Annotated in this window: 74 protein-coding genes and 2 pseudogenes (1 of these 76 running past the window's edge); 35 read left to right on the forward strand and 41 right to left on the reverse strand. The window is 60.9% G+C overall.

Annotation, left to right across the window (positions count from 1 at the left end; all coding sequences use genetic code 11):
* Positions 1-62: 62 nt before the first annotated feature.
* The gene (gene paaY / locus AC07N8_RS14465; protein ID WP_483843437.1) at positions 63-659 is read right to left on the reverse strand and encodes a phenylacetic acid degradation protein PaaY; all 597 of its coding nucleotides are present in this window, start codon (positions 657-659) and stop codon (positions 63-65) included.
* A gap of 359 nt (positions 660-1018) precedes the next feature.
* Here paaY and paaF point away from each other — a divergent pair, with 359 nt between their 5' ends.
* From paaF to paaK, 6 genes are all read left to right on the forward strand, one after another.
* Positions 1019-1792, forward strand: a complete 774-nt coding sequence (gene paaF / locus AC07N8_RS14470) for a 2,3-dehydroadipyl-CoA hydratase PaaF (RefSeq protein WP_493144205.1) — start codon at positions 1019-1021, stop codon at positions 1790-1792.
* A gap of 45 nt (positions 1793-1837) precedes the next feature.
* Positions 1838-2629, forward strand: coding sequence for a 2-(1,2-epoxy-1,2-dihydrophenyl)acetyl-CoA isomerase PaaG (paaG, locus tag AC07N8_RS14475; RefSeq protein WP_493144315.1), 792 nt, complete (start codon positions 1838-1840; stop codon positions 2627-2629).
* Positions 2630-2632: 3 nt separating this feature from the next.
* Positions 2633-4150, forward strand: coding sequence for a 3-hydroxyacyl-CoA dehydrogenase PaaH (gene paaH / locus AC07N8_RS14480; RefSeq protein WP_493144207.1), 1518 nt, complete (start codon positions 2633-2635; stop codon positions 4148-4150).
* A complete protein-coding gene (paaI, locus tag AC07N8_RS14485; RefSeq protein ID WP_483843440.1) occupies positions 4143-4592 on the forward strand; it encodes a hydroxyphenylacetyl-CoA thioesterase PaaI in 450 nt (149 codons plus the stop codon). Before paaH ends, paaI begins: the two co-directional genes overlap by 8 nt.
* Positions 4585-5796, forward strand: coding sequence for a 3-oxoadipyl-CoA thiolase (pcaF, locus tag AC07N8_RS14490; RefSeq protein ID WP_493144209.1), 1212 nt, complete (start codon positions 4585-4587; stop codon positions 5794-5796). The genes paaI and pcaF overlap by 8 nt, the downstream gene beginning before the upstream one ends.
* A gap of 99 nt (positions 5797-5895) precedes the next feature.
* On the forward strand, positions 5896-7221 hold the full coding sequence (gene paaK, locus AC07N8_RS14495; RefSeq protein ID WP_493144211.1) for a phenylacetate--CoA ligase PaaK: 1326 nt from the start codon (positions 5896-5898) through the stop codon (positions 7219-7221).
* A gap of 540 nt (positions 7222-7761) precedes the next feature.
* Here paaK and AC07N8_RS14500 read toward each other — a convergent pair.
* Complete coding sequence (locus AC07N8_RS14500) at positions 7762-8532, reverse strand: hypothetical protein (RefSeq protein ID WP_493144213.1); 771 nt, start codon at positions 8530-8532, stop codon at positions 7762-7764.
* Between the two features lie 620 nt (positions 8533-9152).
* On the opposite strand from AC07N8_RS14500, the gene paaA reads away from it, so the two are divergent.
* The 6 genes from paaA to paaZ all read left to right on the forward strand — a co-directional run bounded on the left by paaA (position 9153) and on the right by paaZ (position 15067).
* On the forward strand, positions 9153-10142 hold the full coding sequence (gene paaA / locus AC07N8_RS14505) for a 1,2-phenylacetyl-CoA epoxidase subunit PaaA (protein WP_483843444.1): 990 nt from the start codon (positions 9153-9155) through the stop codon (positions 10140-10142).
* Between the two features lie 27 nt (positions 10143-10169).
* Positions 10170-10451, forward strand: a complete 282-nt coding sequence (gene paaB / locus AC07N8_RS14510) for a 1,2-phenylacetyl-CoA epoxidase subunit PaaB (protein ID WP_007943393.1) — start codon at positions 10170-10172, stop codon at positions 10449-10451.
* Positions 10452-10459: 8 nt separating this feature from the next.
* Positions 10460-11221 carry a 1,2-phenylacetyl-CoA epoxidase subunit PaaC gene (gene paaC, locus AC07N8_RS14515; protein ID WP_493144216.1) on the forward strand — a complete coding sequence of 254 codons (762 nt, stop codon included), beginning with the start codon at positions 10460-10462 and terminating at the stop codon, positions 11219-11221.
* Positions 11208-11741, forward strand: coding sequence for a 1,2-phenylacetyl-CoA epoxidase subunit PaaD (paaD, locus tag AC07N8_RS14520; RefSeq protein WP_493144218.1), 534 nt, complete (start codon positions 11208-11210; stop codon positions 11739-11741). The genes paaC and paaD overlap by 14 nt, the downstream gene beginning before the upstream one ends.
* A gap of 33 nt (positions 11742-11774) precedes the next feature.
* Positions 11775-12851 carry a 1,2-phenylacetyl-CoA epoxidase subunit PaaE gene (gene paaE / locus AC07N8_RS14525; RefSeq protein WP_483843447.1) on the forward strand — a complete coding sequence of 359 codons (1077 nt, stop codon included), beginning with the start codon at positions 11775-11777 and terminating at the stop codon, positions 12849-12851.
* Positions 12852-13012: 161 nt separating this feature from the next.
* Positions 13013-15067: a phenylacetic acid degradation bifunctional protein PaaZ gene (gene paaZ / locus AC07N8_RS14530; protein WP_483843448.1), complete on the forward strand. Its 2055-nt coding sequence runs from the start codon at positions 13013-13015 to the stop codon at positions 15065-15067.
* A 146-nt stretch (positions 15068-15213) separates the two neighbouring features.
* Here paaZ and AC07N8_RS14535 read toward each other — a convergent pair whose 3' ends face one another.
* From AC07N8_RS14535 to AC07N8_RS14545, 3 genes are all read right to left on the reverse strand, one after another.
* Positions 15214-16101, reverse strand: coding sequence for a helix-turn-helix transcriptional regulator (locus AC07N8_RS14535; RefSeq protein ID WP_493144221.1), 888 nt, complete (start codon positions 16099-16101; stop codon positions 15214-15216).
* Positions 16098-17516, reverse strand: a complete 1419-nt coding sequence (locus AC07N8_RS14540; protein ID WP_493144223.1) for an aminotransferase — start codon at positions 17514-17516, stop codon at positions 16098-16100. The genes AC07N8_RS14535 and AC07N8_RS14540 overlap by 4 nt, the downstream gene beginning before the upstream one ends.
* A 154-nt stretch (positions 17517-17670) precedes the next feature.
* Entirely contained in the window at positions 17671-18777 is a 1107-nt protein-coding gene (locus AC07N8_RS14545; RefSeq protein ID WP_123432481.1) for a polyamine ABC transporter substrate-binding protein, read from the reverse strand.
* Positions 18778-19007: 230 nt separating this feature from the next.
* On the opposite strand from AC07N8_RS14545, the gene AC07N8_RS14550 reads away from it, so the two are divergent.
* The 3 genes from AC07N8_RS14550 to AC07N8_RS14560 all read left to right on the forward strand — a co-directional run bounded on the left by AC07N8_RS14550 (position 19008) and on the right by AC07N8_RS14560 (position 22559).
* Complete coding sequence (locus tag AC07N8_RS14550) at positions 19008-19787, forward strand: enoyl-CoA hydratase (RefSeq protein WP_493144224.1); 780 nt, start codon at positions 19008-19010, stop codon at positions 19785-19787.
* The gene (locus AC07N8_RS14555; RefSeq protein WP_046032657.1) at positions 19787-20968 is read left to right on the forward strand and encodes an acetyl-CoA C-acyltransferase family protein; all 1182 of its coding nucleotides are present in this window, start codon (positions 19787-19789) and stop codon (positions 20966-20968) included. Before AC07N8_RS14550 ends, AC07N8_RS14555 begins: the two co-directional genes overlap by 1 nt.
* A 394-nt stretch (positions 20969-21362) precedes the next feature.
* A complete protein-coding gene (locus AC07N8_RS14560) occupies positions 21363-22559 on the forward strand; it encodes an EAL domain-containing response regulator (protein WP_493144225.1) in 1197 nt (398 codons plus the stop codon).
* Positions 22560-22666: 107 nt separating this feature from the next.
* Here AC07N8_RS14560 and AC07N8_RS14565 read toward each other — a convergent pair whose 3' ends face one another.
* Complete coding sequence (locus AC07N8_RS14565; RefSeq protein ID WP_493144228.1) at positions 22667-23086, reverse strand: outer membrane protein assembly factor BamE; 420 nt, start codon at positions 23084-23086, stop codon at positions 22667-22669.
* 71 nt (positions 23087-23157) lie between these two features.
* Positions 23158-25980, reverse strand: a complete 2823-nt coding sequence (locus AC07N8_RS14570; RefSeq protein WP_493144232.1) for a YadA-like family protein — start codon at positions 25978-25980, stop codon at positions 23158-23160.
* Between the two features lie 331 nt (positions 25981-26311).
* Here AC07N8_RS14570 and AC07N8_RS14575 point away from each other — a divergent pair, with 331 nt between their 5' ends.
* Complete coding sequence (locus AC07N8_RS14575) at positions 26312-27295, forward strand: hypothetical protein (protein ID WP_493144234.1); 984 nt, start codon at positions 26312-26314, stop codon at positions 27293-27295.
* A gap of 72 nt (positions 27296-27367) precedes the next feature.
* Here AC07N8_RS14575 and AC07N8_RS14580 read toward each other — a convergent pair whose 3' ends face one another.
* From AC07N8_RS14580 to AC07N8_RS14590, 3 genes are all read right to left on the reverse strand, one after another.
* Positions 27368-31021 (reverse strand): transporter substrate-binding domain-containing protein, encoded by a 3654-nt coding sequence (locus AC07N8_RS14580; protein ID WP_493144236.1) that lies wholly within the window; start codon positions 31019-31021, stop codon positions 27368-27370.
* On the reverse strand, positions 31022-31648 hold the full coding sequence (locus tag AC07N8_RS14585; RefSeq protein ID WP_483843457.1) for a response regulator: 627 nt from the start codon (positions 31646-31648) through the stop codon (positions 31022-31024).
* A gap of 95 nt (positions 31649-31743) precedes the next feature.
* Positions 31744-32907 (reverse strand): EAL domain-containing response regulator, encoded by a 1164-nt coding sequence (locus tag AC07N8_RS14590; RefSeq protein WP_483843458.1) that lies wholly within the window; start codon positions 32905-32907, stop codon positions 31744-31746.
* A 393-nt stretch (positions 32908-33300) separates the two neighbouring features.
* Here AC07N8_RS14590 and AC07N8_RS14595 point away from each other — a divergent pair, with 393 nt between their 5' ends.
* Together AC07N8_RS14595 and AC07N8_RS14600 are read left to right on the forward strand one after the other, a co-directional pair.
* Positions 33301-34422 carry an HlyD family secretion protein gene (locus AC07N8_RS14595; RefSeq protein ID WP_483843459.1) on the forward strand — a complete coding sequence of 374 codons (1122 nt, stop codon included), beginning with the start codon at positions 33301-33303 and terminating at the stop codon, positions 34420-34422.
* Positions 34419-36011, forward strand: coding sequence for a DHA2 family efflux MFS transporter permease subunit (locus AC07N8_RS14600; RefSeq protein WP_493144239.1), 1593 nt, complete (start codon positions 34419-34421; stop codon positions 36009-36011). The genes AC07N8_RS14595 and AC07N8_RS14600 overlap by 4 nt, the downstream gene beginning before the upstream one ends.
* Here AC07N8_RS14600 and AC07N8_RS14605 read toward each other — a convergent pair whose 3' ends face one another.
* From AC07N8_RS14605 to AC07N8_RS14625, 5 genes are all read right to left on the reverse strand, one after another.
* Entirely contained in the window at positions 36012-36452 is a 441-nt protein-coding gene (locus tag AC07N8_RS14605; protein ID WP_483843461.1) for a carboxymuconolactone decarboxylase family protein, read from the reverse strand.
* A gap of 105 nt (positions 36453-36557) precedes the next feature.
* Complete coding sequence (locus AC07N8_RS14610; RefSeq protein ID WP_493144241.1) at positions 36558-38000, reverse strand: mechanosensitive ion channel domain-containing protein; 1443 nt, start codon at positions 37998-38000, stop codon at positions 36558-36560.
* Positions 38001-38197: 197 nt separating this feature from the next.
* Positions 38198-38824 (reverse strand): isochorismate family cysteine hydrolase YcaC, encoded by a 627-nt coding sequence (gene ycaC, locus AC07N8_RS14615; RefSeq protein WP_483843463.1) that lies wholly within the window; start codon positions 38822-38824, stop codon positions 38198-38200.
* 56 nt (positions 38825-38880) lie between these two features.
* The gene (locus AC07N8_RS14620) at positions 38881-39564 is read right to left on the reverse strand and encodes an isochorismatase family protein (RefSeq protein WP_493144243.1); all 684 of its coding nucleotides are present in this window, start codon (positions 39562-39564) and stop codon (positions 38881-38883) included.
* Between the two features lie 93 nt (positions 39565-39657).
* Positions 39658-40524 carry a pirin family protein gene (locus AC07N8_RS14625; RefSeq protein ID WP_493144245.1) on the reverse strand — a complete coding sequence of 289 codons (867 nt, stop codon included), beginning with the start codon at positions 40522-40524 and terminating at the stop codon, positions 39658-39660.
* Between the two features lie 107 nt (positions 40525-40631).
* Between AC07N8_RS14625 and AC07N8_RS14630 the strand changes: the two genes are divergently transcribed.
* From AC07N8_RS14630 to dkgB, 3 genes are all read left to right on the forward strand, one after another.
* A complete protein-coding gene (locus tag AC07N8_RS14630; protein ID WP_483843466.1) occupies positions 40632-41537 on the forward strand; it encodes a LysR substrate-binding domain-containing protein in 906 nt (301 codons plus the stop codon).
* Between the two features lie 96 nt (positions 41538-41633).
* Entirely contained in the window at positions 41634-42173 is a 540-nt protein-coding gene (locus tag AC07N8_RS14635; protein WP_483843467.1) for a PaaI family thioesterase, read from the forward strand.
* 233 nt (positions 42174-42406) lie between these two features.
* Positions 42407-43210 carry a 2,5-didehydrogluconate reductase DkgB gene (dkgB, locus tag AC07N8_RS14640; protein WP_493144247.1) on the forward strand — a complete coding sequence of 268 codons (804 nt, stop codon included), beginning with the start codon at positions 42407-42409 and terminating at the stop codon, positions 43208-43210.
* A 3-nt stretch (positions 43211-43213) separates the two neighbouring features.
* On the opposite strand, the gene AC07N8_RS14645 is transcribed toward dkgB, so the two are convergent.
* The 6 genes from AC07N8_RS14645 to AC07N8_RS14670 form a co-directional block, all read right to left on the reverse strand.
* Complete coding sequence (locus AC07N8_RS14645; RefSeq protein ID WP_493144249.1) at positions 43214-46432, reverse strand: transporter substrate-binding domain-containing protein; 3219 nt, start codon at positions 46430-46432, stop codon at positions 43214-43216.
* Between the two features lie 12 nt (positions 46433-46444).
* Positions 46445-47065 (reverse strand): response regulator, encoded by a 621-nt coding sequence (locus AC07N8_RS14650; protein ID WP_493144251.1) that lies wholly within the window; start codon positions 47063-47065, stop codon positions 46445-46447.
* A 152-nt stretch (positions 47066-47217) separates the two neighbouring features.
* Positions 47218-47637 carry a response regulator gene (locus AC07N8_RS14655; RefSeq protein ID WP_493144253.1) on the reverse strand — a complete coding sequence of 140 codons (420 nt, stop codon included), beginning with the start codon at positions 47635-47637 and terminating at the stop codon, positions 47218-47220.
* A gap of 168 nt (positions 47638-47805) precedes the next feature.
* Complete coding sequence (gene mgtA / locus AC07N8_RS14660; RefSeq protein ID WP_493144255.1) at positions 47806-50508, reverse strand: magnesium-translocating P-type ATPase; 2703 nt, start codon at positions 50506-50508, stop codon at positions 47806-47808.
* A gap of 496 nt (positions 50509-51004) precedes the next feature.
* Positions 51005-52342: a lysine N(6)-hydroxylase/L-ornithine N(5)-oxygenase family protein gene (locus tag AC07N8_RS14665; RefSeq protein WP_483843473.1), complete on the reverse strand. Its 1338-nt coding sequence runs from the start codon at positions 52340-52342 to the stop codon at positions 51005-51007.
* 133 nt (positions 52343-52475) lie between these two features.
* Positions 52476-52958 (reverse strand): sigma-70 family RNA polymerase sigma factor, encoded by a 483-nt coding sequence (locus AC07N8_RS14670; RefSeq protein WP_483843474.1) that lies wholly within the window; start codon positions 52956-52958, stop codon positions 52476-52478.
* A 302-nt stretch (positions 52959-53260) separates the two neighbouring features.
* On the opposite strand from AC07N8_RS14670, the gene AC07N8_RS14675 reads away from it, so the two are divergent.
* The 3 genes from AC07N8_RS14675 to AC07N8_RS14685 are packed head-to-tail and all read left to right on the forward strand — an operon-like array spanning position 53261 to position 57809.
* Positions 53261-54433, forward strand: coding sequence for an efflux RND transporter periplasmic adaptor subunit (locus AC07N8_RS14675; RefSeq protein WP_493144258.1), 1173 nt, complete (start codon positions 53261-53263; stop codon positions 54431-54433).
* A complete protein-coding gene (locus AC07N8_RS14680; RefSeq protein ID WP_493144259.1) occupies positions 54434-56407 on the forward strand; it encodes a MacB family efflux pump subunit in 1974 nt (657 codons plus the stop codon).
* Positions 56408-56414: 7 nt separating this feature from the next.
* Positions 56415-57809 (forward strand): efflux transporter outer membrane subunit, encoded by a 1395-nt coding sequence (locus tag AC07N8_RS14685; protein ID WP_493144262.1) that lies wholly within the window; start codon positions 56415-56417, stop codon positions 57807-57809.
* Between the two features lie 135 nt (positions 57810-57944).
* Here AC07N8_RS14685 and pvdP read toward each other — a convergent pair whose 3' ends face one another.
* Positions 57945-59573 (reverse strand): pyoverdine maturation tyrosinase PvdP, encoded by a 1629-nt coding sequence (pvdP, locus tag AC07N8_RS14690; protein ID WP_493144264.1) that lies wholly within the window; start codon positions 59571-59573, stop codon positions 57945-57947.
* Positions 59574-59767: 194 nt separating this feature from the next.
* Between pvdP and pvdM the strand changes: the two genes are divergently transcribed.
* From pvdM to AC07N8_RS14715, 5 genes are all read left to right on the forward strand, one after another.
* A complete protein-coding gene (gene pvdM, locus AC07N8_RS14695) occupies positions 59768-61117 on the forward strand; it encodes a pyoverdine-tailoring dipeptidase-like protein PvdM (RefSeq protein ID WP_493144266.1) in 1350 nt (449 codons plus the stop codon).
* Between the two features lie 29 nt (positions 61118-61146).
* Complete coding sequence (gene pvdN, locus AC07N8_RS14700; protein WP_493144268.1) at positions 61147-62427, forward strand: pyoverdine-tailoring periplasmic protein PvdN; 1281 nt, start codon at positions 61147-61149, stop codon at positions 62425-62427.
* Positions 62428-62629: 202 nt separating this feature from the next.
* Complete coding sequence (gene pvdO / locus AC07N8_RS14705) at positions 62630-63496, forward strand: dihydropyoverdine dehydrogenase (RefSeq protein WP_493144270.1); 867 nt, start codon at positions 62630-62632, stop codon at positions 63494-63496.
* A gap of 206 nt (positions 63497-63702) precedes the next feature.
* The gene (locus AC07N8_RS14710; protein ID WP_483843482.1) at positions 63703-65352 is read left to right on the forward strand and encodes a cyclic peptide export ABC transporter; all 1650 of its coding nucleotides are present in this window, start codon (positions 63703-63705) and stop codon (positions 65350-65352) included.
* Between the two features lie 154 nt (positions 65353-65506).
* On the forward strand, positions 65507-67969 hold the full coding sequence (locus AC07N8_RS14715; protein ID WP_493144272.1) for a TonB-dependent siderophore receptor: 2463 nt from the start codon (positions 65507-65509) through the stop codon (positions 67967-67969).
* A gap of 250 nt (positions 67970-68219) precedes the next feature.
* Here the strand turns inward: AC07N8_RS14715 and AC07N8_RS14720 are convergent, their stop codons facing one another.
* The 7 genes and pseudogenes from AC07N8_RS14720 to AC07N8_RS14750 all read right to left on the reverse strand — a co-directional run bounded on the left by AC07N8_RS14720 (position 68220) and on the right by AC07N8_RS14750 (position 94341).
* Complete coding sequence (locus AC07N8_RS14720) at positions 68220-69176, reverse strand: alpha/beta hydrolase (RefSeq protein ID WP_493144274.1); 957 nt, start codon at positions 69174-69176, stop codon at positions 68220-68222.
* A gap of 192 nt (positions 69177-69368) precedes the next feature.
* The gene (locus AC07N8_RS14725) at positions 69369-81131 is read right to left on the reverse strand and encodes an amino acid adenylation domain-containing protein (RefSeq protein WP_493144276.1); all 11763 of its coding nucleotides are present in this window, start codon (positions 81129-81131) and stop codon (positions 69369-69371) included.
* Entirely contained in the window at positions 81131-81397 is a 267-nt protein-coding gene (locus tag AC07N8_RS14730) for a phosphopantetheine-binding protein (protein WP_483843507.1), read from the reverse strand. The genes AC07N8_RS14725 and AC07N8_RS14730 overlap by 1 nt, the downstream gene beginning before the upstream one ends.
* A gap of 96 nt (positions 81398-81493) precedes the next feature.
* A pseudogene (locus tag AC07N8_RS14735) lies at positions 81494-83026 on the reverse strand (amino acid adenylation domain-containing protein); the annotation flags it as partial.
* Positions 83027-83035: 9 nt separating this feature from the next.
* A pseudogene (locus AC07N8_RS14740) lies at positions 83036-92098 on the reverse strand (amino acid adenylation domain-containing protein); the annotation flags it as partial.
* A gap of 251 nt (positions 92099-92349) precedes the next feature.
* Positions 92350-93084 carry a thioesterase II family protein gene (locus tag AC07N8_RS14745; RefSeq protein WP_493144278.1) on the reverse strand — a complete coding sequence of 245 codons (735 nt, stop codon included), beginning with the start codon at positions 93082-93084 and terminating at the stop codon, positions 92350-92352.
* A gap of 84 nt (positions 93085-93168) precedes the next feature.
* The gene (locus AC07N8_RS14750) at positions 93169-94341 is read right to left on the reverse strand and encodes an MFS transporter (protein WP_483843487.1); all 1173 of its coding nucleotides are present in this window, start codon (positions 94339-94341) and stop codon (positions 93169-93171) included.
* A gap of 245 nt (positions 94342-94586) precedes the next feature.
* Between AC07N8_RS14750 and AC07N8_RS14755 the strand changes: the two genes are divergently transcribed.
* The 3 genes from AC07N8_RS14755 to AC07N8_RS14765 all read left to right on the forward strand — a co-directional run bounded on the left by AC07N8_RS14755 (position 94587) and on the right by AC07N8_RS14765 (position 98170).
* On the forward strand, positions 94587-96425 hold the full coding sequence (locus tag AC07N8_RS14755) for a glycoside hydrolase family 15 protein (RefSeq protein WP_493144280.1): 1839 nt from the start codon (positions 94587-94589) through the stop codon (positions 96423-96425).
* 406 nt (positions 96426-96831) lie between these two features.
* Entirely contained in the window at positions 96832-97221 is a 390-nt protein-coding gene (locus AC07N8_RS14760) for a hypothetical protein (protein WP_493144282.1), read from the forward strand.
* Positions 97222-97267: 46 nt separating this feature from the next.
* On the forward strand, positions 97268-98170 hold the full coding sequence (locus AC07N8_RS14765; RefSeq protein WP_493144284.1) for an alpha/beta fold hydrolase: 903 nt from the start codon (positions 97268-97270) through the stop codon (positions 98168-98170).
* Here AC07N8_RS14765 and AC07N8_RS14770 read toward each other — a convergent pair.
* Positions 98139-99122 (reverse strand): GlxA family transcriptional regulator, encoded by a 984-nt coding sequence (locus AC07N8_RS14770; protein ID WP_493144286.1) that lies wholly within the window; start codon positions 99120-99122, stop codon positions 98139-98141. The two genes, AC07N8_RS14765 and AC07N8_RS14770, sit on opposite strands and share 32 nt — an antisense overlap.
* Before the next feature lie 89 nt (positions 99123-99211).
* On the opposite strand from AC07N8_RS14770, the gene inhA reads away from it, so the two are divergent.
* Positions 99212-99889 carry an isonitrile hydratase gene (inhA, locus tag AC07N8_RS14775; RefSeq protein WP_493144288.1) on the forward strand — a complete coding sequence of 226 codons (678 nt, stop codon included), beginning with the start codon at positions 99212-99214 and terminating at the stop codon, positions 99887-99889.
* A 290-nt stretch (positions 99890-100179) separates the two neighbouring features.
* Here inhA and AC07N8_RS14780 read toward each other — a convergent pair whose 3' ends face one another.
* Positions 100180-100674, reverse strand: a complete 495-nt coding sequence (locus tag AC07N8_RS14780; RefSeq protein ID WP_483843493.1) for an SRPBCC family protein — start codon at positions 100672-100674, stop codon at positions 100180-100182.
* A gap of 234 nt (positions 100675-100908) precedes the next feature.
* Between AC07N8_RS14780 and AC07N8_RS14785 the strand changes: the two genes are divergently transcribed.
* Positions 100909-101310: a lysozyme inhibitor LprI family protein gene (locus AC07N8_RS14785; protein ID WP_493144292.1), complete on the forward strand. Its 402-nt coding sequence runs from the start codon at positions 100909-100911 to the stop codon at positions 101308-101310.
* A 119-nt stretch (positions 101311-101429) separates the two neighbouring features.
* On the opposite strand, the gene peaD is transcribed toward AC07N8_RS14785, so the two are convergent.
* From peaD to AC07N8_RS14810, 5 genes are all read right to left on the reverse strand, one after another.
* On the reverse strand, positions 101430-102548 hold the full coding sequence (gene peaD, locus AC07N8_RS14790; RefSeq protein WP_493144294.1) for a quinohemoprotein amine dehydrogenase subunit beta: 1119 nt from the start codon (positions 102546-102548) through the stop codon (positions 101430-101432).
* A gap of 24 nt (positions 102549-102572) precedes the next feature.
* On the reverse strand, positions 102573-102896 hold the full coding sequence (qhpC, locus tag AC07N8_RS14795) for a quinohemoprotein amine dehydrogenase subunit gamma (RefSeq protein ID WP_008145336.1): 324 nt from the start codon (positions 102894-102896) through the stop codon (positions 102573-102575).
* A gap of 1 nt (position 102897) precedes the next feature.
* Positions 102898-104328, reverse strand: coding sequence for a quinohemoprotein amine dehydrogenase maturation protein (gene peaB / locus AC07N8_RS14800; protein ID WP_493144297.1), 1431 nt, complete (start codon positions 104326-104328; stop codon positions 102898-102900).
* 81 nt (positions 104329-104409) lie between these two features.
* Positions 104410-105990: a quinohemoprotein amine dehydrogenase subunit alpha gene (gene peaA / locus AC07N8_RS14805; protein ID WP_493144299.1), complete on the reverse strand. Its 1581-nt coding sequence runs from the start codon at positions 105988-105990 to the stop codon at positions 104410-104412.
* 279 nt (positions 105991-106269) lie between these two features.
* Positions 106270-106524: a DUF1652 domain-containing protein gene (locus tag AC07N8_RS14810; protein ID WP_493144301.1), complete on the reverse strand. Its 255-nt coding sequence runs from the start codon at positions 106522-106524 to the stop codon at positions 106270-106272.
* 275 nt (positions 106525-106799) lie between these two features.
* Here AC07N8_RS14810 and AC07N8_RS14815 point away from each other — a divergent pair, with 275 nt between their 5' ends.
* Positions 106800-108290, forward strand: a complete 1491-nt coding sequence (locus AC07N8_RS14815) for an aldehyde dehydrogenase family protein (protein ID WP_493144303.1) — start codon at positions 106800-106802, stop codon at positions 108288-108290.
* Between the two features lie 123 nt (positions 108291-108413).
* Here the strand turns inward: AC07N8_RS14815 and qhpG are convergent, their stop codons facing one another.
* The 5 genes from qhpG to mrdA all read right to left on the reverse strand — a co-directional run.
* Positions 108414-109703 (reverse strand): flavin-dependent monooxygenase QhpG, encoded by a 1290-nt coding sequence (gene qhpG, locus AC07N8_RS14820; protein ID WP_493144305.1) that lies wholly within the window; start codon positions 109701-109703, stop codon positions 108414-108416.
* Complete coding sequence (gene qhpE / locus AC07N8_RS14825; RefSeq protein ID WP_493144307.1) at positions 109700-110377, reverse strand: subtilisin-like serine protease QhpE; 678 nt, start codon at positions 110375-110377, stop codon at positions 109700-109702. Before qhpE ends, qhpG begins: the two co-directional genes overlap by 4 nt.
* Positions 110367-112085, reverse strand: a complete 1719-nt coding sequence (locus AC07N8_RS14830; RefSeq protein WP_493144308.1) for an ABC transporter ATP-binding protein — start codon at positions 112083-112085, stop codon at positions 110367-110369. The genes qhpE and AC07N8_RS14830 overlap by 11 nt, the downstream gene beginning before the upstream one ends.
* Positions 112085-113989, reverse strand: a complete 1905-nt coding sequence (locus tag AC07N8_RS14835; protein ID WP_493144310.1) for a sigma-54-dependent Fis family transcriptional regulator — start codon at positions 113987-113989, stop codon at positions 112085-112087. The genes AC07N8_RS14830 and AC07N8_RS14835 overlap by 1 nt, the downstream gene beginning before the upstream one ends.
* Before the next feature lie 119 nt (positions 113990-114108).
* A protein-coding gene (gene mrdA, locus AC07N8_RS14840) for a penicillin-binding protein 2 (RefSeq protein WP_123432507.1) crosses the window boundary here: on the reverse strand, positions 114109-115343 show its 3' portion. 658 nt of this gene lie beyond the right edge of the window; only the last 1235 of its 1893 coding nucleotides appear in the window; its start codon lies off the right edge, out of view; it ends in the stop codon at positions 114109-114111.

Below are 115343 nucleotides of genomic sequence, written 5' to 3' on the forward strand. Positions count from 1 at the left end.
CGCAACCCAGCGGGAGCAAGCTCCCTCGCCACAAAAGCTCACTCCTGCAATGGGGGCAGTGTTCACAGGGTGCTGCCTTTTGGGCGCAAGCCGCTGTCGCTGATGCGCGGGCGATCCGCCTCCACTTCGGTCAACGGTTCGCAGACCTGCATCTGCTCAAGGCAACGCTTGGCCAGTCGCTGATACTCGCGGGTGCCCGCCTGTTTCCAGGACACCTCTTCATCGCTGAGACCACGCTTGATGCTGGCCGGCGCGCCCATCACCAGAGACTGCTCCGGGCAGTCGAAACCGGCCTTGACGAAAGCCGCCGCCGAGACGAACGAGCGCGGGCCGATGCGGGCGTTGTCCATCACCACGGCGTTCATGCCCACCAGCGCATCGGCGCCGATCCGGCACCCGTGCAACACCGCGCCATGGCCGATGTGCCCATTGCGTTCGACCACGGTGTCGCTGTCCGGGAAACCGTGCATCACGCAGGTGTCCTGCAGATTGGCGCCCTCCTCCAGCACGATACGGCCGAAGTCCCCGCGCAGGCTCGCCAGCGGCCCGACATAGCAATGAGGGCCGACGATCACGTCACCGATCAGCACCGCGGACGGATGAACGTAAGCCGTGGGATCAATTACCGGGGTCAAGCCATCGAGGCTGTAGCAAGTCATGGGACGGTCCTTTGAACGCATTGGTAAAGCGATGCCGATACAGGGCCATTTTGTATCACATCGCTTTTGCCAGTACAAAGACAAAAATCCGTATCACTTAGCAGCGCCCCTGACGGGAGGTCGCTCAACGCCTGTAAATCCACCACAAATCCCAACAAAACCGGCGATTAATCAGTCATCTGACGGGTATAGACATCTCTCTACCCAGATCTGCCATCCATCAATAAGACACATTAAATACGTTTTACTATTGTATTTGCGTATCACGTTGTAGGTATACTCAGGCAAAACCGGCCCACTGCGCCGATCCAATAATGAGCCGGCATTGCAGCCGTGCATGCACCACGAGGGCATCCGCCATGCCTCTAACCCTTGCTGTCGAGATCATCGAGCCAGGCGTTCGCCTGATTACCCTGCAACGCCCGCAAGCGTTGAATGCCCTGACCACCGAATTGCTCGGTGAACTGGCCGATGAACTGAACATCGCGCAGGCCGATCCCGACACCCGCGCCGTGGTCCTGACCGGCAGCCGCAAAGCGTTCGCGGCCGGCGCCGACATCAAGGAAATGGCCGAGCGCAATCTGGTCGGCATCCTCGACGACCCGCGCCAGGCCTCGTGGCAAACCATCACCCGCTTCAACAAACCGCTGATCGCTGCCGTCAACGGCTTCGCCCTCGGCGGTGGCTGCGAACTGGCGATGCACGCCGACATCATCATTGCCGGTGAAGACGCCCGTTTCGGTCAGCCGGAAATCAACCTCGGGATCATGCCGGGCGCCGGTGGCACTCAACGTTTGCTGCGCGCCGTCGGCAAATCCATGGCCATGCAAATGGTCCTGACCGGTGAACCGATCGACGCCCGCCAGGCGCAACGTGCCGGGCTGGTCAGTGAAGTGACGCAACCGGAATTCACCGTTGATCGCGCCATGCAGATCGCCCGCAGCATCGCCGGCAAAGCACCGCTGGCGGTGCGCCTGGCCAAGGAAGCCCTGCTCAAGGCCATGGACACTGACCTGGCCAGCGGCCTGCGTTTCGAGCGCCATGCCTTCACCGTGCTGGCCGGCACCCGCGACCGCGATGAAGGCATTCAAGCCTTTCAGGAAAAGCGCACGCCGACCTTCACCGGCCAGTAATCCATTTCAAAAAAAGCGAACGACCTCCCAGAGAGCGCCATGACCATGAACTTCGAACACATCCTGTTTTCCATCGAGGCCGGCGTCGCCCTGCTCAGCCTCAATCGTCCGGATCAGCTCAATAGCTTCAACGCGCAGATGCACGGTGAAGTGAAGGAGGCGCTGAAACAGGTCCGGCAGAGCCCGGATGTGCGTGTGTTGCTGCTGACCGGTGAAGGTCGCGGCTTCTGCGCCGGGCAGGACCTAAGCGACCGCAACGTCGCACCGGGCAGCGACGTGCCCGATCTGGGCGAGTCCATCGAGAAGTTCTACAACCCGCTGATCCGCCAATTGCGCGACCTGCCGCTGCCGGTGATCTGTGCGGTCAATGGCGTGGCCGCCGGCGCGGGTGCCAACATCCCGCTGGCCTGCGACCTGGTGTTGGCAGCACGCTCGGCAAGCTTCATTCAAGCGTTCTGCAAACTTGGCCTGGTCCCCGATTCCGGCGGCACCTGGACCTTGCCGCGCCTGGTCGGCATGGCCCGCGCCAAGGCTTTGGCTTTGCTCGGTAACCGCTTGACCGCCGAACAGGCCGAGCAATGGGGCTTGATCTACCGCTGCGTGGAAGACGCCGAACTGCGCGATGAAGCACTGAAACTCGCCCGCCACCTGGCCACCCAACCGACCTACGGCCTGGCACTGATCAAGCGCAGCCTGAACGCCAGCCTTAGCAACACCTTTGACGAACAACTGGAGCTGGAAAAAGACCTGCAACGCCTGGCCGGGCGTAGCGAGGATTACCGCGAAGGCGTCAGCGCCTTCATGGAAAAACGCAGCCCAAGCTTCAAGGGGCGCTGAGTCATGACTGCACTGAACATTGATGCGCGCATCGCGGTGATCGGCGCCGGCGCCATGGGTGCCGGGATCGCGCAAGTCGCGGCGCAGGCCGGGCACACCGTGCTGCTGCTGGACAATCGTCCCGGCGCAGCAGCGCAAGCGATCGACGGCATTGGCCGGCAATTGGGCAAACGCGTCGACAACGGCAAACTCTCCGCCGACTCTCGCTCAGCCACCCTCGCCCGCTTGCTGGCGGTGGAAGTCATCGAAGCGCTGGCCGATTGCGAGCTGGTGATCGAAGCCATCGTCGAGAACCTTGAGGTCAAACGCGCCCTCTTTCGCCAACTGGAAGAAATCTGCGGTGAGCGCTGCATTCTGGCCAGCAACACGTCGTCGCTGTCGATCACCAGCATCGCCGCGCAGCTGAATCATCCACAGCGCTTGCTCGGCCTGCACTTCTTCAACCCGGCACCGGTCATGGCGCTGGTGGAAATCGTCTCGGGCCTGGCCAGCGATCCGGCCTTGGCCGCCTGCCTGTACGACACCGCCAAGGCCTGGGGCAAAAAACCGGTGCACACCCGCTCAACCCCGGGTTTCATCGTCAACCGCGTGGCCCGGCCGTTTTACGCCGAAAGCCTGCGCCTGCTGCAGGAAGGCGCCGCCGATTGCCCGACCCTGGATGCGCTGATGCGTGACGCCGGTGGCTTCGCGATGGGCGCTTTCGAACTGACCGACTTGATCGGCCACGACGTCAACTATGCCGTGACCTGTTCGGTGTTCGACGCCTATTACGGCGACACGCGTTTCTTGCCGTCCTTGATTCAGAAGGAACTGGTGGACGCCGGACGCCTGGGGCGCAAAAGCGGCCATGGCTTTTACAGCTACGCCGAAGGTGCCGTACGGCCGCAGCCGGCCACTGTCAGCAGCGAGCAAAGCGTTGAAACCTGTGTTGTCGAAGGTGACCTCGGTATTGCCAACGCGCTGATTGCGCGCCTGCGCGAACACGGTGTCGAGGTCATTCAGCGCGACGGCCAAGGCGTGCTGCGAGTGGGTGATGCGGTCCTGGCATTGAGCGACGGGCGTATGGCCTCTCAGCGTGCCAGGGAAGACGGGCTGCGCAACCTGATCCTGCTCGACCTCGCATTCGATTACAGCAAGGCCAGCCGCCTCGCGATCAGCTACGCGGCCGGCATCGAGCCGTCCGCGCTCGAACAGGCCGTCGCGCTGCTGCAACGGGCCGGCTTCAGCGTCAGCCTGCTCAGCGACAGCCCGGCCCTCGCCGTGTTGCGCACCGTCGCCATGCTCGCCAACGAAGCCGCCGACGCTGTGCTGCAAGGCGTGGCATCGGCCGCCGACATCGATCTGGCGATGCGCGCCGGGGTCAATTACCCGCAAGGCCCGCTGGCCTGGGCGGATGCCATCGGCCTCGCGCACATCCTCAACGTGCTGGAAAACCTGCAAGCCGGTTACGGCGAAGAACGTTATCGGCCGTCGCTGCTGTTGCGCCGCCGCGTCGCCGAAGGGAGGCATTTTCATGACTAACCACGAAGCGATGAACCTGGCCAGCGACTGCGCCAAAGCCCTGTTCAGCCGCGACAACGCCAGCCAGGCAATGGGCATGCGCCTGCTGTCGGCCGGCCCCGGCTGCGCGCGCATCGGCATGAACGTGCGCGCCGACATGATCCAGGGCCACGGCACCTGCCACGGCGGTTACCTGTTTGCCCTCGCCGACTCGGCGTTTGCCCTGGCCTGCAACAGCTACAACGAAGCCACGGTCGCCATCGGTTGCAGCATCGATTACATCGCCCCGGCCCGCCTGGGTGACACCTTGAATGCCGACTGCACCGAGCAAAGCCGTTCCGGGCGCACCGGCAATTACGACGTACGCATCGAAAACCAACTGGGCCAGCTGATCGCGCTGTTCCATGGCAAATCCTACAAAGTGCGCGGCGCGGTACTGCCGCAGGAGAACCCGAATGAATGACGCCTTGATCATCGACGCGGTACGGACCCCGATCGGTCGCTACGCCGGTGCCTTGAGCAGCGTGCGCGCCGACGACCTCGGCGCGGTGCCGCTGCGTGAACTGCTGCGCCGTCACCCGCAGGTCGACTGGAACACCGTGGATGATGTGATCTACGGCTGTGCCAACCAGGCCGGCGAAGACAACCGCAACGTTGCGCGCATGTCTGCGCTGCTGGCCGGGTTGCCGGTCAGCGTGCCTGGCACCACGCTCAACCGTTTGTGCGGTTCCGGGCTGGACGCGATTGGCACGGCGGCGCGGGCGATTCGTTGTGGCGAAGCCGGGCTGATGCTGGTCGGCGGCGTTGAATCGATGTCCCGTGCGCCGCTGGTGATGGGCAAAGCCGAGCAGGCGTTTTCCCGTGACGCGCAGGTCTACGACACCACCATCGGCTGGCGTTTCGTCAATCCGTTGATGAAGAAAACCTACGGCATCGACTCGATGCCGGAGACGGCCGAGAACGTCGCCGAACAGTTCAACATCTCCCGCGCCGATCAGGACGCCTTCGCCCTGCGCAGTCAGCAACGCGCTGGCGCAGCCCAGGCCAGCGGGCGTCTGGCCAAGGAAATCGTCGCGGTGGAAATTCCCCAGCGCAAAGGTCCGGCCAAAGTCGTCGAACACGATGAGCACCCGCGTGGCGATACCACGCTGGAGCAATTGCAGAAACTCGGCACACCGTTTCGCGAAGGCGGCAGCATCACCGCCGGCAACGCCTCCGGGGTCAACGACGGCGCCTGCGCGCTGCTGCTGGCCAGCCCGGAAGTCGCCAAACGCCACGGCCTGAAGGCCCGTGGTCGGGTGGTCGCCATGGCCACCGCCGGTGTCGAGCCGCGCATCATGGGCATCGGCCCGGTGCCAGCGACGCGCAAAGTGCTGGAACTGGCCAACCTGAGCCTGGCCGACATGGACGTGATCGAACTCAACGAAGCCTTCGCCGCACAAGGTCTGGCGGTGTTGCGTGAACTGGGCCTGAGCGATACCGACCCGCGTGTGAACCCGAACGGCGGCGCGATTGCCCTCGGTCATCCGCTGGGCATGAGTGGCGCGCGCCTGGTGACCACCGCCCTGCATGAGCTTGAGGAACGCAAGGGCCGCTACGCCTTGTGCACCATGTGCATCGGCGTCGGCCAGGGCATCGCGCTGATCATCGAGCGACTATCCGACTAAAGAACTGCGATTCCCAAGGAGCCCAGAGGTATCCTTGGGGCATGCACTCAAAGCCCAGCGGCAGCCGGGCTGAAACACAAAAACAATTCGAGTGAATTCATGAACATGCCAATTGCCAAAGCCGTGCTTGATCCTGTGCTGGACCCGCTGGAAACCGCCAGCATCGACGAACTGCGTCAACACCAGCTGGATCGCCTGCGCTGGAGCCTGAACCACGCCTACAACAATGTGCCGCTGTACCGTCAGCGCTTCGATGCGCTGGGCGTGCACCCGGATGACATCAAGTCCCTGGAAGACCTGGCGAAGTTTCCGTTCACCACCAAGACCGACCTGCGCGATAACTATCCCTACGGCATGTTTGCCGTACCGATGAACGAAGTGGTGCGCCTGCACGCCTCCAGCGGCACGACCGGCAAACCGACTGTCGTCGGCTACACCCAGAACGACATCGACACCTGGGCCAACGTGGTCGCCCGTTCGATCCGTGCGGCGGGTGGTCGTCGCGGCGACAAGGTGCATATTTCCTATGGCTACGGCCTGTTCACCGGCGGCCTCGGCGCGCACTACGGCGCCGAGCGCCTGGGCTGCACGGTGATTCCGATGTCCGGCGGCCAGACCGAGAAACAGGTGCAGCTGATCAAGGATTTCCAGCCGGACATCATCATGGTCACGCCGTCCTACATGCTCAACATTGCCGATGAGATCGAGCGCCAGGGCATCGACCCGCACAAGCTGGCCCTGCGTTTGGGCATCTTCGGTGCCGAGCCGTGGACTGGCAAGCTGCGCAGTGCCATCGAGAACCGTTTGGGCATTACGGCGCTGGATATTTATGGCCTGTCGGAAATCATGGGGCCGGGTGTCGCCATGGAGTGCGCCGAAACCAAGGATGGGCCGACGATTTGGGAAGACCATTTCTACCCCGAAATCATTGACCCGGTCACCGGCGAAGTGCTGCCGGACGGGCAGATGGGTGAGCTGGTGTTTACCTCGCTGAGTAAAGAAGCGTTGCCGATGATTCGCTATCGCACCCGCGATTTGACGCGTCTGCTGCCGGGGACGGCGCGGCCGATGCGACGGATCGACAAGATCACCGGGCGCAGTGATGACATGTTGATTATTCGCGGGGTCAACGTGTTTCCGACGCAGATCGAGGAGCAGGTGCTGAAGATCAAACAGCTTTCAGAGTCTTATGAGATTCATCTGTATCGCAATGGGAATCTGGACAGTGTTGATGTGCATGTGGAGCTCAAGGCGGAGCATCAGCATTTGAGCGATGAGCAGCAGAAGGCTGTTTGTGGCGAGTTGAGTCGGCATATCAAGACGTATATCGGGATCAGTTCGCGGATCGTTTTGCAGCCGATGCATTCGATCAAGCGTTCTGAGGGTAAGGCTTGTCACGTGATGGATAAGCGCCCTAAAGCATGACTGCTGCACCCTTTATGGCCCCGCTTTTGCGGGGTTTTTTTTGGCCGGACCACAACTTCCCCCTGTGGGAGCGAGCCTGCTCGCGAAAGCTTTCTGGCAGGCGACCATTTTCTATCAGCTGTACATATCCGTTTCTGCGGTCAGGGCTTCTATTGGTTTCGCTCTTACAGCGAGTCACTTTGGAAAAGCCCCAAAGTAACCAAAGGGCTCATGCCCCTTTCGTTCGGTGCCTCGCCTAGGCTCGGCATGCCCTCGCTCCGGTCCTGCTCCGTGGGCCCGCCGCCATCGGCCATCCATGGCCGGGGGCGGCTAACCCGGCATCCATGCCGGGTTGCCCACTGCGCAGAACCTCCACTCGGCCTCTCGAGGGGGCGGTGCCTCAAGATCAAAAGCTGCAGGCGAGCTAACGCTCGGCCTGTTGAGTGGTGGGGAGCAAAAGCCGTACACCGTTCCATTGTGGGAGCGAGCTTGCTCGCGATGCTTTTGATCGTTCCCCTGCTCTGCGTGGGAATGCCGCCGGGGACGCTCCGCGTTCCGTCTTCAGAGCTTGCGCGACAAAGCCCTACGTACGCTGTCGCTGTTCAGCGGTTGGCTTTGCGCCGGAGCATCAACGCTGGCCTCGACCGCTTTCTCTTGCTGAACAGGGCTTTCTTCTTCAATCACGATGTCTGCTTCGACAAAGAGTTCTACCTGGGCAGGTTGCACTACTTGAGCAGGACTTGGCGCCCGGCCGCGATTACCGACTGCAGTTTCCAGTTTGTCGATGTAGGCATTCAAATCGCTGACCAGCAGTTTCTTGCGCTGGGAGCCCTGGTACCACGCGTAGCAAAAATACCCCGCCCCCGCCAGGATGCCCAGCCCGCCTGTAGCGAGGCCGGCGACGCACAACCCGGACACGATCATCACGGTCTTCCAGTTGAAGGGCGCCAGCTCCAGCTCCGTATGCAGCGCGTTGGCGTCACGCAGCACCCAACGCTTGGCCGCCGTGTGGTTCTGCAGAATGGTGTGCAGCGGCGAACCGTCCTTTTTCAAGGCACTGATCAACGAGATGTCCTGGCCGGTGCGCAACGGAATATCCACGCCGCGCAGCTTCACATCGTGCTCGACGCCGTCCGGGGTTTTGACCCAGAACTCATGATTAATGATCGACACCGAACTGACGCGCACCGGCGTCACTTCACTGTCCTTGCCATTCACATGAACGCCGCCAGTGGACGTCACGCGGGTTTCGCTGAGCTTTTCGCTGCCCACCACTTCACCGCTCAGGACAGTGAAAACAACCGATTTATCGCCATGGGTGAACGTGTGCATTTCGATTCCTTGATAGACCCGCGTCAGTCGACGCGCAGGAGAAAATCCGTATGCGGCGGATGCTACTAAGTAGCCATCAGGCTGTCCAGAAGTCGAAGGCACCGGTGTCGCGGAGTGTGGAAACGATCAAAAGCATCGCGAGCAAGCTCGCTCCCACAAAAAATCGGCGCAATGCTTTCGCTCCTCACCACTCAAGGCCGAGCGTTAGCTCGCTGCAGCTTTTGATCTTGACGCACCGCCCCCTCGAGAGGCCGAGCGCAGGTTCTGCGCAGTGGGCAACCCGGCAAGGATGCCGGGTTAGCCGCCCCCGGCCATGGATGGCCGATGGCGGCGGGCCCACGGAGCAGGACCGGAGCGAGGGCATGCCGAGCCTAGGCGAGGCACCGAACGAAAGGGGCAAAAGCCCTTTGGTTACTTTGGGGCTTTTCCAAAGTGACCCGCTGTAAGAGCGGAACCATAACCCGCCGTTACCAAAGAACCGGATATACACCCAAACCAACCGTCCATCCCAAAGCGATACAAAAACACATACGACACACCATTTTCTGTTTGATATTAGTTTCTGTATCGCTTATAAAGTTCTCCATGCCATCAAACAGATTCACGGCGGGAGACCCAAAATGTACGCACAGCTCGTAGAAACCGGCGTAAAGCGCATCAAAGACCTGTCGGAAATGTCCGACCAGGAACGCGCCTTCCAGGAAAAAATCGATTCAGAAATCAAGATCGAAGCCAAGAACTGGATGCCAGATGCCTATCGCCAGACCCTGATCCGGCAGATCTCCCAACACGCCCACTCCGAAATCGTCGGCATGCTGCCCGAAGGCAACTGGGTCACCCGCGCCCCATCGCTCAAACGCAAACTGCAATTGATGGCCAAGATCCAGGACGAAGCCGGCCACGGCCTCTACCTCTACAGCGCCATGGAAACCCTCGGCGCCGACCGCGATGAAGAAATCGCCAAGCTGCACAGCGGCAAAGCCAAATACTCGAGCATCTTCAATTACCCGACGCTGAACTGGGCCGACATGGGCGCAGTGGGCTGGCTGGTCGACGGTGCCGCCATCGTCAACCAGGTGGTATTGCAGCGCACCTCCTACGGCCCCTATTCCCGGGCCATGGTGCGCATCTGCAAGGAAGAAAGTTTCCACCAGCGCCAAGGCTACGAAATCCTCCTGACCATGATGCGCCACGGTAATCAGGCGCAAAAAGACATGGTCCAGGACGCGATCAACCGCCTGTGGTGGCCGTCGCTGATGATGTTTGGCCCAAGCGACGAACACTCGCCAAACAGCGCGCAATCCATGGCCTGGAAAATCAAGCGCCAGAGCAACGACGAACTGCGCCAGCGCTTCATCGACCAGACCATCCCGCAGCTGGAACTGCTGGGCTGCACCTGCCCTGACCCGGACCTGAAGTGGAACGCCGACACCGGCCACTACGACTTCGGCGAGATCCAGTGGAGCGAATTCTACGAAGTGCTCAAGGGCAACGGCCCGTGCAACCAGGAACGCGTCGCCACCCGCCGCAAGGCGATCGAAGACGGCGCCTGGGTTCGCGAAGCCGCCGTCGCCCACGCCCGCAAAAAACAGAACAAGAACGCCGCCTGATCGGCCACCTGATGTGGAGTCATTGAAATGTCTGAATGGACCCTTTTTGAAGTCTTCGTGCGCAGCAAGCACGGCCTCAACCACAAGCACGTCGGCAGCGTGCATGCCGCCGACACCACCATGGCCATCGAGAATGCGCGCGAGTTGTACACCCGGCGCAGTGAAGGCGTGAGCCTGTGGGTCGTGCCATCGGCGCTGATCACCGCTTCGTCGCCGGATGAAAAAGACCCGCTGTTCGATCCGTCGGACGACAAGGTCTACCGCCACGCCAGCTTCTACGAGCTGCCGGCCGAAGTCGGGCACATGTGAGGTCGACCATGAACAACCAGACTGATCTGATCGAATACCTGCTGCGCCTCGGCGACAGCGCCCTGATCCAGGGCCAGCGCCTGTGCCAATGGTGCGGCAAGGCCCCGGCGCTGGAAGAAGAACTGGCGCTGATGAACGTCGGCCTCGACCTGGTGGGCCAGGCGCGCAACTGGCTGGAGTACGCCGCCGAACTGCTGAACGATGGCCGCAGCGCCGATGACCTGGCATTCCGCCGTGACGAGCGCGCCTACCGCAACCTGTTGCTGGTGGAACAACCGAACGGCGATTACGCGGTGACCATCCTCAAGCAATTCCTCTATGACGCCTGGCACCTGCCAGTGCTCAGCGGCTTGAGCCAGTCCAGCGACGAACGCATCGCCGGGATCGCCGCCAAAGCCGTCAAGGAAGTCACCTATCACCTGCGCCGCTCCGGCGAGTGGGTCGAGCGCCTGGGTGACGGCACGGAAGAAAGCCATCGCCGCATGTTGGCCGCGACTCCTGAGGTCTGGCGCTTCACCGTCGAACTGACCAGCGCCGACGACAGCGAGCAACGCCTGTGCGACGCCGGCATTACCCCGGACACCGCGCAAGTCGCCACTGTCTGGCAAGCCAAGGTCAGCGAGATTTTCGCCAGCGCCACCCTGCCCGTACCGGACGCGGCCAACTATTTCTACCTGAATGCACGCAAGGGCCTGCACACCGAACACCTCGGCATTCTGCTGGCCGAAATGCAGTTCCTGCCACGAGCGTACCCCGATGCGACCTGGTGAGTTGATCGCCAGCGACCTTGGCGCCCGGCCAGCACAACCGACCGACCTGGCCGCCGCGTGGGCGATTTTGGCAGAGGTCATGGACCCGGAAGTGCCGGTGGTCAGCGTGGTCGACCTCGGCATCGTGCGCGATCTCGACTGGCAGGCCGGGCACTTGCACGTGGTGGTCACGCCGACCTACTCCGGCTGCCCCGCCACCGAAGTGATCGAAAGCGATATCCGTGACGCCCTGGAACTGGCCGGGTTCAAGGCGCCGCAACTGGAACGCAAATTGACCCCGGCGTGGACCACCGACTGGATCAGCGATATTGGCCGCGAACGCCTGCGCGCCTACGGCATCGCCCCGCCGGAGGGCAGCACCAGCAAGCGCAGCCTGCTTGGCGAAAGCCCGGTGATCGTCTGCCCGCAGTGCGGCAGCGCGCACACCGAAGTGCTCAGCGAGTTCGGTTCCACTGCATGCAAGGCGTTGTACCGCTGCGTCGATTGCCGCGAGCCGTTCGACTATTTCAAGTGCATCTGAGCGGCAATCGGCCGTCCCAGCTGGAGAACAATAATGAGTAAATTTCACAGCCTGACCATCAAGGACGTGCGCACCGAGACCCGTGACGCGGTGTCCATTGCCTTCGAGATTCCGCAGCACCTGCAAGACAGCTTTCACTTCACCCAGGGCCAGCACCTGGTGATGCGCACTCAGCTGGATGGCGAAGAAGTGCGTCGCTCCTACTCGATCTGCACCGGGGTCAACGACGGTGAACTGCGCATCGCGGTCAAGCGGGTGGCCGGTGGACGTTTTTCCGCGTTCGCCAACGAGCAATTGAAAGCCGGGCATAGCCTGGACGTCATGCCGCCCGCCGGGCATTTCTGTGTCGAACTTGATCCGGCACGCCACGGCCACTACCTGGCGGTCGCGGCTGGCAGCGGCATCACGCCGATCCTGTCGATCATCAAGACCACCCTGGAAACCGAACCGCACAGTCGCGTCACGCTGTTGTATGGCAACCGTTCCAGCTCCGGCGCGCTGTTTCGCGAACAGCTGGAAGACCTGAAAAACCGTTATTTGCAGCGCCTGAACCTGATCTTCGTGTTCAGCCGCGAACAGCAGGACGTCGACCTGTACAACGGCCGGATCAACGCCGAGAAATGCGAGCAACTGTTCAGCCGCTGGCTCGACGTCAAAGCCCTCGATGCAGCCTTCATCTGCGGCCCGCAGGAAATGACCGAGACCGTGCGCGACAGCCTCAAGGCCAAGGGCATGGCGCCGGAACGCATTCATTTCGAATTGTTTGCCGCCGCCGGCAGCCAACAAAAACGCGAAGCCCGCGAGGCGGCCCGGCAAGTGGATGCAGCGGTCAGCCAGATCACCGTCATCAGCGACGGCCGCGCCCTGGCGTTCGACCTGCCGCGCAACAGTCAGAGCATCCTCGACGCCGGCAACGCCCAGGGCGCTGAACTGCCGTACTCGTGCAAGGCCGGCGTGTGCTCGACCTGCAAATGCAAGGTCATCGAAGGCGAAGTGGAAATGGACAGCAACCACGCCCTGGAAGACTACGAAGTGGCCGCCGGCTATGTGCTGTCGTGCCAAGCGTTCCCGATCAGCGACAAAGTGGTGCTCGATTTCGATCAGCTCTGAACACCCCATTTACAAGAACACCGCAAACCCTGTGGGAGCGAGCTTGCTCGCGATAGCGTTGGGTCAGTCAGCATAAATATCGACTGTCATACACTCATCGCGAGCAAGCTCGCTCCCACAGTGGATGTGCGGCGTTTTCAACACTTTTGAGAGTCAATGCCATGTCCCAAGCCCCTACCCTGCAAAGTTTCATCGCCGGTCGCTGGATCGGTCAACACGGTGCCCAGGTGCTGCGCAGCGCCATCGACGGCCATGAAATCGCCCGCACTCACGAAGAACGTCCGGACTTCGCCGAAGCCGTCGAACACGGTCGTCGCCAAGGCATCAGTGGCTTGATGGCGCTGGACTTCCAGCAACGCGCCCAACGCCTCAAGGCCCTGGCCTTGTACCTGAGCGAGCGCAAGGAACAGCTCTACGCGATCTCCCACCACAGCGGCGCGACCCGTGCCGACAGCTGGATCGACATCGAAGGCGGCAACAGCACCCTCTTCACTTACGCCAGCCTCGGTTCGCGGGAATTGCCGTCGGGCAACATCGTCCACGAAGGCCCGGCGATGCAGCTGAGCAAACTCGGCACCTTCGCCGGCACCCATATTCTGGTGCCGCGTGGCGGCCTGGCCGTGCACATCAACGCCTTCAACTTCCCGATTTGGGGCATGTTGGAAAAGTTTGCACCGAGCTTTCTTGCCGGCATGCCGTGCATCGTCAAACCGGCCAGCGCCACCAGCTACCTGACCGAAGCCGTGGTGCGCCTGATGGACGAATCCGGCTTACTGCCAGCGGGCAGTTTGCAGTTGATCATCGGCGGCACCGGTGACCTGCTCGACCGCCTGCAAGGCCAGGACGTGGTGACCTTCACCGGTTCCGCCGACACCGCCGCCAAGCTGCGCGTCAACCCGAACCTGATCCGCAACTCGGTACCGTTCAACGCCGAAGCCGACTCGCTGAACTGCGCGATCCTCGCCCCGGACGTGACCCCGGACGACGAAGAGTTCGAGCTGTTCATCAAGGAAGTCGCCCGCGAGATGACCACCAAGGCCGGGCAGAAATGCACCGCCATCCGCCGCGCCATCGTGCCGGCCAAACACATCGACGCGGTTGCGACGCGCTTGCGTGATCGCCTGAAGAAAGTCGTGGTCGGCGACCCGTCGGTGGAAGGCGTACGCATGGGCGCGCTGGCTTCCCACGATCAGCAAAAAGACGTCGCCGAACGCCTGGAAAGCCTGTTGCAGAGCAGCGACCTGCTGTTCGGCGCCCGTGACGGTTTCGAACCGCGCGGCGAGAACGTCAGCCAGGGCGCGTTCTTCGCCCCGACCCTGCTGCAAGCCCGCGACCCGCACGCCGAAGGTGGCGCGCACGACATCGAAGCGTTCGGCCCGGTCAGCACTTTGATGGCCTACGACGATCTGGACGAAGCCCTGGCGCTGGCCGCTCGCGGCAAAGGCAGCCTGGTGGCGAGTTTGATCACCAAGGATCCACAGATTGCCGCCAAAGCGATCCCGGTGGCAGCGGCCTGGCACGGTCGTTTGCTGGTGCTGGATCGCGAGTCCGCCGCCGAATCCACCGGTCACGGTTCACCATTGCCGCAACTCAAGCACGGCGGCCCGGGTCGTGCCGGTGGTGGTGAAGAACTCGGCGGTCTGCGCGCGGTGAAACATTACCTGCAACGCGCAGCCGTACAAGGTTCGCCAACCATGTTGGCGGCCGTTACCGGTGAATACGTGCGCGGCGCCAAGGTCATCGAAACCGAAGTGCATCCGTTCCGCCGTTTCTTCCAGGATTTGCAGATTGGCGAGTCGTTGCTCACGCACCGTCGCACTGTGACCGAGGCTGATCTGGTGAACTTCGGTTGCCTGTCCGGCGACCACTTCTACATGCACTTCGACGACATCGCCGCCAAGGAATCGCAGTTCGGCAAGCGTATTGCCCACGGTTACTTCGTGCTGTCGGCCGCGGCCGGGTTGTTTGTCTCCCCGGCGCCGGGGCCGGTGTTGGCCAACTATGGCCTGGATACGTTGCGCTTTATCAATCCGGTGGGAATTGGCGACACGATTCAGGCGCGGTTGACCTGCAAGCGCAAGATCGATCAGGGCAAGAAGAGCCCGCAAGGCATCCCGCAAGGGGTGGTGGCGTGGGATGTGGAGGTCACGAACCAACTGGGTGAGTTGGTCGCCAGTTACGACATTTTGACCCTGGTCGTTAAACGCGAGGACTGACCACAATTCTTGTGGTCACCCCACCACCACTGTGGGAGCGAGCCTGCTCGCGAAGAGGGAGTGTCAGTCGACTTAAATGTTGCCTGACACACCGCTTTCGCGAGCAGGCTCGCTCCCACAGGGGGGCGGTGGGTTGTAGATTTGGGTTAGTGCTGGCGCAACCACTCGATAAACAGCGCAAACAACTCCGACTGCGACCCGACTTCCAGTTTCAGATACAGATTCTTGCGGTGCATGCGCACCGTCTCCGGCGAGATGCTCATCTGGCTGGCCGTGGACTTCACGGAATGCCCCCTGAGCACCATGTGCGCCACTTCCCGCTCGCGCTCGGTCAGCAAGTCGCAGCCAAAGTTTTCGAAGGCGGATTGCACGCGTTGCTTCAGGTCGTCACTTTCAGTGACTGCGCTTTGCACCAGCCCACGACGGCCAAACTCGCTGATAAATTCCCGAACCAAAGGCTCAACCGCGCGCAACAGATTCAGTTGTTCCGCCCGCAGGCTTTCCCCGCCAAACCCCTGAAACAGGCTGACCGACACCTGACTGTCATGCCCCGTATCGATCAGGTAAAAACTGTCCTCCGAACACCCGGTCTTCAAGTAATAAGTCTTGTAGTACTCGCTGTCGAAGAAGTTGTCCGGGGCGATTTCCTCCAGGTGATAAAACCCTTCGGCCAGGCCCTGCTCCACCGCCAGGCAAAACGGGTCGAGCAAGTAGCCACCGGAAAAATAGCGGTCGATGATCGAGTCCCGGTACTGCTCCGGGATACCGCGCTGGTACAGCAACTGCGGCGCGCGGTCCTTGTGTTCGAGGCTGATCATCACCGATTCGATGGACACCAGATGCCCGAACGCCGACGCCAGGTAATGCAGCGCATCAGGCGCGTCGACATTGGCGAATGCCTCGCGCATGTCGCCGTGCCATTTGTGCAAGGCCCCGAAGGGCAATGCGATCAGCGTATCGTCGTTGGGTTTGCTCATGCCCCGCAGTCTAGCGGGAGAACCGACGCCGGGTAACCGCCGATTGACCGAACTCATTGCCCGACGTACTGGCCGCTTTTCTCAAGCTCGGCCGCCACTTCAAGAATGCACACCCGCAGGATCTCGACGATTTCATCGACCTGGGCGCAGGTCAGGATCAGCGGCGGCGACATCACGTTGAGGTGCATGATCGGCCGCACCAGCAACCCTCGCGCCTGGGCTCGGGAGTGAATCATCTCGCCAATGTTGACCTCATCGCCGAACAACGCCTTGGTGCGTTTGTCGGCCACGAACTCCACGCAGGCCATGAACTTCTGGCAGCGCACATCGCCCACCAACGGCAAGTCGCTGAGGGTTGCCAGGCGTTCTTCGAGGTAGGCGCCGACCACCTCGACATGCTCCAGCAGGTTTTCCCGTTCGATGATCTCGATGTTTTTCAGCGCCGCCGTGCAGCACACCGGGTGTCCGCTGTAGGTGAAGCCGTGGGTAAAGCAGCGGCCCTTGCCGGGCTCGGCGATGACTTTCCAGATACGGTCGGAAAAGATGCACGCGCCCAGCGGCAGATACGCTGAAGTCAGGCCTTTGGCGGTGGTGATGATGTCCGGTTGCACATCGAACAGATCATAAGAGGCGAAGAATTTGCCCAGACGCCCGAACGAGGTCACGACTTCATCGGCGACAAACAAAATGTCGTAGCGCTGGCAGACTTCCCACATGCGCTTCAAGTAGCCCTTGGGCGGAATGATCACCCCGCCCGAGCCCATGATCGGCTCGGCAAAGAAGCCCGCGACCTTGTCCGCGCCGATGGCGAGGATCTTGTCTTCGAACTCTTGGATCAGAAACTCGAGGAACTGCGCCTCGTCCATGCCATCCGGCGCCCGGTACGGGTTGGGGTTGGACACGTGATGGATCTTGTCATTGGCGTAATCGAATTCCGGCACGCGGTCGGCGGCCTTGTTGCCGATCGACATCGTCAGCGTAGTGGAGCCGTGGTACGCGTTAAATCGGGCGATGACGTGCTTCTTCTCCGGTTTGCCACGGCAGTTCTGGTAGTACTGAATCAGCCGGTACGCAGTGTCCACAGCAGTGGAGCCACCAGTGGTCAGGAACACATGATCGAGATCGCCCGGCGCCAGGCTGGCGAGTTTTTCGCACAACTGGATGGCGACGTTGTTGGACATGTCGGAAAACGGGTTCGAATACGCCAGTTGCCGCACCTGATCGGCAATCGCCAGGGCCATTTCCTCGCGGCCCAAGCCGATGTTGGTGCACCACATGCCGCCGACCGCATCGAGAAAACGGTTGCCGTGAGCGTCGTAAATATAGGCGCCGTCACCGGCCACAATGTTCAGTGCGCCCTGTTCGGCGTGCTCGTCGAACACGTGGTAGCCGTGCATGTAGTGGGCCTTGTCAGCCTTGATCAACTGGGCGTCATCAACGGCCGGCAGTGCTGTCAACGTTGGAGTAGCCATACAAAAACCTCAAACCGAAGGGGTAAACGAAATGAAAGATCACTACACAACTCCTGTGGGAGCGAGCCTGCTCGCGAAGACGGAGTGTCATTCGACATCGTTGTTGCCTGATACACCGCTTTCGCGAGCAGGCTCGCTCCCACAGGTTTAGTGTTCAGATCCCGCTCTTCACCGTGCTCCAGACGCGGGTGATGGCGCGCATCTCTTTCGCGTCCTGTGTTTTTTGCGGAAACAGGCGCTGGCGGGTTTCTTCATCGGGGTAGATCGCCGGATTGCTGCGCACATCGGCATTGAGCAACGGCGTGGCGGCCGCGTTGCTGTTGGCGTAGTGGATGTAGTCGGTGACGTCCGCCATCACTTGTGGCTGCATCAAGTACTCAAGGAACTTGTGCGCATTGGCCACGTGTGGCGCATCGGCCGGGATGTACATGTTGTCGAACCAGATCAGCGAACCTTCCTTGGGAATGAAGTAGGCCAGTTTGATCTTCAACTTGGCTTCTTCGGCCCGGGCCATGGCGGTGGCGTAGTCGCCGGACCAGGTCATGGCCATGCACACGTCGCCGTTGGGCAGGCTGGTCAGGTAGTTCACCGAGTCGAACTTCTTGATGTACGGCCGCACGGACAGCAATAAGTCCTGCGCGGCTTTCAAGTCTTCCGGCGATGCACTTCGCGGGTCTCGCCCCAGGTACTTCAAGGCCAGCGGAATCACTTCGGTAGGTGCATCAACCAGGGTGACGCCGCAGTCGGCGAAGCGCGAGACGATTTTCGGATCGAAGATCATCGCCAGCGAACCAATCGGCGCGTCCGGCATGCGTTCCTTGATCTTGTCGACGTTGTAGGTGATGCCGTTGCTGCCCCAGGTGTACGGCGCGGAATACACGGTGCCGGCATCAAAGCCCTGCAAGTCCTGCAAGACTTTCGGGTCAAGGTTGGTCCAGCCCGGCAGCAACTTCTTGTCCAGCGGCTGGAACACTTTGGCCTTGATCAAGGGCGGCGCAAGGGAGGCATTCAATACCACCAGATCGTAACCGGAGTGCCCGGTGAGCAACTTGGCCTGGACGGTTTCGTAGGCATCGAACGTGTCGTAGATCACCTTGATCCCGGAGGCTTTCTCAAAGTCGGCAATGGTCTTTTCGCCGATGTAGTCCGCCCAGTTATACAACCGCAGCGTATTGTTTTCGTTCACGTCAGTGGCGGCGTGCACATTGAGTGTCAGCGGAACTAGCAACAGACTGGAAATCACCATGAGGGCCTTGCGCATAGCAAATTCACCTTATCAAGCGAAGTCGGTTCTGGACGACCGGTTGATGCCACTATTGAGCGATCGGGCCAACGGCACCATACCCCGAATGGGTGTGTGAGCCGTTTTGCCGACCAACTCTGCGGCGAAAACATGGCAAAAAGCAGCAGTTTCGTTGACTCGTTTTGTCATAGCTCCCGCGCCCGTCGGGCGCTTAGAGTGGCTGCCGGACAAAACAGGCGGGGCATTCCATGACTGAGCTGATCAAACAACAACGAAACGAAGGCGTTTTGACGCTCACGCTCGACCGCCCCGACAAGCTCAACGCGCTGAACAACAGCCTGTACACGCAGTTGGCCGACCAGTTGCTGGCGGCGGATGAAGACCCAGATGTCGGCGTGATCGTGATCACCGGCGGCACCACCTGCTTCACCAGTGGTAACGATCTGGCGGATTTTCTCGAACATCCGCCGACCCATCTGGACAGCCCGGCATTTCGCCTGATGAAAGTCGTCATTCACCTGCAAACACCGTTGATCGCCGCCGTGTGCGGCGCGGCCATCGGCATTGGTACCACCCTGCTGCTGCATTGCGATCAGGTGCTGGTGACGCGAAACGCCAAGCTGCGCGTGCCGTTCGTCAACCTGGGCCTGTGCCCGGAGTTCGGCGCCAGCCAGTTGTTGCCGCGCCTGATCGGTCACGCCCGCGCCGCCCGCCTGCTGCTGTGGGGCGACAGCCTCGACGGCGCGGCGGCGGTCGCCTGTGGCCTGGCCAACGAGCTGTTCGACGACGGCCAACAATGCCTCGACGCCGCGCAAAACCTGGCCCGACGCCTGCTCGCCATGCCGCAGGACTCACTGCGCCAAACCCGGCAACTGCTCAAACAGGCGTCATTGCCGGAGCTGCAAGCCACTATTCGTCAGGAAAACCTGCTGTTCATCGAACGCCTCAAGACACCTGAAGCGCAAACAGCGTTGACCGCCCTACTCAATCGCAGTACAGAAAAGCATTCACCAAGAGGAAAGCCGTAATGAACACCCCGGATATTTTTGTTGTCAGCGCCGCGCGTACCGCCATCGGCACCTTTGGCGGTTCGCTCAAAGACGTTCCGCTGGCCGACCTCGCGACCACGGCCGTCAAGGCTGCCCTGCAACGCTCCGGCGTAGACCCGGCACAAGTTGGCCATCTGGTGATGGGCAGCGTGATCCCGACCGAAACCCGCGACGCCTACATCTCCCGCGTTGCCGCGATGAACGCCGGCATCCCGAAAGAGACCCCGGCCTACAACGTCAACCGCCTGTGCGGTTCCGGCCTGCAAGCGATCATCAATGCCGCGCAAACCCTGATGCTGGGCGATGCCGACATCGTCGTCGGTGCCGGTGCCGAATCCATGAGCCGCGGGCCTTACATCATGCCGGCCGCCCGTTGGGGTGCGCGCATGGGCAACATCCAGGCCATCGACTACATGCTGGGCATCCTGCATGACCCGTTCCACGGCATTCACATGGGCATCACTGCCGAGAACGTCGCCGAGCGCAACGGCATCACCCGTGAAATGCAAGACGCCCTGGCCCTGGAAGACCAGAAGCGCGCGGCCTTCGCCATCGCCAATGGCTACTTCAGCGAGCAAATCGTTGGCGTGGAAATCCGTGATCGCAAAGAGACCAAGCTGTTCAGCGTCGACGAGCACCCTCGCGCTACCACGCTGGAACAACTGGCGGGCATGAAGCCAGCGTTCAAGAAAGACGGCTCGGTAACGGCCGGCAACGCTTCCGGCCTGAACGACGGCGCCGCTGCGCTGGTCATGGCCACCGGCGCCGCGGTGCAGAGCAACAATCTGCGCCCGCTGGCTCGTCTGGTGAGCTACGCCCACGCCGGTGTTGAACCGGAACTGATGGGCCTCGGCCCGGTGCCGGCCACCCGCCTGGCGCTCAAGCGTGCCGGCCTGACCGTCGCCGACATGGACGTGATCGAAGCCAACATCGCCTTCGCCGCCCAGGCCTGTGCGGTCAGCCAGGAACTGGACCTCGACCCGGCCAAGGTCAACCCGAACGGTTCGGGTATTTCCCTGGGTCACCCGGTCGGCGCAACCGGCGCGATCATTGCCACCAAAGCCATCCACGAACTGCACCGCACCAACGGCCGTTATGCGCTGGTGACCATGTGCATCGGCGGCGGCCAAGGGATTGCAGCGATTTTCGAACGCGTTTAAGTATCAACGTGATGCCCGGTGCAACGCCGGGCATCGCAGCCGCTTGATGATTTCCTTCGACAACTGGTCGCCATCCATCAATCCCGCCCCTTCCTCGCACCCTAGATTAACTCCCAGAGCAAGCTCGGCTCTCACAGGGTTTTGTGTCGTGACCTCTTATTTGTGGAGTTCAGCGAACCATGGCGTTTGATTACCTGATTGTGGGCCGTTATGACACGCCGCTTAGGTCACGCGAATTCGAAGCCGGCTATCACTGGGATTTTTCCTACATTTCAGTGGCTTCATGCCTACAAACCATGGGGCGTTAGTGCGGCACTATTCAACTTTTTCAGGCCACTGGGCTATTAAAAGCCAATGGTTCTTTTACGATATTTTGGATAGAAGATCATTTGCGATGAATAGCTTTCCGCTCCGTGCACTGGTTCTAGAGGACCATCCATTTCAGCGAGCGTTTGCAGTGAAGGTGCTGCAACATTTGGGGTGCACCGAGATCTTCGAAGCCGAAGACGGAGAGCAGGCGCTGGCGTTGTTACAGCAGGTTGGCGCCGTGGATTTCACGCTGTGCGATCTGCGCATGAATGGTATGGATGGCCTGGAGTTCCTGCAGCAGGCGAGCCACTCCAATTTGGTGGGCGCGATCATCATCTGCAGCTCGATGTCTTCGGATCTGCGGTGCTCGGTACAGAAAATCGTTTCTTTACTGGGCATGCAGTTATTGGGCGATGCCGGCAAACCCTTGCGTCCGGAAGCATTGACGCCGCTACTGGCGAAGTACTCCGCAAGCACGTTCAAACCCTCGAGTCGTGCCCCGGATCTGGACCTTGAGCTGCCGGGCAGCCAGGAAGTCGCCCATGCCTTGCATGACCAGCAGATCAAGGCGTATTACCAACCAAAAATCAATCTGCACACAGGCGAGATCTATGGCGTCGAGGTGCTCGCCCGGTGGCTACACCCCATCCAGGGAATTTTGTCACCGGCGTTCTTCATCCCGACACTTGAGCATGACGGGCTGATGGACGAGCTTATGTTCGATCAGATGAACCAGGCCTTGGCGCTGCAAAAGCAATTGAGCGAAAAGAACATCGACCTTAATTTTGCATTCAACCTGCAAACGTCTCAGTTGGCCGGTGGTCAACTCACGCAGCGGATCAAATCGATGCTGGATCACTTCGACCTCCCAGGCACTGGCCTGACGTTTGAGTTGACCGAGAGCGGGTTGCTGGAAGCAACAGCGGCCAGCCTCGAAACACTGGTACGCCTGCGCATGATGGGTTGCCAATTGTCCATCGATGACTTTGGCGCGGGGTTTTCTTCGATCCAGCGTTTATGTCAGCTGCCGTTCAATGAAATCAAACTGGACACCGAGTTCGTGCGGTCCTTGCAGGAACAACGCTGCCAGACGGTGATCAGCAGCATCCTCGCACTGGGTGACTCGTTGGGCATGTCAGTGGTTGTTGAGGGGATCGAAACGCTGGAGCAACGGGACAAACTGCTTGAGCTGGGTTGCTCGAGAGGACAAGGCTATTTCTATGCCCGCCCCATGAGCGGCGCCGATTTGTTGTCGTGGCTGACGCCTGTGCCTTTGGGCTGACTGAATTGCCCCGCGGGTTTGTAGACACTTCCAATGCTTGAAACGAAGAAGGCCCCACAGGGGCCTTCTTTTTTGCATCAGCGTTTCAGCGTTTGGGTAGCTCACTACTACAAGTTGCTGTCGAGCACATGAGCACAGGTCTGTGGCAAGAACGCATACGACTGCGCGACTTTATTGTCGTCGAACATCACCTTGTACTGGCAGACCCGCGGCTCGTGGGTACCGGGCTGTGGGAACTTGAAGATGTAGTCCCACTCGCGGACGTTGAACATGGCTTCGGAGAAGTGCGGCAAACCAATCAGTTCATAAAGTTGCGGCTTGGTCAGGCCAGGCACGACCTTGCGCAAATTCTCCACGTTCACATAACTGCCTTCGGTACGGCTGGCATCCTTGAGCGCAGGGAACGCCAGGTCGCTGGACTTGCCATTCGCATCGACATGGCTTGGGTTGGTACCACAAGCTGCCAGCGTCGCGGCCACGTAGCCGCCCAGCAGCAGACGCACCATTAATTTATTGAGCTTTTGCATAAAGTTCTCGACAGGATAAAAAAGGGAGAAAAAGCCCGGCTCACGCCGGGCTCTGGATCAACGTGAAAGGCTTACCACTGATAACCCACACCAACCGATGCGCCGAATTCGCGCTGGGTATTGGTTGTGGCTTGCAGCTTGGTGACCCAGCGGCCGTTATCAGAGATCCGCGACACGCCCAAGGCCATCGCCGATTCACCGCGATAGGTGCCCATGGAACCGGAGGTCATGCTTGCACCCGCGGCGTACGGCTGAGGCAGCGCCGCCATGGCCATTGCACCGGCGACACCGGCACTCAAGTCGTCATCCAACTGCTTGATGTCTTTGTTCAACGCGCTGTAGACCGAGTTGGTGTAGGCATTGGCATTGTTGGTCGCGTCCGTCACACCCTTGTTCAACTGGCTCAGGTTGACCGCGTCTGTCGGCGCCGTACCGGCCGCCACGTTGGTGATCTGGCGCTCGCTGCCTGCTGCGCCTACCGACACACTGTTGGCACGATCGGCGACCGAGTTGGCACCCAACGCTACCGAGTTATCCGCCTTTGCGTTGGCGCCGTTGCCCGTTGCCGTAGAGTTGTTACCCGCGGCGATGGCGTTGGTGCCGACGGCCGAGCTGTTCTTGCCAGAGGCCTTGGCACCCGCACCGCCTGCCATCGAGTCCTCGCCCGTCGCTGAGGGTTTTGGCAGGTTGCTGGTGTTGTTGACCTGGAACATGCCATCGGTGCCGTTCTGCAGATTAGTGACATTCGTCACTGCCTGGGTCACACGGTTGTCGACGCTGGTAATCCGCTTGTCCTGATTCACGACGGAGTTGTTGATCGTGCTGAGCGAGTCGTCGGTGTACTTCTTCGACTCGGCCACAGCGCCATCCAGTTGCCGCAGGTTCACCGCATCGGTGGCGTCCTTACCGTCCGCGACATTGCTGACGGTGCGGGTTTCGCCCGTTGCCGCGTTGCCAACAGAAACGGTTCCTGATGTCGAGTTATCGGCGCCAGAGTACTTGCCGGTATAGGTTTGCGCACCACGACCGCCATCGCTGGACCCGCTGCCCAATGCAACGCTGCCATCGGCAGACGCCTTGGCTCCGTTGCCCACCGCAACCGCATTACCGCCCGAAGCATTTGCACCGTTACCCGAAGCCACCGAGCCAGCGCCCGACGCTACGGCATTCGGTCCGATGGCAACCGACTCGGCCCCACTGGCCACGGAGTCAGCGCCCGCCGAGTTGGCATGGAAATACTTGATGCCCCCACCGTTGGTGATGCTGTTGATATTGCCTTCGATATTGGTCACCCGATTATCGATACCGGTAACCTGCTGGCCCAAGGCAAAAAGCTGCGAACCGTTGACCGCATCCTTGGAGTTGGCGCTCAGATCACCAGCCCCCACGTTGGTAATCTTGTTGACGGTGGTACCGCCATGGCTCGCACTGAAAGCACCCAGGCTGGAATCCCACTGCAGCGCGTCATTCGACAGGTTGTTGATGTTGGTGGTGTTGGTCGCCACCTGCGTGTTGGTCTGGTTGAGCTGCGACATGTTCACCGCATCGCTGTCCGCGACACCATTGGCCACGTTGGTGATTTTGGTGCCACCGACGTGGGTACTGTTGTCGTAGGTATCGCCCCCCAGGGTGATGGTGTTGTGGGTGCTGTCGTCGTACTTGACCGCATTGGCATCGACAGCCGAGAGAGCCTGATTGGTCGCGTTCAGCTGGCTGCCGTTGATGGCGTCGGTGCTGGTGGAATTGACCTGACCCGCCGCTACGTTGATGATCTGGCGCTCGCCGTTGACGGAACCCACGCTCACCACACCTGACGGCGAGCCGCCCGCGTAGTTGTAGGTCGTGCCATCGATGATGCCTGTAGGCGTACCCAATGCCGCTCGGTCGGTGCTTTTGTTGCCCAGCACCACACTGTTGTCCTGTGTGGCAGTGATGTTATTGCCCACCACAAATGTGTTGTTATTCGCGACAGTGTTTCCGTTACCCAGGGCGTAGCTGTTGTTGCCGGATATTCCTTTGAAATTGGAAGTAAGTCCGGTACCGATGGAACCGGAGCCACTGCCGGTCACCACGTTATCGGCGCCGATGGCAATGCTGGAACTGCCCTCGGCATGAGCAGACGTGCCCAACGCGATGGCGCTAAGCGCAGATGCTTTAGCTCTGTCGCCTACCGCCGTGGCACTCGAATCGCTCGCCACCGCCAGGTTACCGATACCCGTGCTGTTAATGCCCGATGCGATGGTCCAGGTACCTACCGCGATTCCGTTCGCACCCGAAGCAATCGGAGCATTACCGATACTGACTGAACTGTAGCCGGTGGCTTTGGTGCCTGAACCAATGCCCACTGTGTAGCCTTCAGTGGCCTGAGCCCCGAAACCCAGCGCCAGAGACTTAACAATACTGGTGTTGCCACTCACCCCCGACACCGCGCCTTGACCCAGCGCCATGGTCTGCGATCCATAGGCCGCCGCGCCAGTACCGAGCGCGATGGCGTTGAACAATTGCGCCTTTGAGTTCGTACCAATGGCGATCGCGCCGCCCACGTGCCCATCAGCATCGACAGCGCCATCAGCTTTCGCAGTAGTGCCAATCGCCAGGTCATTGACCTGCGCTGCGCTGGCTCCCTCGCCGCATGCGAGCGCCTTATCCCCTGGCGCCGAGGGGGCAGTCACCCACGTCCCGTTAACCAGGCAGGTATTACCTGGCGCAGCCGAAGCAACGTTGATGGAACCGGCGCCAAACAACAGTGCCGCCGTGGCGAGCTTAGTTGCGGAACTCATCTTCTTGACGCCGCTGTCCAACGTTGAAGACTTGGTTTTGGAAGTTGCAAGTTCGGAAGCAACAACCCAGGTACTAAGTGTCGCATTCCAAACCAACTTGAATATCTTGTTCATTGCGTTTCCTGCTGAGCGTGTCGAGTGCCCCCAGATGAACTACCCGAGGCCGTAATGGCGACTTTAGATAGGTTGATTTGTATTTAATGTAGGAAATTTCCCAGCGCTCTTTCCTAACAAACACATTTCGACACGCTTTCGCTCCACGCCCCTTTCGGTAGGAAATTTCCTACAAAAGCAGGGGCTTAGTCCTACATTCTCACCGCTCTATTTGGTGAAGCATTCACACATCCACGCAAAGGGATTACGTTAAGCAGGGCTTCTCTGCTACAACCAAAACCACAAGATTTGACGTGACCCACCACCACTAAAGTCTAGAGTGATCTAATGTATGCCTACTGTGACAAAGCCCTCCAGTCCAATGCCTAGTGTTTTGCGCCCGGCGAATCCCAACAATCCGCCGGGTAATCAAAAATCAAAAGAAGGCGCAATACTCGGCCAAGGGGCAAACTCTGCACTCACATCCCCCTTCATTCCGCCAACCGGCTCGGTGAAACCGGCGCCGCCACCGGTAATGGCAAAACCGAAGCCTTTTCAAGTACCTAAGATCTGCCCTGAGTGCAGGACTAATCACACCGGTGCTTGCGCTACCAAACAGTCGACTCCACCCGCTTCAGACTCCGGGAAATCTGCTAGCGCTCAAGAGATCCTCGACAAATACAAGAGCGGTTATTCGGCAACAGATAGAGTGTTGCCCTTCACCCTCATGAAAGATGTAACAAACGACTCACTGAGTTTTTCCGAAAAGAAGGCCAGTCAAAAACAAATCGATAAAGTATCAAACAAGAAGTTCGCCATCCGACACTACACAAAATCAGTCGATGGACCACCACCTTATAACACCATCAATCCGAACTTTGAGCTGGTTAATACAGGCGTCAAAACGCTTAATAGAACTCAAGGAAGCAATACAAACGAAGACGACTGGAACCGTCTGGGCAATACCGCATTTACGTTCTTTTTGTTAGCCATTGACGGAAAGGTTTCTGAGCGGAGGTTTCTGGCTTCAATGACACATTATGCAGAATTTGATTTGGAAGACCCCGGTCTATTGCCCGCCCTGGGACTCGACACGGCCGAGTTCTTTGCATCTCCAGATTTACTGCATGAGAAAGACTTGTCCGCCGCCAAGGCTGTTAAAGGTCCGTTAAGTGAGCTGAAGTCTTTAATGATTGCCAGCTCGGAGCTTCCGCCTATTCAGTTGGGTATTATGCAAGCAGCCCCTTTGCTTGAGGTCATTGACACCAAGTTTAAGGGAAGCCTGGAAATTAAAATTCCAGGCTCGGTTCCAGTGTCCCGATGGATTCCGGTCTAAGGAGCGATGTCGAAGTCTGGATGAAATCCTCAGCCAGCGATTTCATACAGACTGTCCCGCCAGCCTCTACGTTCAAGCCACGTAGAGGTCCAGTTTTTCGGCCAATTGCTCCATCTCCCGCTGCAGCTCATCTACCGCCTCGGCCAATCGGGAAGTGTCCCGGCCCGTGCAGACCACTTCAAGCTGCTCACAGCACTGAATCAGTCGATGGGCCCGGATGATGCGCGCGCCCCCCTTCACCCGGTGAGCCAGGCCCGACAATGCATTCAAGTCATGCTTGGTGAACAACTGAATCAACCGCGCCATGTCTTCTTCATTCGCCGTGGACAGATCACCAATCAGGCTGTTGATCGACGCTTTGTCGCCCCGAGTCAGTTGCTCAAGGCTGCTCAGGTCAATCTCATTGCTGCCGTGCACCGAGGTCTGCTCCTCACCTCGGTCCATGGGCGCTACAGCCTCCAGGCACGCCTTCAATTCCTCAAGCCCGATGGGCTTGAACAGACAATCGTCCATGCCTGCTTCGATGCAACGGACCCGCTCTTCCTGCTGGGCGTTTGCTGTATACCCCAGGACCAAACACGGTGCGCGACCTTGGGTACGCTCCTCTTCACGGATGACCTGAGTCAACTCGTAGCCATTCATCATTGGCATGTTGCAGTCGGTGATCACCACATCGAACCACTGACTGCGCCAGGCTTGCAGCCCTCGCGCGCCGTCCTCGGCATCGCTCACCCGGTGTCCGAGGTGGCTTAGCTGCTGAGACAACAACAGACGATTGGCGGGATAGTCGTCAATGACCAGCACATTCAGCACATGATGTTGCAGGGCAACATCGAACGGCATCATCCCGGGCAATTCAGCCAGGGGCTCCAGCGCCGGCAAATTCAGATGGACTTCAACCTTTGTTCCCTTGCCGAAAACGCTGCTCATGAGCAAACGCCCGCCCATCATTTCGCACAGCGTGCGACTGATGACCAACCCCAACCCTGAACCACTGCGCGCGCACTGGGTGTTATTGCTGGCCTGGGTAAACGGGCTGAACAAGTTCTGCTGATCTTCATCCGAAATGCCAATACCGGTGTCCTCAATGACAAGGGCGACGGCCATGAACTGCGAATTTTTCGCGGGGCGGGCTTGCAGGCTCAATCGCACCTGGCCGTCCTGGGTGAACTTGATCGCGTTACTCAACAGGTTGGAAACAATCTGTTTGAAGCGTAAAGGGTCAACAAGCACATCACTTGGCATCTGGAAGTCCAGATCCAGTATCAGGCTCAGACGTTTTTGTCGGGCAACACCTTCGAATACCCGCAATACCGACTCAAGCAGCTCACGCAAATTGGCCCTCTCTGGCGACAGAGACAAACGTCCGGACTCGATTCGGGCAATGTCCAGAATATCGCCGATCAGGTCCAGCAGGCCATGAGCCGCGCCAGACGCAACCTCAATGGCAAACCGATCCGTGACGCCTTGATCAGCCTTTTTCATCGCAATCTCGAGCATGCCGATGACCGCATTCATGGGCGTGCGGATTTCATGACTCATGGTGGCCAAGAACAGACTTTTGGCCCGGTTGGCATCATCGGCATGTTCCTTGGCCTCGTCGGCGACCAGCTTTGCTTCACGCAACTGCTCGACAAGCGCCTGGCGTTCGCTGATGTCGATCCATCCGGCAATCACGCCGCCCACTTCGCCATTACTGTTTCGGTACGGCAGCATCCAGTGATAAATCTGCAGTTCACGGTCATCCAGCAACCTGATGACACGGTCTTCAACCATAGGCATGCCGGTACTGGTGATCCGCTGAAATTCCTCCTCGTAACGGCTCGCGTCCTCGGGGTGGAGCAACTTCACTTTGCCCTTTCCAATCACCTCCTCGCGGTCTACCCCAAAGACCTTGAGGTAACTGGAGTTGCAGATCAGCAGAATTCCATTGCGGTCCCGGATGTAAATCGGATGGGGGGTGCCATCAATCAAGACCCGCATAAACTCCAGTTGCTCATTGAGTGCACGCTCAGCCTCATCGCGCCTGCGCAACGCCACCTTCATGTAGGCGATCCATACCAGCGCCAGCGCCAACAGCACCAAAAACCCGGAAACCACTTCGACGATAAACGTTCTATTGCGCGCCCAATAGCTGTCTTCGACCATCACGTCGTTACGCCAGCGATTCCTGATTTCATCCATTTCCTCGGGTGGGATACTCAACAGTGCCTTGTCGAGAATGGAATGGAGCTCCAACGCCCCACGACTTGTCGCGAAGGCCATCTGCGCGAAGTCGTTACCGACAGTGCTGACGACGCGCAACTTTCCCTCAAAGCGATGATTGATCATGTGACTGCTGAGGATCAGCGTACCGACCATCGCGTCAACTTCCCCGCTGAGGACCATACTCATAGCGTGTTCTGAGTCGTCAGCTTCCACCAAGCGGATGTTTGGATAGTTGCTCGTCAGCCATTCGTGCATATTATTGTTACGAGTCAGCACCAACCGCTTACCTGCCAGTTGCTCGAGTGCAAATGGAATATCGGCCTCGGCCTTGGCTATCAGCACATAAGGCGAAGCCAGGTAAGGTCGAGTGAAATGCAGCACACGCTCACGCACCGGACTCGGAGTGAGTGTTGCCAGGAAGTCAGAATCACTGTTGCCGACAGCCTCTACCATCGCAGAAACCGACGGCACTATCTGAACATCAAACTTCAACCCTGTGCGAAGCGAAACTTTGCTCAACACATCATTGGCAATGCCTACGAACTCGCCATTTTTGTTAACAAAAGACAAAGGCGGATAGCCACCCACTACATTGACCCGGACACTCGGATGCTCATCCAGCCAGCGTTGTTCGCTGCTACTGAAATTCAGGCGCCGCTTGCCGGGTATGTTCTCCCCGCCCGCCCCCCAGCGGTTCATGATTTCCATGCGCGCACTCACTGGAATCGCTGCAATGGCCGCATTGACGACACGAATCAGGGTTTGGTTGTCGCTGTTCATGACGAAACTGAAGTCGCGAACTTCCATGCGCGAGAAGTCCGCCAACTCGACATTATTTATAAAGTTGTTATTAATCAGGTAATTGGCGCTGACAGAATCACCAAGATAAACATCCGCCTGCCCAAACGCTACGGCACCAATGGCGCTCAGCATGGAGGGGTAAAGTTGCAGGGTGGCTTTAGGGTAAAAAGCGCGTACGGCATCAGGGGAAATGTAGTGGTAAAGCATGGCAATAGTCTTGCCGTTCAGGTCAACCGGCAAATCACCGCCGTCACCCTTGCGGGTGATTAATGTGGGCTTGTCATTGGCATAGGGATGGCTGAGCACCAGGTTCGGAAACTGCGACTCGAACTCATTGGCCGTCCCGACAAAATCCACGTCCCCTTTTCTGACCGCTTCTACAACCTCACCGCGACTGTCATAGCGGCGAATTTCAACTTTGAGTCCCAGAAGCTCGCCAATCAACTGCGCATAGTCAATCGTCACCCCTTCCATCTGATCATGGTTGATCGTCATATCGAAGGATGCGTAATCGGGAGTGGAGGCCCCCAATAGCAAAACACTCTTGGAGCGCAACCAACGCCAATCCCGCTCATCAAGCGTTACGTGATAACCACCGTTGACGTTCGATCGCCCCAACAGACCAAGCGTTTTCGGCTCGGCCTCAACCGGGGAACTGAAGTGAGTAGCAAGAACCAACACGACCAGCGACAGACAGATCTGAAGAGACTTCATCATTTAAAGCAGATCGTTGCGTTTGGCGAAGTCGGCGAGATAAACAACCGACGTCACATTGAGCTTCTCAATCAACCGTGCCTTGTAGGTACTAACGGTCTTGTTACTCAAGAGCATGAGGTCACCAATTTCCTTATTACTGAGCCCGTTCGCCAGTTGTTTGAGAATCGCCAGTTCTCTATTCGAGAGCGAACGAATCAGCTCGTCATCCGTTGCGCTTCCATCGCTGCGGCGAACAGATTGAGCCTGGATGTCTGGAAAATAGCTGTAACCCGACATGATGACCTTGACGCCTCTGGCCAGTTCATCCAGACCATCGGTTTTGGAGATATACCCGGCCGCACCTGCACTCATGCATCTCATGGAATAAAATTTTGCAGACAAAGAGGTCAACACGAGGATCTTGGTCGGGATATCCAACGCCCGAATACGCCGAATAGCTTCCAGACCGTCAAGCTTCGGAATAGTGATATCCAGTACAAGCATGTCAGGTCTATGGGCAATGACCAGTTGAACGGCATCGGCACCGTTATCGGTTTCCGCTACGATTTCAAAATTTTCATTCGCCAACAGCATTTTGACCGACGAACGTATGAATGGATGATCATCTACAACGATTGCTTTTAACATTTGAGTTCCTTTTTACTCCCAAGACAGACACCGACATTTCCTCGGTCGGCTCGGCATTAGTGCATGGCGACCATGACGTTTTTGCTGGAAGCCATCTACGGGTTCCTTTCGCGCAGCCAGTGCTGAAGCTCTTTTGCACACATCGGACGTCCCAGAAAAAAACCTTGCCCTTCTTTACACCCCATTTGCACTAACGATTCCCGAACCCATTCGCTGCCGATGCCTTCGATAACGAGGCTCATGTTTAGTGATTGAGCCAGCGCCAGCGTGCTGACCACCATGGTTTTACTGATGGGATGATGGAGTGTATTTACAAATTTCTTATCAAGTTTTATCTGGCTGAACGGGAGACGACAAAGCAGTTGCAACGAAGAAAACCCCAAACCAAAATCGTCGATTGCCAGACCACAACCCAGCATACGCAAGCGCAAAAGGTTGTCCCGGACCTTCGGCTCGAGATCAAGCAAACCGCTTTCCGCCACCTCGAAAATCAATAACGAGCCTGGAAGTTCATATCGTTTCAGGGCGCCCTGTATGTAATCGGCGAAATCATCCGAAGCCATCTGAGAGGCATGCAAATTGAAGGCAATCTCGATATTGATGTTTTGCCTGCGCATGTCCCTTAAAAAGGTCAGGCCCTGCACCAGAACCTGCTCGAACATTTGGTGAATCAGATTGTTCGCCAGCACCTCAGTCAGAAAGTCACGAGGCAACAATAAACCCCGCGTCGGGTGCTCCCAACGAACCAGTGCTTCGACGCCGGTCAAGGTGCCCTCGCGCAAAGCGAGTTTGGGCTGAAACCAGGCCTGAAATTCACCTTGCGCCAATCCCCTGCGGATATCATTGGCACACGTTGCCTGTTTCAATATTTCGGGCTGTACCTTGGATTCACCCCGACGTTGCCGGTACTGCTGAATCATCCGATGCAAGGGTCGCATCCGCATGGGTTGACTCATTACCCCGAGCAACTCCAAGCCAACCAACAGCGCGGTTCTCTCCAGTGCACGACTCACCGCGGGCTCCAGGGTACTGCACAGCGCGACGGCCCGGACCAATCCTGCCCTGGCCGCCTGTTGAAGAAACTCCAGATGATCAAGGTCTCTGCCAACCAGGTCACACAATACGATGTCAACGCCACCTGAAGCCTGTAACTCTCGCAATGCCTGCCGGGTATCCGAGGCTTGAAAAATATCTGTTACGCCCAATCGCCGGAGCATCATTACGTGAATACTGCGCGTAAACGCGTAGTCATCCAGCACCAAAACCCTCGGGTAATCCATTTTGGGTCAATCGCTCTTCTACCTTTGAGAAGCGCTGAATACTGGTTAAAAAGTAGAACACTCGCCGTAGGAAGTAGCCCCCTAGCTTGTAGGGAATTTCCTAGAGACGTACCGACGGGCTATTGCGCGCCCTAAAAGGTTAACGGCCGCAGAGTCAGAACATAAATAGAAAGACGACAAGAGAGTGATAGAAAAAAACATCTGGTCGTATCCACACCACCAGATGTCGACCAAGCCGGATCACAAAGCGGTTCCCCCCTCTTTACAACCGAACCATCACCTGACGACCGGCAGCAAAAATCATTTGCCACCAAATATTACATACGTCATATTACCTGCGTAATAAACACCCGTTTCCTACAGGTAAACCCCATGACCAGCATGCCCAGCCTTGAAACCGACCAAGCTGTCCCGGTGAGCACACCCAAGCCACCCCTGCTCAAACGGTTGATCCTGCTGACAGCGGTTGTCGCTGCCCTGGTTGCGGGCGGGCTGTATGCCTCCCACTGGTGGACTGCCGGTCGTTTCATCGAAGAAACCGACGATGCCTACATCGGCGGCGACGTCACGGTGATCGGCCCGAAAGTCGCCGGGTATATCGAAGAGGTGCTGGTGACCGACAACCAGGCCGTCAAGGCCGGCGATGTGCTGATTCGCCTCGACTCTCGCGATTACCGCGCCAACCTGGCCAAGGCCGAAGGTGCGGTGGCGGCTGAAGAGGCGCTGTTGGCGAACCTCGACGCTACCGAACAATTGCAGTACGCAGTGATCGGCCAGGCCCGTGCCGGGATCGATGCCGCAGGTGCGGAAACTTCACGTTCGCGGGACGACAATGCCCGCTACAAAAAACTGGTGAGCACCAACGCGGTCTCGGTGGAAAGCGCTCAGCGCGCTGACGCGACGTTCAAGACCGCTCAGGCGATCAGCTCCCGAGCCCAGGCCGAATTGCTGGCCGCACAACGTCAGTTGAACGTGATCGACACCCAGAAACAACAAGCCCGCGCCGCGCTGATGCAGGCTCGGGCCGAACGGGATTTGGCGCAATTGAATGTCGGTTACACCGAACTCAAGGCCCCGGTGGATGGCGTGATCGGCAATCGCCGGGCACGGGTCGGCGCGTATGCGCAGGCCGGTTCGCAGTTGCTGTCGGTGGTGCCGTCGAGTGGTTTGTGGGTGGATGCAAACTTCAAGGAAGATCAGCTGGCGCGGATGATTCCGGGGCAACGCGTGGTCATCCATGCGGACGTACTTTCAGGGCAGGAATTCCACGGACATCTGGGCAGCCTCGCGCCGGCCAGCGGCTCGCAGTTCAGCGTGTTGCCACCGGAAAACGCCACGGGCAACTTCACCAAGATCGTCCAGCGGGTGCCGGTACGCGTCATCCTCGATCCGGCCGACGGTGTGCTCGGTCACTTGCGTCCGGGCCTGTCGGTCACGGCTGAAGTCGATACCCGCAAAGAAGCCGACACCCCTGCCGTGGCCAGCGCACCATGAGCCGCGCCCTCGCCGCCCCAGCGCAACCGTTCAACCCCGCCAACATGGCGACGGCGACCAAGGTGTTCGCCTTCGCCAGCATGTGTATCGGCATGTTCATTGCGCTGCTGGATATCCAGATCGTTTCGGCCTCGTTGCGTGACATTGGCGGCGGACTCTCGGCCGGCACCGACGAAACGGCATGGGTGCAGACCAGCTACCTGATTGCCGAAATCATCGTGATTCCGCTTTCAGGCTGGCTATCGCGGGTGTTTTCGACCCGTTGGTTGTTCTGCGCTTCGGCGGTGGGATTCACCCTCGCCAGCCTGTTGTGCGGCGCGGCCTGGAACATCCAGAGCATGATCGCCTTCCGCGCACTGCAAGGCTTTCTTGGCGGTTCGATGATCCCACTGGTGTTCACCACGGCGTTCTTTTTCTTCACCGGCAAACAACGGGTGATTGCCGCCGCAACCATTGGCGCGGTGGCTTCGCTGGCACCGACGCTGGGGCCGGTGATTGGCGGCTGGATTACTGACATTTCGTCCTGGCACTGGCTGTTCTACATCAACCTGGTGCCGGGGATTTTCGTCGCCGTGGCGGTGCCGATGCTGGTGAAAATCGACCAGCCGGAATTGTCGCTGCTCAAGGGCGCCGACTACCTGAGCATGGTGTTTATGGCGCTGTTTCTCGGCTGCCTGGAATACACCCTCGAAGAAGGCCCGCGCTGGAACTGGTTCAGCGACAGCACCATCCTCACCACCGCATGGATTAGCGGCCTCGCCGGGCTGGCCTTCATCGGCCGGACCTTGCATGTGGCGAACCCGATCGTCGATCTGCGCGCCCTCAAGGACCGCAACTTCGCCCTCGGCTGCTTCTTCTCGTTCGTCACCGGCATCGGCCTGTTCGCCACCATTTACCTGACGCCGCTGTTTCTCGGCCGGGTGCGTGGCTACGGCGCGCTGGACATTGGTCTGGCGGTTTTCTCTACCGGGGTGTTCCAGATCATGGCGATTCCGCTGTATGCCTTTTTGGCCAACCGCGTGGATCTGCGCTGGATCATGATGACCGGCCTGGGGCTGTTCGCGTTGTCGATGTGGGATTTCAGCCCGATCACCCATGACTGGGGGGCCAAGGAACTGATGCTGCCGCAGGCGTTGCGCGGGATTGCCCAGCAACTGGCGGTACCGCCGGCCGTGACACTGACCTTGGGTGGTCTGGCGCCGGCACGGCTCAAACATGCGTCGGGGTTGTTCAACCTTATGCGCAACCTGGGCGGTGCCATCGGCATCGCCGCCTGTGCGACCATCCTCAACGACCGCACCAACCTGCATTTCACCCGGTTGGCGGAACACCTGAACAGCACCAACGAGGCGCTGAACCAGTGGCTGTCGCAGGTCGGCAATAACTTCGCCACCCTCGGCCAGGCCGGTGACAATGGCGTCACCGCCAGCCTGCATCAGCTCTGGCTGTTGACCTACCGCGAAGCCCAGACACAAACCTATGGCGACGCGTTCTTGATGATCATGGTCTGCTTCATCATCGCCACGGCGATGGTGCCCTTGATGCGCAAGGTGCAACCACAGGCCGCGCCGTCAGCGGACGCTCACTGATCAGGCTTGAGGCATTTTACGGAAACCAATCGCCAGACGGTTCCAGGCGTTGATGGTGGTAATGGCCACGGTCAGGTCGACCATTTCTTTCGCGCTGAACTCGGAGGTGGCCAGCTCGTAGTCTTCATCCGGCACGTGAGTCTGGCTCACCAGCGTCAGGGATTCGGTCCAGGCCAGTGCCGCACGTTCACGCGGGGTGAAGAACGGCGTTTCGCGCCAGGCCGACAGCGTCGCCAGACGACGCTCGTCTTCACCACCCTTGCGGGCATCGGCGCTGTGCATGTCGAGGCAGAAGGCGCAGCCGTTGATTTGCGAGGTGCGCAGCTTGACCAGTTCGATCAGGTTCTTTTCCAGCGGCAGCTTCGACACCGCGGTTTCCAGGGCGATCATGGCTTTGAGCGCGTCAGGGGAAGCGGTGTAGAAATCGATACGAGGTTTCATGGTTGGCTCCGGTAGCAAGTAGGGGTGGAGCTAAGTTAATCCCGCCGGCCCTTCGGACAAATAGCCAATATTCCAGAAGTCGAGGAGGCCACTCACCCCAAACCGCTAAGCCCTGTTACGCAACCACTGCAAAAACCCCTTCCGCGCCACCACCTTCGGTACTTCCTGAGTCAACGTCTGCGCCTTGTTCAAGCGGAAATCCAGCAGCGCCTTCATCGACTCGCCAATGTCATGCCGCGCATCCAGGCACGGCTTGAGGTAGTCCTTCTCGATCCGGTACAGGCTGCACGCGGTCTTGGCGATGAAGTCGGCCGGCATAGCGGTATCCTGCAAGATCCCGCCCTCGCCGATCACCTCGCCCGGCCCCATGCGTCCCGACTCGAACTTGACCCCGGCACGGCTCAATTCCACCGAGACCACGCCGGATTCAATGATGAACAAATGATCGCTGACCTCCCCCGCCGGCAGGATCATGTCCCCGGCACGGAAGGTTTGCAGGGTCATGTGCTGGCTGAAGGTCTCTTTCTCATCCTGACGCAGGGTCGAGAAAATCGCCGAGCTTTCCAGCAAGGCTCGTGGCCGAGACAGACTGGCAGGCAGATTCGATTCGACGGTCGACAACAGGCTGACACCCGCCGCCTGCAAATGCCGGTAAGACAGATCGAACAGCAGGTTGCGCACCATGCGCTTCTGATCCATCGAGACCACAAAACCACTGATTTCATATTCCACGCCTGCGGCGCTGGAGCCTTTGAGGGCGACGCACGGCGCCGGTTTTTGCAACAAATGGCGGCAGCCCTGCATGGCCCGCTCCAGCGCGTCGATCACTGTTTGCGGGCGCGCGTGGGGGCTCAGTTGCAGGCTGATCGACACGCCAAAAATGTCGCTCGGTCGACTGAAGTTGATGATCTTGGCCTTGGCCGCCAGTGAGTTGGGGATCACCGCCATGCTGCCCTGGGCGGTTTGCATGCGCGTGGCACGCCAGTCGATGTCCGTGACCCGGCCTTCGGTGCCGTCGATGGAGATCCAGTCATCCAGTTGATAGGGTTTGGTGGTGTTGAGGACGATGCCGGAGAACACGTCGCTGAGCGTGCTTTGCAAGGCCAGGCCGACGATGATCGCCAAGGCGCCGGAGGTGGCCAGCACGCCTTTGACGGGCAGGTCGAGCACGTACGCCAGTGCTGCGATGACTGCGATCAGAAAGATCACCGCGCCGAGCAAATCCTGGAGCAAACGCCCGGTGTGCCCGACCCGCTGCATCATCACCGCGCCGATCAGCACCGTCAGGGTCCGCGCGCCGAACAGCCACCAGCCAATCTGCAAACCGGTGGCCGCCAAGTGCAATGGCACATTCTCAGGCCAAGGGGCTATCTCGAGCGGGTTCAAGCCTTCGTTGAACAGCAGAACGCTGAACAACGAGAAAATCACCAGCCTGACGAGGAGTTTCCAGTTACTGCCACTGGCGCTGATCAAACGCCACAGTCCAAGATCGACTACGATCAGGACCAGCGCGCAGACCAACGGATGATTGGTGAAAAAAGACAGCATCGAGCGACTCCAACGAAGGCCAATGGCGCGAAGATCTCACACATTGGGCACAGTGTAGGAGGGTTTGATGCAAAACAAATGTGGGAGCGGGCTTGCTCGCGAAGGCTGACTAACATTCAACAACTATGTTGACTGTTACACCGCTTTCGCGAGCAAGCCCGCTCCCACATTTGATTGGTGTATGGCACCCAATCGGGTTACTTGCTGTTGGTCAGCGCGTTGTAGCTGGTAAACAGGTTGCGATAGTCCGGGATGTGGTTGGAGAACAAGGTGCCCAACCCTTCCACGTCGTTACGCCAGTCGCGATGCAGTTCACAGGCCAGGCCGAACCAGGTCATCAACTGCGCGCCGGAGGCCGACATGCGGTCCCAGGCCGATTGTCGGGTCAGCTCGTTGAAGGTGCCGGAAGCGTCAGTCACCACGAACACTTCAAAGCCTTCGGCCAGCGCTGAGAGTGCCGGGAACGCCACGCAGACTTCCGTCACGACGCCAGCGATGATCAGCTGTTTCTTGCCGGTCGCCTTGATCGCCTTGACGAAGTCTTCGTTGTCCCAGGCGTTGATCTGGCCAGGGCGGGCGATGTACGGCGCATCCGGAAACAGCGCTTTGAGCTCAGGCACCAGCGGGCCGTTGGGGCCGCTTTCGAAACTGGTGGTGAGGATGGTCGGCAACTTGAAGTACTTGGCCAGGTCGGCCAGGGCCAGCACATTGTTCTTGAAACGGTCCGGTTCGATGTCGCGCACCAGAGACAGCAGACCCGCCTGGTGATCAACCATCAACACCGCAGCGTTGTCCTTGTCGAGACGTTTGTAGGAAGTGCTCATTGCAGAAGTCCTCGCGTGTTGTCGATGCCGAGTGAATATCGGCGTGGGGGAGTCGTTTAGCGCTGGGAGTCCAGCACTTCATGTTCATTCGCCACTTGCTGAGCCTTGAGGTAGCTTTCGATCAACAATTGATAATGCGGCATGGCCTGGGCGTAGACCGCGGCCCACTGCTCGGCATCCGGACGGTTCCACGAACCTTGCAGTTCAGAGAGCGTAGCCATGATGTCGATCGGCACCACCCCGGCCTGTGCCAAACGGGCAATGGTCAGATCAGTGGCCAGTTTCGAGTGGTTGCCGGAAGCGTCGACCACGGCAAACACTTTGTAGCCCTCATGCACCGCCGCGATGGACGGAAACGCCAGGCAAACGCTGGTCAGCGTGCCGGCGATGACCAGGGTTTTCTTGCCGGTGGCTTTGACTGCCGCGTGAAACTCGGCGTTGTCCCAGGCATTGATTTCGCCCTTGCGTGCCACGTATTGGGCATGCGGAGCGGCTTCGTGAATCTCCGGAATCAACGGCCCATTCGGTCCTTGCGGGACGGAAGCGGTGGTAATGACCGGCATCTTCAGCAGGGTCGCGGCTTTGGCCAGGGCAATCGCGTTGGCGCGCAGTTGTGGCACGTCCATGTCCTTGACGATCTGGAACAGCCCGCTCTGGTGGTCGATCAACAGCATCGCGCTGTCGTTGGGATCGATGGTCGGTTTCAGGCCATTGAAGTTGGCCGCGTTGACGTTATTCATGTGCGTCTCCTCTTTCTTTCAGGCAATAGCCATCCCTGGCCTGGGAACCGGCCTACGCATCCTGTGTAGAGCGGGTTGTTGACGGACTTCGGGTTAACCGTGCATCCGGCCGAAGCGACCGGACTGGAAGTCGGCGAAGGCCTGGTGAATCTCTTGCTCGGTGTTCATCACGAACGGGCCGTGACCGACAATCGGCTCGTCGATCGGCTCGCCGCTGAGCAACAGCACCACCGCGTCTTCGCTGGCTTCAAGGGTCAACTGATCGCCCTTGCGATCGAACAGGGCCAACTGCCCTTCGCGCACCGACTCCAGGCCATTGACCTGAACCGTGCCACGCAATACCACCAATGCCGTGTTGCGACCTTCGTGCAGGTCCAGGGTCAGCAATTTGCCGCCCTTGATACGCAGGTCCCAGACGTCAATCGGGGTGAACGTGCGCGCCGGGCCGGTGTGGCCGTCAAACTCACCGGCGATCAAGCGCAAACTGCCGGCCTGGTCCTTGAGCGGGATGTTCGGGATGTCGCCATCGAGAATAGTCTGGTAACCGGCATCGGCCATTTTGTCCTTGGCCGGCAGGTTGACCCACAGCTGAACCATTTCCAGAGTGCCGCCGGTCTTGGCGAAACCTTCGGAGTGAAACTCCTCATGCAGAATCCCCGAACCGGCAGTCATCCATTGCACATCGCCAGGGCCGATCGTGCCGCCGCTACCAGTGGAGTCACGGTGCTCCAGTTCGCCCTTGTAAACGATAGTCACGGTTTCGAAACCACGGTGCGGATGCTGACCAACGCCACGTCGTTCAGTTGTCGGGGTGAACTCGGCCGGAGCCGCATGATCCAGCAACAGGAACGGGCTGATGTGCTTGCCCAAGGTGTCGTAGGAAAACAGCGTGCGAACCGGAAAACCGTCACCGACCCAATGGGTGCGTGGACTGGTGTAGATACCGATGATGTTTTTCATGGTGTCTCCTGATGAGGTGAGTGAAGCCATGGACAAAGCTTAAAACTGGAACCTTTGGTGCGCTAGACTGCAAAAATCAGCCTTTGCGTTCTATTTGGGGAACGATGATGGAAGACCTCAACACCCTTTACTACTTCACCCAAGTGGTGGAACACGGCGGTTTCGCCCCGGCTGGGCGGGCGCTGGACATGCCTAAATCGAAGCTCAGCCGACGCATCGCCGAGCTGGAAGAACGCCTCGGTGTCCGCCTGCTGCATCGCACCAGCCGCCATTGTTCATTGACGGAAATCGGCCAGGCCTATTACCAGCGTTGCCTGGCCATGCGCGTGGAAGCTGAAAGCGCCGCCGAGCTGATCGAACGCAATCGCTCCGAGCCTCAAGGCCTGGTGCGCATCAGTTGTCCGACGGCGCTGCTCAACTCGTGGGTCGGGCCGATGCTGACGCGCTACATGCTCAAATACCCGTTGGTGGAGTTATTTATCGAGAGCACCAATCGCCGGGTCGACCTGATCCACGAAGGGTTCGACATCGCCCTGCGCGTGCGCTTTCCGCCACTGGAAAACACCGACATGGTGATGAAGGTGCTGGGCAACAGCACCCAGTGCGTGGTGGGCAGCCCGGCGTGGGCCGAACGCCTGTCGTCCCCCGCCTCCCCCGCCGACCTGAGCGGTTTGCCGAGCCTGCATTGGGGGGCCGCCCAGCGTGAATACCAGTGGGAATTGTTCGGTGCCGACGGCGCCAGCGCGTTGATTCGGCATACGCCACGCATGGTCACCGATGACCTGCTCGCCTTGCGTCACGCGGTGGTGGCGGGGATTGGCATCGCGCACCTGCCGAGCGTCGTGGTGCGCGATGACCTGGCGGCCGGCCGGCTGGTGGATCTGGTGCCGGGTTGGGCACCGAAAAGCGGCGTCATCCATGCCATCTTTCCATCGCGCCGTGGACTGCTGCCATCGGTGCGCACGCTGATCGACTTCCTGGGCGAGGAGTTCAACCACGCTGACATCGCTTGAGGTGACACGACACGCGGGGCTGGCGGAGTTTTTATTTCGGACATAATATCGGCCTGGATTACAACCATAATATCCGCTCAGCCCGAGGACATGACCATGCAAAGCCCTACCCGCGAAGCCACGCTCGCTCAATGGATCGCCCAGGAACAGGCCATGCGCGCCCGCCTCGCCGGCCCCGGCAGCCTGCCCATGGCCGACGTCATCGCGCTGTCACCCACCGAGTTCTTTGAAGGCATCGGCAACGGTGAACTGCCTTCACCACCGATTGGCGCGCTGATGGATTTCATCCCCATCGAGTGGTCCGCCGGGCTGTTTATCTTTCAAGGCACCCCGGACGCACGGCACTACAACCCGTTGGGCAGTGTGCATGGCGGGTATGCGGCGACGTTGCTGGATTCGTGCATGGGCTGTGCGATTCATACACAGCTGAAGAAGGGCCAGGGGTATACGACGCTGGATTTGCGCATCAGCTATGTGCGTGCGCTGACGGGCGCCAGCGGACCGGTGCGGGCCGAGGGCAAGATTGTTCATTTGGGGCGGTCGACTGCGCTGGCCGAGGGGCGGATTTATGATGTGGATGGACGGTTGTATGCGACGGGGTCGACGACTTGCATGATTCTTGAGGCTCGCGGTTAAGGGGCTAGACCGAGTCGCGGCCTTCGCGAGCAGGCTCGCGCCCACAGGGGGGTTGTGCCGTACATACATCCAATGTGGGAGCGAGCCTGCTCGCGAAGGTCCAGTAAAAACACCATCACACTTTCGGCATTCATGACTTCCGGTAAACAGTGCTTTGCCCATCCAGCGGTTTTTCCCAAGGATCGCGGCGGGGATACTCCCGCTCATTCCCACTGCAATCTTTGGAGTCACACATGTCTATTCCCGCCTTCGGTCTCGGTACGTTTCGCTTGCAAGGCCAGGTGGTCATCGATTCGGTGAGCACTGGCCTGGAACTGGGCTACCGGGTGATCGACACCGCGCAGATCTACGAAAACGAAGCCGAGGTCGGTCACGCCATCGCCACCAGCGGTATCCCCCGTGACGAGTTGTTCATCACCAGCAAAATCTGGGTCGCCAACTTCGCCAGGGATCGTTTGATCGACAGCCTCAAAGAGAGCCTGCGCAAACTGCAAACCGACTACCTCGACCTGACGCTGATTCACTGGCCGTCCCCGGAAAACCAGGTACCTGTTGAAGAATTCATGGGGGCTTTGCTCGAAGCCAAACAACTGGGCCTGACCCGCCAGATCGGCGTCTCCAACTTCACTGTCGACCTGATGAAACAGGCCATCGCCGCCGTCGGTGCCAAGCACATCGCCACCAACCAGATCGAACTGCACCCGTACCTGCAAAATCGCAAAGTCGTCGAATTCGCTCAGACCCAGGGCATCCAGATCACGTCCTACATGACCCTGGCTTATGGCGAAGTGCTCAAGGACCCGATCATCCAGCAGATCGCCGAGCGCCTTCAGGCCACCCCGGCGCAAGTCACGCTGGCGTGGGCCATGCAGTCGGGTTACGCGGTGATCCCTTCCTCGACCCAACGCACCAACCTGCAAAGCAACCTGAAAGCCTGCGACCTGACCCTGAGCGACGCTGACATGGCGCTGATCGCCGGCCTTGATCGCGGCCAGCGGTTGACCAGCCCTAAAGGCATCGCGCCGCAGTGGGATTAAGCGTCAGCCCCGTGAGAGGGTTTGATCCAGTCGGGTCATGGCCTGTTGCAACTGATCGACGGCTTTATCGATCGTCGCCGCACGCCCCTCCAAGCAAGCGCGCTCAAGTTGCTCACAGCATTCGACCAAACGCTGTGCGCGGACCATCCGCGCACTGCCCTTGATACGGTGCGCCAGCTCCTGAAGACGCGGGTGATCGTCGCCCGCGTGGGCTTGCAGCAGATGATTGAGGTCTTCGTGGTTGGCCTTGGCCAGTTCGCGCAGCAACTGATTGATCAGCGTCCGGTCGTCGCCGACGTATGGCTCCAGGCCGGTCAAGTCCATCTCGAGGCTTGCTTGCGTGTCGACCGGTGCCGGCGGCTCACTGCCAAATCGCAAGGCCAGCCAGGCACTCAAATCCGCCAGCAGAATAGGTTTGAACAGGCAGTCGTCCATGCCCGCTTCCAGGCACCGAATCCTTTCCTCAGGTTGCGCGTTGGCGGTAAATCCCAGAATCAGCGTGGGCGGCAATCCATAGGCGCGCTCTTGATCACGAATCGCGCCCGCCAACTCAAAACCACTGAACCGGGGCATGTAGCAGTCGCTGATGACCACGTCGAACTCATGGGCGTGCCACAACTCAAACCCTTGCTCACCATCCTCGGCCTCCACGACCTGGTGCCCCAGATAGCTCAGCTGGCGTGTCAGCAACAAGCGATTGGGCGGATAATCATCGGCCACCAAAATCGTCAGGGACCGGGTGGATAGCGCCAATCCGTTGTCCATCGCGTCAGCGGCTGGCAAAGCTTTCAACGCCACCAAGGACAGACTGATGTCCGCTTGAGTGCCCTGCCCCAGGACGCTGTCGAGCGCCAGCCGTCCGCCCATCATTTCGCACAGGGTGCGGCTGATCACCAGCCCCAGTCCGGAGCCTTTGCGCCCCGACTGTTGATTGTTGCCGGCCTGGACGAACGGGCTGAACAACCGCTGTTGATCAACGACGCTGATGCCGATGCCGCTGTCTTCGATGTGCACCGCCACGGCCAGATGACCTGAAATCCCCGGCACCACCCGCAGTGTCAGGCTCACTTCACCGGCCTGGGTAAACTTGATTGCATTGCTCAACAGATTGGACAGCACCTGCTTGAAACGCGTGGGATCAATCATCACGTCACGGTCACTGCGCTCGTCCAGGTCGACCCGCCATGCCAGGCCTTTTTCCCGCGCCAGGCCTTCGAACACCCGGCACACCGAGGCCACCAGCGCATGCAAATTGACCCGTTCGGGTGTCAGGGATAAATGTCCGGATTCGATGCGGGCAATGTCCAGAATATCGCCGATCAGTGCCAGCAACTGCTGCGCAGCCGTGGACGCCACCTCAAGCGCGGAGCGGTCGGCGACGCCCTCTTTCGCGCGCATTCCGGCCAATTCGAGCATGCCGATCAGGGCATTCATCGGCGTACGGATTTCGTGGCTCATGGTCGCAAGGAACGTGGTTTTCGCACGATTGGCATCGTCGGCAGTGTCTTTGGCGTCCTGCAATTGCTGTAACCATTGTTGGCGCTGGCGGATCTGCCGGCGCTGCCAGGCGATCCAGCTCAGGGCCAGCGTGAGCAATGCGGCAGCTGCGGCGAACGCCCGAAGAATGGTGGGACGATAACGCCGCCAATAATTGTCATCCTCAACCACATCATTGCCCCAACGCACGACCAGACCGTCCATTTCTTCGGGCGAAATGCTCAACAACGCTTTGTTCAAAATTGAATGCAACTCCAGCGCACCACTGCCAGACGCCATGGCGATGCGAGCGGGTTCATCGCCCACGGTACTGCGGATCCGCAAACGTCCCGGGTAATACCGGGCAATCAGGTAACGGGTCATGAACAATGAGCTGACGGCCGCGTCGGCCTGTCCACTCATGACCAACTCCAGGCCTTGGGCCGGGTTATCGACATCCACCATCCGCACGCCCGGCACCCGCGCCAGAATGAACGCACGCACCGGGTGGCTGCGATAAATCGCCAGGCGCTTCCCGCTCAGCTCGTCCAGCGTCTTTGGGCTGTCGAGGGTGTTGGCACTGACCAGTGTGTACGGATTGGTCACGTAGGGGCTGGTAAAGTGCAGATCGGCTACACCTTCGGTTGCCGGGATGATGGCGGGGATGACGTCGATCTCCCCGGCCCTGAGTCGCTCAATCTGTTGGTCAAGGGTCCGGCCCCGTATCACGCTGAAGTTCAAGCCGCTGCGCTGGCTGATCAGCGTCAACAATTGTGCGGTCAAGCCGCTGAATTGCCCTTCGGCATTGAAGAAGGTCAACGGCGCAAAGTTCTCTACCACCCCGACCTTCACCTGTGAATGACGATCCAGCCACTCTTGTTCACTGGCGCTCAGATTGACGCGCGACTGCCCCAGCCTGTTGACCCTGCCGGCGCTCCAGCGCAGGTCGATGGTTGCACGCTGCTCCATGGGGATTGCCGCCAATGCCTTGTCGACGATGCCCTTGAGCGCCAGGTTGCTCCGCGACAGGGCAAAGCCGAACGGGTTAGCGTCGAGACCGGACGGCCCCATCAACTGAACGTTATTGAGGTAGTTGTTGTTGATCAGGTAATTGGCGCTGATGAGGTCCCCGAGGTACACGTCATCTTGCCCGTACGCCACCGCTCCCAGCGCATCGAGTGCCGAGGGATAACGCTGCAGGCTGGCCCCGGGATAAAACGCTGCGACTGTCCGCGCCGGCAGATAGTCATCGACCATGGCGATGCGTTTACCCGTCAGATCCTCGGGCATGCGCTCGTCCAGGCGGGTGACCAGCATGGGTTGATCTTCAGCGTAGGGCCTGGACAGAACCAACTCAGGGTCGGCCGCTTCGAAACTGTTCGAGGTCCCCAAAAGATCAAGCGCGCCGTCTTTCAGAGCCTCCATGGCCGCGTCCCGTGTGTCATACCGCTGCACTTCAATCCGGACTTTCAATAATTGCGCGATCAGATGAGCGTAATCGGCGGTGATGCCTTCCAGCTCCGCCTCGCTGCGCGTCACTTCGAAGGGCGGATAGTCCGCGCCACTCACCCCGAGGCGCAAGACTTCCTTGTTGCGTAGCCATTGCCAGTCCTGTTCATTCAGATGGACCTCGTAACCCTCCACCGTGGAACGCCCCAGCAGGTCCAAGGACTTCGCCTCCCCAGACAGGCTCGACAGCGCCGGCGGCGCCAGACACAACAACATTGCGCACAACAGGATACGCACGTTCAGGCGCCTTCAAATCAAGTGGTTGCGGATGGCGAAGTCGCGCAGGTGCACGGCGGACTGCACGCCCAGTTTCAAGATCAAACGGGTCTTGTAGGTGCTGACTGTCTTGTGGCTCAAGTGCATCGCCTCGGCGATGGCCTTGTTTGCGGTACCTCGGGCCAGGTATTGGAGGATGGTCAGTTCGCGGTTGGAAAGTTTGTCGATCATTTGTTTTTCGCTTTGCTGCAGCGCGTCCAGGGATAAGCTGGGCAGTCGTGCGAAATAGGTGTAGCCGGCCATCAGCGCGTGTATGGCCTTGTGCAATTGACCCAGATCGTTGGTCTTGGAGACGTACGCCAAGGCGCCGGAACGCATGCAACGCTCCTGAAAAAACAACGGGTCAAGGGATGTGAACACCAGCACCACACACGACAAGTGGCTGGTTCTGATGCGTTCCAGCACATCCAGCCCGTTACCGCCAGGCATCACCAGATCCAGAATCACCAGTTCAATAGCGTGTTCGCGGAGAATCGCCCACGCTTCACCCACATTGGATGCTTCATGGATCCGTTGGAAACGCTCCCGCTCAAGGACCAGTTTGACTGCGGCGCGAACCACCGGATGATCGTCCACAATCAGCACTGACTTCATGAAAACTCCCTGTGCAAAAAATCGACGATGACGCCACGAATGCCGCCCGAAAAGGCTGGAGTCCACGCAGCAACTGCGCGAAAACTCTTACATGGTGAGGGGGTGAAAACTACCTGTCAGAAATGACAGTTCCGACGGACGGCTGCTTCGGCTCAACCCGTTTTTTGCTGATAGCGCCCGGCCAGATCATGCCCCTTACGCACCAACGAATCGACAGTCGACATCAAGCGCTGGATGCACGCCAGGTCGGGAAGTAGCGCTGGGGTCACCTGAATCGTGCGCGGCTCGCTGACTGACATCGCGGTGTGATTGTCGTTGAAAATCAGGCTGTGACGAACCTGGGGGTTATCGAGGAAAAACCCGCGCAGGTCCAAAGAACCAGCAGCCAGAGCTGCATTGATGACCACCACGTCAATCGCCTCGCCACCGTACTCGACCAGGCTCAACAGCTCTTCGAGGTGTTGAACTGGTGCCACCCGGTAATAACCCAACTGGTTAAACAGGCGCTCGACCTTCATCCGGTGGAAGTGCTGCTCGTCGGCAATCAGGATTCGTAATGCTTTGCTCGTCATTCCGGGGCCCGCAGGGTGACCAAAGTGTGGCGCAAGGCTACGGAAGCTTGGTACCGGTTTATGTAGGACTTTTCCTAAATGCTGATTCACCCTTTCTGATAGTGATGAGGGTTCACGGCTGGATCCGTGCCCCCTCGCCTCATTTGGATGACGTCGCAACCGGACGCTTTACTGCCAGCCAAACCGACGGATGTAGAACCCTTTCACCGCCTGCGTCAGCGCCATGTACGCCAGCAGAATCACCGGCAGAAACACGAAGTACATCGATGGCAGGGCCTGCAGTTTGAAGTAGTGCGCCAGCGGCCCCATCGGCAGGAAAATACCGACCGCCATGATGATCCCGGTCATCACCATCAACGGCATCGCCGCGCGGCTTTGCAGGAACGGGATTTTCGGGGTGCGGATCATGTGCACGATCAGTGTCTGGGTCAGCAGTCCGACCACGAACCAGCCGGACTGGAACAAGGTCTGGTGGTCCGGGGTATTGGCGTCGAACACGTACCACATCAGGGCAAACGTGGTGATGTCGAAGATCGAGCTGATCGGCCCGAAGAACAGCATGAAGCGCCCGACATCCGCCGGTTGCCAGCGCTGTGGTTGCTTGAGCATTTCTTCATCGACGTTATCGAACGGGATGGCGATCTGCGAAATGTCGTAGAGCAGGTTTTGCACCAGCAGGTGCATCGGCAGCATCGGCAGGAACGGGATGAACGCGCTGGCCACCAGCACCGAGAACACGTTGCCGAAGTTCGAACTGGCGGTCATCTTGATGTACTTGAGCATGTTGGCGAAGGTGCGGCGCCCTTCCAGCACGCCCTCCTCCAGCACCATCAGGCTTTTTTCCAGCAAGATGATGTCGGCCGCCTCCTTGGCGATGTCGACGGCGCTGTCCACCGAAATACCGATGTCGGCGGTGCGCAGGGCCGGAGCGTCGTTGATGCCGTCGCCCATGAACCCGACCACGTGGCCGTTGCCCTTGAGCAAGCGCACGATGCGCTCCTTGTGCGACGGCGTGAGTTTGGCGAAGACGTTGGTGGTCTCCACCGCCACGGCCAACTGGGCGTCGCTCATGCGTTCGATGTCGTTGCCCATCAGCAGGCCCTGCTGCTCCAGACCGACTTCGCGGCAGATTTTCGCGGTCACCAATTCGTTGTCTCCGGTCAGCACTTTCACCGCCACACCGTGAGCCGCCAGCGCTTTGAGTGCCGGCGCGGTACTTTCCTTGGGTGGATCGAGGAACGCCACGTAACCGATCAGCGTCAGCTCCTGCTCATCGGCCAGGCTGTACGTGTCGCGACCTTCGATCATCGGCCGCGCAGCCACCGCGACGACTCGCAGGCCTTCGGCGTTGAACGTGGCGGTCACCTGGCGAATCCGCGCCAGCAGTTCATCGCTCAACGCTTCATCAACCACGCCGTGACGCACTCGCGTGCACACCGCCAGCACTTCCTCCACCGCGCCTTTGCAGATCAGCAGATGAGCATGCTCGCGCTCGGCGACCACCACCGACATGCGCCGCCGGGTGAAGTCGAACGGGATCTCGTCGATCTTGCGAAACGCGGTGCCGACCTTGAGTTCACGGTGGATTTCCACGTGTTCCAGCACGGCCACGTCCAGCAGGTTTTTCAGGCCGGTCTGGTAGTAGCTGTTGAGGTAGGCCATTTCCAGCACGTCGTCGGAGTCGTTGCCCCACACGTCGACGTTACGGGCCAGGAAGATTTTGTCCTGGGTCAGGGTGCCGGTCTTGTCGGTGCACAGCACGTCCATGGCGCCGAAGTTCTGGATCGCATCCAGGCGTTTGACGATGACTTTTTTACGCGACAGGAATACCGCGCCTTTGGCCAACGTCGAGGTGACGATCATGGGCAGCATTTCCGGGGTCAGGCCCACGGCAATCGACAACGCGAACAGCAGCGCCTGGGTCCAGTCGCCCTTGGTGAAACCATTGATGAACAGCACCAGCGGCGCCATCACGAACATGAAGCGAATCAGCAGCCAGCTGACTTTGTTGACCCCGGTCTGGAACGACGTCGGCGCACGATCAGTAGCACCGACCCGCTGCGCCAGGGCACCGAAGTAAGTGTCGTTGCCGGTGGTGAGAATCACCGCCATCGCCGTGCCGGACACCACGTTGGTGCCCATGAACAGAATGTTGTCGAGGTCCAGTGGATTGCTGGTGTCGTTGTCTTGCTGGCGCGGAAATTTTTCTACCGGCATCGATTCGCCGGTCATCGCCGCCTGGCTGACGAACAGGTCCTTGGCGCTGAGCACTCGGCAATCGGCGGGGATCATGTCGCCAGCCGAGAGCACGATCAGGTCGCCCGGCACCAACTGTTTGATCGGCAACTCGATGCGCAGTGCGTCGCGGCGCAGGACTGTCGCGGTGTTGCTCACCATCGCCTTCAGCGCGTCGGCGGCCTGGTTGGACTTGGTTTCCTGCCAGAACCGCAGCAACGTCGAGAGCACCACCATGGAGAAAATCACGATGGCCGCTTTCATGTCCTCGGTCAGCCAGGAGATGACCGCGAGCAATGTCAGCAGCAGGTTGAACGGATTCTTGTAGCAGTGCCACAGGTGGGTCCACCACGGCAGTGGCTGTTCATGCTCGACCTCGTTGAGGCCGTAACGCTCGCGCAGGGTGTCGGCTTCCTCTTCGCTCAGGCCATCGGTGTGCGTGCCGAGCTTGTCCAGCAATTGACCGGTGTCGCTATTGGCGGCGCCCACCAGGGTTTGTGCCAGCGTCGGCGGTACTTCACGGCTGACCGTGGTGTCGGTGAAGGTTTCCAGCAGCGCCAGGCGACGGAAGTGCCGGGCGATGTGGCGGGTGCGCAGGAATCCGGCGAAGAATTCCTTGAGCAGGGTCAGGTTCATGGCGTTGCCCCCCAGGGTCAGCCGGGAAACCTTCGAGCAGGCGTGTCGAGTCGCTGCGATGACGACCAGGCTGGCGCCATCACACGAAAGTGTGTCGATGAGAGGACATCGGGAATCGAGCCAGGACTGGCTCGACCGGGAGGCCGCTGCTCGCTGTACGGCGAGACAACGGCACAAAAAAGCTGCGCGTTATCTTGCCGAGAAGGTGCCGGTTACTGAAACCGGCCGACTACTGTCACTCGAACAAGTACCCACTGTGGGTCTCCGCTATTGATGAAAACGCGCGAAGCTTACGCCGCGATTTATGCAGAGTAAACGAAGGAACGGCGTGCGGTGGGGGAATCGCGGGGTTCTTCAGGAAGGGTTCAGCTTTAACATTTTGTGGTGTTCTCAAGGGCCCCTTCGCGAGCAGGCTCGCTCCCACATTAGTCCTGCATACACAGTTCCATTGTGGGAGCGAGCCTGCTCGCGAAGGCGGCCGATAAGGCGACGAAAATTAGCTGGCAGTCGCTAACAACAAGTCCACCACCGAACGGCTGTGCCCACGGTTCTTGCCATGCTCATACAACGAGCCGGCAATCTCATCCGCCCGAATCGGCAGGATCGACAACAGCGTGTCGCTCAACCCATGGCTCGCCTGGCAGAAACCCTGCATATAAATGCCGGCCTTGCAGCGCTCATCAGTGATCAGTTTGTAGTTGCGATCCACCTCGAAATCACCCAGGTACTGCTCCAGCGGCGCCAGCAGTTTGCGGTGCATCTGCCGCTCGTAACCGGTGGCCAATACCACGGCGTCGTATAGACGAACCGTGACTTCACCGGTGGCGTTGTTGCGCACCGCCAACTCGATGCCGTGTTCAGTGGCCGTGGCTTTTTCGATCGTGGTCAGGGTGCGGAACGCGTGGCGTGCAATACCCGAGACTTTCTGGCGATAGAAGATGCCGTAGATGCGTTCGATCAGGTCGATGTCCACCACCGAATAATTGGTGTTGTGGTACTCATTGACCAGGCGTTCGCGCTCGCTGTGGGCTTGCTGGAACACCAGGTCGGTGAACTCCGGCGAGAACACTTCGTTGACGAACGGGCTGTCATCCGCCGGTTTCAGCGCCGAGCCGCGCAGGATCATGTCGACCTGCACCGAGGGGAAGCTGTCGTTCAGATCGATGAACGCTTCCGCCGCACTCTGCCCGCCGCCGATGATCGCAATGCTCATCGGTTGATTGTTCACGCACGGTTGCTTGGCCATTTGCGCCAGGTACTGCGAGTGGTGGAACACGCGTGCGTCATCCTTCAACGCCTTGAACGCCTCCGGAATGCGCGGCGTCCCGCCCGCGCTGACCACCACTGAACGGGTGGTGCGCACGTGCTGCTGACCTTGGGCATCGCGCGAGATCACCCGCAGCGCTTCGACCTGCTGGCTGTGCAGCACCGGCTCGATGGTCAGCACTTCTTCGCCATAACGGCTCTGCGATTCGAATTGCGCAGCGACCCAGCGCAGGTAGTCGTTGTACTCCATGCGGCACGGATAGAAGGTGCCGAGGTTGATGAAGTCCACCAGGCGACCGTGATGCTTGAGGTAGTTGACGAAGGAATACGGGCTGGTCGGATTGCGCAGCGTCACCAGGTCCTTGAGGAACGAGATCTGCAGTTCGCTCTGGGTCACCAGGGTGTTGCCGTGCCAGCGGTAGTCCGCCTGCTTGTCGAGAAACAGAACATCCAGCTCGCCCTGGATTGGCCCGCGCTCTTGCAAAGCGATGGCCAGCGCCAGGTTCGAAGGGCCGAAACCGACGCCGATCAGGTCGTGAACGATGGGCGATGCAATTGCCTGTGTCATTTCCAGTGTCCTCTGGATGAACCCCTCAACAGATGGGGAGTAAGCCTAAGTGACCTGACCGGCCTTGGGCAGGACAGCAGGTCGTCTGTTGAGTAGGAACGAGGACAGTGAAATAAAATTTAATCGGCGGGGATCAATGGGCATCCCACTGACGCATCCGCACCCGGCAATGCTTCATTGCATTGACGATGTGCTTTTCCACCAGGGCTCGCGAAATGCCCAGTTGTTCGGCGATCTCCGGGTGGGACATTCCTTCGATTTTGCGCAACAGAAAACTCTCACGACACAGCCGTGGCAGTTCCGCCAGGGCACGCTGGAGCATCTGCAGGCGCTGGCCGTGATCGAGGCAGTTGTGCGGGGATGGCGTGAAGTAGCGTTCTTCGGTGTCGAGCACGTCCAGCGACTCGACCTGACGCAGGGCATTGCGCCGATGGTCGTCGATCACCAGATTGAGCGCGGTGCGATACAGAAACGCCCGGGGCTGCTCGATGGGCGTGTCGCTGGAACGCTCCAGGACCCGCACATACGCGTCATGCACCACATCTTCGGCCACCTGACGGTTGCCTAGCTTGGCGTTCAGGAAACACACCAGCTCGCGATAGTAGTTTTCCAACATGACTCCCGGCCGCACGGGTGCGGTTTCTGTCCTTGAGCCCCCTCGTCGACCGCCGAAATAGGCAGTGGCACGATAGTGGCAGTTCGAGGTGCGTAATTTATAGTAATTCTCATATAGATTTAAAGTGCTGCTTGTCCTTGTCGCACAAATAGTCATGAGCTACAGGTGTAACCCTATGTGTCCGCACCTAAATTCCCCGCACCATTCCTCGTTTACAGGACAGCTCCCCGTCTCTCTCGGCTGTCGCTGTTAGCTGCGCGCAGGTTGAACGACGGGCCGATACCCATTGGCCGGAACCCTGCATGAAACGTCCCCGACACACCCGACGCGCCCTGCTTGTAGCACTTAGCCTGATCCCCGTTATAGCCGTCGCGGCCTGGCAAATCATTCCGCCCGGCCGCGACAGGTTCGCCACCGTGGCCGTCAGCCGGGGCGACATCGAAAGCAGCGTCACCGCGTTGGGCACCCTGCAACCCCGACGTTATGTCGACGTCGGCGCCCAGGCTTCCGGGCAGATCCACACAATTCATGTGGAGGTCGGCGACGTGGTCAAGGAAGGTCAATTGTTGGTGGAAATCGATCCGTCCACGCAACAGGCCAAGCTCGATGCCGGGCGTTTCTCCATCGAAAACCTCAAGGCCCAGCTCCAGGAGCAACGGGCCCTGCACGAACTCGCACGGCAGAAATACCAGCGCCAGCAGAACCTCAAGGCCGGTGGCGCCACCCGCGAAGAAGACGTGCAAACCGCCCAGGCCGAACTGCGTGCCACCCAGGCGCGTATCGACATGTTCCAGGCGCAGATCCGCCAGGCCGAAGCCAGCCTGCGCAGCGATCAGGCCGAGCTCGGTTACACGCGAATCTATGCGCCCATGTCCGGAACGGTGGTCGCCCTCGACGCTCGTGAAGGCCAGACGCTGAACGCGCAGCAGCAAACTCCGCTGATTCTGCGCATCGCCAAGTTATCGCCCATGACCGTGTGGGCCGAAGTCTCGGAAGCCGACATCGGCCACGTCAAACCCGGCATGAATGCCTGGTTCACCACCCTCAGCGGTGGCAATCGTCGTTGGAGCAGCACGGTGCGGCAGATCCTGCCCGTGCCACCCAAGCCACTCGACCAGACCAGCCAGGGCGGCGGCAGCCCGGCCAGTTCGAGCAAAAGTGGCAGCGCCCGCGTGGTGCTGTACACCGTGTTGCTCGACGTCGATAACGCCGACAACGCGCTGATGGCGGAGATGACGACGCAGGTGTTTTTCGTGTCCGACCAGGCAAAAAACGTCCTCACCGCGCCCATTGCCGCGTTGCAAGGTGGCGCGGAACCGGACACTCAAACCGCACAAGTCGTGGCCAAAAACGGCAGCATCGAGTCGCGTGAAGTGCGCACCGGCATCAGTGATCGCCTGCGGGTGCAGATCCTCGATGGATTGCGCGAAGGCGATCACCTGCTGATCGGTCCGGCTGACGGGAGTGGCGGCTGAATGCAGACGCCCCTGATCGACCTGCACGACATTCGCAAAGCCTACGGCGGCGGTGACGCTCCCGAAGTGCATGTGTTGCGCGGCATCGACCTGTCGATCCATGCTGGGGAGTTCGTGGCGATTGTCGGCGCCTCCGGGTCCGGCAAGTCGACGCTGATGAACATTCTCGGCTGCCTCGACCGCCCGACATCGGGTGAATACCGCTTCGCCGGAGAAAACGTCGCCGGGCTCGACAGTGACGAACTGGCCTGGCTGCGCCGCGAAGCCTTCGGTTTTGTGTTTCAGGGTTATCACCTGATTCCGTCCGGCTCGGCCCAGGAAAACGTCGAGATGCCGGCCATCTACGCAGGCTTGCCGGCCGCCGAGCGCCACGCCCGCGCCGCCGCCCTGCTCGACCGTCTCGGCCTTGCCACACGCACCGGCAACCGTCCGCATCAACTCTCCGGCGGCCAGCAACAACGGGTGTCCATCGCCCGCGCCTTGATGAACGGCGGCCACATCATCCTCGCCGACGAACCCACCGGCGCCCTCGACAGCCACAGCGGCGCCGAGGTCATGACCCTGCTCGATGAACTGGCGAGCCAGGGCCACGTAGTAATCCTGATCACCCACGACCGCGAAGTCGCGGCCCGGGCCAAGCGCATCATCGAAATCCGCGACGGCCTGATCATCAGCGACAGCGCCCGCGACAACCCTCAAGTCCAGACCTCAACCAACCCCAGTGCGCTGCAAGCCGTGGATCTGCGCAAGCGCCTGAGCGAAGGCGCCGAAGCCACCGGCGCGTGGAAAGGCGAACTGATTGACGCGGTGCAAGCGGCGTGGCGAGTGATGTGGATCAACCGCTTCCGCACCGCGCTGACGCTGCTCGGGATCATCATCGGCGTAGCGTCGGTGGTGGTGATGCTCGCCGTCGGCGAAGGCAGCAAGCGCCAGGTCATGGCGCAGATGGGCGCCTTCGGTTCGAACATCATTTACCTCAGCGGCTCGGCGCCGAACCCGCGTACTGCGCCGGGCATCGTCACCCTCGATGACGTCGCGGCGGTGGCCAGCCTGCCGCAAGTGATGCGGATCATGCCGGTCAATGGCCAGGAAGCCGGGGTGCGTTTCGGCAACCTCGACCACTTGAGCTACGTCGGCGGCAACGACACCAACTTCCCGGCGATCTTCAACTGGCCGGTGGTCGAAGGCAGCTACTTCACCGAGGCCGATGAGCGAAACGCGGCGGCGGTCGCGGTGATCGGCCACAAGGTGCGGACCAAACTGCTCAAGGATGTGGCCAACCCGATTGGCCAATACATCCTGATCGAAAACGTGCCGTTTCAGGTGGTCGGCGTGCTCGCGGAAAAAGGCGCCAGCTCTGGCGACTCCGACAGCGACGACCGCATCGCCATCCCCTACTCCGCCGCCAGCGTGCGGCTGTTCGGCACGCACACTCCGGAATACGTGGCCATCGCCGCCGCCGACGCGCGCAAGGTCAAGGAGACCGAAACAGCCATCGAGCAATTGATGCTGCGCCTGCACAACGGCAAGAAGGATTTCGAACTGACCAACAACGCGGCAATGATCCAGGCCGAAGCGCGCACGCAGAACACCCTGTCACTGATGCTCGGCTCGATTGCCGCGATTTCGCTGCTGGTAGGCGGTATCGGCGTAATGAACATCATGCTGATGACCGTGCGCGAGCGCACCCGCGAGATCGGCATCCGCATGGCCACCGGCGCCCGGCAGCGCGACATCCTGCGCCAGTTTCTGACCGAGGCGGTAATGCTCTCGGTGGTCGGAGGGCTGGCCGGGATTGCCCTGGCGCTGATCGTCGGCGGTGTGTTGATTCTCAGTGAAGTCGCTGTCGCATTTTCCTTGATAGCGGTGCTTGGCGCCTTCGGCTGCGCCTTGGTCACCGGTGTTGTCTTCGGCTTCATGCCGGCCCGCAAAGCTGCCCGACTCGACCCGGTCACGGCCCTTACCAGTGAATGATTTCTCCATGAAGCCGCAACTCAGTCTGTTGACGCTCTGCCTGTTGCTCAGCGCGTGTGGAACGCCCGCCCAGCGCCCGGACGCCGGTATTGAGGCACCCGTTTCCTGGCAATCACCCCACACGCAAGACGCCGCGCGCAACAACCCGCAATGGTGGACGCAGTTCGGCAGCCCGCAGTTGGACAGACTGGTCGAACAGGCGCGAATCGGCAGTTTCGATCTGGCTGCAGCCATCGCCAGGGTGCGTCAGGCCCGGGCGGAAACGGTGGTGGCCGGCGGTTCGCAACTGCCGCAGGTTACGGCCGGGTTGAATGCCAACCGCCAGAAACTGCTGCGCGGCAATGGCTACAGCCAACTCGATGCCGACAGCGACAACAGCGCCGTGGACTATTTCAACGCCAACCTCAGCGCCAGCTACGAAGTCGATTTCTGGGGCGGCCAGCGTGCTTCCCGCGACAGCGCGCAATTTGCCCTGCAGGCCAGCCAGTTCGATCAGGCCACGGTGGAACTGACGCTGCTCAGCAGTGTTGCCAGCGCCTACGCGCAAACCCTGTCGTTGCGTGAACAGAGCCGCATCGCCGAGTTGAACCTGGCGAATGCGCAGAACGTGTTGAAACTGGTGCAGACGCGGTTTGATTCAGGCTCGGCGACAGCGCTGGAACTGGCGCAGCAGAAAAGCCTGGTCGCCGCGCAACAACGGCAATTGCCGCTGGTGCAGCAACAGGCGCAGGACGCGTCGATCAGCCTTGCCGCCCTGCTCGGCCGACCGGTGCAGGCGCTGGCATTGGGTCAGGAACACTTTGATCAGCTGTCATGGCCGACCATTGGCGCCGGCCTGCCCAGCGAACTGATCAGCCGTCGTCCGGACATTGCCCGTGCCGAGGCGCAACTGGCGGCAGCGCAGGCGGATGTCACCGTGGCCCGCGCCGCGATGTTGCCGACCGTGACGTTGAGCGCCGAAATCGGCTCGGGCGCGGATCGCGCATCGGACATCCTGCGCAGTCCGTTTTATAACCTCACCGCCGGGTTACTTGCGCCGGTGTTCAACAACGGACGCCTGGGGGCCGAACGCGACAAAGCCACCGCCCGCCAGCAGGAACTGCTGGAGACCTATCGCGGCGCGATCATCAACGGTTTCGCCGACGTGGAAAAAGCGCTGAACAGCATTCGTGGGCTGGATGAACAGCGGCAATGGCAAGGCGAAGAACTGAAGCAGGCGCAAACCGCGTTCGATATTGCGCAGAGCCGCTATCAGGCCGGGGCCGAGGATTTGCTGACGGTGCTGGAGACACAACGCACGCTGTATGCGGCGCAGGATTTGAATGTGCAGCTGCGGTTGTCGCGGTTGCAGGCGAGTATTGCGCTGTACAAGGCACTGGGTGGGGGGTGGCAAACTTTGTGATGGCTGTATCTGTTCGGCCGCCTTCGCGAGCAGGCTCGCTCCCACAGGGATTATGTGTGCCACATGATTTAGGCAAGACACATAACCTGTGGGAGCCGAGCTTGCTCGCGATGAACGATAACGCGCAGTAACTGATTAACTGGTAAGGGGCTTAGCCTTTAAATGTCGCGCATACCAGGGCCGCTGCGGCACTTTCCTGAACAAGTCAGCGAGCTTCTTCTCATCCTCGCCAAACGTGATCCGCAACGCCAGCTTCATGGTTTCCGGGTCCATCTCCACCGACTTGCCCGCCTGCAACCCCGGCGTGGTGCTGCAACCGTGGGTGCTCGGCCCGAGCCACGGATCATCGACCTCCACCCAACGCCCCGGCGCAAACCACGCCACGCCATTGACCTCCAGCCGACTCACCTCCCCCGGATGAAAGCGTTCATGCGCGCGAAACCAGTCTTCCAGTCGATCATCGATCCAGCCATGGAAATGCCAGAACACCGGGTTCACATGGGATGAAAACGGATCACCGAGGAAGTCGTTTTCAGGTGCAAACCAGCGGGCGGAGAAGTCTGAGGGATCCCGGGCGAACGGCACCGGATGGCCGTTGGACGGATCACGCGGCACCGAGGCCCAGCGCATGTGCAGCCAGTCGTGCAGACCCAATTCAACCTCTGAACCGAACTGCCCCAGGGTCAGCTTCGACAGGTAACGCGGGTCGCGGTAGCGCGACTCCCAGACCTGGAAATTGCTGTGATAAGTCTCGGCAGTCTTGATATCGCTGACCCATTGCGAATATTCGGCATCGTCGTCGGCCAGCCACGTCGGCGGCAGCGCGGTGCCGTCGTGGTTGTCGCAGTAATGAGCGAAGCCGATGCGGTCACGGGCCAGTTCCGGTTGCGGCAACGGAAAGTGCTGCCACGACGGCAGGTCCTGCATCGACCGCGCGGTGCCAAGCATGTGCCGGTGCATGAAGAAAAAATCCACGCCCGAACCGTTGCGATCCTTGCGCGCACCGCGAGCATCGCGTTCCTTGTCACGCGGACCCGGTTGCCAGCCGAGGCCACGCAGGGCATTGCGTTTGTCTTCGGCCAAGGTGTGCCATTTGTCCCGCGAGGCATGCCAGAGCTGGTGAAACAGCCGGTGCTCGGGGGAAATCAACCAGGCCAGCAGCGGCGCGTTCAGCCCGGTGCGCTCGCGGGCTTCCGGAAATACGCGTTTGACCGCGATGAAGCGGTTGTCCTGCGCGGTCATCATCAGCGGCCGATCAAGGTTCAATACGCGACCGCTGAGGGTGCCGCTGCCGGCATTGCCGAAACCGGCCCAGACTTCGTCCAGGGTCATGCTGAATTCGTAATCGGGGGTGCCGTTGGCCGCGTCGGCACTGACCAGTCGCCAACTCAATTGCGCCGCTTTGGCATCGGCCAGATCACCCAGCACCCGGTAGCGTGGAGTTTCGTTTGAACGCAAACGCTCGGCCGTGTCGAGATAGCCGATCAGGCCGCGTCCTTTGTGGCCGACATCCAGAAACACTTCCAGACCGTCACGAGGCAATCCTTCAATCCCGGCGTCACGCCCTTCAAAACGAATCTGCCAGACGCCCCGCAGCGTGTCCGCCAGCCGTTGGCCAGCAACATCCGCCACATCAAATGAAGCTTCGCCGGGGGTGATCGTCGGATCCGCTTTCGTCCATTCGCGATGCCCATAAAAAGCCGCAGGCACGGCAGCGCCAGTCAGCGCCAGGCCTGCCATGAACCATCGTCGAGAAATCGTCATTGCCCTACCTGTGTCAGCCATGAAGCAGGCTTTATCCAAGCTAGAACGTTCGCCCTCTCTGAAAATTTAAAAGCTTCGTCGGAACGCCGCCCGGAGCAAGCCGGCAGATACACCTAAATTATCGGATCAGTCACTCGTCCATCCCAGATAGCAAAGCCCCCCACACCGGGGTAACGGACCTGACTGAGATGAACATGAAAAAACCACGTTCAAAAAAGGCGCTGTACCTCGGCCTGCCCCTGGCGCTGGCCATCAGCATCGGTGCCGGCTATGCCGTCTGGGATCACTGGTTCAAGGACAACCCTGGCTACCCGGTCAAGGTCATGCAACAGGCCGATGACCTGCAAACGCGCATCCTCTCGTTCGACAGCCACGTCACTGTGCCGCTGGACTTCGGCACCGCTGGCAACGAAGCCGACAAGGAGGGCAGCGGCCAGTTCGACCTGGTCAAGACCGGGCGCGGACGCCTGTCCGGCGCAGCCCTGACCATCTTCGGCTGGCCGGAAATCTGGAACGGCGCCAACGCACCGCACCGCCCCACCGCTGGTTTCGTCGACGAAGCCCGGTTCGAGCAGGAAACCCGCTACAAAATCATCAGCGCCATGGTTCGCGATTTCCCCAACCAGGTCGCCATCGCCTACACCCCCGACGACTTCCGGCGCCTGCACGGCGAAGGCAAGTTCGCGGTGTTCATGAGCATGCTCAACGCCTACCCGCTGGGCAACGACCTCAACGCCCTGGACACGTGGGCCGCCCGTGGCATGCGCATGTTCGGTTTCAGTTACGTGGGCAACAACGCCTGGGCCGACTCGTCGCGCCCGCTGCCGTTTTTCAATGATTCGCGCGATGCCCTCGGCGGCCTGTCGGACATCGGCAAACAAGCCGTGCACCGCCTCAATGACCTCGGCGTGATCATCGACGTCTCGCAGATGTCGACCAAGGCCCTGGAGCAAGTCGCGCAACTGAGCCGCACACCGATGGTCGCCTCGCACTCGGCGCCGCGTGCGCTGGTGGACATCCCGCGCAACCTCAGCGACCAGGAAATGCAACTGATCAAGAACAGCGGCGGCGTGGTGCAGATTGTCGGCTTCCCGACCTACATCCGCCCCTTGAGCCAAACCACCCAGGACAAACTCAACGCCCTGCGCGCCCGCTTCGACCTGCAACCGTTGCAAGGCCTGGAGATGGCGCTGATGCCCGGCGACCCGGTGATCACCGTCTGGTCCGAGCAGCGCTTCGGCGAATACGCCAGCCAGCTCTACGCGATTGTCGACGAAGAACCGAAAGCCACGCTCAAGGACTACGGCGACGCGATTGATTACGCGGTGAAGAAAATCGGCATCGACCACGTCGGCATCAGCTCCGACTTCAACGACGGCGGCGGCCTCGAGGGCTGGAAGGATGTCAGCGAAGCCCGCAACGTCACCGCCGAACTGATCAGCCGCGGCTACAGCGAGGCCGACATCGCCAAGCTGTGGGGCGGCAATTTCCTGCGGGTCTGGGACCAGGTGCAGAAGTCTTCCCGGCCGCTGGCGAACAACTGAATCCCCCTTTGCAAAAGCGAACCTTGCTGATGACCAACCGTCGTTCATTCCTCAAGCAGGCCGGGATTCTCGCGGCCGGCCTGCCCCTGAGCAGCGCTGTGATGTTGCCGGCACGGGCTGCCACGGCGCAGCCGCTGCCCAAGGACAAGTGGGCGCAATTGCGCCAGCTGTTCGATCAGGATCCGGACTATTTGCACTTCGCCAACTTTCTGGTGACGTCGCACCCACGGCCGGTGCGTGAGGCCATCGAACGGCACCGCGCCAACCTCGACCGCAACCCCGGTCGGGCGATGGACTGGGACCTCGGCGAAACGGAAAAACGCGAACAGGACGTGCGCGTCTGGGCCGGGCGTTACCTCAAGGCCAAGCCTGAGCAGATCGCCCTCACCGGCAGCACCACCGAAGGCTTGTCGCTGATCTACGGCGGCATCCATGTGCGCCCGGATCAGGAAATCCTCACCACCGAACACGAACACTACGCCACCAACTACGCGCTGGATTACCGTCAGCAGAAGGACGGGGTCAAGGTGCGCAAGCTCAAGTTGTTCGAGAACAGCCGCGACGTGTCCGTCGACGAAGTGCTCGGTTCCATCGCCAAAGGCATCCGCCCGCACACCCGCGTGCTGGGCATGACCTGGGTGCAATCGGGCAGCGGCGTGAAATTGCCGATTGGCGAGATCGGTAAACTGGTCGCGGAACAGAACCGCAACCGCGACGACAAGGACCGCATTCTGTATGTGGTCGACGGTGTGCACGGTTTTGGCGTCGAAGACCTCGACTTCCCCGACATGCACTGCGACTTCTTCATTGCCGGCACTCACAAATGGATGTTCGGCCCGCGCGGCACCGGGATCATCTGCGCCCGTTCCGCCGAGCTCAAGGACGTCACGCCGACCATTCCGACGTTCTCCGAAGCCACCACCTTCTCGACCATCATGACCCCCGGCGGCTATCACAGTTTTGAACACCGCTGGGCGCTGGACGAGGCGTTCAAGTTGCACCTGGAACTGGGCAAGGCCGAGGTGCAGGCGCGGATTCACGCACTCAATACCTATGCGAAAAACCGCTTGCTGGAAAATCCGCAGATCGAACTGGTCACGCCAAAGAGCCCGGACCTGTCCGCCGGTTTCACCTTCTTCCGCATCAAGGACCGCGACTGCGAAAAAGTCGCCGCCGGGTTGATGGAAAACCGCGTGGTCTGCGACTCGGTGGAGCGCGATGTCGGCCCGGTGATTCGGATTGCGCCGGGTTTGCTCAACACCGAAGACCAGATCGACCGCTTCATGGCCCTGCTGAACAAAACCGCATGACGCTGATCCCTGTGGAGATTGGGATTACCTGTGGCGAGGGGGCTTGCCCCCGTTCGGCTGCGGAGCAGTCGTAAATCCAGGCAGCTCGGTTTGTCTGAAAGGACGCAGGGGGCCGCTTCGCGACCCAACGGGGGCAAGCCCCCTCGCCACAGGTAAGCCAGCTCACCATAGCACCCCGATTTTTCTTTACTCGAGATCACTCATGAACCGAGATCAATTGACCCTGCCGTTCAAGGCCCTGGCCCTGACCGCACTTATGATCGGAGGCGCCCAGGCCGCCACCGCACCGCCACCCGGCAAAGTATTCAAGGACTGCCGCGACTGCCCGGAAATGGTGGTGCTGCCCGCCGGCACCTTCACCATGGGCACGCCGGACGATGAAGTCGGTCGCGAGCCCGACGAAGGCCCGATGCACGACGTGACCTTCGCCAAGCCATTCGCCATGAGCCGCTTCCAGGTCACCGCCGGTGAATGGGACAGCTACGTGCGCGAGAGCGGCGTGATCATTGCCAATGGCGATACCCGGCCGGGCCGCGAATGCGTCGCCAGCAAACCGCGTTATCCGCAGACACCACGCCAGCCTGCGGTGTGCATGAACTTCGACGACGTCAAAAACTACGTCGCCTGGCTGTCGAAAAAAACCGGGCAGAAATACCACATGGTCAGCGAGGCCCAACGGGAATACGCCGCGCGGGGCGGCACCAAGGGCCCATTCCCCTTCCCCTTCGATGAAGACAAGGCCTACAGCATCGCCAGGCACGCCAACACCTACGGCCCGGCGGACGGTTACAGCTACAGCTCGCCCGTGGGCAGCTACCCGCCGAACGCCTTCGGCATGTACGACATGCATGGCAACGTTTATGAATGGGTCGAAGACTGCGAACACCCGGACTACGTCGGCGCCCCAACAGATGGCAGCGCGTGGGTAGAGGCCAAGTGCGAAGCCGTGCGCATTCGTGGCAACGATTGGGGTGAAGCACCGGTGTTCTCGCGCTCGGGCAACCGCAATAGCCAGTACCCGCAAGAGCGCGGGGACTGGATGGGCTTTCGCATTGTCCGCGATCTCTAAGAATCACCGAGATCCCCTGTGGGAGCGAACCTGCTCGCGAAGTCGGCGTGTCAGTCGACATTGAAATTGAATGTCAGTGCGCTTTCGCGAGCAGGCTCGCTCCCACAGGGTTATGTGTGACGACCATCAGTCGATGGTCGCTAAATTAAGCCTTCGATCAGACGTTCTACTGGGTATCTGCCTTTCCACCCAAGGAACCGTCCTCCATGACCCAGCCTCCCCGTGGCGCCATCGGCGAATTGTTCGCCCTGTTGAAACCCTTTCGGCTTATCGTCGCTGCGTCCATTTTCCTGGGCATGGTCGGCGGCCTGAGCGTCACGGTCTTGCTGGCGACCATCAACAACGCCCTGCATTCGGACAGCGGCCTGACCCAAGGCGTCGTCGCGCTGTTCGCCGGCCTGTGCCTGCTGGCGCTGCTGAGTTCGATCTGCTCGGACATCGGCACCAACTACGTCGGCCAGCACATCATCGCCAAACTGCGTAAACAGTTGGGCGAAAAAGTCCTGTCGGCGCCCATCGAACAGATCGAGCGCTACCGCAGCCACCGGCTGATCCCGGTGCTGACCCACGACGTCGACACCATCAGCGATTTCGCTTTCGCCTTCGCCCCCCTGGCGATTTCCGTGACCGTGACCCTCGGTTGCATGGGTTACCTGGCGATCCTGTCGTGGCCGATGTTCCTGATCATGGTCGCCGCCATCCTGATCGGCACGGCGATTCAGGCCTACGCCCAGAGCAAAGGCGTGCAGGGTTTCATGGCCGCCCGCGACGCTGAAGACGAACTGCAAAAACACTACAACGCGATTGCCGAAGGCGCCAAGGAACTGCGCATTCATCGCCCGCGCCGCCAGCGCATGTTTGTCTCGGGCATCAAGGCCACCGCCGAATTCATCTGCAACACCCAGGTGCGTTCGATCAACACGTTCGTGATCGCCAAGACCTTTGGCTCGATGCTGTTCTTCGTGGTGATCGGTTTGGCCCTGGCCCTGCAAACCTTCTGGCCGAGCGCCGACAAAACCGTGATGAGCGGTTTCGTGCTGGTGCTGCTGTACATGAAAGGCCCGCTGGAACACTTGATCAGCACCCTGCCGATTGTCAGCCGTGCGCAGATCGCATTCCGCCGCATCGCTGAGTTGTCCGAGCAGTTTTCCACCCCTGAACCGCATCTGCTGCTGAGCGATCAGGGCCAGGTCAAACAAGCCGTGCACGAACTGAAACTGGCCGATGTGCGTTTCGCTTTCCCGGCCGTTGAAGGGGCGGCGCCGTTCCAGCTCGGGCCGGTCAACCTGACGATCAAGCAAGGCGACATCACCTTTATCGTCGGCGAGAACGGTTGCGGCAAGACCACGTTGATCAAGTTGCTGCTGGGGCTGTACACACCGCAGCAGGGCGAGATCAGCGTCAACGGCGAGGCCATCGACGCGCAGAATCGCGATGATTATCGCCAGTTGTTCACCACGATTTTCGCCGACTACTACCTGTTCGATGACGTGGTCCAGGGCGATACGCACATCCCCGAAGACGCCAACAAATACCTGCAACGACTGGAAATCGCGCACAAGGTCAGCGTCAAGGACGGCAATTTCACCACCACCGACCTCTCCACCGGCCAGCGCAAACGCCTGGCGCTGGTCAATGCGTGGCTGGAGGAACGTCCGGTGCTGGTGTTCGATGAATGGGCGGCGGATCAAGACCCGACCTTCCGCCGGATCTTCTACACCGAGCTGCTGCCGGACCTCAAACGCCTGGGCAAGACCATCATCGTGATTTCCCACGATGACCGTTATTTCGATGTCGCCGATCAACTGGTGCGCATGGAAAGCGGCCGGGTGGTTACCGAACTCGCCCCTGCCTGATCCCTCGCCACAGGTTCGCAATAAACCTGCTCATTTCATCTTTCTGAAATTTATTTCTCAGGTTTCTTTCCGGTTTTACGTCCACGCCGCGTCTTAATAATCATTCTTATTAACAATAACTTTGCACAACACTTTTCAGGAGCTCAGGTAAGTAATGCGACCTCAACCACGCCGCACACCTCTCGCGCTGGCCGTACAGCGCCCGACTTTGCATCGCACCCTGTTTACAAGCGTATTGCTGACCGCCACCTTGCTGGGGAGCTCGATGGCCAATGCTGCACCTGTAAAAGTGAATATTGCCGTCCAGCCGCTTTCCAATGCGCTGACTGAACTCGGCATGCAGACCAACCTGCAGATCCTCTACAGCCCGGATCAGGTGGCCGGCATCAAGTCCCGTGCGGTGTCCGGTTCGCTGGAACCGTCTGATGCCCTGAAGGCACTGCTGCAAGGCTCCGGCATTTCGTTCCAGATCAACGGCAACACCGTGACCCTGGTGTCCGGTGGCGGTTCGGGCCTGCAACTGGGCGCGACCACCATTTCCGGCCAGGCCCTGGGCCTGACCACGGAAGACACCGGTTCGTACACCACCGGCGCCACCGCCTCCGCGACCGGGCTGCCGCTGAGCATTCGTGAAACCCCGCAATCGGTCACCGTGGTGACGCGTCAGCAGATGGACGATCGCGGCGTACAGAGCGTGTCTGACGCCTTGCGCAACACCCCCGGCGTCACGATGCAGAAGTACGACAGTGACCGCACCGAGTTTTCCGCCCGTGGTTTTGCCATCACCAACTTCCAGTACGACGGCGTCAACATTCCCTACGACGGCGTGTACGGTGAAAACCCGAACAACGGCGACGACGCGGCCAGCCTCGACCGCATCGAAGTCGTCAAAGGCGCTACCGGCCTGATGACCGGCGCGGGCGACCCGTCTGCCACCGTCAACCTGATCCGCAAGAAACCGACCAAGGAATTCAAGGCCTCGGTCAGCGCCACCGCCGGTTCCTGGGACAATTACCGCACCGAAGGCGATATCTCCGGTTCGCTGACCGATAGCGGCAACGTACGAGGTCGCTTCGTCGGCGCCTACCAGGACAAGGACTCGTACATCGACCACTACAGCCAGAAAAAAGACATCTTCTACGGCGTCCTTGAAGCCGACCTGACGGACGACACCTTGCTGACGTTTGGTATCGACAAATCCAGCGTCACTCCGCGCGGCAGCACCTGGACCGGTAACGCACCGTACTTCACCGACGGCAGCCGTACCGACTTCTCGCGCAGCTTCAACCCGGGTGCCGACTGGAGCCGCCGCGATTTCGACAGCACGACGTACTTCGCCTCGCTTGAACAAGCGCTGGCCAATGGCTGGAAATTCAAGGCCAGCTTCGACCAGAAAACCACCGATCACGACACCCAACTGGCCTCGGCCAGCGGTGGCTCGGCAGACCCTGTCACGGGCGAAGGCAACTTCCTGTACTGGGGGCGCTGGGAAGGTCATCGCGTGCAGAACTCAGGTGACGTGAACATTTCCGGTCCGTTCTCGCTGGGGGGTCGCGAGCATGAACTGGTCGCCGGTTTCATGGCCGCCCACTCGCGCCAGACCGGTGCGACCTACGACACCAGCGCTTTCGAACTGGTGCCGGGCAGCATCTTCGACTGGAACGGTCACCTGCCGAAACAGGAATTCCCGAAGAACGGCAAGTACGAACGCACCCAAAGCCAGAACGGTATCTACATGGCCACGCGCCTGCGTCCGACCGACGACCTGTCGTTCATCCTCGGCGGCCGTTTGAGCACCTTCAAGTACAACGAAGATTACTCGTACTATCCGGGGGCAGCCCTGACCGACACCCATGCCAGCTACAAGGAACATGGCGTTGTCACCCCGTACGCCGGTGTGGTCTATGACCTGAACGATACGTACTCGGTGTATGCCAGCTACACCAAGATCTACCAGCCACAAATCTACCTGGACGCAAGCGGTTCGACCCTTGACCCGGTTGAGGGCGACAGCTACGAGACGGGCCTGAAAGCGGCTTACTTCGAAGGCAAGCTGAACGCCACCTTTGCCTTGTTCCAGATCAATCAGGACAACGTTGCCCAGTACGTCACCACCGACGTAGGCACCGGTCGAGACGTCTATGAAGCCATCTCCGGCGCCACCACCAAAGGTGTGGAAATGGAACTGGCCGGCGAACTGGCCGAGGGCTGGAACCTGTCGGCCGGCTACACCTACGCCCGCACCCGCGACAAGGACGAGCAACGTATCTACGGTTTCCCGCTGGCCTCCAGCAAACCGGAACACGTCGTGCGCACCTTCACCACCTACCGCCTGCCGGGCGCGCTGGACCAGTTCACCGTCGGTGGTGGCATCAGCTGGCAGAGCGCGTTCTACGGCCAGAGCTCCAGCCCGACTGCCGGCAGTACCCTGCTCAAGCAAGGCGGCTACACCCTTGTGGACCTGATGACCCGTTACCAGTACGACGACCACCTGAGCTTCACCGCCAACGCCAACAACGTCTTCGACAAGAAGTACATGTCTGGCCTGGGCAACTTCGGTACGACGTTCTACGGCGAGCCGCGCAACCTGCAGCTCACGGCCAAGTATGATTTCTGAGGGGTGAGCTGAAATGAAAAATGCCCGTGTCGCGAGATGCGGGTATTTTTTTGTCTGAGCGATTTGTGTTGGATGTCAGGCCGCCTTCGCGAGCAGGCTCGCTCCCACTGGAGATCTGCGGTGTTCTCAAGATCCATGTGGGAGCGAGCCTGCTCGCGAAGGCGATAGTGGATTCACCAAAAGCCCCCCAGGCCAGACACAAAAAAACCGCCACCCCTGATCCAGGAATGGCGGTTTTTTTCAGTTCATCTCACACCCGGGAACGCACCCACCCCGCCACTTCCGCGTGAATCCCTTCAACCTCCCCCAACAACCCCGCCATGCGCATAAAGTCATGGGTCATGCCCGGTTGCTCCAGCAACGTCACCTCATTACCCGCCGCACTCAACAGTTCGGCATAGGCCAGCCCTTCGTCATGCAACGGATCATGCCCGGCCAGGTACACCAGCGCCGGTGCCACGCCGGATAAATCCGCCGCCAGCAACGGCGAGCAGCGCCAGTCTGTGAGGTCCTGCGGCGTGCGCCCGTAATGCGCGTAAAACCAGTCCAGCGTTGGCGTTTCCAGCAAATAGCCCTCGGCGAAATCCCGATGCGAGGCGCGTTTCGTCGTTGCATCCGTCACTGGGTACAGCAACACCTGCGCCTTGGGTTTCAACGCCAGTTCCTCAGGCTCGCGCACCGCCATGATCGACAACACCGTGGCCAATGTCGCGCCCACGCTGTCACCGACCAATGCCACCCGATTGGCGTCCAGCCCTCGTGACGCGCCTTCACGTACCAGCCAGTTGCCGGCGTCGCAGGCATCCTGCACGGGTGTCGGGAAGCGCCACTCCGGTGCCAGTCGATAATCCACGGTCAGCAACGCAAAACCACCCTGCGAGGCCAGGCGCCGACACAACGCATCGTGGGAATCGAGACTGCCAACCACATAGCCGCCGCCATGGAAATACAACACCACCGGCTGCAAGCCCTGGACCGTTTGCCCGTCGCGATACAAGCGCGCCGACAGGCTATGACCGTCGCGGGCAGGAATGATGAAATTCTCACAGACCACGGTGTCCAGCGGCACATCGAGAAACCCCGACGACGCTTCAAAATCGATCCGCGCCTGTTGCGGCGATTGCTCATGCATCGCGCGGCTTTTGCCGGTCATCCGGCCGAACTCGGCGAGTTCGAGAAATGCTTCAAGTTCTGGCAATACGGCCATGGGATGAATCCTTTTACACAAAGAGGTCAATAATCGGGCACTACACAAAATTGAAAACCAGCGATCCCCTGTGGCGAGGGAGCTTGCTCCCGCTGGGTCGCGAAGCGGCCCCCTCCTCAGCCCAAAAAGAGGGGGACTGCTGCGCAGTCCAGCGGGAGCAAGCTCCCTCGCCACAGGGTGTTCATCGATCCTTTAGGCAATGGCCAAACGCCGCCCCAGCAAGTCTTCCAGATCATCCAGCAACTCATCACCGCGCAGCAGTTCGTAATGCCCGCCGGCCAACAGGCGATCTGCGCCATGGCTGCCGACCTGCGCCTCGAACACCCGGCGTTCGTCATCACGCTCGGCCACCCACCAGCGGTGCGCCGAAGCTTGAATCACCGGCAGTTGCCGATGCGCCAACGCCAGTTGCTTGAGGCGTGAACCCGTCGCAAAAATCTGCGTCAGTTCCCCTGCGCCCAATGCCGCTTGCTCATTGGAACCGTGCAAGGCCGCCTCGATCACTGCGATGGAACCCTCGCGCTCGTTCAAATCAGCGGCTTTGCGCGCGATCAATGCCTGCGCCTCATCGGCCGGCAACCCGAGCACAAACTTCAGGAAGTCGCCCAGATCCTCGCGCCAGTCCCCCGCTTCCGCGGTGCCCGCCACGTAGCTGTCGACCAGCCCGGCAAACGCCACCGTTTCACCCTGGGATTCCAGTTCGTGAGCGACCAGTTGCGTCAACGCGCCGCCCAACGACCAGCCCAACAGGTAATACGGGCCCTTGGCCTGCTGACCGCGAATCCGCTGCGCATAGGCTTGCGCCATGGCCAGCAGCGATTCGTCCTGCCATTGCGGATCAAGCAACATGCGACATTGCACGCCGTACACCGTGCGCCGTCCTTCCAGACGCCGCGCCAGCGGTTCGTAGTCGAACACCGTGCCGAAACCGGCGTGCAGGCAAAACAACGCCGGCACGTTGGGGATTCGCGCATTCAGCGCCAGCAAGGGGTCCGGTGCGGACGCTGGTTCAGCCACCTGATAGCCACTGAGTTCGGCGATGCACGGTTTCTGCATCAGATCCCTCAGCTTCAATTCGAAGCCCAATTGCGGCTGGCTGCGCACCCGCGAAATGACTTTGAGCACCTGCAACGAGTCACCACCGAGTTCGAAGAAGTTATCGTCAATGCCTACTTGCGGCACGCCAAGCACCTCTTGCCAGATCGCGGTCAGCGCCGTTTCCAGTGCGTTACGCGGTGCGCGATAGCCGCCAAGCGCCCATTCCGGCGTTGGCAGTGCGCGACGATCAAGCTTGCCGTTGGCCGACAGCGGGAAGCGTTCCAGCACCATGATCCGCGCCGGCACCATGTAATCCGGCAGTTGCGCTTGCAGTTCGGACTTCAAGCGACGATCCAGACCGACTGCGCCGGCCGCCACCACATAACCGACCAATTGTTTGCCGGTCGGCGTGTCGTGGACCACCACAGCGGCATCCTGCACGCCCGCGCACTCACGCAGACGCGCTTCGATCTCGCCCGGTTCGATCCGGAAACCACGGATCTTCACTTGCTGGTCGAGCCGTCCCAGGTAGTCGATCAACCCGCACTCACGCTGGCGCACCAAGTCGCCGGTGCGGTACATGCGGCCACCGGCCTCGAACGGATCGGGGATGAAACGCTCGGCACTCATGCCCGGACGCTGGTGGTAACCCCGCGCCAGGCATTCGCCGCCCAGGTACAGCTCACCGCTGACGCCGACCGGCAACGGATTGAGGTCGACATCCAGCACGTACAAGCCACGCCCGGCCACGCCCCGACCAATCGGCGCATACGCCGCGTCACAGGTTTCGCTGGCCTCGGCACGCCACAACAGCGGCGTGACCACGGTTTCGGTCGGGCCATAGCCATTGACCAGACGCTGCGGACGCAAGGCGCGTTTGACCTGTTCGAAACTGGCGTCCGGCACCGCATCACCGCCAAAGCAATACACCTCGACCGCTGGCGGATTGCCCAGACGTTCGGCGACTTCGGCCATTTGTTGCAGGTACGCCGGCGGGAAGCAGGCGACGGTGACGGCATGACGATGCAGCACTTCCAGGGTCTGCTCCGGGGTCCACAAACTGTCCTCGCGAATCACCAGACTGCCGCCGGCCAACAGCACACTCAGCCAACGCTCCTGAGCGCCGTCGAAAGCGAACGACATGAAGTGCAATTCACGGCTGCGCGGCGCCAGTTCGTAGAGCTCGATGATGCCGCGGCAATGCCGGGCAATCGGCCCGCGTTCCACGGCCACGCCTTTCGGTTGGCCGGTGGAGCCGGAGGTGTAGATCAGGTACGCCAGATGCCCCGGCAACGGATTGGAAACCGGGCACACCACGTTGTCGGCAACGCGCAGCTGATCAAGCAGCAGGCGTGGCGGGCTATCCGCCAACGGCAGCCTTTCGCCCAGATCACTGTCGCAGAGCAACAGACTGGCGGCCGAATCGCTCAACATATAAGCCAGTCGTTCGGCCGGGTACGCCAGGTCCAAAGGCAGGTAAGCCGCCCCCGCTTTCAGCACCGCGAGGAACGCCACGATGGTGCGTTCGGACCGCGGCAACGCTACCGCCACCAGACTTTCCGCGCCGATGCCCCGATCGATCAATTGCTGCGCCAGCCCATTGGCCTGCGCCTCAAGCTCGGCATAGCTAAGGTGCCGATCCTCACAGATCAAGGCGATTTTCTGCGGCTGCGTCTGTACATGCTGATTGAACGCGTGCAGCACATCGGCGCTGTCGGCCGACGCTTGCGGCAGGCTGATACGCGACTCAGGCAGGCCAATATCGCCGAGCAGACACGTCGCATCCTCCGGCAATGCACGCAGCAACCCTTCGAGCTGCGCACGAATCCGCTGCACTTCCATCTCACTGAAGCGGTCTTGCAGGAACAAATACTCGACTTCCAGGCCTTCTTCGTTGGCACTGACCATCAAGTCCATCGGGAAGTTGGTCACGCCACCGCTGCCGACCTCGGCAAAACGCAGCTCACCTTCCTCACCCCCGCGCAACGCACGGTCCACCGGATGGTTTTCGAACACGATGATGCTGTCGAACAAGCCCTGACCACCCTGCCCGGCCCAGCGCTGAATGTCCGACAACGGTGTGTGTTCGTAGTCGCGGACCATCAGGTTGTAGTCCTGCAAGTCACGCAACCACTCGCCCAACGGCTGTTGCGGATCAAGCGTCTGGATCACCGGCAAGGTGTTGATGAACAGGCCGAGCATGTCTTGCGCCCCGGCCAAACCGGTTGGACGCCCGGCCACCGTGGCGCCGAACGCGACGCTGCGCTGGCCGCTGTGGCGCTGCAACAGCAACAACCACGCGCCTTGCACCAGCGTGTTCAGCGTCACGCGTTGACGCTTGGCGAAGGTGTGCAGTTTGCGCGTCGCCTCGCTGTCGAGGTTGCTGTACATCACGCCGTGGCCGGAGCCTGCGGCACCCGACGCCTTGGCCAGAATGGTCGGTTCTTCGAGCAATGCCAGGCGTTCGCGCCAGAAGCCCTCGGCCTGCGCCCCGTCCTGACGTTGCAGCCAGGCGATGTAATCGGCGTAGCGACCGGTCAGGGTCGGCAACGTGTCGTTGTGATACAGGCGCAGCATGTCACCCAGCAGTCGCGAGGCGCTCCAGCCGTCGAGCAGCAAGTGGTGGTAAATCCAGATCATCTGGTAACGGTCATCACCGAGGCGCACCAGGATGAAACGCATCAGCGGCGGGCAGCTCAGGTCGAAACCCTTGGCCTGTTCCGCGGCGGCCAGTTCCTGCAACGCCTGCTCAGTGTCGCGGCGCTCACGCCAGTCGAGTTCTTCGATGGGCAACTCGACGTCGGCGAACACCGCTTGCAGCGGATCGGCCAGGCCATCGCGCCAGCGGAACGCCGCACGCAGCACTTCGTGACGCTCGACCAGGGTCTGCCACGCCGCGCGGAAACGCGGCACCTGCAAACCGTCCACCGCCACGCTCAACTGGTTGACGTACGGGTTGAGCTCCGGTGAATCGAGGCAATGGAACAACATGCCTTGCTGCATCGGCGACAGCGGATACAAGTCTTGCAGTCCTTCACGGGCGGCAACGTCGATGTGCGGCACCAGCGAAAAAGCTTCGACTTTCGGCGCTTCGATCAATGTTGCTTCACGGCTGCCGGCCACGGCGGCCAACGCACGAATGGTCTGCTGCTCGAACAGTTGCTTCGGACTGAACACCAACCCGCGCTGCCCGGCACGGCTCACCGCTTGCAACGAGATGATCGAATCCCCGCCCAGTTCGAAGAAGTTTTCGGTGACGCCCACCGATTCCAGCCCCAGCAGTTCCTGCCAGATGTCCACCAGCAGTGCTTCGGCCGGCGACGCGGCAGCCACCTGATCCTGATTCTGTCGAGTGGCCTCAGGCGCCGGCAGCCCCTGTCGGTCAAGCTTACCGTTCGGTGTCAGCGGCAACGCCGCCAGGCACATCAAATGCGCTGGCAGCATGTGCGCCGGCAAGCGGCTGCGCAGGTGCGCCGTCAGCGCTTCACGCAGCTCCTGCTCATCGGCGAGCGGATCGCGCGGCACCACGTAACCGACCAATTGGCGGCTGACCGGACCTTCGCGGTCGATCACGAAGGCTTCACGCACACCTTCATGTTCAAGCAGGCAGGCTTCGATTTCGCCGAGTTCGATACGGAACCCGCGAATCTTCACCTGCTGGTCGATCCGGCCAAGGTATTCAACGACGCCATCGGCACGGAACCGCGCAAGGTCGCCGCTGCGGTACAAACGTGCGCCCGGTACGAACGGGTCCGGCACGAAGCGTTCAGCCGTCAAATCGGGACGCTGATGGTAACCCCGGGCGACGCCCTCGCCGCCCAGGTACAACTCGCCCGCGACGCCGACCGGCAACGGCTGCAGACCGCCGTCCAGAATATAGGCGCTGCGATTACCCACCGGCCGGCCAATCGGCATGAACGCCGAGTCGAATTCGGTATCCGGGTACGCCAGCCAGATCAGCGGCGTGATCACCGTTTCGGTCGGGCCGTAGCCGTTGATCAGGCGTTTCGGTTGCAGTACCTGCTGCACTTCGTCGAAGGCATGTTTGGCCATGCCTTCACCGCACGGGGTGTACGAACGGATCGGCAGATCACGCCCCGCTTCGCCCATGAATTCGGCGATCTGACCCAGATAGGTCGGGGTGAAACAGGCGATGGTGATGCCGTGTTTTTCGATCTCGGCGCAGGTGCGCTCGACACTCCACAACTCATCGTCACGGGGCATCACCGCCGAACCGAACACCAGCGGCGTCAGCCAGCGTTCGTGGGCGCCGTCGAAGCTGATCGAAGCAAATTGCAGCTCGCGGTCGTCCGGGGTCATGCCGTACAACTCGCCGATGGACAGACAATGCATGGCCAGCGGACCGTGGGCCACGCTAACGCCTTTCGGCCGCCCGGTGGAGCCCGAGGTGTAAATCAGATAGGCGAGGTTTTCGCCACAGGTCAGGTTGACCAGGTTGGTCTCAGCCGTCGATTCCAGCGGTTCGCGGTCGACCTCCAGCACCGCCAGACCTTGCGGCAACGGCAGTTTTTCCCGCAGCCACGACTGGCTGATCAGCAGCGCAATGCCGCTGTCTTCCATCAGGTAGCGCAGGCGTTCGGCCGGGTACGCAGGGTCCAATGGCACGTAGGCGCCGCCGGCCTTGAGGATCGCCAACAGGCCGATGATCATTTCCGGCGAACGCTGCATCGCCAGGCCGACCCGCACTTCCGGGCCGATGCCCAGTGCGCGCAAGCGATGGGCCAATTGGTTGGCGCGACGGTTGAGTTGGTCGAAGCTCAGCTCCAGGTCATTGAAGATCAGTGCGGTGGCGTCCGGGCGAATAACCGCCTGGGCCTCGATCAATTGATGCACACACAGCGGATTTGCCGTGGCGGTGAACGCAGGATTCCACTCGACCAATTGTTGAGCACGTTCCGGCGCGGTCAGCAGGTCCAGTTCACTCAATGCTGACTGAGGCGCGGCGACCATCGCCGCCAGCAGCGCAGCCAGATGCTCGCTCATGCGGGCAATCGCCGCGGCGCTGAAATGAGCGCACTGATAGCTCCAGTTCAGGCTGAGCTGGCTTTCGGCGGTGGCCGCCAGCGTCAGCGGGAAGTTGGTGCGTTCATGGTTCTGCGGGATCGAGAAGCTCAACCCGGCCGGCGCGCCCTGTTGCAGCGCTTCGGCCACCGGGAAGTTTTCGAACACCAGCAGGCTGTCGAACAATGGCTCGCCGGCACGTCCAGCCCAGCGCTGAATGTCGCCCAATGCGGTGAACTCATGCTCACGCAATTCCAGGTTCTGCGCCTGCAAGCGGCTCAGCCACTGGCCGACGCTTTCAAGCGCATCCGGCGTGCTGATCACCGGCAAGGTGTTGATGAACAACCCGAGCTGGCTTTCGGCCCCCGGCAAATCCACCGGCCGCCCCGCCACGGTGGCGCCGAACGCCACGCTGCGCTGGCCGCTGTAGCGTTGCAACAGCAGCGCCCACGCGCCTTGCACCAAGGTGTTGAGCGTGACTTTCTGCTGACGGGCGAACTCGCTGAAGCGTTGGCTGGTGGCAACATCGAACGTCTGGCGATGGTCGCCGAACCCTGCCGTCGACAGGTGTTTACCGCCGCCATGGGCCAGGCTCTGCGCCAACAGTGTCGGGTTGTCGAGGTGGGCCAGTTGCTCGCGCCAGAACAGTTCATCTGCCTGTGCGTCCTGACGTTGCAGCCAGCCGATGTAATCGGCAAAACGACCGGTTGGCGCCTGCACTTCCTGCCCGGCATAGCGCTGCAAGACTTCGCTCAGCAGCAGCGAATTGCTCCAGCCATCCAGCAACAGGTGATGGTGGGTGTAGATCAGTTGCTGGCGATCATCGTCGAGTCGCACCAGGGTCAAGCGCATCAGCGGTGCCCGGGTTGGGTCGAGTTGCAGGCGTTCACTGTCGATCAGTAAAGCCAGCGCTTCGGCCTGATCGCTGCGGCCGCGCCAGTCGAGGCGGTTCAGCGGCAATTGCAGATGACGATGGACCAACTGCACCGGCGCTTCGAAACCCTCCGGGAAGTGGAAACTGCTGCGCAGGATCGGATGGGTGTCGAGCACCGCTTGCCACGCGCAGCCCAGTCGTTCGGCATCCAGACCTCGGGCTTCGACGCTGAGCTGGTTCACGTACGCGCCAGACTCCGCCTCATACAAACTGTGGAACAACAAACCGGCCTGCATCGGCGACAGCGGATACACGTCCTCGATCTGCGCCGGCGGTACCGGCAAGCCATCGAGTTGTGCCTGAGTGAGACGCGCCAGCGGGAAGTCCGCCGGGGTCACGCCGCCCGCGCCATCGCTCAGGCAATGGGCGATCAGTGCCAGCAATTGATCACGGAAATCTGCCGCCAGGGCTTCGATTTCACGCTGATCGAAGCATTCGCGGCTGAAGGTCCAGTCGAGTTTCAGTTCGCCGCCATAGACCTGACCGTCCACCGACAGCCAGTTCGGCAACGGTGCGTCGGCCGATTGCGCGGCACCGCTGGATTCGCGAGCCGGGGTGAACAGCGCGTCCTCGGCGAAGCTCTGGTCAAACTGGCCAAGGTAGTTGAACGTCACCCGCGCTTGCGGCAACGCGGCCAATGCCGCTTGGGTCGACGCATCGCCCATGTAACGCAACAGGCCGTAGCCCATGCCTTTGCCGGGGATCTCGCGTAGCTGTTGCTTGATGGCCTTGATCGAACCCGCCAGGTCGGCAGTCGGCGTCAGGCGCACCGGGAACAGGCTGGAGAACCAGCCGACGGTGCGGGTCAGGTCGATGTCGTCGAACAGCTCTTCGCGGCCATGGCCTTCGAGCTGAATCAGCGCCGATTCGTTACCGGTCCAGCGGCTGAGGGTGCGGGCCAGTGCAGTCAGCAACAGGTCGTTGACTTGCGTGCGGTAGATCGCCGGCGCCTGTTGCAGCAGTTGGCGAGTTTGTTCGCGGTCCAGACCGATGCTGACGCCCTGGCGCAGATGCCCGGCCTGACTGGCGTGGGCATTGGCCGCCGGCAACCAATCATTGGCGACGCTGAGCTGCGCCTGCCACCAGGCCAGTTCGCCAGTGGCGGCTTCGGAGCGTGCATAGGCGTCGAGTTTCTCGGCCCAGGCCTGGAAAGCGCTGGTCTTCGGCGGCAGGTCTTGCCCAAGGTAGGCTGCCTGCAAATCTTCCAGCAACACCCGCCAGGACACACCGTCCACCGCCAAGTGGTGGATCACCAGCAGCAACCGCTGCGAACCGTCGGCCTGGGCGATCAACGCCACGCGCAGCAATGGACCGTCTTGCAAACTGAGGCTGCGTTGCGCTTCTTCGCACACCGATTCGAGCGACGCATCGCTGGCCACGCGAGCGGTCCAGAGCATGTCGATCACATCGGCACTGTCGGCCCCGACATAACGCGCCGACCATTGGCCGTCGACCTGACTGAAGCGCAAACGCAGTGCGTCGTGCTGTTTGAGCAGACGTTGCAGCGCCGCTTGCAGGCGCGGCAATTCGAGGGTTTCACGCGGTACCAACAGCACGGCCTGGTTCCAGTGCGCGCGTTGCGGGATGGGTTCGTCGAAGAACCAGCGCTGGATCGGCGTGAGTGTTTGCCCCCCGTCCACCGGCCCTTGTTGCGCCAGCGGTGCGGCCTGTTCTTTAACCACAGCGGCCAGCGCTTGCAAGGTCTGCTGCTGGAACAGGTCACGCGGTTGCAGGCTCAGGCCGGCACGACGCGCACGGCTGACCACTTGAATCGAAATGATCGAGTCGCCACCCAATTCGAAGAAGTTGTCCTGACGCCCGACCTGCTCCACGCCCAACACGTCCTGCCAGATCTGCGCCAGCACCTGTTCGTGTTCGCTGCGCGGCGCTTCGAAGGCGCGTTGGCTGACGTGCGCGGTGGGTGCTGGCAGCCGTTTGCGGTCGAGCTTGCCGTTGGGGCTCAGGGGCATTTGTTCGATCAGCACCGTCTGCGCCGGCACCATGTAATCCGGCAGGCTGGCGAGCAAATGGCTTTTCAGGGTTTCGCGCCACGCGCCTTGTTGCTCGGAACTGGCCTCCAGCAGTGCGCGATCCTGCGGCACGAGGTACGCGACCAATTGCTTGCCACTCGGGCCGTCGAGGGCCAGCACCACGGCTTCCTGCACGTCGGCATGCTCTTGCAGGCGCGCTTCGATTTCGCCCAGTTCGATGCGCAAACCGCGAATCTTCACTTGGTGGTCGATGCGCCCGCAGTAATCGATGGCGCCGTCGGCGCGATAACGCGCCAGGTCACCGGTGCGGTACAGGCGCTCGCCGCTGCCGAACGGATCGACCACAAATCGCTCGGCGGTCAGCGCGCCGCGACGGTGATAACCGCGCGCCAGGCCGACGCCGCCGAGGTACAACTCGCCCACCGCGCCCAACGGCAACGGTTGCAGTTCACTGTCTAGGATGCAGGTGCGCAAGTTGGCGATAGGACGGCCGATCGGCACACTGTCGCGCCCCTCTTCCACGCAGGTCCAGTGGGTCACGTCGATGGCCGCTTCGGTCGGGCCATAGAGGTTGTAGAGATTGGCTTGCGGCAGGCTACGCAGGGTCTGGCGTTGCAGTTCCATCGGCAGCGCTTCACCGCTGCAAATGATCCGTGTCAGCGAGGTGCAGGCGAGTGATTCGTCGGCGCCGAGGAACGCGGAAAGCATCGACGGCACAAAGTGCAGCGTGGTGATCGCCTGCTCGACGATCAACGCGGCGAGGCGTTGCGGATCGCGATGTTCGCCCGGCGCGGCGATCACCAGCGTGGCGCCTTTCATCAGCGGCCAGAAAAACTCCCACACTGACACGTCGAAGCTGAACGGTGTTTTTTGCAACACACGGTCGGTCGGCAACAGGTTGTAGGCCTCTTGCATCCACTCCAGACGGTTATGCAGCGCCACATGACGGTTGCCCGCGCCTTTGGGTTTGCCGGTAGAACCGGAGGTGTAGATCACGTAGGCGAGGTTTTCGGCCAGAGCCAGGTTGGGTAATTCCGAGCCCGGCAGATCGCTCAACCAGTCGGCCTCGGCGCGCAGGCACAAAGTCCGCACATTATCGGGTGTCGGCAATTGCGCCAGCAGATGTTCCTGAGTCAACAGCAACGAAATGCCGCTGTCTTCGATCATGTAGCTCAGGCGATCCAGCGGGTATTCCGGGTCCAGCGGCACATAGGCACCACCGGCCTTGAGAATCGCCAACAGACCGACGACCATTTCAAACGAACGCTCGCAGGCAATCCCGACGATCACTTCCGGGCCGACACCCTGAGCGCGCAGGTGATGGGCCAGGCGGTTGGCGCGCAGGTTCAGCTCGGCGTAACTCAGGGTCTGGCCCTGGAACACCAGCGCCGTCGCCGCGCCGTTTTCAGCCACACACTCTTCGAAATGGCGCTGTACGCAGACTTCGCCCGGATAAGCCTGAGCGGTGTCGTTGAGGTCATCCAGAATACGCAGGCGCTCGTCGGCAGCCAGCAGAGGCAACTCGGCGAGTGGGCATTGCGGGTTCGCCAGCACACCGGCCAACAGGTTGCGCCAATGGCGGGCCAAATGCTCGATGCGCTCGGCGTCGAACAGATCGGTGGCATAGGTCAGGCTGGCGAACAGTTGGTCGCCCTCCTCCTGCGTGTCCAATTGCAGGTCGAACTGCGTGGTGTGCGCCGTGGCGTTCAGTGCTTCGACCCGCAGGCCGGCGAGCAAGCCGCTGACCGCTGCCGGTTTGGCTTGCTGGTGGTTGAACATCACCTGGAACAGCGGGCTGTGGCTGAGGCTGCGTTCACCTTGCAGCGCCTGCACCAGACGCTCGAACGGCAAGTCCTGATAATCCTGGGCATCCAGCGAAGCGGCGCGGGTCTGGTCGAGCAATTGGCTGAACGGCAGGCGTCCGTCCAGTTCGGCGCGCATTACCTGGGTGTTGACGAAGAAGCCGATCAGGCCACGGGTTTCCGCACGATTACGGTTGGCAATCGGCACGCCAACGCGCAGGTCGGACTGACCGCTGTAGCGATAGAGCAAGGCCTGGAAGCTCGCCAGCAACAGCATGAACGGCGTAACCCCGCGCTGTTTGGCAAAGGTCATCAGGCCGCTGGCCAAGGTTGCATCGAGGGCGAAATCCAGGCGCGCACCGCGCTGGCTCGGTTGCGCCGGGCGTGGGCGATCGGTCGGCAATTCCAGCAGCGGTTGTTCGCTGCCCAGCGTGTCGCGCCACCAGTTGAGCTGGCGCTCCAGTTCCCCCGCTTCCATCCAGCGGCGTTGCCACAGGGCGTAATCGCAATACTGGATCGGCAGCGGTTCCAGTGCTGCATCTTGCCCTTGGCAATGCGCGGCGTAGAGACGGGAGAATTCCTCCACCAACACGCCCATCGACCAGCCATCGGTGACGATGTGGTGCAGAGTCAGCAACAGCACGTGGTCTTCGGCATCCAGTTGCAACAGGCTGACCCGCAACAGCGGCCCGTGCTGCAGATCGAATGGGCGGGCGATTTCCAACTCGACGTTTTTCAATGCGAGATCGAGGCGATTTTCCTGAGGTTCGCCGCGCAGATCGATGTGTTCGATCGCCAGCGATGTGAACCCGGCCAGTGTCTGAACGACTTGACCGTCATCCTCGACAAAACGGCTGCGCAGGCTTTGATGCCGCTCCAGCAACACGTCAAAACTCTGCTGCAACGCCGCGACATTCAGCGGCCCGTGCAAACGCAACGCCGCCGGAATGTTGTACGCAGAACTCTGCGGGTCGAGTTGCCAGAGGAACCATTGGCGTTGCTGCGCGTACGACAGTTCGAAGCGGGTTTGCGGCTCGGCAGCCGGCGGGATCGGCAGTTGGCCGAAGCTCACGCCCTGCTCCTGCATGCGGCTCAGAAACTCGCGGCGCTTGTCGGCGGGCAGGCCGGCGAAACGGCTGGCGATACGCTGGGCAGTGGTGTGTTCCATCAGTTGATCTCCATCTCGTCGAGAAGCGACTCAAGCGCATCAAGACGTGCATCGTTGTCAGCCGGGGCGTGTTGCCCGGCCATGGCGGCATAAGCCTGCAGGTCGGTGGATTCGAACAGCGCGCGCAGCGGCAGCTCGATGCCCAGTTCCAGTTCCACGCGGGCACTGGCCTGGGCGGCGAGCAGCGAGTGCCCACCCAGTTCAAAGAAGTTGTCGCGACGACCGATCTGAGCCACGCCCAGCACCTCGGCCCAGATCGCCGACAGTTGCTGTTCGAGTTCGCCTTCGGGAGCTTCGAACGGGCGTTGCCAGTCCTCGGCATCCGGTACTGGCAAGGCCTTGCGGTCGAGCTTGCCGTTGCCGGTCAGTGGCAAGGCGTCGAGCAGCAACCAATGGCTAGGCACCATGTAGTCCGGCAGATCGACCTTGAGCGCGGCACGCAGTTGATCGCGCCAGGCGATCGAGTCGTAAGGGGTATGCTCGGCCACGACGTAGGCGCACAGCTGCGGTCCGCCGTCGCCGTTGTGCACGTTTAACACCGCTTGGCGCACGCCCGGTTGGGCCAGCAACGCGGTTTCGATTTCGCCGAGTTCGATGCGGAAACCGCGAATCTTCACTTGCTGGTCGATGCGGCCGAGGTAATCGATGCTGCCGTCGGCGCGCTGGCGCGCCAGGTCGCCGCTGCGATAAAGGCGTTGCGAAGCGTCGAACGGGCTCGGCACAAAACGCTCGGCGGTCAGGCCGAAACGCCCGTGATAACCGCGCGCCAGTCCGGCGCCAGCGATATACAACTCACCCGCGACACCCACCGGCACCGGCTGCAACTGGCTGTCGAGCAAGTACCAGCGCAGGTCGCGGATCGGCAAGCCAATCGGGCTTTGCGCCTTGCCATCCAGGTCGGCCAGACGAATCGCGCGGTAGGTCACGTGCACCGTGGTTTCGGTGATGCCGTACATGTTGACCAGGGTGGGTTGTTGGTCGCCAAAACGTTCGAACCAGGGACGCAGGCTCGCGACGTCGAGGGCTTCGCCGCCGAAAATCACCTGACGCAGGGCCATGCTGCGCGGGCTGGCGCAGGCAATCGGCAACAGTTGACGGAACGCGCTCGGGGTCTGGTTCAGCACCGTCACGCCTTCATCGCAGAGCAAGCGGTGGAACGCTTGCGGTTCGCGGCTGATGTCATGCGGCACGATCACCAGACGCCCGCCGGTGCACAGCGAGCCAAACAGCTCCCACACCGAGAAGTCGAAGGCGTAGGAATGGAACAGCGTCCAGACATCGTGCGGGCCGAAGTTGAACTCGGCGGCGGTGGCGCTCAGCAGGCGCCCGACGTTGGCATGGCTGAGCAATGCGCCTTTCGGTCGCCCGGTAGAACCGGAGGTGTAGATCACGTACGCGAGGTTGTCCGGGGTCGCCAGTGCCGGCAGGTCGTCGTCGCGGAAGGCGTCCAGTTGCAACGACTCCAGGTTCAGCACCTGCACGCCCTCGCGGGAGGGCAAGCCATCGATCAGGTGTTGTTGGGTCAACAGCAGCGTGATGCCGCTGTCTTCGATCATGTTGCTCAGGCGCTCGGCCGGATAGTGCGGATCAAGCGGCACGTAGGCGCCGCCGGCCTTGAGAATCGCCAGCAAGCCGACCACCAGCGGCATCGCCCGCTCAGTGGCGATGCCGACCCGCACTTCCGGCCCGACGCCCTGCTCTTGCAGTGTGCGCGCCAGTCGATTGGCCTGGGCGTTGAGCGCGGCGTAAGTCAGTTGCTCACCTTCGCAGACCAGTGCGATGGCGTTCGGCTGTTGCGCGGCTTGAGCTTCGAACAACTGGTGCAAGGTTGGCGACGAGGGTTGCGCCGCGAATGCCGGGTTCCAGTGCTGGATCAACGCGTCGGATTGCGGCACATGCAGAAGTGGCAGTTCGGCGACGCGTTGCTGTGGATCGTTGACCACCGCACGCAGCAGGTTCAGCCACTGTTCGGCGAAGCGCTGCATCGACGCCTCGTCGTACAGGTCCGTGGCGTAAGTCAGGCTGGCATCGAGCGCTTCGCCCTGTTCCTGGGTGTCGAGTACCAGATCAAACTGGGTGGTCTGCTGCTGCCAGTGCAGACGTTCAACCTGCAAGTCGGCCACGCTGCGCTCGACGCTCGCGCCCATTTGCTGCTGATGGTTGTAGAGCACCTGGAACAACGGGCTGTGATTGAGGCTGCGATCCGGCTGCAAGGCGTCGACCAATTGCTCGAACGGCACGTCCTGATGGGCTTGGGCGTCCAGTGCGATTTGCTTGACCTGCTGCAGCAACGCACTGAACGGCTGCTGCCCGTCGACCTGTGTGCGCAGCACCTGAGTATTGATGAAGAAGCCGATCAGGCCTTCGGTTTCGAGGCGCGAACGCCCGGCGCTCGGCACGCCGACGCTGATGCTCGACTGCCCGCTCTGGCGATGCAGCAAGGTCTGGAAACTCGCCAGCAACAGCATAAACAAGGTCACTTGCTGCTCTTGGGCGCGTTGGCGCAAACCGGCCAGCAACTCGCGATCAACGTTCAGCATCAGGCTCGCGCCGCGCTCAGAGCGACGGGCCGGACGGGTCAGTTCACTCGGCAACTCCAATGGTGTCTGGCTGCCAGCCAGTTGCTCACGCCACCATGCCAGTTGCCGTGCGCCCTCGCCGGCTTCCAGCCAGTCGCGCTGCCAACGGGCGTAGTCGCTGTAGTTCACCGGCAGGCTGGCCAGACCGGCAGCGCGACCGTCGACGGCCGCCTGATACAACGCGCTGAACTCATCAACCATGACCTGCATCGACCAGCCATCGGCGGCGATGTGGTGCACGGTCAGTACCAGCACGTGTTCGTCGGTGTTTATTTGCAGCAGCAAGACGCGCCACAGCGGGCCGCTGCGCAGGTCGAACGGCCGGGCGATTTCATCCGCCACCGCGCTGTCGACGGATGATTGATCGAGCGTGCGCTGTTCCAGTTGCAGCGCCAGCGTGTCATGCAACACCGGACGCGCCTGCTGGCCATCCTGTTCGAACGTCGTGCGCAGGGTTTGGTGTCGGGCCTGCAATTGCGCGAAGGCCTCGCACAGGCCATTGAGGTTGAGCGAGCCCTTGAGGCGCAACGCAGCAGGAATGTTGTAGGCCGGGCTGTGCGGGTCCAGCTGCCAAAGAATCCACTGGCGTTGCTGGGCGTACGACAGCATCGGCGGTTGATCGACAGGCGCAGGTTGCAGAATCGGTTGGCCGCTGACGTTCGCCAGCGCCGCACGCTCGGCAAATTCCGCCAGATTCGCCGCCGAGAACAGGCTGCTCACCGACAGTTCGAGGTGCAATTGCTGACGCACCCGCGAGATCACCTGAAGCACCAGTAACGAGTGACCGCCCAGTTCAAAGAAGTTGTCGTTACGCCCTACTCGCTCGACCTGCAACACGTCCTGCCAGATCAGCGCCAGTTGCGTTTCCAGCCCTTGGGCCGGGGCTACAAAATCACGTTGTACGTCGCTGGCCTCAATACGCGGCAAGGCCCGGCGATCCAGTTTGCCGTTGTTGTTGAGCGGCAATCTCGCCAACAGGATCAGGTGACTTGGCACCATGTATTCCGGCAACGACTGACGCAGAACAGCCTTGAGGCTTTCCAGATAATCAGTTTCAGAAACCAGCGCGTCGCTGGCCACGACATACGCCACCAGTTGCGTCCCGTCCTGAGCGATGACCGCCGCTTCACGCACGTCCTCGCGGGCTTGCAGGCAGGCTTCGATCTCACCCATTTCAATGCGGAAACCGCGGATTTTCACTTGGTGGTCGATACGGCCGACGTATTCCAGACGGCCGTCTGTGTTGTAGCGCGCCAGGTCGCCGCTGCGGTACAGCCGCGCACCCGGCTCACGGGCGAACGGGTCCGGCAGGAAGCGTTCGGCGGTCAGCGCCGGACGATCGAAGTAGCTTTGCGCGAGGCAGGCCGGTGCACCGATGCACAGCTCGCCAACGCCGCCGTTGGGCAGCAATTGACCGGAGGCGTCCAGCACATACAACGCACGGCCGGCGATGGCGCGACCAATCGGGATGCCAAACGCATCGCTGGCATCGTCGAGACGGCATTCATGCACGCTGGACACCACCGTCGCTTCGGTCGGGCCGTAGGTGTTGAGCAGTCGCACGTGGCTCAATCCAGCCTGATGCCACAAGCGCAAACCTTCGACCGACATCGCTTCGCCGCCAACGTGAACCTGACGCAAATCACCGAGATCGCGCACCACACCGCTCGCGCAGTCGCGGGCCAGCAGGTACCAGTAAGCCGCCGGCAGGTCCGCCACGGTCACGCCTTGCTCGACGATTTCAGACGCCAGTCGCCCGGCATCCCACAACGCATCACCACGCATGATCAACGCCGCGCCGACGCACAACGCCGGGAAACACTGCTCGACGAAGCCGTCGAAACTGAAGGTCGCGAACTGCAACACGCGGTCCGCCGCCGACAGCACCGAATAGTCAGCGGCGGATTGGCAGAATTCGCGCAACGCGGCGTGGGCGATGGCCACGCCTTTGGGCTGGCCGGTGGAGCCGGAGGTGTAGATGACGTAGGCCAGATCTTCGGCACCCGCGTGGTTTTGCGGATCGTGTTCAGGAAAACCGGCGTTGTCGTCGAGGCTGAGACGGCGCACGCCTTGCACATTTTCCAGCAGTCCGGATTCGCACAGCAGCACGTCGAGGCGGCTGTCGTCGATCATGTAGGCCAGGCGTTCGGCCGGGTAGCTCGGGTCCAGCGGCACATACGCCGCGCCGCTTTTCAGCACCGCCAGCAGGCTGACGATCAGTTGCGGCCCACGGTGCAGCGCCAGCCCGACACGCTTGCCGGGACCGGCACCGTTTTCAATCAGGCGATGGGCCAGGCGATTGGCCTGAGTGTTCAGCTGGACGTAGCTCAGGGATTGGCCGTCAACCTGCAATGCCAGGGCATTCGGCGTAGCGGCAGCCTGAGCGGCGATTTGTTCGTGGACTAACAAGGTTGTGGATAACTGAACCGGGGCCGGCTGGCTGAGCGCAAGCAGCGCATTTTTACCCTCGACATCGAGCAATTCCAGCGCACCCAATGCCGCGTCCGGCAACGCCATCAATTGCATCAGCAGATGCTGCAGATTGGCCGACAACTCAACGACCTGCGCCGCACTGAACCGTGCCGCGTCGTAGCTGAAGTCCAGGTTCAGACCTTCGCCCAGTTCGATGCCGAGGGTCAGTGGATAGTGCGTGCGCTCGTGGTTGTGCAGGTTGCCGAACGACAACCCGGCCGGCGCGCCCTGCTTCAGCGCTTCGGCGACCGGGAAGTTTTCGAACACCAGCAGGCTGTCGAACAGCGCCGAACCCTGCTGCCCTGCCCAGCCCTGAATGTGGTAAAGCGGCACATGCTCGAACTCGCGCATGGCCAGGTTCAGCCCTTGCAGCTCGCCCAGCCATTGGCTGACGGTTTGCTCAGGCTTCATCGCGCAGACCAGTGGCAACGTGTTGATGAACAACCCGAGCTGTTCCTCGATCCCCGGCAATGGCGCCGAACGACCCGCAACGGTGGCGCCGAAGACCACGCAATCCTGACCGGTGTAGCGATGCAGCAACAGGCTCCACGCCGCTTGCAGCACGGTGTTGAGGGTGACTTTCTGTTGCCGGGCGAAATCGGCCAGACGCTGGGTGGCGCGGCTGTCGAGGGCCACTCGATAGGCTTCGCTGCCCTCGGTGCCCACGGGCGGACGCAAGGCTTCGGCGAGCAAGGTGGGGGCTTGCAGCGGCGCCAGCGCGGCTTTCCAGAATTGCTCGCCAGCGACGGCGGATTGCTGCTGCAACCAGCCCAGATAATCGCGGTATTGCCCGCTCGGTACCGGCAGCGATTGCCCGCTGACGTAATGCTGGATCACTTCGGCCAGCAACTGCGCGTTGCTCCAGCCGTCCATCAAAATGTGGTGGCTGGTGTAGATCAGGTGCCAGACGTCAGTATCGGTGCGGACCAGCTTCAAACGGAACAGCGGCGCGCGACCCAATTCGAAACCCTGGGCGCGCTCGGCATCGGCCAGCGTATCGGTGTCGGTCGCTTCCAGTACCTCGAGCGGCAACGCAACCTGACGTACAATCGCCTGATGCGCGATGTCGAGGCCTTGCCAGTGGAAGCTGCTGCGCAGGATGTCGTGGCGTTGCAGTGCGGTCTGCCAGGCGTGGGCAAAACGCTGCGGATCGAGGCCTTGAATGTCCAGGCGCAACTGACTGATGTAGGCGCCGACGTGCGGTTCGTAGAGCGTGTGGAACAGCATGCCCTGTTGCATCGGTGACAGCGGATACAGGTCTTCAAGGGTTGCGACCGGCAACGCGTCGAGTTGCGTCTGGCTGATGCGCGCCAGCGGGAAGTCCGACGGCGTGGCTTGCGGCACTTCAACGGCGCAGCAGTGATCGATCAGCGCCTTGAGCTCCTGCGCGTAGTCGTCCGCCAGACCCTGGATGGTCGCGGTGTCAAACATCTCGCGGCTGAAACCCCAACTCAGCGACAACTCGCCGCCGTAGACCTGCCCTTCGACTGTCAGCCAGTTGCCCAGCGGTGCCGACGGATCCTGCGCCACGCCGTTACCTTCGGTGGACGGCACGAACAGCGCGCCATCGTCGAACTGGCGGTCGAACTGCCCCAGGTAGTTGAAGGTGATGCGCGGTTGCGGCAACGCGGCGAGTTCGGCGCTCATCGTCGGGCCGCCGAGGTAACGCAATGCGCCGTAGCCGAGGCCCTTGTCCGGCACGCTGCGCAGGTGTTCCTTGATGGCTTTGATCGATGTGCCGAGATCGCTCGACGGCACCAGATTGACCGGGAACAGGCTGGTGAACCAACCCACGGTGCGGGTCAGGTCGATGTCGTCGAACAGGTCTTCGCGGCCATGCCCTTCCAGCTGAATCAGCGCGCTGCCCTGCCCGCTCCAGCGGCAAACCGCGCGCGCCAGTGCGGTCAGCAGCAGGTCGTTGACCTGGGTGCGATAGGCCGCCGGGGCGTGTTGCAGCAGTTTACGGGTGTGTTCGGCGTTGAGCTTGAGCTCGATTTTGTGTTCGAAACGGTTTTCCAGCGCGCCGTTCGGGCGGTCGCAGGGCAGATCAGTCGGGGCGTTGTTCAATTGGGCCAGCCAATACTCTTTGCTGGTTTCAAACGCTGGGAGGTGATCTTGCAGACGAGCGACCCAGCGCTGGTAGCTGCTGGTTTTCACCAACGACACCTTGCCACCGCTGTAGAACTTCTGGAGATCGTCCAGCAACACACGCCAGGAAACACCGTCCACCACCAGGTGATGAATCACCAGCAACAGGCGTTGAGTACCGTCGGCCATAGCGACCAGCAGTGCGCGCATCAGCGGCCCAGTTTGCAGATCGAGGCTGCGTTGGGCTTCGTCACATAGAGCGTTGAGTTCGTCGACGGAGTGCGCCTGACGCTGCCACAGCACCGACTCCGTGGTCGGCGCGGCGTAGGTTTGCTGCCAGCCATCAGCGGTCTGCTCGTAGCGCAGGCGCAAGCTGTCGTGGAGGGTCCGCAATTGCTCAAGGGCACGGTCCAGCACTTCAGTATTCAACACCTCGCGAGGCACCAGCAGCAGTGACTGGTTCCAGTGCTGACGCTCGGGGATTACCTGTTCGAAAAACCATTGTTGCATCGGCGCCAACGCCACCGCACCGATGGCCGGGCCTTGGTCGATCAACACCTGTTCGCCGCTGCGGGCCGCTTGAGCGAGGCTGCGGATGGTCTGGTGCTGGAACAGGTCCTTGGGGCTCAACACGATTCCGGCCTGGCGCGCGCGACTGACCACTTGCATGGACACGATGGAATCGCCGCCCAGTTCGAAAAAGTTGTCTTCCAGACCGACGTTGTCGACAGCCAGCACGTCCTGCCAGACTGCGGCGAGGGATTTTTCCAGTGCGCTACGTGGCGCGACGTGTTCGCGTTGCTGCTGTGAACCATCAACCGCCGGCAAGGCCTTGCGGTCGAGTTTGCCGTTGGGGGTCAGCGGCAGATGATCGAGGAACAGCAAGAACGCCGGGACCATGTAATCCGGCAGATGCTGGCGCAGCGCGGCTTTCAACGTTTCACGCTGAGTCGCTTGAACGTCGGTGTCGCCCAGCAACGCGGGATCGTTCGGCACGATATAGGCCACCAATTGCTGGCCGTTGACCCCGTCCTGCGCCAACACCGCCAGTTCGCGCACGGCGTCCTGCTGCAACAGCCGCGCTTCGATTTCACCGAGTTCGATGCGAAAGCCGCGGACCTTGACCTGATGGTCGATGCGCCCGACGTATTGCAGCGTGCCATCGGCCTGATAGCGGGTCAGGTCACCGCTGCGGTACAGGCGCTCGCCGTTGCTGGCGAACGGGTTCGGCACATACTTTTCAGCGGTCATGCCCGGCCGCGCGAGGTAACCACGGGTGATCCCTGCGCCGCTCAGGTACAGCTCGGCAGCGACGCCTTGCGGCACCGGTTGCAGTTCGGCATCCAGCAAATAGCTGGCGGTGTGCTTTAGCGCACGACCGATGTTCGCGCGACCACCGGCCTCGCGTCGGGTCCAGGTCGAATACGTGGTGTCTTCTGACGGGCCGTACAGGTCGTAGACGTGCTCGACGGTCGGTTGCTGATACAGCGCGTCCACCAGGCTCTGCTTCAGCGGCTCACCGGCGAGGTTGATGATGCGCACACTCGGCGGAATCTGTCCGTCGCGCTGCAACGCATTGATCGCCGACGGTACGGTGTTGATCAGGCGCACCTGATCCCGCGCCGGCAGGTGCGGCAGTTCCAGGGCATTACGGGCGATGATCACCGAACCGCCGTTGGCCAGGGTCACGAATAGCTCCCACACCGACAGGTCGAAGCACACCGAGGTCGAGGCCAGCACGCCTTGAATGTCTTCGCGGCTGAAGACCGATGCCGACCAGTCGATCAGCGCCAGCACGTTGCGATGGGCGATGGCCACGCCTTTTGGCTTGCCGGTGGAACCGGAGGTGTAGATTACATAGGCGAGATTGTCCGGCGTGACGCCCGTTTCAGGCTCGTTTTCCGGGTACTCGGCCCATGTCGTGGCGTCCAGCAGCAATACTTGCGTATCGGCTGTGACGGTCAATGTCGCGGCGACCGATTGCTCCGTCAGCAACACCAAGGCGCGGCTGTCTTCGAGCATGTAGGCCACGCGTTCGGCCGGGTAATCCGGGTCCAGCGGCACGTAGGCGCCGCCGGCCTTGAGTACCGCCAGCAACGCCACCAACAGGTTTTCCGAACGCTGCATCGCTACGCCGACGCGGACTTCCGGGCCGACGCCCAATTCGATCAGTTTGTGCGCCAGGCGATTGGCCTGGGTGTCGAGTTGGGCGTAAGTCAGCTGCTGTGTGCCGAAGGTCACCGCCCATGCATTCGGATTGGCGGCGACTTGCTGGCTGATCAGTTCATGAATGCACAGGTCTTGCGGGAAGCTTTCGTCAGCGTGATTCCAGTCATGCACGATGCGCTGGTATTCCGCGCTTTCCAGCAGCGGCAAATCGCTGATGCGCTGCGTCGGATCGCCGACCATGCCTTGCAGCAGACGGGTCCAGTGTTGCGCCATGCGCGTGATGGTGTCGGCGTCGAACAGGTCGTTGGCGTACGTCAGCGCCGCATGCAGCTTGCCGGCCTTTTCGTAAGTGTCGAGGGTCAGATCGAACTGTGTGGTGCGCCCTTCCCACTCGATCACGCCCAGCGCGAGGCCGGACGCCGTGCTGGCCGTGGCAATGTCTGCGACATGCGGCTGATGGTTGTACATCACCTGGAACAGCGGCGTGTGGCTGAGGCTGCGTTCCAGTTTCAGCGCTTCGACCAGACGCTCGAACGGCAAGTCCTGATGGGCCTGGGCACCGAGAGCGGTTTCCTTGATGGCCCGCAGCAAGTCGTCGACGCGGGTCTGGCCGTCGAGTTGCGTGCGCAGCACCTGGGTGTTGACGAAGAAGCCGATCAGGCCTTCGATCTCGGCGCGATTGCGGTTGGCAATCGGCACGCCGACGCGGATGTCGGTCTGTCCGGTGTAGCGATGCAGCAGCGCGTTGAAGGTGCCGAGCAACAGCATGAACAGGGTGATGTTGTGTTTCTGCGCGGTGGCGCGCAGTCGTTCGGCCAGTTGCGCGTCGACGGCAAATTCATAACGAGTGCCGCGATAGCTCGGCATGGCCGGGCGCGGGTGGTCGGCGGGCAATTCCAGCACTGGGTGCTCGTTGCCCAACTGTGTTTGCCAGTAATCGAGTTGGCGCGCCTGCTCGCCCGCTTCCAGCCAGCGGCGCTGCCACAGGGCGTAGTCGCTGTACTGGATCGGCAATGGCGCGAGTTGCGGCTGTGTGCCCGCATCGAACGCGTCGTAGCAGCGGATGAATTCGTCGATCAGCACGTTCATCGACCAGCCGTCGGACACGATGTGGTGCAGGGTCAGCAGCAGCACGTGTTCCTGATCGGCGAGTTTGAGCAAGGTGACGCGCAGCAACGGGCCGACTGACAGATCGAACGGCAGCACCGATTGCTGTTCGGCCGCATGCGCAACGGCCAATTCGCGCTCCGTGACCGCAAGCGCGCTGAAGTCCACATGATCGATCACCAGCGACGCGCTGGCCGGCACTTGCAGCAAGCTGTCGTCGGCCTGGCGCTGGAACACCGTGCGCAGGGTTTCGTGACGTTCAACGAGGCTGGCGAATGCTTGCTCCAGCGCGGGCAGGCTCAGCCACCCGGTCAGGCGCACCGCGCCCGGCAGGTTGTACGCGCCGCTGTGCGGGTCCAGTTGCCAGAGAAACCACATGCGTTGCTGGGCATAGGATAACGCTTGGCGATCCGCGGCCTCGACGTCGGCCGGGATGGGAAAACGGGCGAAATCAACGCCCTCCTTGTGCAAGGCCGCAAGGAACATCTGGCGCTTTTCCAGGGGCAACCCGATAAACCGGCGAGCAAGTTTCAAGGAGTCTTCAGCATTCATTTCTAAGCATCCGGATCAGTGGCGGGAAGCACAAAGGCACGTCGTCCCTATAAAACGAATGCACACCGGAAAAATTAACAAATGAGAACAAGTATCAGGAAGGAGGTAAAACGCGGAGTATCAGGTTGGCGAAAATCAAACGGTGGGAGCGAGCCTGCTCGCGAAAGCGGTCTGTCAGTCACATCCATTTTGAATGTGCCGCTGCCTTCGCGAGCAGGCTCGCTCCCACAAGGGCCCCACAGTTTTTTGTGTCAGGCGCTGGCGGCCATGGCATGCCGGCGATGGTGGATGTCGAGCTGGTCCTTGATCACCCGCAGCACCTTGGCCTCATGCTCATGAATGAAGAAGTGACCACCGCCGAGCATGTCCACGGAAAAACTGCCGTGGGTTTCCTTGCGCCAGCCGATCAATTGTTCGGTGGTGGCGCGATCTTCCTTGCCGCCAAGTACGTGCACCGGGCATTTGAGCAAGGGGCGCTGCTGCGGTTCGAAGCGTCCGCACAACAGGAAGTCCGCGCGCAATACCGGCAGCGTCAGGCTCATCAGCTCGTCGTTGGCCAACACTTCTTCGCTGGTGCCGTTGAGCGTGCGCAGTTGCTCGATCAGCTCGGCATCGGTTTTCGGTTCGGCAAAACCGCGATCGTAATCAGCACGCATCGTCGGCGCGGCGGTGCCTGAAGCGAACAGTGCCACCGGTTCCGGACAGCCTAGCGAACGCAACGCATGGGCCATTTCACAGGCGAGCAAGGCGCCCAGGCTATGGCCGAAAATCGCGTAAGGAAATTTGAGCGTGGCGATGTGTTCCTGCGCGAGTTGCAGCGCCAGGCGCCGCATGTCGGTGTGCAACGGCTCGCCGAACCGTGCGCCACGGCCGGGCAGTTCCACCGGTTGCAGCTTTAGCCACTCCGGCAGTTTGCGCCGCCAGCGGCTGTAAACCATGGCGCTCGCGCCTGAATAGGGCAGGCACAGCAATGTCAGCTGGGTCACCGGGCTTACCTCGAAAAGTTGTCTATCAAGAGAACGGATGAGCGCCGCGCAGAATTAGTCGAACACAAGCCCCTGTAGGGGGCTTTATTTCAAGTGGCGATAGCTTTGGACGGCGGAAACGAGGACCACCAGGCCTGCCGCTATCGCCACCCAAAACCCGCTGCGCGCACCGAACGCATCCACCAGCCACCCCGAACTCGCCGCGCCAATCGCCACGCCAATACTCAACCCGGTGACCAGCCAGGTCAGGCCTTCCGTCAACTTGGCCGGTGGCACGATGCGTTCCACCAAGGCCATCGCGACAATCAAGGTCGGCGCAAAAAACAGCCCGGCCACGAACACCGCCAGCGACAGCCCGAGAATGTTGCTCGCCAGCAACAACGGCAGCGTCGTCACCGCCGTCGCCACCCCGCCGTACAAGAACAAACGCGGCAACGGTACCTTCGAGCGCAAGGCCCCGAACGCCAGCCCGGCCATGCATGAACCAATCGCATACACCGACAACACAATGCTCGCCGCCGCCGGTTGGCCCTGCTGCTGGGCGAAGGCCACGCTGACCACATCGACCACGCCAACAATGGTGCCCATGGCGACCATCAACAGCATCAACAATTGAATCTCCACCGAACGGATGATCGAGCCTTGATGATGTTCTTCATGGGGATGAATGGCCGGTTCAGTGTCGCGTTGCAGGACGAACGTCGTCACACCGATCGCCAGCATCAACAACGCCGCGAGCGGCCCGGCCTCGGGGAACGCCACCACGCACAAGCCCACCGACAATGGCGGCCCGACGATAAAGCAGACTTCGTCCAGCACCGATTCCAGGGCATAGGCGGTTTGCAGTTCGGGCTGACCGCGATAGACCTCGGTCCACCGTGCCCGCACCATCGCCGACATGCTCGGCATGCACCCGGCCAGCGCGGCGAACACAAACAGCGTCCAGTGCGGCGCCTGCAAACGGGTGCACAGCAACACCAGCAACAACGCCCCGCCGCCGATCAACGCTGAGATCGGCAAGATCCGGCGTTGCCCGTAGCGGTCGACCAATCGTGAGACCTGCGGCGCGCAAAAAGCTGTGGCCAGGGCAAAGGTCGCGGCCACGGCACCGGCCAGTCCGTAGCCACCCTGCAGTTGCGAGAGCATGGTGATCAGGCCGATGCCGGTCATGGAAATCGGCATGCGCGCGATCATGCCGGCCAGCACGAAGGCTCGGCTGCCGGGGGCTTTGAACAGATCGCGGTAAGGATTGGCCATGGGGTGCGGGTCTCGACAAGGGACTGCAAATTGCCATAAGGCTGATTGAGGGGAAAGCTCCCAATTGTTGGTTCAATGTGAAGGTCCCTTCGCGAGCAGGCTCGCTCCCACAGTGGACCGCGATCTACTGTGGGAGCGAGCCTGCTCGCGAAGGGGCCAGAACAATCACCATCATCCCGCAAATGAACTCCAGCCCCTTAAAACCAGTCAGCTAGTTAGGCCCTCACCGCAAGGCGCTAACCTTCATGGCGATTTCCCTCAACCCGCTACTTCACGAACGACAAAGCGCCATCGACGCCCACGGCATCATCGGCGACATGCGCAGCGCGGCACTGGTCAATGACAAGGGCAGCGTGGACTTTTTCTGCTGGCCGGAATTCGACAGCCCATCGATTTTCTGCTCGCTGCTGGATACGCCCGAGGCCGGTATCTTCCAGTTGGCGCCGGACTTGCCCGACGCCCGCCGTGAGCAGATTTACCTGCCGGACACCAACGTGCTGCAAACCCGTTGGCTGAGTGATCGCGCGGTGGTCGAAGTCACCGACCTGCTGCCCATCGGCGACACCGAGGACGATCTGCCGCTGTTGATACGCAGGGTCCGGGTAGTCAGCGGCGAAGCGACGTTTCACATGCGTTGCGCCGTGCGTCATGACTACGCCCGCGCCAAGACCCGCGCGCGGATGGATAAAAAAGACGTGGTGTTCGAGGCTGCCGATCAACCGTCCATGCGCCTGTCTTCGAATCAGGTTGTGCGCGTTGATGGCGATGCAGCGGTCGCCGAATTCACCCTGAAGCAAGATGAGAGTGCACAGTTCCTGCTCGGTGGGCTCGACGACCCGCGCTTCAAGGAAGGTGCCGCCGATCTGTGCCTGGAGCGGACGCTGAAGTTCTGGCGCGACTGGATCGGTCAGTCCAACTACCGCGGTCGCTGGCGGGAAATGGTCAACCGCTCGGCCCTCGCCCTGAAGCTGCTGACCTCGCGCAAACACGGCGCGATACTCGCCGCCGCCACGTTCGGCCTCCCGGAAACGCCGGGCGGCGAACGCAATTGGGATTATCGCTATACCTGGATCCGCGACGCGTCGTTTACCGTCTATGCGTTCATGCGCCTGGGGTTCGTCCAGGAAGCCAACGAATACATGCGCTGGCTGCGCGGGCGGGTCAGCGACTGTCATGGCAAGTCAATGAAACTCAACATTCTCTACGCCATGGACGGTCGCCAGGAACTGCCGGAAATCGAACTGTCGCACCTGTCCGGCCATGGCGGCGCGACGCCGGTGCGCATCGGTAACGGTGCCTACGATCAGGTCCAGCTCGACATCTTTGGCGAGCTGATGGATGCGATCTACCTGGTCAACAAGTATGGCGAGGCCATTTCCCATGAGGGCTGGAAACACACCGTGGAAGTGGTCGATCAGGTGTGCGAAACCTGGCAGCAGGCAGACGTCGGCATCTGGGAAATGCGTGGCGAGCAACACCACTTCCTGCACTCGCGACTGATGTGCTGGGTCGCACTGGACCGCGCCATTCGCCTCGCCTCGAAACGTTCACTGCCCGCCCCGTTCGCCCGCTGGGACCAGATGCGCCAGGCTATCTACGCCGACATCTGGGAAAATTTCTGGAACGAAGAACGCGGGCATTTCGTCCAGCACATCGGCGGCACCGCCCTCGACGGTTCGATGTTGCTGATGCCGCTGGTACGGTTCGTCAGCGCCAAGGACCCGCGCTGGCTCGCCACCCTTCAAGCCATCGAAAAAACCCTGGTGCGCGATGGCATGGTCTACCGCTATCGCAACGACGACACCCGCATCGACGGCCTCGACGGCACCGAAGGCGCGTTCGCCGCGTGCTCGTTCTGGTACGTCGAATGCCTGGCGCGGGCCGGTCAGGTGGAAAAGGCTCATCTGGAGTTTGAACAGTTGCTCAGATATGCCAATCCGCTGGGGCTGTATGCCGAAGAACTGGACAGTCATGCGCGGCATCTGGGGAATACGCCGCAAGCGCTGACGCACCTGGCGTTGATCAGCGCGGCAAGTTTTCTGGATCGGAAATTGAGTGGGGAGAAGAGTTTTTGGCAGCCTTGAGACTGAGGCGGCGCCTTCGCGAGCAGGCTCGCTCCCACAGGGGGGGGCAAACGGTAATCCCCTGTGGGAGCGAGCCTGCTCGCGAAGAGGCCACCAGCCACAACACCACTTGCCGACAAGGTCCGTCAGAATTTTCCCGTTTTGCGCTGCCGCTTGTAGGAACAAAGCTTACTCACAACAGGCTTAAACACACTCCCAAGCCATACCAATCCAACGCTAGCGAGCATTTGTGGGCACTTAGGCCCGACCTCCTACAAAAATTAAACAAACATTCCCGTTTAACCCCAGCACACCCCATTCCTACAGCCTGAAATACCTTGTTGCCAGTCGTTACATCCCCCCCTAACATCCAGCAACAACGGGTACAGCGGAGCTGTCCAACAAAACCCGAATTCAAGGAACCTGAATGAGCCAGCGCATCCACCGCAGCATCGACTCTCCCCTTCGGTCCGGCCTGAACCGCGACGAACTGTGGGAAGGCCCGGACAAAGGCCTGATCAAATGCTGGGAAATCGGCCGCCAACGCGCCACCCGCTTCCCCAACCTCGCCCAACGCAGCCTTGCCGGAGAGCTACCGGTTCTGGGGTGGAAGGGTGGCGTCAGTCGCAGCCTGAAAAAACTCGAAAAATACGGATCTCTCAAGTATCTCGCCCAGTGGCAGGGCTTGCGCGGGGAGGATCTGGATGTTGATTTGGCTGAAGAGCGGGCGTTGGAATGCACCCGGACCGGAATGGTGGTGACGTTTACGCCGGATCGGTCGAAGTACTTTAATCAGGTGGCGGAAGTGGAAGCGTAGGGACGTTGGCTTCAAGCCGCTCGAAACAACCGCACGGGAGCATCGAATGATCCATGACGCGTTGATCCACTATGCCCAGACCCCAAGCCTGAAAATCGCTTACGAGGAACACGGCCCAACGACCGGCGATCCCGTGATCCTGCTCCACGGCTTCCCCTACTCCCCGCGCGCCTACGACGAAATCGCCCCGGCCCTCGCCGCCGAGGGCTACCGCGTCATCGTCCCGTACCTGCGCGGTTACGGCCCGACACGCTTCAACAGCCCCGACACGTTGCGCTCCGGCCAGCAGGCTGCTCTCGCCCAGGATTTGCTGGACCTGATGGACGCGCTGGCCATCCAGCAAGCAGCCCTCTGCGGCTACGACTGGGGCGGTCGCGCCGCGTGCATCGTCGCGGCGTTGTGGCCGGAACGGGTGCGTTGCCTGGTGACTGGAGATGGCTACAACTTGCAGAACATCCCGAATTCCACCGAGCCTCGAGACCCGGAGTCTGAACATCGCCTGTGGTATCAGTACTATTTCCACACCCCGCGCGGGGTAGAAGGCCTGACCAAAAATCGCCGGGGCTTGTGCGAATTGCTCTGGAAGTTGTGGTCACCGACCTGGATCAAAGGCCCTGACTTGTACCCGTTGAGCGCGCCGGCTTTCGACAACCCGGATTTCGTCGAGGTGGTCATCCAGTCTTACCGCCACCGTTTCATGTATGCACCCGGTGATCCGGCGCTGGAATGGATGGAGCAGGCGCTGACCCAACAGCCGCCGATCAGCGTGCCGACGATTTCCCTGTGCGGTGCCGACGATGGCGTCGGACCGCCACCGGACATTGATGATGACTGCGAGCATTTCACCGGCCCTTACGAGCGGCGTGTACTGCCAGGCGTCGGTCATGACATTCCCGAGGAAGCCCCGGCGGCGACCCTCAAAGCATTACTGGATCTGCTGCAGCGCTGACCGAAAACCGCTCGCGATAAGCCTGGGGTGTCACGCCCATGGCCCTTAGAAAATTACGCCGCAGCGTTTCTTCGCTGCCAAACCCACATTGCACCGCCACCCGTTTGATCGGAACGCCGGTATCGCTGAGTAACCGTCGCGCCGTTTCGACCCGGATCAATTCGATAGCCCTCGCCGGGGTTTGCCCGGTATCGGCACGGTAGTGGCGCACGAAGCTGCGTTCGCTCATGCCCGCCTGCAACGCCAGGGTGGGGATGCCGAGATCCTTGGTCAGATTTTCACTGATCCAGGCATGAAGTTCGTCGAAACGGTCGCCTTCTTTCTGCAAGGACAGGGTTACGCTGAACTGTGACTGCCCACCCGGACGCTTGAGAAATACCACGAGTTGCTGGGCGACTTCCAGCGCCATGTTGCGCCCGAGGTCCTCTTCGACCATGGCCAGGGCGAGGTCGATGCCAGCCGTGACCCCGGCCGAAGTCCAGACCGGGCCGTCGTTGATGAAAATCGGATTGGCCTCGACGTGAAGGCGCGGATGCTTCTGCGCCAACTGCTCGCACCGCGTCCAGTGCGTGACCACTCGCCGGCCATCGAGCCAGCCGCTGGCCGCCAGCAAAAACGCCCCGGTGCACACCGACGAGATACGCCGGCAAGAAGCCGCATGTTCGCGTACCCAGGCCACCAGCGCCGGGTCTTCCGCCGCCGCGTAAACGCCCCAGCCGCCGGCAATCACCAGCGTGTCGCTTTCACCCTCGGGCAACGACTCAGCGAATAGTGCCAGCCCCGCCGAGGACATCACCGCCCCGCCACCACTGGCAATCACCGTTGGCGCATAAGGCGCCGGCAACCCTTTCTGGCGCGCAATGTCGTTGGCCGAGGCAAACACCTGCAACGGCCCGGTGACGTCAAGCAGTTGCACATTGGCAAACGCGAGCACGTGAATGGTTTTCGGCATGTTGGCGTAATTCGTGGGGTGATTGGCGGATACGCCAAATCCTACGAGCCTACAGTGAAGACGTCCACCCACTTCAGGAGAAATAAGCCATGACGTTGCAGATCGGTTTTCTGTTGTTTCCCCAGGTTCAGCAACTCGACCTGACCGGCCCTTACGATGTGTTGGCCTCGCTGCCGGACGTGAAAGTGCATTTGATCTGGAAGGACCTGGTGCCGGTTACCGCGAGCACTGGCCTGGTGCTGAAACCGACCATGACGTTCGACGACTGTCCGGCGCTGGACGTGATCTGCGTTCCCGGCGGCGGTGGCGTCGGGCCGTTGATGGAAGATGAAGAAACACTGGCGTTCATCAAGGCTCAAGCCGTCAACGCGCGTTATGTCACGTCGGTCTGCACCGGTGCGCTGGTGCTCGGCGCCGCGGGTTTGCTCAAGGGTAAGCGGGCGACGACGCACTGGGCCTATCACGAGCTGCTCAAGCCACTGGGGGCGATCCCGGTGAAGGACCGCGTGGTGCGCGACGGCAATCTGTTGACCGGTGGCGGGATTACCGCAGGGATCGATTTTGCCCTGAGCCTGGCGGCAGAGTTGTTCGATAAAGACACGGCGCAGTTGGTGCAGTTGCAACTGGAATATGCGCCAGCACCGCCGTTCCAGTCGGGCAGCCCTGAAACGGCACCATCGAGTGTTCTGGCTGAAGCGCAACGCCGGGCAGCCGCCTCGCTTGAGCAGCGCACGCAAATCACCGAACGGGCAGCGGCCAGGCTCTAAGTGCTGCCGAACTTTTCGACAGGCAAAAAAAAACCCGCCGAAGCGGGTTTTTCCCAAGACCATTGTCGACTCCCTGTCGGTAGCCAATCCTTGCTGATGGTCGATCATCCGTGATCCTGAAGCGCTTCCTGTGCTTCAGTTGATGGGGCTAGATTACGTGTCGGATCCAATCTGCAATAGACGACATAGCTACCACCGCGTGTAAGACATTCGCTATACCTGCCCTTCCGAAAACCCTTAGACGGCTAAGGTATCCAGGCTAGAGGCCGCGAGTTCAGGGGGCTGTAGCCTTAACCACCTTCACGCTCATGGGCTTTGGCGCTTTCGGTCAGAAACTGCTCGATGTTGTTCATCTGCTCTTCCCAACCGCGGCTGTCCATGCGGAACGCCTTTTCACGGCGCGTCTGGGGGATGTGATCGAAACCGGATTCGGACACCTTGAGCAACGTGCCATTGTCCATGTCTTCGAGCTCGAATTTGACCAGCGTGGTCGGCTCCTGGGAGTAGTCGACGTCCGGGTGGATGGCGTACGGGTGCCAACGAAACGAAAACAACCGCTCTGGCTCGACCCGCTCTACCAGCACATTCCACAGCAAGTGCTCATACCCGGGAAAAGTGATCTGCCCCTGGGTCCACTCACCGGCGACGAAACGCTTGCCCTCCAGTGCAACGCCAAACCACTGCCCGAACGCTTCGGCATTGGCCAGCACTCGCCAGACATGCGAACGCTTCGCCTTGAGCAGGATTTTCCTTTCGATGCGATCTCGATCTGATGTTGGATTCATAAGTCACCTCCTGTACTGAACAGTAGGTCAGTAACAACCACAAGACCAACCCTAAAATTGAACCAATCGCTTGTCGCGATCAACCATGCTCGGGATATTCGGCCATATTTGTGCGCATAAGTTCGGGTTTGCGGGCGCGAGAGTTGCTGGCAGCCAGTTGCGCTCTGTCGGCGCAGGTTCATAACGATTCGCTACACTGCCCCGCAATTTCCTCTGCCACAGCGAGTTTTCGCCATGTACTCACGCTTTTTCCTGGCGCTGGCGCCAGTGATGTTCACCTCGATGGCATTCGCCGCGGACTGCGACAACGCCACCGACCAGGCCACGATGAACCAGTGCGCAGCGCAGCAGAATGCGGCGGCGGACAAGGAGTTGAATGCGCTGTACCAGCAAATCACCACGCGTCTGAAAGCTGAGCCCGAACGCAAGAAGTTGTTGGTGGGGGCGCAACGGGCGTGGGTTGCGTTTCGGGATGCCGAGTGCAAGTTTTCGGCGTCGGGGGTGGAAGGGGGCAGTGTGTATCCGTTGATCTACAGCAGCTGCACCACTGACTTGACCAAGGCGCGGGTTCAGACGTTCAGGAATTATCTGAAGTGCCAGGAGGGGGATTTGAGCTGCCCAGTGCCTGGGGTTTGATGCCTTTGTGATCTGTGAGGGCCCCTTCGCGAGCAGGCTCGCTCCTACATTGGTCCTGCGTTCACAGTTCCAGCGTGGGAGCGAGCCTGCTCGCGAAGGCGTCAGTTCAGGCACCGCAATTACCGGACAAACACCTGCGCCGTCGTAATCGCCATATCCCCACCCGGCATTTTGATGCTGCCAATCTGCTTCAGACTGTCGGCATCAAAAATCGCCACGTCGTTAAACGTCCCGGCCAGGTAGATCTTGCTGCCGTCCTTGTTGAAGGAAATGCAGTAGTAGGAATGATCCAGCGTCGCCGCCTGGAGCATTTTCTTTTCCTTGATGTCGTACTTGGCCAAGCGGTTGAGCACCCCGAACATCAGGTTCGGGTCCTTCGGCGAGCGCATGCCGCTGAAATAGATTTCCGTCAGGGGGCCGAAGTCGGTGGTTTCGGTCTTGCCGGTTTTCAGGTCGATGCTGAACAGCCCGTAGAGGTATTCGGCGGTCAACGGGTCCTGCTTCTTGTCCTTGAATTTCGCGGCGGTGTAGAGCAGCGAGAAATCATGGCGATACGTCTGCTGGTTCCACACGTAGAGCACATCCGGCGCGCTGTAGTTCGGGCGCTTCCAGTGACGGCTGGGGATCAGCACGTCGAACTTGCCGGTGTTCACATTGACCTTGTAGACGTCCGCCCCGGCCACGTACAGCGTGCCATCATCGCCGCTTTGCATGATGGTCAGTTGGCGCGGCGCCGGGAAACTGCGCACGGGTTTGGCGTCCATGCCGGCGTCAGTCTTGTACACATCGAGCCGTGGCTGCTGCACTTCGTAGCGGTCATTGAGCATCAGCGTCGGGTTGGCGATGGCAAACAGTTCCTTGCCGTCGTGGCTGAGGGTGAAGGCGAACATCGATTTCGCTTTCTCGCCCGGTTTCTGGGTGATGCTGGCGTGGAACACCTGCTTGCAGTTGTCCAGCTCGACGCCATAGACATCGGCGTAGTGGTTGTTCAACACGTAGGCGGTCTTGCGGTCCGGCGACAGTTGCACGGTGCCGGGGCCAAAAGCGTCGGGCATCTTGCAGGTCTTGAACAGCGTGTCGGTGGCCAGGTCGATCACGTGCAGGTTGTTCGGATAATTGGTGGTCACCATGTACTCGTGACCGTCTTGCAGTGCTGCATTTTCATCGGCCAGAACGTTGAGCGAACACGTGCTCAGGAGGGCGAAAGCGGCCAGGCCGCAGGCGTTGATGCTGTGCATGCTGGAATCCTTCTTCTTATCTGATCACTTGTCTTTGGGGAAGACAGTGCCGAGGTTGCGCCAGTTTTCGTTGGACGCCTGGGCATCCTTGTTCCAGTCCGGGTAGGTGCTCATCATGTCGGGCACCTGGGCCGGCCACCAGCACGGGTCGGAGCAGCCATACAGGTCGGCTTCCATCGGCTGGCACAGCGACGACACCCCGCCAAACGCATCGATTTCCCAACCCGGGTCGGTGGTCGAGGCGCAGCCCGCAACAGAGCTCATCGCCACCACTTCTTCGATACGGTTTTCGGCCGCGGCCTCGTCCAGTTTCAGCGCTTTGTTATTGATTGCCTTGAGATGTTTCATATCAGTGAGCCTTGCGCGGAGTGATGTAGCTGCTGATAAACGCAGGGTTGTGGGCCATGATCCGGGTGTAGACCTCGATGCCGAAGTCGACCCAGTCACGCATCAGTTCGCAGTAGTGATAGGTCGGGTGGGTCGGGTCGCCGTACCGGGCGTAGCTCTCGTGGTAGCAGCCGCCGGAGCACAGGTTGCGGATCTGGCAGTCCTCGCAACCAGTGTTGGTGCGGTCGAGGCGCTGGGACAGGAAGTCGTTCAACTCGACCTGTTTGACGCCGCTGTGCACGTTGCCGAAGGTCGGCAGCGAAGAACCGGTAAAGCGGTGGCACAGGTTCAGTTCGCCCTTGTGATCCACCGCCAGCATCTTCAGGCCCGCGCCGCATGGCAGGGCTTTTTTGTGGCCTTCGTGGATGTCGGTGATCAACTGGTGCAGGTTGGAAAAACCGATGTTGCGGTGTTCCAGCGCTGCTTCCAGGTAACGCCGACCAAGCCTCTTCATGCTGGCGAAGACTTCGATCAGTTCGTCGCTGGACAGGTTGAACGTGCTGATGTCGCCGGACGTCACCGGGGCAAACCCGACTTCGGCAAAACCCAGTTCGTTGAACAGGTGATCCCAGATGGTTTCGACGTCGGTGACGCCGGTGGTCAACGTCACTCGCGCGCCCACCGGCCGGCTGTTGTAGCGCGACAGCAGCATCTCGGCCTTGCGCCGCACCACGTCATAGGTGCCCTGCCCGCCCACGGTGATACGGTTGCGGTCGTGCACGGTTTTCGGCCCGTCGATGCTCACCGACAGCCCGAAACGGTGGGCATTCAGGTAATCCACGGTTTCCTCAGTAAGCAGCGTGGCGTTGGTGGTCATGACGAACTCGACGAACTTGCCGGCCTCGCGAAAACGCTTCTCGCAATAGTCGACCATGTACTCGATCAGCTTGCGGTTGCTCAGCGGTTCTCCACCGAAGAACACCACGGTGAAACGCTCTTCGTCCGGGGATTCGCGCAGCAGCATTTCCACCGACGCGACCGCCGTTTCGACGTCCATTTTCTTGCCCGCCGACGGCTTGTCGAGGTCTTCCTTGTAGCAGTAGGTGCAGCTCAAGTTGCAGCCGGTGTTGACGTTGAGCACCACCGTATTGATCGCGGTGCGCTCGACCCGTTTGGTGCCGATGTCCGGGGTCAGTGGCGAGCCGTCGCTGACCAGCTCCAGCGAGATCAATTCACGCAGCGTCTCGGTGATTTCTTCGCCGTTGAAACGCGCGGCCAGGCGCTGGATCAAGTCCTCGGACGAACAGCCCGGACCGCGCAAGGTATCGATGATGGTGCCGGTCAGCTCATCGCTGGCGAACAGCGAACTGCTGGGGATGTGAAACAGCATGCGGTCGGCATCGACGTGCACTTCGTGCAGGTTCCGTTCGACCAGATTCAAAATAGCGCCCATTGCAACCTCCTGTGCAAACCCCGTTTGACGGGGCCTGCGGTCATTCCGAAAAAGTGTCTGAAGCCACAGGAATCAGCCAACTCATGGAATGGGTGGATTGTTCCAGCGTTGCACGGTGACGATCATGTGGCCTTCGCCGGTCAGGGATTTCCCTGCGTCGTCGACGGCGGCTATCACCTTGAGGTTGCCGGCATTGTTGGTGGACATCTTGCGTTGCGGGTTCGGCCCGGCATCGCCCGGTGTGAACACGCCGCTGTCAGCCTGCATGGTGCCGGCGAACTTGACGTCTTCGTCTTCCTTGGCGCGATCATCGAAGGCTTCGACTTTCCATTGCGCCGGAAATACGCCGATGCGATACGGCTTGCCGTCGGCGCCTTTGCCCCAGGCTTCGGCGTCGAAACGGCCCTGGACTTTCGGCGTAGAACCACCACCCTCGCCGATCCGCGCCACCGAGAATTCCGGCACCACTTTGACTTCGGCGATGGTGCTGTAGACCGACAGGCTCGGGCCTTTCAGCGTACCCACGGTCACCGCACGCACGCCCGGTTGGGCGTTGGCAGCGGCCTTGAGTTTGACCTTGATCCGCTCAGGACTCTGCTCGACGATTTCGACCACTTCCACGCCTTTGCCGAAGTCCGGTTTGCCGGTGAGGCCACTGCCGATAAGGGTCACTTCAGTTTCAGCACCGGCCTTGAGATAACCCGGTTGTACCGCCAACAAACGACTGGAACCTTGCTTGGCGGCGACGAAGTCCAGGCCGCGTTCGTCGTGTTCGGCCTCGAACATCCGGCCCTGCATCGCATTGCCTTGGGCGGCGAACACCTGGCGCATGGTCACACCGTCGATGGTCACGTTGCCGCGCCATTCGTAGCCGGTGTAGAGAATCGCGCTGCCGTCGCCGTTGAACGGGCTGCCGTCGGCGTATTGGCCTTTGACGCTGACCTTGAAGGTGTCGCTGCCATCGGCCGTGACGCTCATCACGCCGGCCAATTCACCCTTGCCGGGCAAGTGGCCGCTGAAGCTCCAGTCCCCCACCAGTGCATCGCTTTTCGGCGCGACACTTTGCCATTTCTTCCACGCTGGATTGTCCAGCGGATAACGCTTGGCCAACAGCGGCACCATGTCTTTGCGGGCGATGTCGAACCAGTCGCGGTCGCGGGCCAGGGCCTGGTATTCGAGGGACGGCCATTGGCCGAGGTGGAAATTCACCAGGCGTTCCCATTCCTGGGCCGGACGCCGTTGCAAGGCGACCCGCGCACCGGAGTGGCAGCGGCCACACATCTGGCTGGTCTGGTCGTCGAATTTTTCGACGCTGTTGAGTCGACGCTCCAGCGCATAACGCACGCCATCGGTCTCGCTCGGCGCCAGGCCCTGGGTGTCGGCCAGGTACTTGACGAGGGTGCGCCGGTCATCATCGCTGATCTGCAAACCGTGCATGGTTTGCATCCGGGCGATGCTCATCAACCAGCCTTCCGGGGTCTTGCGCTGGTGGCTGATGCGGCTGAGGGCGTTATTGGCTTCAGGGGTGTGACAGCCCTGACAGGTTTCCTTGAGGATGGTCTGGGCGTCGCGGGCTGCCAGGCTGTCGGGCGAATGCAGCGCCACGCAAGCGGCCACGGCCAGCAGGCTGGCGCTCAGGCCTGATCGGAGTTTTCTCTTCATCAACGTCGAACCTCGCACGGTGCGTTCTTATTGTTGTGGCTTATCGTTTTTATGGTTTCTGCCGCCGGCGGCGCACCGCTGGCGGAGGCAAGAGAAACGTCTGCGATGAGCAATACACGGAGCGTGCCAGCTTGCCGATGTTGTTTTTTATCAATCAGTTGCGTGCAATCAAGGGCCTGGAACAGCCTTTGAAGGAGAGCGCCTGCGTCTAATATCGCGACAGGTGTTGCAGTCTGAGACGCGGGCCGCACCACACGCGGTGGTGCGGCTGACGCCGGTTCAGCTCAAGAATGTTGGGTGGACGCCCTTGTGTGCGCGGATCTCTTGCTGCATCTGCACCACCAGCGTCGCAATCGCATGGGCGGTGTCCAGCTCCCAGACGGGAACGTGACTCACCACCAGGTCCACTTTGCCGGTCATGCAATCGCAGACCCGAATCGTCAATGACTGATCCGGCGCCATGCTGCACGTGCAGACCGAAGGCAGAAAACTCTGTTCAATGATGCTTTGAATCTCCAGGGTTGAAAGGTTCATCACAACCTCCCTTGCGCGAGATGTGTGGCCGGGGAAATGTTCCGTCATTTCACCCACCGAGCCTGAAAATTCTATTCCTCAACATGAGGGCTCTCAAGGTCGCAACCGGGTTGTTCGTCGTCTCAGCGGCTGTCGCAATTTGCGAAAAAAATCCCCCTGCCGCTCTCCTTTTACGCCCGACAAACCCCGGCCACTCAAAGGCTGGCCGGACCTTGCCGCGACTTGGCACAGCCATTGCGAAAGCCCTGTTCTCACGAACAATAAGAGGCTTCGCCATGTCGCTCCCTAATGTGCTTCCCGCCACTTCCGCGTTTATCCAGCGCCCCCCGCGCATGTTGATCGGTGGTGACTGGGTCGAGGCCGCCGATGGCCAGACCATGCCCCTGCACAACCCGGCCACCGGTGAAGTGTTGTGTGTGGTGCCACGGGCCACGCCGGAGGATGTCGACCGCGCGGTGTTGGCCGCTCGTCAGGCTTTCGATGACTCGGCCTGGACCCGCACCCGGCCGCGCGAGCGGCAGAATCTGTTGTGGAAACTCGCCGACCTGATGCAGCGCGATGCCGAGCTGCTGGCGCAACTGGAATGTCTGAACAACGGTAAAAGCGCAGCGGTGGCCCAAGTGATGGATGTGCAACTGGCCATCGATTTCCTGCGCTACATGGCCGGTTGGGCGACCAAGATTGAAGGCTCCAGCGTTGAGGTGTCATTGCCATTGATGCCCAATGATCAATTCCACAGCTTCATCCGGCGCGAAGCGGTGGGCGTGGTTGGCGCCATCGTCGCCTGGAACTTCCCGCTGTTGCTCGCCTGCTGGAAGCTCGGCCCGGCCCTCGCCACCGGTTGCACGGTGGTGCTCAAACCCGCCGATGAAACCCCGCTGACCGCGCTGAAACTTGCGGAACTGGTGCTGGAAGCTGGTTACCCCGAGGGTGTGTTCAACGTGGTCACCGGCACCGGCATCACCGCCGGTTCCGCCCTGACGCACAACCCGCTGGTGGACAAGCTGACCTTCACCGGCTCCACCGCCGTGGGCAAGCAGATCGGCAAGATCGCCATGGACTCCATGACCCGCGTGACCCTGGAGCTGGGCGGGAAATCACCGACCATCGTCATGGCCGACGCCGACCTGCCGAGCGCCGCCGCCGGAGCCGCCAGCGCGATTTTCTTCAACCAGGGCCAGGTCTGCTGCGCAGGTTCGCGGCTGTACGTGCAGCGCAAGCATTTCGACAATGTGGTGGCGGACATCGCGAGCATCGCCAACGCCATGAAGCTTGGCAACGGCCTGGACCCGAGCGTCGAGATGGGGCCGTTGATTTCGGCACGCCAGCAGGAACGGGTGTACGGGTACATCGAAAAGGGTCGTGAAAGTGGCGCGACCATCGCCTGCGGTGGCGAGCAATTCGGGCCAGGATTTTTCGTCAAGCCGACGGTGATTGTCGACGTCGATCAGAAGCATTCGCTGGTGCAGGAAGAGATATTTGGCCCGGTGCTGGTGGCGATTCCGTTTGATGATGAAGCGGACGCGTTGCGCATGGCCAATGACAGTCCTTATGGGCTCGGGGCGAGTATCTGGTCGAATGATCTGGCGGCGGTACACCGGATGATTCCGCGGATCAAATCGGGTTCGGTGTGGGTCAACTGCCACAGCGCCCTGGACCCGGCGTTGCCGTTTGGCGGGTACAAAATGTCGGGGGTTGGGCGGGAGATGGGGTATGCGGCGATTGAGCATTACACCGAGTTGAAGTCGGTGTTGATCAAGCTTTGATTGTCGGCGTGCTTCAGGCCGCCTTCGCGAGCAGGCTCGCTCCCACAAGGGATCTGTGTTCAACACAAAACCACTGTGGGAGCGAGCCTGCTCGCGAAGGGGCCAGACCGGCCACTACAAATCTCAAGGTTTGAAACCCAGGGCCAACAACCACCCCCGAATCACCCGCCCCTGCTCCACCGTCAACCCGGCCAACACCAGCTCAGCCGGCTCAGTGCGCAACCGCCGCACCAACGGCGCCACTTCAACCCCTTGCACATGCCAGATCCCCAACGGCTGATCCGCCGTGATCACCACCTCGGCCTCATCGACAAACCCTTCATTCAACACCGGCGCTCGCTCTATCCTCAGCGCATTGAAATCCGCCTCGGCATGGGCAACCTCTGCATCCGGCCAGCACCGCCGCGCCTGCCAGAATGGCTGGTCCCGCCATCGCTGTTCATCAGCGTAAAAGTCGCGACCAATCCGCGCAAAGCGCAAAAACAGCTGTTCCACCCGCTGCTGATGAAAGCGCTGTGCCAGGGCCGTTCGCTCGGGTTTTCGCAACAGTGTGTTGATCACCGTTGGCGCTTGCAGCGCCGACGACAGTGATTGAAAAATCCCGTTGCCCGACAGCGGGTCCACCGCCATCGCCGCATCTCCGACCCGAATCCAGTTGTGGCCGCACACCTGCGGACTGAGGATCGCGGTGCTGCTGCGCGCATGCAATTGCAAGTCGATTTCAGGCGCGGAACCGAAAAACGCCTGAGCCAGCGCCGAGCCCTGGCGCCGCTGGAGGCAATAGTCGAGCAACTGCGCCTTGCCCGGCAGGGCGGCGCTGGCCACGTCCACCGTCCACTGCCAATAACACTGGCCGTCAGCCCGCCGCGCCATCCACGCCCAGCCATCCTCAAGGCTTTCCACTGCGCTGGCGGTACTGCCCGGCGTTGCCTGCCAGCGATTGAGCAGGCTGACCGTCTCCGGCCCTCTCAGGCCTTTGCCGAGCGCCGGCGCCTGACGCCCTCGGGCTTCCACCAGAAAGTCCGCGACCAGCATTTCACGCCCGTCGATCTCGATTCGATGCCCCGTGGCGTCGGTCTGAACCGTCAGCACTCGACCTTCGATCACCTCGACGCCCGCCAGGCGCAGATCTTCACGCAGACCTCGGTCGAAGACGGGACGGTCCAACAGGAATTCAATGTTTTGCGCATGCTGCTGACCGTTCCACGACACCTGCCGCTGGGAAGGCAACGCCGCATCCGCCAGCGCCTGATGCAGGCCCGCACCGCGCAACGCCTCCAGCACCCGCACCGAAACACCTTCCAGCGCGGCAAACCGGCGCCACTCGCTGACCAGCGTCACCGGATAACCGAGCCGCCGCAACCCCAATGCCACCGCTGCCCCCGCTGGCCCGGCGCCGAGAATCGCAATCATGGGCCGAAGCGCCGTTCAGGACCGCGATACCGCGCGTGCTCGCGCAGCCATTCGACCACTTGCTGGTTGCTCGCCCCAGGATGTTCAACCAAAAAAGCGGCGATGTGCCCGCTCAATGCCGCACATCCCAGACTGGCGCCGGACTGTCCCGGATAGGTCCCATGCACACACGCGGCGAAATCCGCTTGCGCGCTGTTGAGCCACGACCATTCCTGTTCAGCGCAACGGGCGTCTCCGGTGACGCGCAGCACCTGCGGATAATTGGCCGGGAACACGCCCTCGCCTTGCGCCGGACTGGAGGCGCAGAGCAGAACCCCGCGTGCCACCGCTGCTGCGCAGGCTTCGCGCAACAGGCTGCGATCCTGGCGCAAGCCCAGGCTCAAATTGATCAGCCGAACGTCCTGTGCCACCAGCCAGTCTATGGCCGTGGCGATCTGCAAGGCGCTGGTGACGCCGCGTTGATCAAACACCTGCCCCACGCAAAACACTGCCGAAGGTGCCCGCCGGCCGATGGCTTCAATCACCGCGCTGCCGTGGCCCAGCGGATCATCGCGCAAGTCGCTTTCGGCCAGTCCCTCGTGTAGCAACGAGAAACGCCGGCCCGCGACGACTTGCACCCGTTGCGCCGCTGAATGCCCGCTGTCGACCACACCGATGCGCAATTCAGGCTTCATGCAGCACCGTTTTTGAAGTGAGCACACCGTCGAGCAATTCAAAACGCAGGTCGGCATCGGCCAGGGTCGAGGGGCGATGGCTGATCAGGATGCGTGTACGTCCCGCAAACAGTCGGTCGATGGCCTCGATCACCTCACGCTCGGTGGCTTCGTCCACCGCCGAGGTGGCTTCGTCGAGGACCAGGATCAGCGGGTCTTGCAACAGCGCCCGGGCAATGGCGATGCGTTGTTTCTGCCCGCCGGACAACTGCTGGCCACGCTCGCCCAGCGGACTGTCGAGGCCTTCGGGCAGCGACTCGATCAGGCTGTCGAGTTGCGCCAACCGTGCGACTTCGGCAATCGCCTCGCGACTGGCGTGCGGTACGGCATAAGCGAGGTTGTCGGCGAGGCTGCCGCGAAACAACACGATGTCCTGACTGACCACGGCAATCCGCTGGCGCAACTGGAACAGGTCCAGCTCCCGAAGGTCGACCTCCCCCAGCAACACGCGGCCGGACTGCGGATCATGATGGCGTTGCAGCAGGTCGATCAGGGTTGATTTACCCACCCCGGAGCCACCGCTGAGGGCCACTTTCAAACCGTAGGGAATGCGCGCTTCAATACCGCGCAAGGTCGTCGGCCGGCCCGGATGGCTGAAGTGCACATCGTCAAATCGCAGGTCACCCGACGTCGGCATCGGTTGTGGCTGAACCGGTGTCAGGACGGTCGGCTCTTCACCGCGCAATTCCATCACGCGCCCAAGGCTGACGGTCATCCGTTGAATCGCGACGTAGAGCCCGAGCAGGCTCTGAACCGGTCCGACGGCCATGCCAAGGTAAGTAGAAAACGCGATCAACGCGCCCAATTGCCAGGTCCCCTGCACCACCCAGTACCCGCCAATCAAAAACGCACAGGCCCGGGACAACGACGTCAGTGTTCCCGGTACAGCCTGGGTAAAGAACTCGGTGACTTGCAGGCGCAGTAATTGGCTCATGTAGCCGTGGCCGAGTGACTGCAAACGCCGCGCTTCACGTTGTTGCTGGCCGGCGGACTGGATGAATTTCATCACCGGCAGCGTCTCGACCATGAACGAGGACATGTCCGCCGAGCGCTCGCGCAATTGCCGCACATCGCGCTCGACCTTGCGCCGCATCCAGCGCAGCCAGAGCACGTCGAGGGGGATCAGCACCAACGCCAGCAACGAAAGCTTCCACGACAGGGTCAACAGCATCGCCACCGCGCAGACCAGACCGATCACACTCGAGACCGCTGAAAACAGCGAGTCCACGGCAAAGCGCTGGATCTCGGCGACGTCGCCATCGAGGCGCGACATCAGGTCGCCAATCCGCCGCTGACCGTAAAAGCTCGGCGAGAGCGTCTGCAAATGCCGATAGAGATCATCGCGCAGGGCGAACAGAATCCGCCCGGACAACCGCGTGTGCAGGTAGCGGTTGATGCCCGACAGTGCCGTGCCGAGCAGCCCGGCGACGATCATCAACCCGGCAATCAACACCAGCATCGGAAAGTCGCGCGCCAGCAGGCCATCGTCGATCAGCAGCTTGGTCAACCACGGTTGCACCAACACCAGCAGCGAGGCACACACCGACAACCCGAGCAGCCCCGCGATGGCCAGACGATGGGGACGCACGAAGCTGTAGAGCCAGCGCAATGCCGCTTGCAGGGCTTCGGGGTTCTGGCTGTCGATCAGCCGGACGATCAGGCGCTGCATCACGAACGCAACTGTTTGAGCTTGCGATACAGGGTCGCGCGGCTGATGCCCAGCGCGTCGGCAGCAGCCGAGACGTTGCCCTGGTGCGTGTCCAGGGACTGACGAATCAGCTCCAGTTCATTTTCACGGATGCTGCCGGCCTGAGGCCGTTCGGTCGCAGTCAGTTCGTCGAGCATGCTGTCGGGCAAGTGGTCGAGGGTGAGGACACTCTCCCCCGGTTCGCGCATGGCCAACGCGGTGCGCAATACCATCTCCAGTTGGCGGATGTTGCCCGGCCAGTGATAGCCGCTGAGCAAGCGGTTCAAGTCGTCATGCAGGACGACGGTCGGAGCATCGAGCCGGGTCAGCAGTCGCCCGACCAGCGCACTGAAATCTTCACGTTCGCGCAGGGCCGGGAGCATCACGCTGATGCCGTTGACCCGGTAGAACAGGTCTTCGCGGAAGTGCTTTTCTTCCACCAGACGCTTGAGGTCGCGGTGCGTGGCGCAGATCAGCGCGACATCGATGTCCTGCTCTTCACCGGCACCCAGTGGCGCGACTTTGCGGTCTTGCAGCACCCGCAGCAAACGCGCTTGCAGGGCCAGCGGCATGTCGCCGATTTCATCGAGGAACAAGGTGCCGCCGTGGGCCTGTTGCAGGCGCCCGATCATGCCGCCACGACGGGAGCCGGTGAAGGCGCCTTCACGGTAACCGAACAGTTCCGACTCGATCAGGCCTTCGGGAATGGCCGCGCAGTTCACTGCGATAAAGGGCTTGTCGCACCGGGTTCCGGCCATGTGCAGGGCACGTGCGATGACTTCTTTGCCGGTGCCGGTTTCACCAAGCAGCAACACCGGCAATTCATTGGCCAGGCCTTGCCGGGCCATGCGCAAGGCCCGGGCATAACGCACGTTACTGCCGGCCAGGGATTCAAGGTCCGGTTGGGGCTTTGCGGCTTTGGCGGTCGTGCGCGGTGGCGTGCTGACGTTGATTGACCGCTGCGGCGCGCGCAGGGTTTTGTAGAAGAATTCGCCCTTGGCGGTTTGCAAGCTACCGACGCCGCCCTGGTGCAAACGCGATAATAGTTGCAGGCCATCGACACCGAGGAATTCCTCACAACGCCGACCGACCAGCGCCGAGCGTTCGGCGTGGAGTAGCTGACAGGCCTGGGCACTGACGGCGAGGATCTGACCGCCAAGGCTCACCGCCAGCAGGCCTTGCCAAGGCGATTCGAGGTATTGGCGACGGCTGTGAAAGGCCAGGACGATTTCGTCTGGATAGCTGGCGTTGAACACGCGACTTTCAATCTGGCTGACCGCCATCGCCAGCAACGCGGTGCTGTCGTGGACGCGGCCGAGCGGGCCTTCGCGGGTCAGGTCGAGCACGCCGAGAATATCGCCCTGGGGGCAATGGATCGGCACCGAGGTGCAGGAGAAATCGGTCAGCCTATCGAGGTAATGTTCGCCGCAATCGATCATCGTCGGCCGGGCTTCGACCAGTGCCGTGCCCAGCGCGTTGGTGCCGCGAGCGGCTTCGCTCCAGCAGGCGCCCAAGGTGATGTCTTGCAGGCCGCTGCCCTTGAGGCGGTCGGCGCGCCCTTCGACAGCGAGGATGGTGGCGTCGGAGTTGGCGAGGATGATCAGGCCTTCCTTGCCTTGGCGTTCGGCCAGGTAATCAATCGCCGGCAATGCCGCGTCGATCAGCAGTCGGTTGCTCGCCAGCAGCACGTCGAGGCTGGCGCTCGATTCCAGCGCCAGTTCGTGCTTGCCATTGAAATGCACGCCATGACTGAGGCTGCGCCGCCACGACGCATCGATTTCCGCGCGCAATACGCCATCGGGGACTTCGCCCTCCAGATGGAGTTTTTCCCGGGCCAGCCGGGCTTCGCGGTGCAGTTTGGGTGGTGTTGTTTTTATTAGCGTCATCAAGCGCTCCGAATCGGTCCGCCCTGCGCCTTTCAAGTTCAGCGCCCTGCCGCAATCTTTACGTTAACGTCAGGGCTATGGCAAGTGCCTTATGGCGCTTGTGTTTGCGTCGTAGCGACTTACACGTGAGGATCGCCTGGCGCTTTGCTCGGGGCGGCGTATTGCGGCTTCAGGTGGCCGTCCTGATCAAGTAACCAGGCGTCCATGATCTGCCGCACCACAGGACCGGCGACGCGACCACCCGCCTCGCCGTTTTCGATCATCACCGAGATGACGATCTTCGGGTGCTCAGCTGGAGCGAAGCCGACGAACAAGGCGTTATCGCGGTTACGCTCCAGGGTTTTCGCCCGGTTGTAGCGCTCGCCCTGCTTGATCGCGACAACTTGCGCGGTACCACTCTTGCCGGCAATCCGGTATTGAGCCCCGAGCGCTGCCGCCCGGGCGATCCCGCGAGCATCGTGCATCACCATCTGCATGCCGTGGTTGACCTGCTCCCAGTCATGCGGATTCTTGAGCAGGATGTTGGGCATCGGATGCTCGTCCACCGGCGCAACACCGTCCACGGTCTTGGCCAGGTGCGGTCGATTCCACACGCCTTTATTGGCGATCAACGCGGTGGCCTGGGCCAATTGCAGTGGTGTGACCTGCATATAGCCCTGGCCGATGCCGAGGATCACCGTCTCGCCAGGAAACCAGGCCTGACGGCGTGTGGCGCGCTTCCAGGCCTGGGACGGCATCAAACCGGCAGACTCTTCGAACATGTCCAGCGAGACCTTCTCGCCAAGGCCGAACATCGCCATGTAGTCGTGCAGGCGATCGATGCCCAGCTTGTGGGCCAGATCGTAGAAGTAGGTGTCGTTGGAGCGCATGATCGCGGCGTCCATGTCCACCCAACCGTCGCCACTGTGGTTCCAGTTACGGTATTTGTGATCGAAGTCCGGGAGCTGGTAGTAACCCGGATCGAAGACCCGGGTCTGTGGGGTGACGACGCCCGCATCCAGGCCGGCGATGGCCACCTCCGGCTTGATGGTCGATCCCGGTGCGTAGAGGCCGCGTAGAACGCGGTTGAACAGAGGTCGGTCGATGGAGTCGTGCAGCGCCGCGTATTCCTTGAAGCTGATCCCGGTGACGAACAGATTCGGGTCGAAGCTTGGCTTGCTGACCATGGCCAGTACTTCACCGGTCGATGGGTCGAGTGCAACGACCGACCCACGACGATCGCCCAAGGCTTCTTCGGCGGCCTCCTGCAGTTTGACGTCCAGGCTCAGGACAATGTTTTTACCAGGGACCGGATCGGTGTGCTTGAGCACGCGCAGCACGCGGCCCTGGGCATTCGTTTCGACTTCTTCGTAAC

The organism is Pseudomonas sp. GW821-FHT10C09, assembly GCF_059415465.1.

Excerpts from the sequence above, each read along its gene's own strand:
- paaY (WP_483843437.1), bottom strand. The coding sequence starts at position 659 with ATGACTTGCTACAGCCTCGATGGCTTGACCCCGGTAATTGATCCCACG.
- paaF (WP_493144205.1), top strand. The coding sequence starts at position 1,019 with ATGCCTCTAACCCTTGCTGTCGAGATCATCGAGCCAGGCGTTCGCCTG.
- paaG (WP_493144315.1), top strand. The coding sequence starts at position 1,838 with ATGAACTTCGAACACATCCTGTTTTCCATCGAGGCCGGCGTCGCCCTG.
- paaH (WP_493144207.1), top strand. The coding sequence starts at position 2,633 with ATGACTGCACTGAACATTGATGCGCGCATCGCGGTGATCGGCGCCGGC.
- paaI (WP_483843440.1), top strand. The coding sequence starts at position 4,143 with ATGACTAACCACGAAGCGATGAACCTGGCCAGCGACTGCGCCAAAGCC.
- pcaF (WP_493144209.1), top strand. The coding sequence starts at position 4,585 with ATGAATGACGCCTTGATCATCGACGCGGTACGGACCCCGATCGGTCGC.
- paaK (WP_493144211.1), top strand. The coding sequence starts at position 5,896 with ATGAACATGCCAATTGCCAAAGCCGTGCTTGATCCTGTGCTGGACCCG.
- AC07N8_RS14500 (WP_493144213.1), bottom strand. The coding sequence starts at position 8,532 with ATGCACACGTTCACCCATGGCGATAAATCGGTTGTTTTCACTGTCCTG.
- paaA (WP_483843444.1), top strand. The coding sequence starts at position 9,153 with ATGTACGCACAGCTCGTAGAAACCGGCGTAAAGCGCATCAAAGACCTG.
- paaB (WP_007943393.1), top strand. The coding sequence starts at position 10,170 with ATGTCTGAATGGACCCTTTTTGAAGTCTTCGTGCGCAGCAAGCACGGC.
- paaC (WP_493144216.1), top strand. The coding sequence starts at position 10,460 with ATGAACAACCAGACTGATCTGATCGAATACCTGCTGCGCCTCGGCGAC.
- paaD (WP_493144218.1), top strand. The coding sequence starts at position 11,208 with ATGCGACCTGGTGAGTTGATCGCCAGCGACCTTGGCGCCCGGCCAGCA.
- paaE (WP_483843447.1), top strand. The coding sequence starts at position 11,775 with ATGAGTAAATTTCACAGCCTGACCATCAAGGACGTGCGCACCGAGACC.
- paaZ (WP_483843448.1), top strand. The coding sequence starts at position 13,013 with ATGTCCCAAGCCCCTACCCTGCAAAGTTTCATCGCCGGTCGCTGGATC.
- AC07N8_RS14535 (WP_493144221.1), bottom strand. The coding sequence starts at position 16,101 with ATGAGTTCGGTCAATCGGCGGTTACCCGGCGTCGGTTCTCCCGCTAGA.
- AC07N8_RS14540 (WP_493144223.1), bottom strand. The coding sequence starts at position 17,516 with ATGGCTACTCCAACGTTGACAGCACTGCCGGCCGTTGATGACGCCCAG.
- AC07N8_RS14545 (WP_123432481.1), bottom strand. The coding sequence starts at position 18,777 with ATGCGCAAGGCCCTCATGGTGATTTCCAGTCTGTTGCTAGTTCCGCTG.
- AC07N8_RS14550 (WP_493144224.1), top strand. The coding sequence starts at position 19,008 with ATGACTGAGCTGATCAAACAACAACGAAACGAAGGCGTTTTGACGCTC.
- AC07N8_RS14555 (WP_046032657.1), top strand. The coding sequence starts at position 19,787 with ATGAACACCCCGGATATTTTTGTTGTCAGCGCCGCGCGTACCGCCATC.
- AC07N8_RS14560 (WP_493144225.1), top strand. The coding sequence starts at position 21,363 with ATGAATAGCTTTCCGCTCCGTGCACTGGTTCTAGAGGACCATCCATTT.
- AC07N8_RS14565 (WP_493144228.1), bottom strand. The coding sequence starts at position 23,086 with ATGCAAAAGCTCAATAAATTAATGGTGCGTCTGCTGCTGGGCGGCTAC.
- AC07N8_RS14570 (WP_493144232.1), bottom strand. The coding sequence starts at position 25,980 with ATGAACAAGATATTCAAGTTGGTTTGGAATGCGACACTTAGTACCTGG.
- AC07N8_RS14575 (WP_493144234.1), top strand. The coding sequence starts at position 26,312 with ATGCCTACTGTGACAAAGCCCTCCAGTCCAATGCCTAGTGTTTTGCGC.
- AC07N8_RS14580 (WP_493144236.1), bottom strand. The coding sequence starts at position 31,021 with ATGATGAAGTCTCTTCAGATCTGTCTGTCGCTGGTCGTGTTGGTTCTT.
- AC07N8_RS14585 (WP_483843457.1), bottom strand. The coding sequence starts at position 31,648 with ATGTTAAAAGCAATCGTTGTAGATGATCATCCATTCATACGTTCGTCG.
- AC07N8_RS14595 (WP_483843459.1), top strand. The coding sequence starts at position 33,301 with ATGACCAGCATGCCCAGCCTTGAAACCGACCAAGCTGTCCCGGTGAGC.
- AC07N8_RS14600 (WP_493144239.1), top strand. The coding sequence starts at position 34,419 with ATGAGCCGCGCCCTCGCCGCCCCAGCGCAACCGTTCAACCCCGCCAAC.
- AC07N8_RS14605 (WP_483843461.1), bottom strand. The coding sequence starts at position 36,452 with ATGAAACCTCGTATCGATTTCTACACCGCTTCCCCTGACGCGCTCAAA.
- AC07N8_RS14610 (WP_493144241.1), bottom strand. The coding sequence starts at position 38,000 with ATGCTGTCTTTTTTCACCAATCATCCGTTGGTCTGCGCGCTGGTCCTG.
- ycaC (WP_483843463.1), bottom strand. The coding sequence starts at position 38,824 with ATGAGCACTTCCTACAAACGTCTCGACAAGGACAACGCTGCGGTGTTG.
- AC07N8_RS14620 (WP_493144243.1), bottom strand. The coding sequence starts at position 39,564 with ATGAATAACGTCAACGCGGCCAACTTCAATGGCCTGAAACCGACCATC.
- AC07N8_RS14625 (WP_493144245.1), bottom strand. The coding sequence starts at position 40,524 with ATGAAAAACATCATCGGTATCTACACCAGTCCACGCACCCATTGGGTC.
- AC07N8_RS14630 (WP_483843466.1), top strand. The coding sequence starts at position 40,632 with ATGGAAGACCTCAACACCCTTTACTACTTCACCCAAGTGGTGGAACAC.
- AC07N8_RS14635 (WP_483843467.1), top strand. The coding sequence starts at position 41,634 with ATGCAAAGCCCTACCCGCGAAGCCACGCTCGCTCAATGGATCGCCCAG.
- dkgB (WP_493144247.1), top strand. The coding sequence starts at position 42,407 with ATGTCTATTCCCGCCTTCGGTCTCGGTACGTTTCGCTTGCAAGGCCAG.
- AC07N8_RS14650 (WP_493144251.1), bottom strand. The coding sequence starts at position 47,065 with ATGAAGTCAGTGCTGATTGTGGACGATCATCCGGTGGTTCGCGCCGCA.
- AC07N8_RS14655 (WP_493144253.1), bottom strand. The coding sequence starts at position 47,637 with ATGACGAGCAAAGCATTACGAATCCTGATTGCCGACGAGCAGCACTTC.
- mgtA (WP_493144255.1), bottom strand. The coding sequence starts at position 50,508 with ATGAACCTGACCCTGCTCAAGGAATTCTTCGCCGGATTCCTGCGCACC.
- AC07N8_RS14665 (WP_483843473.1), bottom strand. The coding sequence starts at position 52,342 with ATGACACAGGCAATTGCATCGCCCATCGTTCACGACCTGATCGGCGTC.
- AC07N8_RS14670 (WP_483843474.1), bottom strand. The coding sequence starts at position 52,958 with ATGTTGGAAAACTACTATCGCGAGCTGGTGTGTTTCCTGAACGCCAAG.
- AC07N8_RS14675 (WP_493144258.1), top strand. The coding sequence starts at position 53,261 with ATGAAACGTCCCCGACACACCCGACGCGCCCTGCTTGTAGCACTTAGC.
- AC07N8_RS14680 (WP_493144259.1), top strand. The coding sequence starts at position 54,434 with ATGCAGACGCCCCTGATCGACCTGCACGACATTCGCAAAGCCTACGGC.
- AC07N8_RS14685 (WP_493144262.1), top strand. The coding sequence starts at position 56,415 with ATGAAGCCGCAACTCAGTCTGTTGACGCTCTGCCTGTTGCTCAGCGCG.
- pvdP (WP_493144264.1), bottom strand. The coding sequence starts at position 59,573 with ATGACGATTTCTCGACGATGGTTCATGGCAGGCCTGGCGCTGACTGGC.
- pvdM (WP_493144266.1), top strand. The coding sequence starts at position 59,768 with ATGAAAAAACCACGTTCAAAAAAGGCGCTGTACCTCGGCCTGCCCCTG.
- pvdN (WP_493144268.1), top strand. The coding sequence starts at position 61,147 with ATGACCAACCGTCGTTCATTCCTCAAGCAGGCCGGGATTCTCGCGGCC.
- pvdO (WP_493144270.1), top strand. The coding sequence starts at position 62,630 with ATGAACCGAGATCAATTGACCCTGCCGTTCAAGGCCCTGGCCCTGACC.
- AC07N8_RS14710 (WP_483843482.1), top strand. The coding sequence starts at position 63,703 with ATGACCCAGCCTCCCCGTGGCGCCATCGGCGAATTGTTCGCCCTGTTG.
- AC07N8_RS14715 (WP_493144272.1), top strand. The coding sequence starts at position 65,507 with ATGCGACCTCAACCACGCCGCACACCTCTCGCGCTGGCCGTACAGCGC.
- AC07N8_RS14720 (WP_493144274.1), bottom strand. The coding sequence starts at position 69,176 with ATGGCCGTATTGCCAGAACTTGAAGCATTTCTCGAACTCGCCGAGTTC.
- AC07N8_RS14725 (WP_493144276.1), bottom strand. The coding sequence starts at position 81,131 with ATGGAACACACCACTGCCCAGCGTATCGCCAGCCGTTTCGCCGGCCTG.
- AC07N8_RS14750 (WP_483843487.1), bottom strand. The coding sequence starts at position 94,341 with ATGGCCAATCCTTACCGCGATCTGTTCAAAGCCCCCGGCAGCCGAGCC.
- AC07N8_RS14755 (WP_493144280.1), top strand. The coding sequence starts at position 94,587 with ATGGCGATTTCCCTCAACCCGCTACTTCACGAACGACAAAGCGCCATC.
- AC07N8_RS14760 (WP_493144282.1), top strand. The coding sequence starts at position 96,832 with ATGAGCCAGCGCATCCACCGCAGCATCGACTCTCCCCTTCGGTCCGGC.
- AC07N8_RS14765 (WP_493144284.1), top strand. The coding sequence starts at position 97,268 with ATGATCCATGACGCGTTGATCCACTATGCCCAGACCCCAAGCCTGAAA.
- AC07N8_RS14770 (WP_493144286.1), bottom strand. The coding sequence starts at position 99,122 with ATGCCGAAAACCATTCACGTGCTCGCGTTTGCCAATGTGCAACTGCTT.
- inhA (WP_493144288.1), top strand. The coding sequence starts at position 99,212 with ATGACGTTGCAGATCGGTTTTCTGTTGTTTCCCCAGGTTCAGCAACTC.
- AC07N8_RS14780 (WP_483843493.1), bottom strand. The coding sequence starts at position 100,674 with ATGAATCCAACATCAGATCGAGATCGCATCGAAAGGAAAATCCTGCTC.
- AC07N8_RS14785 (WP_493144292.1), top strand. The coding sequence starts at position 100,909 with ATGTACTCACGCTTTTTCCTGGCGCTGGCGCCAGTGATGTTCACCTCG.
- peaD (WP_493144294.1), bottom strand. The coding sequence starts at position 102,548 with ATGCACAGCATCAACGCCTGCGGCCTGGCCGCTTTCGCCCTCCTGAGC.
- qhpC (WP_008145336.1), bottom strand. The coding sequence starts at position 102,896 with ATGAAACATCTCAAGGCAATCAATAACAAAGCGCTGAAACTGGACGAG.
- peaB (WP_493144297.1), bottom strand. The coding sequence starts at position 104,328 with ATGGGCGCTATTTTGAATCTGGTCGAACGGAACCTGCACGAAGTGCAC.
- peaA (WP_493144299.1), bottom strand. The coding sequence starts at position 105,990 with ATGAAGAGAAAACTCCGATCAGGCCTGAGCGCCAGCCTGCTGGCCGTG.
- AC07N8_RS14810 (WP_493144301.1), bottom strand. The coding sequence starts at position 106,524 with ATGAACCTTTCAACCCTGGAGATTCAAAGCATCATTGAACAGAGTTTT.
- AC07N8_RS14815 (WP_493144303.1), top strand. The coding sequence starts at position 106,800 with ATGTCGCTCCCTAATGTGCTTCCCGCCACTTCCGCGTTTATCCAGCGC.
- qhpG (WP_493144305.1), bottom strand. The coding sequence starts at position 109,703 with ATGATTGCGATTCTCGGCGCCGGGCCAGCGGGGGCAGCGGTGGCATTG.
- qhpE (WP_493144307.1), bottom strand. The coding sequence starts at position 110,377 with ATGAAGCCTGAATTGCGCATCGGTGTGGTCGACAGCGGGCATTCAGCG.
- AC07N8_RS14830 (WP_493144308.1), bottom strand. The coding sequence starts at position 112,085 with ATGCAGCGCCTGATCGTCCGGCTGATCGACAGCCAGAACCCCGAAGCC.
- AC07N8_RS14835 (WP_493144310.1), bottom strand. The coding sequence starts at position 113,989 with ATGACGCTAATAAAAACAACACCACCCAAACTGCACCGCGAAGCCCGG.